Annotated in this window: 77 protein-coding genes and 1 pseudogene; 26 read left to right on the top strand and 52 right to left on the bottom strand. The window is 70.4% G+C overall.

All coding sequences use genetic code 11. The annotated features are described in order from the left end of the window. From B2W79_RS16975 to dapA, 3 genes are all read right to left on the bottom strand, one after another. The coding region (locus B2W79_RS16975) for a DNA translocase FtsK 4TM domain-containing protein (protein ID WP_292791608.1) at positions 1 to 1,961 on the bottom strand (1,961 nt) is incomplete at its 3' end. A 91-nt stretch (positions 1,962 to 2,052) separates the two neighbouring features. Then, positions 2,053 to 3,729, bottom strand: a complete 1,677-nt coding sequence (locus B2W79_RS16970) for a ribonuclease J (protein ID WP_071328431.1) — start codon at positions 3,727 to 3,729, stop codon at positions 2,053 to 2,055. A gap of 53 nt (positions 3,730 to 3,782) precedes the next feature. Continuing rightward, positions 3,783 to 4,760 carry a 4-hydroxy-tetrahydrodipicolinate synthase gene (gene dapA / locus B2W79_RS16965; RefSeq protein ID WP_025103222.1) on the bottom strand — a complete coding sequence of 326 codons (978 nt, stop codon included), beginning with the start codon at positions 4,758 to 4,760 and terminating at the stop codon, positions 3,783 to 3,785. A 79-nt stretch (positions 4,761 to 4,839) separates the two neighbouring features. On the opposite strand from dapA, the gene B2W79_RS16960 reads away from it, so the two are divergent. Further along, entirely contained in the window at positions 4,840 to 5,193 is a 354-nt protein-coding gene (locus tag B2W79_RS16960; RefSeq protein ID WP_313391142.1) for an NUDIX hydrolase, read from the top strand. 9 nt (positions 5,194 to 5,202) lie between these two features. Here the strand turns inward: B2W79_RS16960 and B2W79_RS16955 are convergent, their stop codons facing one another. The 3 genes from B2W79_RS16955 to B2W79_RS16945 are packed head-to-tail and all read right to left on the bottom strand — an operon-like array spanning position 5,203 to position 7,246. Next, a complete protein-coding gene (locus B2W79_RS16955; RefSeq protein WP_292791606.1) occupies positions 5,203 to 5,964 on the bottom strand; it encodes an SDR family NAD(P)-dependent oxidoreductase in 762 nt (253 codons plus the stop codon). Beyond that, the gene (locus B2W79_RS16950) at positions 5,964 to 6,440 is read right to left on the bottom strand and encodes a dihydrofolate reductase (protein ID WP_071328427.1); all 477 of its coding nucleotides are present in this window, start codon (positions 6,438 to 6,440) and stop codon (positions 5,964 to 5,966) included. Before B2W79_RS16950 ends, B2W79_RS16955 begins: the two co-directional genes overlap by 1 nt. Continuing rightward, positions 6,437 to 7,246 (bottom strand): thymidylate synthase, encoded by an 810-nt coding sequence (locus B2W79_RS16945; RefSeq protein ID WP_292791603.1) that lies wholly within the window; start codon positions 7,244 to 7,246, stop codon positions 6,437 to 6,439. The genes B2W79_RS16950 and B2W79_RS16945 overlap by 4 nt, the downstream gene beginning before the upstream one ends. A gap of 113 nt (positions 7,247 to 7,359) precedes the next feature. Between B2W79_RS16945 and B2W79_RS16940 the strand changes: the two genes are divergently transcribed. From B2W79_RS16940 to B2W79_RS16930, 3 genes are all read left to right on the top strand, one after another. Beyond that, positions 7,360 to 7,782, top strand: a complete 423-nt coding sequence (locus tag B2W79_RS16940; RefSeq protein WP_292791601.1) for a TlpA family protein disulfide reductase — start codon at positions 7,360 to 7,362, stop codon at positions 7,780 to 7,782. Further along, positions 7,782 to 8,354 (top strand): DUF4395 family protein, encoded by a 573-nt coding sequence (locus B2W79_RS16935; protein ID WP_292791598.1) that lies wholly within the window; start codon positions 7,782 to 7,784, stop codon positions 8,352 to 8,354. Before B2W79_RS16940 ends, B2W79_RS16935 begins: the two co-directional genes overlap by 1 nt. An 84-nt stretch (positions 8,355 to 8,438) precedes the next feature. Then, positions 8,439 to 8,864: an OsmC family peroxiredoxin gene (locus B2W79_RS16930; protein ID WP_292791595.1), complete on the top strand. Its 426-nt coding sequence runs from the start codon at positions 8,439 to 8,441 to the stop codon at positions 8,862 to 8,864. Between the two features lie 12 nt (positions 8,865 to 8,876). Here the strand turns inward: B2W79_RS16930 and B2W79_RS16925 are convergent, their stop codons facing one another. From B2W79_RS16925 to B2W79_RS16905, 5 genes are all read right to left on the bottom strand, one after another. Next, the gene (locus B2W79_RS16925) at positions 8,877 to 9,287 is read right to left on the bottom strand and encodes a hypothetical protein (RefSeq protein ID WP_396654712.1); all 411 of its coding nucleotides are present in this window, start codon (positions 9,285 to 9,287) and stop codon (positions 8,877 to 8,879) included. A 23-nt stretch (positions 9,288 to 9,310) separates the two neighbouring features. Next, a complete protein-coding gene (gene dapB, locus B2W79_RS16920; RefSeq protein WP_071328421.1) occupies positions 9,311 to 10,051 on the bottom strand; it encodes a 4-hydroxy-tetrahydrodipicolinate reductase in 741 nt (246 codons plus the stop codon). A gap of 55 nt (positions 10,052 to 10,106) precedes the next feature. After that, positions 10,107 to 10,709, bottom strand: a complete 603-nt coding sequence (locus B2W79_RS16915) for a histidine phosphatase family protein (RefSeq protein ID WP_025103212.1) — start codon at positions 10,707 to 10,709, stop codon at positions 10,107 to 10,109. Positions 10,710 to 10,782: 73 nt separating this feature from the next. Continuing rightward, positions 10,783 to 11,811, bottom strand: coding sequence for an aldo/keto reductase (locus B2W79_RS16910; protein WP_071328420.1), 1,029 nt, complete (start codon positions 11,809 to 11,811; stop codon positions 10,783 to 10,785). 214 nt (positions 11,812 to 12,025) lie between these two features. Continuing rightward, positions 12,026 to 14,299: a polyribonucleotide nucleotidyltransferase gene (locus tag B2W79_RS16905; RefSeq protein WP_060921087.1), complete on the bottom strand. Its 2,274-nt coding sequence runs from the start codon at positions 14,297 to 14,299 to the stop codon at positions 12,026 to 12,028. 359 nt (positions 14,300 to 14,658) lie between these two features. Between B2W79_RS16905 and B2W79_RS16900 the strand changes: the two genes are divergently transcribed. Beyond that, entirely contained in the window at positions 14,659 to 15,969 is a 1,311-nt protein-coding gene (locus tag B2W79_RS16900) for a UDP-glucose dehydrogenase family protein (protein ID WP_292791589.1), read from the top strand. Positions 15,970 to 15,982: 13 nt separating this feature from the next. Here the strand turns inward: B2W79_RS16900 and B2W79_RS16895 are convergent, their stop codons facing one another. Further along, entirely contained in the window at positions 15,983 to 17,884 is a 1,902-nt protein-coding gene (locus B2W79_RS16895) for a GDSL-type esterase/lipase family protein (RefSeq protein WP_292791587.1), read from the bottom strand. 227 nt (positions 17,885 to 18,111) lie between these two features. Between B2W79_RS16895 and B2W79_RS16890 the strand changes: the two genes are divergently transcribed. Then, positions 18,112 to 18,291 (top strand): DUF5302 domain-containing protein, encoded by a 180-nt coding sequence (locus B2W79_RS16890; RefSeq protein ID WP_071328417.1) that lies wholly within the window; start codon positions 18,112 to 18,114, stop codon positions 18,289 to 18,291. Between the two features lie 51 nt (positions 18,292 to 18,342). Here the strand turns inward: B2W79_RS16890 and B2W79_RS16885 are convergent, their stop codons facing one another. After that, positions 18,343 to 19,779: a cation:dicarboxylate symporter family transporter gene (locus B2W79_RS16885; RefSeq protein ID WP_071328416.1), complete on the bottom strand. Its 1,437-nt coding sequence runs from the start codon at positions 19,777 to 19,779 to the stop codon at positions 18,343 to 18,345. A gap of 142 nt (positions 19,780 to 19,921) precedes the next feature. Here B2W79_RS16885 and B2W79_RS16880 point away from each other — a divergent pair, with 142 nt between their 5' ends. Further along, entirely contained in the window at positions 19,922 to 21,202 is a 1,281-nt protein-coding gene (locus B2W79_RS16880) for a sensor histidine kinase (protein ID WP_292791584.1), read from the top strand. After that, positions 21,199 to 21,888, top strand: coding sequence for a response regulator (locus tag B2W79_RS16875; protein WP_292791581.1), 690 nt, complete (start codon positions 21,199 to 21,201; stop codon positions 21,886 to 21,888). The genes B2W79_RS16880 and B2W79_RS16875 overlap by 4 nt, the downstream gene beginning before the upstream one ends. A gap of 71 nt (positions 21,889 to 21,959) precedes the next feature. Here B2W79_RS16875 and B2W79_RS16870 read toward each other — a convergent pair whose 3' ends face one another. Continuing rightward, entirely contained in the window at positions 21,960 to 22,604 is a 645-nt protein-coding gene (locus B2W79_RS16870) for an FMN reductase (RefSeq protein WP_292791578.1), read from the bottom strand. Between the two features lies 1 nt (position 22,605). Next, positions 22,606 to 23,832, bottom strand: coding sequence for an LLM class flavin-dependent oxidoreductase (locus B2W79_RS16865; protein WP_071328746.1), 1,227 nt, complete (start codon positions 23,830 to 23,832; stop codon positions 22,606 to 22,608). A 111-nt stretch (positions 23,833 to 23,943) separates the two neighbouring features. Here B2W79_RS16865 and B2W79_RS16860 point away from each other — a divergent pair, with 111 nt between their 5' ends. Beyond that, the gene (locus tag B2W79_RS16860) at positions 23,944 to 25,074 is read left to right on the top strand and encodes an acyltransferase family protein (protein ID WP_071328412.1); all 1,131 of its coding nucleotides are present in this window, start codon (positions 23,944 to 23,946) and stop codon (positions 25,072 to 25,074) included. Continuing rightward, positions 25,071 to 25,958 carry a serine hydrolase domain-containing protein gene (locus B2W79_RS16855; RefSeq protein ID WP_292791572.1) on the top strand — a complete coding sequence of 296 codons (888 nt, stop codon included), beginning with the start codon at positions 25,071 to 25,073 and terminating at the stop codon, positions 25,956 to 25,958. Before B2W79_RS16860 ends, B2W79_RS16855 begins: the two co-directional genes overlap by 4 nt. 7 nt (positions 25,959 to 25,965) lie before the next feature. Here the strand turns inward: B2W79_RS16855 and efeB are convergent, their stop codons facing one another. The 3 genes from efeB to efeU are packed head-to-tail and all read right to left on the bottom strand — an operon-like array spanning position 25,966 to position 29,463. Beyond that, positions 25,966 to 27,270 carry an iron uptake transporter deferrochelatase/peroxidase subunit gene (gene efeB / locus B2W79_RS16850; protein WP_396654714.1) on the bottom strand — a complete coding sequence of 435 codons (1,305 nt, stop codon included), beginning with the start codon at positions 27,268 to 27,270 and terminating at the stop codon, positions 25,966 to 25,968. Positions 27,271 to 27,295: 25 nt separating this feature from the next. Further along, on the bottom strand, positions 27,296 to 28,528 hold the full coding sequence (gene efeO / locus B2W79_RS16845; RefSeq protein WP_292791570.1) for an iron uptake system protein EfeO: 1,233 nt from the start codon (positions 28,526 to 28,528) through the stop codon (positions 27,296 to 27,298). Then, positions 28,525 to 29,463 carry an iron uptake transporter permease EfeU gene (gene efeU, locus B2W79_RS16840; RefSeq protein ID WP_292791568.1) on the bottom strand — a complete coding sequence of 313 codons (939 nt, stop codon included), beginning with the start codon at positions 29,461 to 29,463 and terminating at the stop codon, positions 28,525 to 28,527. Before efeU ends, efeO begins: the two co-directional genes overlap by 4 nt. A gap of 151 nt (positions 29,464 to 29,614) precedes the next feature. On the opposite strand from efeU, the gene B2W79_RS16835 reads away from it, so the two are divergent. Beyond that, the gene (locus B2W79_RS16835) at positions 29,615 to 30,619 is read left to right on the top strand and encodes an isopenicillin N synthase family dioxygenase (protein WP_292791565.1); all 1,005 of its coding nucleotides are present in this window, start codon (positions 29,615 to 29,617) and stop codon (positions 30,617 to 30,619) included. 99 nt (positions 30,620 to 30,718) lie between these two features. On the opposite strand, the gene rpsO is transcribed toward B2W79_RS16835, so the two are convergent. After that, the gene (rpsO, locus tag B2W79_RS16830) at positions 30,719 to 30,988 is read right to left on the bottom strand and encodes a 30S ribosomal protein S15 (RefSeq protein ID WP_017203073.1); all 270 of its coding nucleotides are present in this window, start codon (positions 30,986 to 30,988) and stop codon (positions 30,719 to 30,721) included. A gap of 185 nt (positions 30,989 to 31,173) precedes the next feature. Between rpsO and B2W79_RS16825 the strand changes: the two genes are divergently transcribed. Further along, positions 31,174 to 32,469: an MFS transporter gene (locus B2W79_RS16825; protein WP_292791551.1), complete on the top strand. Its 1,296-nt coding sequence runs from the start codon at positions 31,174 to 31,176 to the stop codon at positions 32,467 to 32,469. 29 nt (positions 32,470 to 32,498) lie between these two features. Here the strand turns inward: B2W79_RS16825 and B2W79_RS16820 are convergent, their stop codons facing one another. From B2W79_RS16820 to B2W79_RS16810, 3 genes are all read right to left on the bottom strand, one after another. Continuing rightward, the gene (locus tag B2W79_RS16820) at positions 32,499 to 33,053 is read right to left on the bottom strand and encodes a YceI family protein (protein ID WP_025103197.1); all 555 of its coding nucleotides are present in this window, start codon (positions 33,051 to 33,053) and stop codon (positions 32,499 to 32,501) included. A 178-nt stretch (positions 33,054 to 33,231) separates the two neighbouring features. Then, a complete protein-coding gene (locus B2W79_RS16815) occupies positions 33,232 to 33,600 on the bottom strand; it encodes an FKBP-type peptidyl-prolyl cis-trans isomerase (protein WP_025103196.1) in 369 nt (122 codons plus the stop codon). Between the two features lie 214 nt (positions 33,601 to 33,814). Continuing rightward, positions 33,815 to 35,116, bottom strand: a complete 1,302-nt coding sequence (locus tag B2W79_RS16810; RefSeq protein WP_292791544.1) for a PrsW family intramembrane metalloprotease — start codon at positions 35,114 to 35,116, stop codon at positions 33,815 to 33,817. An 89-nt stretch (positions 35,117 to 35,205) separates the two neighbouring features. Here B2W79_RS16810 and B2W79_RS16805 point away from each other — a divergent pair, with 89 nt between their 5' ends. After that, positions 35,206 to 36,075, top strand: coding sequence for a fumarylacetoacetate hydrolase family protein (locus tag B2W79_RS16805; protein ID WP_292791541.1), 870 nt, complete (start codon positions 35,206 to 35,208; stop codon positions 36,073 to 36,075). Positions 36,076 to 36,139: 64 nt separating this feature from the next. Here B2W79_RS16805 and B2W79_RS16800 read toward each other — a convergent pair whose 3' ends face one another. The 4 genes from B2W79_RS16800 to B2W79_RS16785 are packed head-to-tail and all read right to left on the bottom strand — an operon-like array spanning position 36,140 to position 40,329. Continuing rightward, positions 36,140 to 37,600 (bottom strand): aspartate ammonia-lyase, encoded by a 1,461-nt coding sequence (locus tag B2W79_RS16800; protein WP_071328404.1) that lies wholly within the window; start codon positions 37,598 to 37,600, stop codon positions 36,140 to 36,142. 51 nt (positions 37,601 to 37,651) lie between these two features. Then, positions 37,652 to 38,581, bottom strand: a complete 930-nt coding sequence (locus B2W79_RS16795; protein ID WP_292791538.1) for a phosphodiesterase — start codon at positions 38,579 to 38,581, stop codon at positions 37,652 to 37,654. A 51-nt stretch (positions 38,582 to 38,632) separates the two neighbouring features. Next, on the bottom strand, positions 38,633 to 38,968 hold the full coding sequence (locus B2W79_RS16790) for a hypothetical protein (protein WP_025103191.1): 336 nt from the start codon (positions 38,966 to 38,968) through the stop codon (positions 38,633 to 38,635). Then, on the bottom strand, positions 38,965 to 40,329 hold the full coding sequence (locus B2W79_RS16785) for an inorganic phosphate transporter (protein ID WP_292791535.1): 1,365 nt from the start codon (positions 40,327 to 40,329) through the stop codon (positions 38,965 to 38,967). The genes B2W79_RS16790 and B2W79_RS16785 overlap by 4 nt, the downstream gene beginning before the upstream one ends. Positions 40,330 to 40,483: 154 nt before the next feature. Here B2W79_RS16785 and B2W79_RS16780 point away from each other — a divergent pair, with 154 nt between their 5' ends. Next, positions 40,484 to 42,577 carry a S9 family peptidase gene (locus B2W79_RS16780; protein ID WP_292791533.1) on the top strand — a complete coding sequence of 698 codons (2,094 nt, stop codon included), beginning with the start codon at positions 40,484 to 40,486 and terminating at the stop codon, positions 42,575 to 42,577. 491 nt (positions 42,578 to 43,068) lie between these two features. Continuing rightward, on the top strand, positions 43,069 to 43,719 hold the full coding sequence (locus B2W79_RS16775; RefSeq protein ID WP_292791531.1) for an endonuclease domain-containing protein: 651 nt from the start codon (positions 43,069 to 43,071) through the stop codon (positions 43,717 to 43,719). A 224-nt stretch (positions 43,720 to 43,943) separates the two neighbouring features. Here B2W79_RS16775 and B2W79_RS16770 read toward each other — a convergent pair whose 3' ends face one another. The 6 genes from B2W79_RS16770 to truB form a co-directional block, all read right to left on the bottom strand. Continuing rightward, entirely contained in the window at positions 43,944 to 44,972 is a 1,029-nt protein-coding gene (locus B2W79_RS16770; RefSeq protein ID WP_025103187.1) for a 6-phosphofructokinase, read from the bottom strand. Positions 44,973 to 45,176: 204 nt separating this feature from the next. Next, a complete protein-coding gene (locus tag B2W79_RS16765; protein WP_071328399.1) occupies positions 45,177 to 47,321 on the bottom strand; it encodes a DEAD/DEAH box helicase in 2,145 nt (714 codons plus the stop codon). Between the two features lie 202 nt (positions 47,322 to 47,523). Further along, on the bottom strand, positions 47,524 to 48,474 hold the full coding sequence (locus B2W79_RS16760; protein ID WP_071328398.1) for a bifunctional riboflavin kinase/FAD synthetase: 951 nt from the start codon (positions 48,472 to 48,474) through the stop codon (positions 47,524 to 47,526). Beyond that, a complete protein-coding gene (locus B2W79_RS16755; protein WP_292791527.1) occupies positions 48,471 to 48,908 on the bottom strand; it encodes a hypothetical protein in 438 nt (145 codons plus the stop codon). Before B2W79_RS16755 ends, B2W79_RS16760 begins: the two co-directional genes overlap by 4 nt. Positions 48,909 to 48,963: 55 nt before the next feature. After that, the gene (locus B2W79_RS16750) at positions 48,964 to 49,332 is read right to left on the bottom strand and encodes a hypothetical protein (RefSeq protein WP_071328396.1); all 369 of its coding nucleotides are present in this window, start codon (positions 49,330 to 49,332) and stop codon (positions 48,964 to 48,966) included. After that, a complete protein-coding gene (gene truB, locus B2W79_RS16745) occupies positions 49,329 to 50,222 on the bottom strand; it encodes a tRNA pseudouridine(55) synthase TruB (protein ID WP_292791524.1) in 894 nt (297 codons plus the stop codon). Before truB ends, B2W79_RS16750 begins: the two co-directional genes overlap by 4 nt. Positions 50,223 to 50,274: 52 nt before the next feature. Here truB and B2W79_RS16740 point away from each other — a divergent pair, with 52 nt between their 5' ends. Further along, on the top strand, positions 50,275 to 51,168 hold the full coding sequence (locus B2W79_RS16740) for an A/G-specific adenine glycosylase (RefSeq protein ID WP_396654716.1): 894 nt from the start codon (positions 50,275 to 50,277) through the stop codon (positions 51,166 to 51,168). A 4-nt stretch (positions 51,169 to 51,172) separates the two neighbouring features. Here the strand turns inward: B2W79_RS16740 and B2W79_RS16735 are convergent, their stop codons facing one another. The 6 genes from B2W79_RS16735 to B2W79_RS16710 form a co-directional block, all read right to left on the bottom strand. Next, positions 51,173 to 53,224, bottom strand: coding sequence for a helix-turn-helix domain-containing protein (locus tag B2W79_RS16735; RefSeq protein ID WP_292791521.1), 2,052 nt, complete (start codon positions 53,222 to 53,224; stop codon positions 51,173 to 51,175). A 160-nt stretch (positions 53,225 to 53,384) separates the two neighbouring features. Next, positions 53,385 to 53,810: a 30S ribosome-binding factor RbfA gene (rbfA, locus tag B2W79_RS16730; protein ID WP_060923633.1), complete on the bottom strand. Its 426-nt coding sequence runs from the start codon at positions 53,808 to 53,810 to the stop codon at positions 53,385 to 53,387. Between the two features lie 105 nt (positions 53,811 to 53,915). Further along, a complete protein-coding gene (gene infB, locus B2W79_RS16725) occupies positions 53,916 to 56,651 on the bottom strand; it encodes a translation initiation factor IF-2 (RefSeq protein WP_292791518.1) in 2,736 nt (911 codons plus the stop codon). Positions 56,652 to 56,745: 94 nt separating this feature from the next. Beyond that, positions 56,746 to 57,000 (bottom strand): YlxR family protein, encoded by a 255-nt coding sequence (locus tag B2W79_RS16720; protein WP_081811550.1) that lies wholly within the window; start codon positions 56,998 to 57,000, stop codon positions 56,746 to 56,748. A 61-nt stretch (positions 57,001 to 57,061) separates the two neighbouring features. Continuing rightward, the gene (gene nusA / locus B2W79_RS16715) at positions 57,062 to 58,045 is read right to left on the bottom strand and encodes a transcription termination factor NusA (RefSeq protein ID WP_292791515.1); all 984 of its coding nucleotides are present in this window, start codon (positions 58,043 to 58,045) and stop codon (positions 57,062 to 57,064) included. A gap of 188 nt (positions 58,046 to 58,233) precedes the next feature. Beyond that, on the bottom strand, positions 58,234 to 59,274 hold the full coding sequence (locus tag B2W79_RS16710) for a TIGR00730 family Rossman fold protein (RefSeq protein ID WP_292791512.1): 1,041 nt from the start codon (positions 59,272 to 59,274) through the stop codon (positions 58,234 to 58,236). Positions 59,275 to 59,408: 134 nt separating this feature from the next. Here B2W79_RS16710 and B2W79_RS16705 point away from each other — a divergent pair, with 134 nt between their 5' ends. Then, complete coding sequence (locus B2W79_RS16705) at positions 59,409 to 59,912, top strand: pyridoxamine 5'-phosphate oxidase family protein (RefSeq protein WP_292791509.1); 504 nt, start codon at positions 59,409 to 59,411, stop codon at positions 59,910 to 59,912. An 18-nt stretch (positions 59,913 to 59,930) separates the two neighbouring features. Here B2W79_RS16705 and B2W79_RS16700 read toward each other — a convergent pair whose 3' ends face one another. Together B2W79_RS16700 and B2W79_RS16695 are read right to left on the bottom strand one after the other, a co-directional pair. After that, positions 59,931 to 61,691: a proline--tRNA ligase gene (locus B2W79_RS16700; protein ID WP_071328389.1), complete on the bottom strand. Its 1,761-nt coding sequence runs from the start codon at positions 61,689 to 61,691 to the stop codon at positions 59,931 to 59,933. Positions 61,692 to 61,730: 39 nt separating this feature from the next. Then, on the bottom strand, positions 61,731 to 62,501 hold the full coding sequence (locus tag B2W79_RS16695; RefSeq protein ID WP_071328388.1) for an isocitrate lyase/PEP mutase family protein: 771 nt from the start codon (positions 62,499 to 62,501) through the stop codon (positions 61,731 to 61,733). A 78-nt stretch (positions 62,502 to 62,579) separates the two neighbouring features. Here B2W79_RS16695 and B2W79_RS16690 point away from each other — a divergent pair, with 78 nt between their 5' ends. Next, entirely contained in the window at positions 62,580 to 63,995 is a 1,416-nt protein-coding gene (locus B2W79_RS16690; protein ID WP_292791504.1) for an RNB domain-containing ribonuclease, read from the top strand. A 98-nt stretch (positions 63,996 to 64,093) separates the two neighbouring features. Continuing rightward, positions 64,094 to 64,786, top strand: coding sequence for a nucleotidyltransferase domain-containing protein (locus B2W79_RS16685; protein ID WP_292791501.1), 693 nt, complete (start codon positions 64,094 to 64,096; stop codon positions 64,784 to 64,786). Between the two features lie 90 nt (positions 64,787 to 64,876). Here the strand turns inward: B2W79_RS16685 and B2W79_RS16680 are convergent, their stop codons facing one another. Then, positions 64,877 to 65,743: a hypothetical protein gene (locus tag B2W79_RS16680; RefSeq protein WP_292791498.1), complete on the bottom strand. Its 867-nt coding sequence runs from the start codon at positions 65,741 to 65,743 to the stop codon at positions 64,877 to 64,879. Positions 65,744 to 65,756: 13 nt separating this feature from the next. Next, positions 65,757 to 66,887 (bottom strand): flavodoxin-dependent (E)-4-hydroxy-3-methylbut-2-enyl-diphosphate synthase, encoded by a 1,131-nt coding sequence (ispG, locus tag B2W79_RS16675; RefSeq protein ID WP_025103167.1) that lies wholly within the window; start codon positions 66,885 to 66,887, stop codon positions 65,757 to 65,759. 81 nt (positions 66,888 to 66,968) lie between these two features. Between ispG and B2W79_RS16670 the strand changes: the two genes are divergently transcribed. Continuing rightward, the gene (locus tag B2W79_RS16670) at positions 66,969 to 67,595 is read left to right on the top strand and encodes a hypothetical protein (RefSeq protein WP_083391684.1); all 627 of its coding nucleotides are present in this window, start codon (positions 66,969 to 66,971) and stop codon (positions 67,593 to 67,595) included. 172 nt (positions 67,596 to 67,767) lie between these two features. Then, the gene (locus tag B2W79_RS16665) at positions 67,768 to 69,651 is read left to right on the top strand and encodes a chorismate-binding protein (RefSeq protein ID WP_071328384.1); all 1,884 of its coding nucleotides are present in this window, start codon (positions 67,768 to 67,770) and stop codon (positions 69,649 to 69,651) included. 15 nt (positions 69,652 to 69,666) lie between these two features. Here the strand turns inward: B2W79_RS16665 and B2W79_RS16660 are convergent, their stop codons facing one another. Beyond that, positions 69,667 to 70,980 (bottom strand): M50 family metallopeptidase, encoded by a 1,314-nt coding sequence (locus B2W79_RS16660; protein ID WP_143049256.1) that lies wholly within the window; start codon positions 70,978 to 70,980, stop codon positions 69,667 to 69,669. A gap of 66 nt (positions 70,981 to 71,046) precedes the next feature. Here B2W79_RS16660 and B2W79_RS16655 point away from each other — a divergent pair, with 66 nt between their 5' ends. From B2W79_RS16655 to B2W79_RS16645, 3 genes are all read left to right on the top strand, one after another. Continuing rightward, positions 71,047 to 71,631, top strand: a complete 585-nt coding sequence (locus B2W79_RS16655) for a hypothetical protein (protein WP_071328383.1) — start codon at positions 71,047 to 71,049, stop codon at positions 71,629 to 71,631. Between the two features lie 92 nt (positions 71,632 to 71,723). Beyond that, the gene (locus tag B2W79_RS16650) at positions 71,724 to 72,398 is read left to right on the top strand and encodes a YcnI family protein (protein WP_071328382.1); all 675 of its coding nucleotides are present in this window, start codon (positions 71,724 to 71,726) and stop codon (positions 72,396 to 72,398) included. Between the two features lie 91 nt (positions 72,399 to 72,489). Then, a complete protein-coding gene (locus B2W79_RS16645; protein ID WP_071328740.1) occupies positions 72,490 to 74,106 on the top strand; it encodes a Mur ligase family protein in 1,617 nt (538 codons plus the stop codon). Between the two features lie 12 nt (positions 74,107 to 74,118). Here B2W79_RS16645 and dxr read toward each other — a convergent pair whose 3' ends face one another. Next, a complete protein-coding gene (gene dxr, locus B2W79_RS16640) occupies positions 74,119 to 75,201 on the bottom strand; it encodes a 1-deoxy-D-xylulose-5-phosphate reductoisomerase (RefSeq protein WP_071328381.1) in 1,083 nt (360 codons plus the stop codon). 43 nt (positions 75,202 to 75,244) lie between these two features. Continuing rightward, complete coding sequence (locus B2W79_RS16635) at positions 75,245 to 76,207, bottom strand: FKBP-type peptidyl-prolyl cis-trans isomerase (protein WP_071328380.1); 963 nt, start codon at positions 76,205 to 76,207, stop codon at positions 75,245 to 75,247. A 124-nt stretch (positions 76,208 to 76,331) separates the two neighbouring features. Here B2W79_RS16635 and B2W79_RS16630 point away from each other — a divergent pair, with 124 nt between their 5' ends. Then, positions 76,332 to 77,111: a lysophospholipid acyltransferase family protein gene (locus B2W79_RS16630; protein WP_292791488.1), complete on the top strand. Its 780-nt coding sequence runs from the start codon at positions 76,332 to 76,334 to the stop codon at positions 77,109 to 77,111. 9 nt (positions 77,112 to 77,120) lie between these two features. Here the strand turns inward: B2W79_RS16630 and B2W79_RS16625 are convergent, their stop codons facing one another. Continuing rightward, positions 77,121 to 77,618, bottom strand: a complete 498-nt coding sequence (locus B2W79_RS16625; protein ID WP_292791485.1) for an OsmC family protein — start codon at positions 77,616 to 77,618, stop codon at positions 77,121 to 77,123. 81 nt (positions 77,619 to 77,699) lie between these two features. On the opposite strand from B2W79_RS16625, the gene B2W79_RS16620 reads away from it, so the two are divergent. After that, a complete protein-coding gene (locus tag B2W79_RS16620) occupies positions 77,700 to 78,695 on the top strand; it encodes an asparaginase (protein ID WP_071328377.1) in 996 nt (331 codons plus the stop codon). A 38-nt stretch (positions 78,696 to 78,733) separates the two neighbouring features. Here B2W79_RS16620 and B2W79_RS16615 read toward each other — a convergent pair whose 3' ends face one another. The 6 genes and pseudogenes from B2W79_RS16615 to B2W79_RS16590 all read right to left on the bottom strand — a co-directional run. Continuing rightward, positions 78,734 to 81,502: an FtsK/SpoIIIE domain-containing protein gene (locus B2W79_RS16615; protein ID WP_292791482.1), complete on the bottom strand. Its 2,769-nt coding sequence runs from the start codon at positions 81,500 to 81,502 to the stop codon at positions 78,734 to 78,736. Between the two features lie 57 nt (positions 81,503 to 81,559). Then, positions 81,560 to 82,357, bottom strand: a complete 798-nt coding sequence (locus B2W79_RS16610) for a PP2C family protein-serine/threonine phosphatase (RefSeq protein WP_071328375.1) — start codon at positions 82,355 to 82,357, stop codon at positions 81,560 to 81,562. Positions 82,358 to 82,600: 243 nt separating this feature from the next. Continuing rightward, positions 82,601 to 83,392 (bottom strand): hypothetical protein, encoded by a 792-nt coding sequence (locus B2W79_RS16605; RefSeq protein ID WP_071328374.1) that lies wholly within the window; start codon positions 83,390 to 83,392, stop codon positions 82,601 to 82,603. Between the two features lie 138 nt (positions 83,393 to 83,530). Beyond that, complete coding sequence (locus B2W79_RS16600) at positions 83,531 to 84,277, bottom strand: YaaA family protein (RefSeq protein WP_071328373.1); 747 nt, start codon at positions 84,275 to 84,277, stop codon at positions 83,531 to 83,533. Between the two features lie 75 nt (positions 84,278 to 84,352). Continuing rightward, entirely contained in the window at positions 84,353 to 84,613 is a 261-nt protein-coding gene (locus B2W79_RS16595) for a F0F1 ATP synthase subunit epsilon (RefSeq protein ID WP_025103153.1), read from the bottom strand. Positions 84,614 to 84,615: 2 nt separating this feature from the next. Further along, a pseudogene (locus tag B2W79_RS16590) lies at positions 84,616 to 85,152 on the bottom strand (F0F1 ATP synthase subunit beta); the annotation flags it as partial.

The raw sequence follows: 85,152 nt of genomic DNA, 5'->3' as shown, positions 1-85,152 counted from the left end.
ACGATCGAGTCCTCGACGTCGCGCGGGGCGACCATCATGAGGTCCGCGAGCTCGTCGACCACGACGAGGAGGTACGGGTACGGCTTGAGCACCCGTTCGCTGCCCGGGGGCACCTCCACCTCCCCCGCACGCACGGCGCGGTTGAAGTCGTCGATGTGGCGGAAGCCGAACGACGCGAGGTCGTCGTACCGCATGTCCATCTCCTTCACGACCCACTGCAGCGCCTCGGCGGCCTTCTTCGGGTTCGTGATGATGGGAGTGATCAGGTGCGGGACACCGGCATAGCTCGTCAGCTCCACACGCTTCGGGTCGATGAGGACCATGCGCACGTCGGACGGGCGCGCCCGCATGAGGAGACTCGTGATCATCGAGTTCACGAAGCTGGACTTTCCGGACCCCGTCGAGCCCGCCACCAGGAGGTGCGGCATCTTCGCGAGGTTGGCGACGACGAAGTTGCCGCCGACATCCTTGCCGACGCCGATCGTGAGCGGGTGCGTGCTCTTCTGCGCGGCGGCCGACCGCAGCACGTCGCCGAGAGCGACCGTCTCGCGGTCGGTGTTCGGGATCTCGATGCCGATCGCGCTCTTGCCGGGGATCGGCGAGAGGATGCGGACGTCGTTGGAGGCGACGGCGTAGGCGAAGTTGTTGCTGAGCTGGAGGATCTTCTCGACCTTGACGCCGTGGCCGACCTCGACCTCGTACTGCGTGACCGTCGGGCCGCGGGAGAAGCCGGTGACCTTGGCGTCGACCTTGAACTGGTCGAGGACGCTCGTGATCTGCTCGACGATCCGGTCGTTCGCCTCGGACCGCGCGACCGAGGGCGGTCCCTCGGAGAGCACGCCGGGCGACGGAAGGATGTACGGGGCCACCGGCGCCTGCGGGCCGCGGTCGCCGGGCCCCTCCGTGCCAAAGCCGTCGAGTCCGGGGAGCTCCGGCATCTCGCCGGTGTCGGACTCATCGTCCAGGAGCGCAGTCGTCTGCTGCTCTGCGAGCGTGTCGGTCACCGAGCGGACGTCGCTGAGCACCTCGGTCGCCGCGTCGTAGGGGTTCGCCACCGTGACGGCCTGGTCGTACGCCGGGGTGGCCTCGCTCGTGGACAGCAGCGCGGTGATGTCATCCGAGGCGAGGGTCCCCTCGTCGGGGTCTTCCTCGCGACCGGTCTTGTTGCGCCGCCACCAGGGCAGCACGTCCGGATCGTCGACCTTATCGGCCTCGTCGACCGCGTCCGCGGTGTCCTTCGCCGGCTTCTGCGGGCGCTCGGCGTCGAACATCCACGCGTAGAGGTCTCCCAGGCGCGCACCGATGCGGTTCGGCGGGGTCTTCGTGAGGATGAGGATGCTGAGGGCGGCGAGGAGCCCGAGGATGATGTAGGCCGGGATGTCGGTCAGGTACGTCAGTGGCTGCCCCACGAGCCACCCGAGCAGACCGCCCGACTCGCTCAGCGCGGGCATGCCCTGGTTCGGGTGGGGACGAGGGCCGGCGACGTGGAAGATGCCCGCCAGAGCGAGCACGAACATCCCGAAGCCGATGCCGATGCGCCCGTTGTCGTGCACGGACGACGGGTGCCGGAACAGCCATCCCGCCAGAAGGAGCAGCAGCACCGGCATGATGAAGGCCACCCGGCCGACGAAGAGCCCCACCGAGTAGGCGCTGATGTTCGCCGCGACCTGGTTGCCGATGAAGAACCACTCGTTGACGGCGCCGAGCGCCGCCAGGATCACCAGCAGGAACGGGAAGCCGTCTCTGCGGTCGTCCTTCTGCAGCGTCTCGGGCCCGAAGGCCCGGAATAGTCCGCCGACGCCGTGCGCGAGCCCGTTCCAGGCGCGCGCGGCGATGGGCGGCTTGTCCGCCTCGTCGATGTACTTCTTCGGAGCGGGCTGCGCCTTCGGAGCCGCCTGCCGCTTGGGGCGCGACGGGGCGCTCGTCGAGGCGCGCTCGGTCTTGGTGCTGCTCCTGGCCATGCCTCCACGGTACGACCCGAGACCGACATCTCCGCGTCACCACGCGGAACTCGACGATCACGGCGCGCGAGGGCGCGCCGTGATCCGAGGGTCAGGCCTCGATGACGAGAGGGACGATCATCGGACGACGGCGCAGCTTCTGGTTCACCCAGCGGCCGATCGTGCGACGCACCACCTGCGACAGCGCGTGCGTGTCGCGCACGCCGTTGCCGGACGCCTCCTTCAGGGCGGCGACGATCTTCGGTGCGACGTCGTCGAAGACCGCGTCGTCCTCGGCGACACCGCGGGCATGGATCTCCGGACCGGAGATGATGCGCCCGGTGGCGGCGTCCACCACGACGATGACCGAGATGAACCCCTCCTCACCGAGGATGCGGCGGTCCTTGAGGTCGGCATCGGTGATCTCGCCGACGGTCGAGCCGTCGACGTAGACGAACCCGAGGTCGAGCTGCCCGGCCACCCGGGCGACACCATCCTTCAGGTCGATCACGGTGCCGTTGGAGGCGATGATCGTGTTCTGCTCGGGGATCCCGGTGTCCTGGGCGAGCTTGGCGTTGGCGATCAGGTGCCGGTACTCCCCGTGGACAGGGAGGACGTTCTTCGGCTGGAGGATGTTGTAGCAGTAGAGCAGCTCGCCGGCCGCGGCGTGCCCCGACACGTGCACCCGCGCGTTGGCCTTGTGCACGACGTTCGCGCCCAGCTTCGTGAGCCCGTCGATGACGCGGTAGACGGCGTTCTCGTTGCCCGGGATGAGGCTCGACGCCAGGATGACCGTGTCGCCCTCGCTCACCTCGATGGCGTGGTCCATGTTGGCCATGCGGCTCAGCACGGCCATCGGCTCCCCCTGCGAACCGGTCGACATGTAGACGATCTGCTCGTCCGGGAGGTCGCGCGCCTTCTTGAAGTCGATCAGCACCCCCGCCGGGACCTTGAGGTAGCCGAGCTGCTCCGCGATCGTCATGTTGCGGACCATGCTGCGGCCGAGGAACGCCACCCGACGTCCGTGCGCGTGCGCGGCGTCGATGACCTGCTGCACGCGGTGCACGTGGCTGGAGAAGCTTGCGACGATCACCCGCCGCGGAGCCTTGCCGATGACCTGGTCGAGGACAGGGCCGATGGAGCGCTCCGTGGGCGTGAAGCCGGGCACGTCGGCGTTCGTGGAGTCGACGAGGAAGAGGTCGACCCCCTCCTCCCCCAGGCGCGAGAACGCGCGCAGATCGGTGATGCGGCCGTCCAGCGGCAGCTGGTCCATCTTGAAGTCGCCGGTGGCGAGGGCCATGCCCGCGGGGGTGCGGATCGCGACGGCCAGCGCGTCCGGGATGGAATGGTTCACCGCGACGAACTCGAGGTCGAACGGTCCGACCTTCTCCTGCTGACCTTCCTTCACCGTCAGGGTGAAGGCCTTGATGCGGTGCTCCTTCAGCTTCGCCTCGACGAGGGCGAGCGTGAGTCCGGAGCCGATCAGCGGGATGTCGCTCTTCAGCCGCAGCAGGTAGGGAACGGCCCCGATGTGGTCTTCGTGCCCGTGTGTCAGCACCACGCCCACGATGTCGTCGAGACGATCGCGGATGGGTTCGAAATCGGGGAGGATGAGGTCGACGCCCGGCTGGTGCTCCTCCGGGAAGAGGACCCCGCAGTCCACGATCAGGATCTTGCCCGCGTACTCGAACACGGTCATGTTGCGACCGATCTCCCCCAGGCCGCCGATCGGGATGACCCGGAGCGTCCCTTCGTCGAGAGCGGACGGTTCGGCCAGGGGAATGGACATGCTGTCTCCTCAGTCGGACACTCCACGCGTCCGTTCGTTCATGGTGACGCGGCTCAGCGCGTCGTGCCGTGCACCTTCGGCAGGGCGCCGCCCGCGGCCGCGTTGCGGTCGGGCCGGAAGTTCGAGAAGTCCGCCCCCGGCACGCCGCTGACGAGATCGAGCTCGTCCTCGATGAGGGCGGCCTCCCACTCCTCCGGGCCGACGAGGGGAAGGCGGACACGCGGACTGGAGATACGGCCCAGCCCGTGCAGGATGTACTTCGCGGCGACCGTTCCGGGGACGTGCGTCATGACCGCCCGGACGAGCGGCTCCAGTCGCTTGTGCTCGGCCGTCGCGGTGGCGAGGTCGCCCCGGTTCACCGCATCGATGATGGTCCGGTACGGAGCAGCGGCGACGTTCGCCGTCACGCCGATGAGGCCGGTCGCCCCGATCGACAGGTGCGGCAGCACGTTCGCGTCGTCACCGGAGAAGTACATGAGGTCGGTCTGGTTGAGCACACGGCTCACCTCGGAGAAGTCGCCCTTGGCATCCTTCACCGCGAGGATGTTCGGGTGCTTCGCGAGCCGGAGGATCGTCTCGTACTTGATCGGGACCCCGGTCCGCCCGGGGATGTCGTACAGGATGACCGGCAGGTCGGTGGCGTCGGCGACGAGCCGGAAGTGCGTGAGGATGCCCGCCTGCGTCGGCTTGTTGTAGTACGGCGTGACGATCATGATGCCGTCGGCGCCGGCCTTCTCACTGGCCTTGTACAGCTCGATGGCGTGCGCGGTCTCGTTCGATCCGCCGCCGGTGATGATCTTCGCGCGGCCTGCGGAGACGGACTTACCGACCTCGACGAGCTTGAGCTTCTCGGGGTCCGTCAGGGTCGAGGTCTCGCCGGTCGTTCCCGTCACGACGATGCCGTCCGCGCCTGCGGTGATCACGTCATCGATGTGCTTCTCGACGGCGGGCCAGTCGACTTCGCCGTCGGCCGTCATCGGAGTGACGAGCGCGACGAGAACCTGTCCGAAAGGGTTGCCCGAGTGCGTCATGCGTCCAGCGTATCGGGTCGGATGCCGCTGTCGCGGACGCGTCCGCATGCTCCTGCTCCGTCGGCCGCAGGCTCGCACGATGGGTTGGATCACGCACGCCTCACGCACGACCTACGAGAACGCCTGGATCCGCGTCCGCGAGGACGACGTCACCGGGCCGGGCGGCCCGGGCGTCTACGGCGTGATGACGGTCAAGAACCCGGCGGTCTTCATCGTCGCGATGGACGCCGACGACCGGGTCTGCCTGGTGACCGTCGACCGCTACACGGTGGGACCGTCCGTCGAGGTCCCGGCCGGCGGCACCGACGGCGAGGACCCGCGTACCGCCGCGGAACGGGAGCTCCGGGAGGAGTCCGGATACCGTGCGCACCGGTGGGAGCACCTCGGCAGCACGCACGCGCTCGACGGCATCCGCCTCGGGCGATTCCGCTGACCGGAAGCGTCAGACCCGACCCCGACGGGCGACCGCCGCGGTGAGGGATCGGGGCAGCACCTTCGTCACGGCGACGACGGCCTTGTAGCGCAGCGAGGGGATGGACACGGCCTTGCCGCGCGCCGCGTCGCGGAGCCCTTCGCGAACGACATCGCGGGCATCGAGCCACAGGAAGGTCGGCACGCCCTCCTCGCCGACCGCGAGGCCCATCCGCTCGTGGAAGGAGGTGTGTGTGAAACCGGGGCAGAGCGCCGTGACGCTCACGCCGTCCGGACCGTAGGCCGTGTTCGCCCATCGGCTGAAGTCGATGAGCCAGGCCTTGCACGCCGAGTACGTCGACCGCGAGATGAACCCGGCCACCGACGCGACGTTGATGATCCTGCCTCCCCGCCCCCGCATGGTCTGCAGGGCCGCATGCATCAGGCGCATGGAGGCCTCGACGTGCACGCGCAGGTGCCGCACCTCGTCTTCGATGTCGTTGTCGGCGAACTGCAACGGCAGCCCGAACCCGGCGTTGTTCACGAGCAGGTCGATCGGGTCGTCCCGATCGCGGAGCCGAGCCGCGACGCGCTCGACGCCGGCCTCCTCGGACAGATCGGCCGGGAGAACCTCGACAGCGACTCCCCACTCGCCGCGCAGCTCCGTCGCGAGAGCGGACAGCGACTCCTCCGAGCGGGCGACGAGCACGAGATCGGCGCGCCGACGAGCCAGCTGACGGGCGAACTCGGCGCCCAGCCCGGCGCTGGCTCCGGTGATCAGTGCGGTGGGCATCAGCGCTCGTACCTCAGGAAGCGATACCGGACACCGGTGCGGGAGGTCTGCCACTCCCCCTCATCCACCACGCGCCATCCGGTCTTCGGCGGAGCGAAGGTGTCGCCGTCGACCTCGAGGTCGAGCTCCGTGACCTCGAGGCGGTCGGCATCGGCGATCACCTGACGGAAGATCTCCGCGCCGCCGATGATCCACACCTTCTCCCGACCGCGGACGCCCTCGGACACCGTGGCCGCACGGCGGGCGCCCTCCGCGGTCCAGTCCTGCTGGCGGGTCACGACGATGTTGTCGCGACCGGGCAGGGGGCGGAATCGCTCGGGCAGCGAATCCCAGGTCTTGCGTCCCATGACGACCGGCGCGCCCTGGGTGGTCTCCTTGAAGTGCGCCAGATCCTCCGGCACATACCAGGGCATGCCGCCCTCGGCGCCGATCACGCCGCCGGCGGCCTCGGCCCAGATGAGCCCCACCCAGGTCATACCGCCACCGCCGCCCTGATCGGTGCGTGGTGCTGGTAGTCCTCGACGACGAAGTCCTCGAACCGGTAGTCGAAGATCGACTCCGGCTTCCGCGCGAACCGCAGCGTCGGGGAGGGGTAGGCCTCTCGCGTGAGCTGCTCGCGCACCTGGTCGACGTGGTTGTCGTAGACGTGGCAGTCCCCGCCGGTCCACACGAAGTCGCCGGGTTCCAGCCCCACCTGCTGCGCGATCATCATCGTCAGCAGCGCGTAGGAGGCGATGTTGAAGGGGACGCCGAGGAACATGTCCGCGCTGCGCTGGTAGAGCTGGCAGGAGAGCTTTCCGTCGGCGACGTAGAACTGGAACAGTGCGTGGCACGGTGCGAGGGCCATGTCCGGGATGTCCGCGGGGTTCCAGGCGGAGACGAGCAGGCGCCGCGAGTCGGGTGAGCTCCGGATCTGCTCGATGACCTCGGTCAGCTGATCGATGCTGCCGCCGTCGGGAGTCGGCCAGGACCGCCACTGGACGCCGTACACCGGGCCGAGGTCGCCGTCCTCGTCCGCCCACTCGTCCCAGATCGAGACGCCGTTCTCCTGCAGCCAGCGGACGTTGGAGTCGCCGCGCAGGAACCAGAGCAGCTCGTACGCGATGGACTTGAAATGGACGCGCTTCGTGGTGATGAGGGGGAACCCCTGCGCGAGGTCGAAGCGGATCTGGCGACCGAACACGCTCGTGGTCCCCGTCCCGGTGCGATCGCTCTTGTGCGTGCCCGTCTCGAGCACATCGCGGAGCAGGTCTTCGTACGGAGTCGGGACAGCGGCGCTCATGGTTGTCAGGATACCCGCCCCGCTCCCGTCGGAGGCGGTGACCGTGACGCGATCCGCGCGTCACGTACTGAAACATCGCGACGCTTCCACAGCCGCGGCTCTAGCCTCGAGGGATGTCCCCCGCGCTCGCTTTCGCCGCCCTGGCAGCGCTTCTGGTGCTCGCCACCGTGGTCGGTCTCGTGCTCCGCGGGAGAGAGGGCCGCCGCCGCGACGGCGGCGATCTGCGGTTCGATCCGGCCGATGCGCAGGGCGCGGCGCTGGGTGCCACCGCGACGCTCGTGCAGTTCAGCACGGAGACCTGCGCCCGCTGCCCCCAGGTGCGTCGTCTTCTGGGCTCCTATGCGTCCGGGGACGCCGGCCTCGCGCACATCGAGATCGATCTCACGCACCGTCCGGATCTCTCCGCGCGCTACCGTGTGCTGCAGACACCGACCACCTTCGTGCTTGACCCTACCGGGCGCGTCAAGGCCCGGTTTGCGGGCATACCCGCTCGCGAGAGCCTGACCCACGCCCTCGCCGCCGTCTGGAGCAGATGATGACCCCTCCCCCCGGAATCGATCCGCGCGGGCCCCGATTCACCGCCGGGATCACCGCAGTCCTGCTCGCCGTCGCGACGTTCCTGGCCCTCATCGGGATCTCCACCGCGCGGACCGCCGATCGCTGGTTCGCGCTCACGGCATCGTCGGAGTTCGCGTTCATCGGAGGAGGCGGCTGGGCGGTCTCCGCCGCAGGGCCTGTCGCGCGCGTCCTCGACCCTGGCTTCCTCCTCGCCACGCTGATCGCGCTCCTGTTCCTCTGGGGCGTCGTCTCTCCCGCCACCGCACCGTGGGGCGTCCTCTACCGCCGCCTCGTCCGTCCGCGCCTCGCGCCACCCGCCGAGCTGGAGGACCCCCGTCCCCCGCGGTTCGCCCAGGGCGTCGGCCTCGTCGTGGTGGGACTCGGCCTCCTGCTCCACCTCGCCGGCGTGCCGTGGGCCTTGCCGATCGCCACCGCTGCGGCGTTCCTCGCCGCTTTCCTCAACGCCGCGTTCGCCTTCTGCCTGGGCTGCCAGCTCTACCTCCTGCTGCAGCGCGTCGGGCTCACCGGACGACCGCGCCGCGCCGCCTGACGCCGGTTCCCGACTGCCCGGTCGCTCGGTAGGCTGACCACCAAGCGACGCCGCTCCCCCGGTGGCGTCAGAACCGGAGGAATCATGCCCGTCACCAGTGAAGCCGCCGCGACCTGGACCGGATCGCTCACGGAGGGTTCCGGCACGGTCGCCTTCTCCTCCTCGCATCTGGGCACGTTCCCGATCGACTGGAAGTCCCGCAGCGAGGGCAGCGACACGACCACGACGCCGGAGGAGCTCATCGCCGCAGCCCACGCGTCCTGCTTCAGCATGGCGCTCTCGCACGCGCTCGCCGAGAACGGCACGCCCCCGGAGCGCGTCGACACCAGCGCCTCGGTGACGTTCAAGCCCGGCGTCGGCATCACCGGCAGCCACCTCAACGTCAACGCCACCGTGCCGGGTCTGACCGCCGAGAAGTTCCGGGAGATCGCCGAGGCGGCGAAGACCGGATGCCCGGTGTCCCAGGCGCTCGCGGGCATCGAGATCACGCTCGAGGCGACGCTGGCCTGAACCCGTCCGACGTCAGGCGCGGGACAGGCTGATCGCCCGCCGAATGCTCGCCCTGGCGTCCTTGCGGCGTCCGGCCGCGTCCTGCACGACGCCGAGGCGATAGCGCGCCCGCCAGTCGGTGGGCGCCGCCTCCGCCTCCGCCGTGTACCGCGCGACGAGCGCGTCCGCATCCTTGCGGGCGATGCGTCCGCTGGGCGTCAGCTCGGTCTCGACCTGCGGCATGCCGCCCTCGGCGTCGAGCAGCCGGCCCAGGCGGTCGGCACCGAACCCGAAGAGCATCTCGCGCACCAGCGCCCACCCACCCACAGGTGCGAGCACGAGGAGCGTGATGCCCATCCCGATGGAGACGGGCGTCCCCACGGCGAGGAACATGACGGCCAGCCAGCCCGCCACGACGAGGTAGAGCAGGAGGGCCGCAGCCATCAGCCCGACCCCGATCCGCGACATCACGAGCGGAGGCCGATGTCGAGCATGTTCTCCAGGCCGACCACGACGCCGGTGGCGGTGGCCGCATAGGGCACGGCCAGGCGGATCCCCGGCGCATACGCCAGGGCCGGGTCGGTGGTGTCATGCGTGAAGGTCAGCGACTCCCCCGGACCGGACAGGATGACCTCCTGCTTGGCGATCACCCCTGGACGGCGGAGCGAGTGGATGGGCACGCTGCCGACCTGCTGTCCTCGGGCGCGCTGATCCGCATGCGGCGCACTCACCGGACCCTGGGTCGCACGCGCGGCGGCGATGAGCTCCGCGGTGCGGACGGCCGTCCCGCTCGGCGAGTCGACCTTGGTCTCCCGGTGCGCCTCGACGATCTCCGCCGAACCGAAGTAGGGTGCGGCGGCCGCGGCGAGGGCCGAGCCGAGAACCGAGCCGAGGGAGAAGTTCGGGATGAAGACCGCCCCGGTGTCGGCGGCCTCGACGAGCGGCCGGACGAGGGCGATCCGCTCCGCCGACCAGCCGGAGGTGGCGACGAGGATGTTGAGACCGTGATCCACCGCCGTGCGCACTACGTCGATGCTGACCTGCGGTGTGGAAGCGTCGATCACGAGGTCGGCACCCGCGAGCTCCGAGAGGTCGCTCGCCGACGTCAGGACGCGGCTCACCTCGAAGCCGTCCAGCTCAGCGATCACGGCGCCGATGATCGTTCCGAGCTTTCCGGTCCCGCCGACGAGGGCTACCTTCGTGGTCATGCGTCCAGTCTATTTCCGGGCGTCGGGCGGAGGTCGCGGCACGCGGAGGCGTCGATCACACCAGCAGCGCGTCCGGGATGCCCGTCCGCAGCTCCATCGGAAGATGGCCGGTGTCGTTGTGCGTGAGCAGGGTCCACGGCCGTCCCTGCTTCTGGGCGATCACCGTCAGACCGCAATGTGACTGGTTGAGAGTCATCCAGCGCCAATCCGGCGCGGCGAGGACCTCCCGCACGAACCACGAGATCACGAAGTTGTGAGTGATGAGCACCTCGTGCACGTCGCCGGTCTTCCGCACGAGGAACTCGTTGACAGCATCCGACATCTGCGCGCGCCCCGCCTCGATCTCCGCCTCGGTCACAGAACCGAAGAAGGGCTCGAACACCGCCGGCGTCTCCTCCGTCATCCCCGTCGGCACGCAGTCGAAGAGCAGGGCGGACGGCTCCGGATCCACGGACGGGAGCCGGCCGGCGATGGCACGCGCCGTCTCGGCGGCGCGGAGGAGCGGCGAATGCCACACGGCGTCGAGCGGGAGGCCGGACAGGCGGTCCGCGATGAGCTCCGCCTGCCGCTGGCCGCGCGGCGACAGGGGTCCGTCGGCGAGGCCGTGCTCGGCATCCTGATGTTCACCGTGTCTGACCAGATATATGTAGTGCGTCACAACTCGCTCGCTCGCTTCATCGCCAGCATCCGCCGGTCTTCCTTTTCCACCCTATGTCACGGGCGACGCACGCTCAGGCGCCCGCGCGGGTGAGGTCGGCAACCTGCACCCGGGACAACGTGACACCAGCGCCCTGCATGAGCTCGTCGACGTGGTCGGTCGCGAACGTGTTCACGATCGGCGCGGCGACCGTACGCTGCGCGAGCAGCCACGCGATGGAGACGGCCGCCACGGGGACGGCCAATTCCGCGGCCACCTGATCGAGCGCCCGCAGCACCTTGGTCCCGCGGCGGTTGAGGTGACCCCGCAGCTGTTCGCCGCGGACGCCACGCGAGGCGATCGCCTTGGTCCGATGACGACCCGACAGGAACCCGTGCTCCAGCGCGTGGGACGGCGTCACGGCGAGGTTCTGCGCGCCGGCGACGAGCCGCAGGTCGCCCTCGAACGGCTGCCGACGCACGAGGTTGTACGGCGTGTCGATGACCGTGATGCGCGGATATCCCGCCGACGCGAGGATCCGCGCCTCGACGAGCCTCTCCGGCGTGAAGCCGTACGCGCCGAGCGCCCCGATCTTCCCCGCCTCGATGAGCCACTCGACCGTGGCCAGGGTGTCCTCGAGGTTGGTGGTCGCATCCAACGTGGCATCCAGGTACAGCACGTCGATGCGCTCCACGCCGAGCCGGGTGAGCGAGCCCTCGACCGCACGGACGAGGTTGACCGAGCCCAGACCGGGGTTGTCGGCGTGCGCTCCGATGCGCACGCTCAGGACCACGCGCTCGCGCTGGTCCCGCGACCGCAGCCACTGTCCGAGGATGTGCTCACTCCGACCGCCGGAGAACCCGTCTGCGGTATGGATGGCGTTGCCGCCGAACTCCACGTAGCGGTCGAGGATGCCGTGGCTGGTCTCGAGATCGACGTTCCATCCGAACTCCGCGGCACCGAGCATGAGCGGGAACGTCTCGTACCCGGTCTCGCCGAGGGCGGCGCGGATGGACTCCCCGACGCCGGGACCGACGATCGGGATGGGTGCGGAGGGGTGGTCCTCATGCTCCTGCGGAGCGCGTTCAGCAGGTGTTCCTGCGCCTACGCTGAACAACCGCATACTCTCACCCCCGCCGCGATCGGCCGGAGCCGATCGACATCACTGCTTCGCTGGCACCCCCCGGTGCGTACTTCGAGGGTATGCGACGTGCGCGAACGTCCCGACCAATCCGGGGAACGGCGCGCAAACTTCCCATAACGTTTCGATCACGGCACAGACGACGGAACCCGGGCCTCTCCGACGGAGAGACCCGGGTTCCGTGTCATCCGCTGTCTTACTCGGCGGCGTCCTCGGCCGGGGCCTCGTCCGCAGCGGGCGCGTCGTCGAGCACGGGCTCGAGCGACAGCTTGCCGCGGTCGTCGATCTTCGTGATCTTCACGAGGATCTTCTGGCCGACGGAGAGCACGTCCTCGACGTTCTCCACACGCTTGCCACCGGCGAGCTTGCGCACCTCGGTGACGTGCAGGAGACCGTCCTTGCCCGGGAGCAGCGAGATGAAGGCGCCGAAGGTGGCGATCTTCACGACGGTGCCGAGGAACTGCTCGCCGACCTCCGGGTTGGTCGGGTTGGCGATCGCGTTGACCTGGGCACGGGCGGCCTCGGCCGAGGGGCCGTCGGTCGCGCCGATGTAGACGGTGCCGTCCTCCTCGATGGAGATCTGCGCGCCGGTCTCGTCCTGGATCGCGTTGATCGTCTTGCCCTTCGGGCCGATCAGCTCGCCGATCTTGTCCACCGGGATCTGGACGCTGATGACGCGCGGCGCGGTGGGCGCCATCTCGTCCGGGGCGTCGATCGCGGCGTTCAGGACGTTGAGGATGGTCAGTCGAGCGTCCTTGGCCTGAGTCAGAGCGCCCGCGAGCACCGACGACGGGATGCCGTCGAGCTTCGTGTCGAGCTGGATGGCGGTGACGAACTCGCTCGTACCGGCGACCTTGAAGTCCATGTCGCCGAGCGCGTCCTCCGCACCCAGGATGTCGGTCAGCGCCGCGTAGCGGGTCTCCCCGTTGACCTCGTCCGAGACGAGACCCATCGCGATGCCGGCGACCGGAGCGCGCAGCGGCACACCCGCGTTCAGCAGCGAGAGGGTCGACGCGCAGACGGAGCCCATCGACGTGGAGCCGTTGGAGCTCAGCGCTTCGGACACCTGACGGATCGCGTACGGGAACTCCTCGCGGCTCGGCAGCACCGGCACCAGAGCGCGCTCGGCGAGGAAGCCGTGCCCGATCTCGCGACGCTTCGGCGAACCCACGCGGCCGGTCTCACCGGTCGAGTAGGGCGGGAAGTTGTAGTGGTGCATGTAGCGCTTGCTGGTCGTGGGCGACAGCGAGTCGATCTGCTGCTCCATCTTGAGCATGTTCAGCGTGGTGACACCCATGATCTGGGTCTCGCCACGCTGGAAGATCGCGGAGCCGTGCACGCGCGGGATGACCTGCACCTCGGCGTCGAGCGGACGGATGTCCGCCAGCCCACGACCGTCGATTCGGGTGCCCTCGGTGAGGATGCGACCGCGGACGATCTTCTTCGTGACGGACTTGTACGCCGCGGAGAACTCCAGCGGGGCCGCGGCCGGGAGCGAACCCGCCTCGGTGGCCTCGATGAGCTCGGCCTTGACGCGGTCCTTGATCGCGTCGTCGGCGTTCTGGCGCTCGGTCTTGTCGGCGATCTGGTAGACGTCGCTCAGCTCGGCGAACGCGCGCTCGGACACGAAGTCGTAGACCTCGTCGCTGTACGCGGGGAAGACCGGGTAGACGCCCGGCTCCTTCGACGCGGTGGCGGCGAGCTCGGCCTGGGCCTTGACGAGCTGGGCGATGAACGGCTTCGAGGCCTCGAGGCCCTGGGCCACGATGGTCTCGTCGGGCTTGGTGGCACCGGCCTTGATCAGGTTCCAGCTGCCCTCGGTCGCCTCGGCCTCGACCATCATGATCGCGACGTCTTCGGAGCCGTCGGCCTTGGTGACCACGCGACCGGCGACGATCAGGTCGAACACGGCCTCGGAGACCTGCTCGGCGGTCGGGAACGCGACCCACTGGTCCTCATGCTGACCGTGGCCGGGGATGAATGCGAGACGCACACCGGCGACGGGGCCCGAGAACGGCAGACCCGAGATCTGGGTCGACGCGGACGCGGCGTTGATCGCGAGGGCGTCGTAGAACTCGCCCGGGGCGATCGAGAGGACCGTGATGACGATCTGGACCTCGTTGCGCAGGCCGTCGACGAACGACGGGCGCAGCGGACGGTCGATCAGACGGCAGACCAGGATCGCCTCGGTCGAGGGACGACCCTCACGACGGAAGAACGAGCCGGGGATCTTGCCGGCGGCGTAGGAGCGCTCCTCGACGTCGACCGTCAGCGGGAAGAAGTCGAAGCCCTCACGCGGGTGCTTGCCCGCGCTCGTGGCCGACAGGAGCATGGTCTCGCCGTCCAGGTAGGCGGCGACGGCGCCCTGAGCCTGCTGCGCGAGGCGGCCGGTCTCGAAGCGGATGGTGCGGGTGCCGAAGCGGCCGTTGTCGAGAACGGCCTCGGTGGCGGTGATTTCAGGACCTTCCAAGAGGTCTCTCCTTCTTTGTTTAGACTCGCGAATCCGTGTGACGCGCGAGCGTGTTCAAAGGAGCGGAACGGAAGGGTTCGGGCGCGCGGGCACTCCCGCGAATCTCGCCTGCGCTGGCCACCAGTAGAAAGCCACCCGACATGCGCCGAGGAACCCACCACAGGGGACCAGCTTCTCCGCCGATCGCTCCATGAGTCGATGTGAAATTGTCGGGTGACCGGAGTCACCCTCGACCACACTACCAGCGTGTCCGTCAAGACCCGAGGGTTCCGCGCGCGGCGCGATCCCGACACCCGACCGTCACCCCGCGTTCACCGTGCGTGCGCCGGAGCGAGAGACGGCTCGGCTGTGCTGAACCCATGCGGATGTCGGTGATCGGATGCGGGTATCTGGGGGCGGTGCACGCCGCGGCGATGGCCTCGCTCGGGCACGATGTCGTGGGGATCGACGTGGACGAGGGCAAGGTCGCCGACCTCACCGCGGGTGCCGCGCCCTTCTTCGAGCCCGGCCTCGCCGAGCTCCTCGAGGGCGGGGTGCGGTCAGGGCGGTTGCGCTTCGCCGCGGATCCGGCTGCCGCCTCCGGGTCGGAGGTGCACTTCCTCGCGGTCGGCACCCCGCAGTCCGACTCCGGCCCCGCGGCCGATCTCCGCTTCGTCGACGCGGCGATCGACGGGCTGCTCCCCCACCTGCGGCCGGGCGCGGTGGTGGCCGGGAAGTCGACGGTCCCGGTGGGCACCGCCGCCCGTCTCTCCCGTCGGATCGCGGAGTCCGGCGCGACCCTCGTCTGGAACCCCGAGTTCCTCCGGGAGGGCTGGGCCGTCCATGACACCCTCCGCCCCGACCGTCTGGTGGTGGGCGCCGAGGACTCCCCGCAGGGCGCCGCCGCCGTCGATCTGCTCCGCCGCGTGTACGCCGCGGCGATCGACGCGGGTTCGCCGTTCCTCGTGACCGACCTCGCCACCGCGGAGCTCGTGAAGGGGGCCGCCAACGCCTTCCTCGCCACGAAGATCTCGTTCATCAACGCCATGGCCGAAGTCGCCGAGGCGGCCGGAGCGGACGTCACCCTCCTCGCCGAAGCACTCGGACACGACTCGCGCATCGGCCGCCGTTACCTCGGCTCGGGGATCGGGTTCGGGGGCGGCTGCCTGCCCAAGGACATCCGCGCGTTCGCGGCCCGCGCCGAAGAGCTCGGACGCGGGCAGTCCGTCAGCTTCCTGCACGAGGTGGATGCCATCAACCTCCGCCGACGGGATCGTGCGGTGAGGCTGGTGGTGGATGCCCTCGGCGGCCTCGTCTTCGGGCGGAGGATCGCCGTCCTCGGCGCGGCATTCAAGCCCTTCAGCGACGACGTCCGCGATTCTCCCGCTCTGGAGGTGGCCGTGCGGTTGCGGGGACTGGGCGCCGACGTCCTGGTGACCGACCCCGCGGCGATCGAAAACGCCCGCGCACGGCATCCGCAACTCGGGTACGCCGCGTCCAGGGACGACGCCCTGCGGGACGCGGACGCGGTCGTCGTCGTCACGGAGTGGGACGAGTACCGCCGCGAGCTCACTCCGCAGCACGCCGGCGGACTCGTGAGGGGTCGTATCGTGATCGACGGGCGGAACTGTCTGGACGCCGAAGCCTGGCGTGCTGCCGGCTGGACATACCGCGGGATGGGACGACGCTGAGGCCTCCCGTCGGTCAGACCACGCCGGCGTCCTGCGGAGCAGTCGAGCGCCCGAGGTAGACGTAGTCGTCATGCTTCGCCCGACGTCCGTCCCCCGCGGCGCGGCCGTGCAGTCGTCGCCACACCCACGGGAGCGCGTACTGCCGCCACCAGGCGGCACGTCCGATCGGCTCGTTCTCGTGCAACGCCGCATCCAGCGCTCCCAACGCGTCGGCGTGCGGCACCCCGAGCACCTCCGCGACGCGATAGGCGAGGAAGCGGTGCCCTCGACTGCCGAGGTGCACGAGGTCCTCGCCCCAGTGCTGCCGCTCCCCCAGCTCCGGATGCAGATCCGTGTCGATGAGGATCGCACCGGCCCGGGCAGCGACCCCGGCGAGCGCCGTGGCGAAGGCGGAGAAGCGCCGGGCGTACAGCACCGCCGCGCGGCGGGCGGGCAGGAACGGGGTGACCAGGATCACGTCGGCACCCGTCGCGCGCAGCCGCCGCACCGCGGTCTCCAGGCTCGCGGCGAGCGCGGCCACGTCGACGCGGTGCTTCACGAGGTCGTTGGCGCCCACCAGCACGGTGACCAGATCGGGGCGGAGGTCCAGCGCCCTCTTCACCTGCCGGCCGCAGACATCGGCCACGCGCTTCGAGCGGATCGCGAGGTTCGCGTAGTGAAGGCCTCCCCGCGCGGCGAGGAGCAGTGCGAGCCGGTCCGCCCACCCGCGGAGCGCCCCGTCGGGTCCGGGGTCGCAGAGCCCCTCGGTCACCGAATCGCCGAGGGCGACGATCCGGCGCCAGCGGCGCGAGGGGGCGGGCGGGGCCGGCTCCGGCCGGACGAGGCGGCGGGCGCGCAGACGACGGTCCACGGCGAACAGCGTCCGCGCCTCCTCGAAGTGATCCAGGAGCTGATCTCCGAAGTGCGCCCAGCTCCGGCCCTGCACCGCCCTCCAGCCCGCCTCCCCGAACGCCCGACGCCGGCGCTCGTCTCCGGCGAGATCGGTCACGCGACGGCGGAGGTCTGCGAGGTCTCCTGGTCGGTACAGCCACCCGTCGACGCCGGGCCGGACGAGGTCGAGCGGGCCGCCTCTGCCTGTCGCGACCACGGGGACACCGCTCGCATGCGCTTCCTGGAGCGTCTGTCCGAAGGTCTCGCTCTCCCCCGGATGCACGAAGACGTCGAAGGAGGCCAGCGCCGCGGCGAGCGCCTCCCCCTCGAGCCGCCCGCGGAACAGGGCGTCGGGAAGCTGCTCCTGCAACCGCTCCCGCCGGGGGCCGTCTCCGACGATGACGAGACGCGTGTCAGGGATGCCGTGCAGCGCGGCGAGATCCTCCACCTGCTTCTCGGCGGCGAGGCGTCCGACGTAGCCGATGACGATCTCGGCTCCCCACTCGTCCCGGAGCGCGTCGCTGCGCCGGGAAGGGTGGAAGAGCTCGGCGTCCACACCCCGCCCCCAGGACCGGATGCGGTCGATGCCGAGCCGGCTCAGCTGCTGTGCCGACTCGGTGGACGGCGCGAGGGTAAGGGTCGCCCTCCGATGCAGTCGAGCGATGTGGGCATGGGCGATTCCCGTCGTGACCGCGACGCGATACCTCTCCGTGTACGCAGCCACGTCGGTCTGGTATGCCGCGACCGTTCCGACTCCGCCGCGTTCTGCAGCGAGCAGGCCCCGCCACCCGAGCGCGAACGGCGACGCCAGGTGGACGACGTCGGGACGGAAGCGGTCGAGCTCCGCGCCGATCCTCCGAGTGGTCGCCGCGCCCACCCGCACGTCGCGGTACCCCGGGAGCGGGACGCTGGGAATCGCGGTGACGGGCGCGCCGTGCAGCTCTGCCGGGATGCCGAACGCGGCCGGAGCGAGCACACGGGCGTCATGCCCTCGGCGCTCCAGGTGACGGAGGATCTGCATCACGGATCCGGTCACACCGTTCATGTGCGGAAGGAAAGACTCGGTGACGATCGCGACTCTCACCCCCTCAGGATGGCGCCGCTCCCCGTCCCCGCCGAGGGGAATCGGCGTCGGGCACCGGATGTTCACCGGATGCTGGATCACCCGTCACCGGTTATCCGCGCATCGGTTCCCGTTATCCGCCTCGGGGCCGGTCGCGACCGACGCGGTGCCCCTCGCCGCTCGTCCGCCCGTGCTCTAGGCTCGGGAGCATGAGCACCGAAGAAGGCGCCGGCTCCTCCTCCGAGGACCTGAAGCGCAAGTTCAAGGAAGCGCTCGAGAAGAAGAACGCGCACCACCGGCAGGGCGAGGCTCACCTCGACGGCGATTCCGCCGTGCACGCCGCCAACGCCCCGCAGACGCGACGCGAGTTCCGACGCAAGAGCGGTTGACCGCCCGGATGCGGGAGCCCGGTCCGGCCTCCCGCATCCTCTGCGTCGAGATCAGCGACCGAGTGTGCGCTGGCGGGCCCGTTCCTCCTTCGCCGCCATCTCGGTGACCGCTGCCTCCTGCAGCTCCGGGACGCCGACGGCATCCGCCGCGGGGGCCGCATGCGGGTCCACCCCGTCGAGGGTCGATTCATCGAACGGAAGCTCCCCGGACAGCACACGGCCGACGCGGTCGCGGTCGATCTGCTTCGTCCAGGTGCCGATGAGGAGGGTGGCCACGGCGTTTCCCGTGAAGTTCGTCAGGGCGCGCCCCTCCGACATGAACCGGTCGATGCCGACGATGACCCCGACCCCGTCAACCAGATCGGGCCGGTAGGCCTGCAGGCCGCCGGCGAGCGTCGCCAGACCAGCGCCGGTCACCCCCGCGGCCCCCTTGCTCGCGATGATCATGAAGACGAGGAGGCCGATCTGCTCCCCGATCGACATGGGCTGCCCCATGCCTGTCGCGATGAAAAGCGACGCCATCGTGAGATAGATGGCCGTTCCGTCGAGGTTGAAGGAGTAGCCGGTGGGAACGGTGATGCCCACGACCGGCTTCGAGATGCCCAAGTGCTCCAGTTTCGCGATGAGCCGGGGAAGCGCCGACTCCGACGAGGACGTTCCCACGATCAGCAGATACTCCCGGGCGAGGTACTTCATGAGCGCGAAGATGTTGACCCGCGTGACCGCCCAGAGCAGGAGCCCGAGGACGATCACGATGAAGACGATGCACGTGAGATAGAAGGCGACCATCAGGACGCCGAGGCTCCAGATCGCCGCCGCCCCTGTCTTGCCGACCACAGCCGCGATGGCGCCGAAAGCACCCACGGGCGCCAACCAGAGGATCATCCCGAGGATTCGGAAGACGAGCTTCTGGAGCTGGGTGACCGCCTGCATGATCGGCGCCCCGCGCTCCCCCATGCCCTGAAGCGCGAATCCGACGAGCAGAGCGATGAAGAGCACCTGGAGGACGCTCTCCCCGGTGAACGCCGAGAAGAACGTCGCCGGGATGATGCCGAGCAGGAACTCCTGCGTGGTCTTCGCGTCGCCCGACTCCGTCTCATAGCTCGCGTTCGCCATGTCGAGGCCGGTACCGGGATGGATGATGTTCCCCACGACGAGGCCGATCGCCAGCGCGAACGTCGACATCGTGAGGAAGTACAGCAGCGCCAGTCCGCCGATCTTGCCGACGGTCGCCGCCTTCGCGATCGAGCCGACCCCGACCACGATGGTGCAGAAGATGATCGGGGCGATCATCATCTTGATCAGCGACACGAACGCCGTGCCCAGCGGTTCGAACGCCCGTCCTACCTCGGGCCACAGCAGGCCGACGGCGGCGCCGAGCACCACCGCGATGATGACCGACACGTAGAGCCAGGTGTGCCGGTCCCAGGCGTGCTTTCCCCGCCTCCAGTGGAATCCGGGAAGAGAGAATCCTGTCGTGAGCGCCATGCGTCCTCCTCGATCGTCGACGTCGTCGTCTGCGGCAGCGGCGCCGGTGCCGCTGCTCCTCCACGGTCTCCCGGCGTCGCGGCCCCGCCCTATTTGTGGTCGTATTGGTCACGGTCCCGACCGTCGACGATCGAGGAGAACGATGCCGTCCCCTGACCCCGAGCGCAGCGCCGCCTCTCGCGTCTTCGTGCTGCTCCTCGTGACGACGGTGCTTCTGGGGATCCTGGTGGCCGTGTTCCTCGTCGCGGAGGCCCAGCGGGCGGCCAGGGCAGAGGCGGAGCGCGTGACTGCGGCGACCGCCTCCGCGATCGCCGCCTCCCCGCTTGTCTCGTCGGCCCTGCGAACGGGTGACCGGGAGGCTGCGGCGCGCGATCTCGCGCCGTACGCACGCGAGGTCCTGACCACCGCCGACCTCGATTTCGTCACCGTGATGACGACGGACGGCGTGCGCGTGACGCACCCCGAGCCGGACCGGATCGGCGAGCGCTACCTCGGGACGATCCCGTCCTCCCTTCGCCCGCTCACCGAGGAGTTTCGGGGGACGCTCGGACCGTCCGTCCGGACGATCGTGCCCGTCCTCGCCGACGGACACCCCGTCGGGTGGGTGGCCGCAGGCGTCACCACCGAGACCATCGCGCAGACGCTCGTCCGTCGCCTCCCCCTCTCCTTCGCGCTCACGGGCGCGCTCGTGCTGCTGGGCGTCGGCGGAGCGCTCCTCGCCCGACGCGTCACGCGCCGCTTCGCCGGAGACCTCCCTCCCGGCGATGTCCGCGATGCCGTCTCCTCCTACGAGTCGATCCGGACACTCGGGGAAGCTCTCCGCGCCCAGACGCACGAACACGGCAACCGGATGCACACGGCAGTGGCGCTGATGGAGCTGGGGCGTGCAGACGAGGCGATCGGAATCCTCACCGACACCGCCCGGCAGAGTCAATCGCTCGTGGATCAGGTCACGGCACGGCGCCACGGCGATCCCGCTGTGGGCGCGCTGCTCCTCGGCAAGGCCTCCCAGGCCAAGGAGCGGGGCATCGAGTGGCGGGTGCACATCGCGCCGGACACGCCCCGTACCCCGCTGTCCGCCGTGGATGCCGTCGCCGTCCTCGGCAACCTCGTCGACAACGCCTTCGACGCGGCCGCGAGCGCAGAGGAGCGGTGGGTGTCCGTGCGCCTGGAGCCGACCGCGGACGACGAGATCCTCCTCGAGGTGGCAGACAGCGGTCCGGGGATCCCCACCGAGCTACGGGAGAGGATCTTCGCATCGGGGTACTCCACGAAGCCGGCCGGAGCGGAGGGGCGTGGTGTCGGCCTGGCCCTAGTGCGGTCTGTCGTGGCGGACGCGGGAGGCTCGGTGACGGTACTCGGACCGCCCACGACCTTCCGGGTGCTCTTACCGGCCGCGCGCGACGGGAGACGCCGCCGATGATCCGCACCCTGCTCGTGGATGACGATGCCCTGACCCTCGAGCTCCATCGCACCTATCTGGGGCGTCTGGACGGCTTCGCCGCGGCCGGCGAGTGCACGGGCGCGCGTGCAGCGCTGACGGCCCTCCGAGAGGGCGGAGCGGACGCGTTCGATCTCGTCCTGCTCGATGTGACGATGCCCGACGGTTCGGGACTCGAGGTGCTGCGCACACTGCGGGCTCGGGCCACGGCCGTCGATGTGATCGCCGTCACGGCGGTGCGGGACGCGGAGGTCGTGCGGCAGATGGCCGCTCTCGGTGTGTTCCAGTACCTCGTGAAGCCGTTCTCGTTCGCGGTCTTCCGGGAGCGTCTCGACGACTATCGGGACCACCGCGCGCACGCGCAGGCGACCAGCGGACCGGCCACGCAGGAGGAGATCGACGCGCTGCTGGGACGGGCGACCGGGAGCATCGTCCTCCCCAAGGGGTTGTCCGCCTCGTCCCTTGAGCGCGTGCGCGCCGAGTTGCGGCGGCGCGGACCGCTCTCCGCGCGCGAAGCAGCCGAGCGTACGGGACTGTCCCGTGTGTCCGCGCGTCGGTACCTCGAGCACCTCGTCCTCACAGGTGTCGCGGTGCGCCGCGGCCGCCCCGGCGGGCGGGGGCGTCCCGAGACCGAGTACGCCTGGCGGGAACGCGCCCTCTCCGGGTGACCCGCCGGACATGCCGGTGCCCCGCACCCGGGGTGGGCGCGGGACACCGGCATGTCCGGAGCGGGGACGGGTCACTCCCCGGCGAGACCGCCGAGCATGTGACCGAAGGAGCGCCCCTCACCCAGGTACGTGGCGGGGTCGTACGGGTCGACGACCGCGGTGGCATCCCGGCGCGCGACCGCCTCGGCGAGTTCCCTCGCGCCCTTCTCGACCCGCTTCGCCAGCGGCGCGACGTCGTCTCCCGCGCCGCCCCAGTCGCTCGACGCCGCGAAGACGCCGGTGGAGACGGCCTCGGCATGCAGGTAGGCGAACAGCGGTCGGATCGCATAGTCGATCGCCAGGGAGTGCCGCGGCGTTCCCGCGTTCGCTCCGATCAGTACCGGCTTCCCGGTGAGCGCGTCCGGGTCGAGCACATCGATGAACGACTTGAACAACCCGGAGTAGCTCGTCGAGAAGATCGGGGTGACCGCGATCAGCGCGTCGGCCGAGACGACGGTGTTGATCGCCGTCTCGAGTGCGGGAGGCGCGAAGCCGGTCAGCATGTTGTTCGTGATGTCGTGCGCGTGGTCGCGCAGCTCGATCACGTCGACGGTGGCCTCGATGTCGCGCTCCGCGAGCGCCTTCACGGTCTCCGCGGCCAGCCGGTCGGCGAGCATCCGGGTGGACGACGGGTTGGACAGCCCCGCCGAGACGACCGCGATACGACGCGTGGTCATGTCAGGCCTCCTTCCGGCCGAGTCCGAAGGCGGCGCCCGCGGGCGCCGGCGTGTCCTGGTAGGGCGAATCCCCGGTGAGGTTGTCTCCGCGGTTCGCACCGGGGCGCGCCTGCCGGGTGGGCCCGTCTCCGTACGTCGCCTGCACGCGCGCGGCATGGGTCGGCGCGTCGGGCACCGTGGCCGGGCGGTCCTTCGCGAGTTCCTTGCGAAGCACCGGCACGACCTCGGAACCGAGGATGTCGAGCTGCTCGAGGACCGTCTTCAGCGGCAGACCCGCGTGGTCGATGAGGAACAGCTGGCGCTGGTAGTCGCCGTAGTGCTCGCGCATCGCCGCATACCGGTCGATCACCTGCTGCGGCGATCCCACGGTCAACGGGGTCATCTCGGTGAAGTCCTCCATGCTGGGGCCGTGACCGTAGACGGGCGCGTTGTCGAAGTACGGGCGGAACTGGTTCACCGCGTCCTGCGACTTCGCGGCCATGAACACCTGGCCGCCGAGACCGACGATCGCCTGCTCGCGCGTGCCGTGGCCGTAGTGCTCGAAGCGCTGACGGTACAGCTCGATGAGGCGCTGGTAGTGCTCCTTCGGCCAGAAGATGTTGTTCGCGAAAAATCCATCGCCGTAGTACGCGGCCTGCTCCGCGATCTCCGGTGTGCGGATCGAACCGTGCCACACGAACGGGGCGATGCCGTCGAGGGGACGGGGCGTGGAGGTGAAGCCCTGCAGCGGGGTGCGGAACTTGCCCTCCCAGTCGACGACGTCCTCACGCCACAGCTTGTGCAGCAGCGCGTAGTTCTCGATCGCGAGCGGCAGGCCCTGACGGATGTCCTGCCCGAACCACGGGTACACCGGCCCGGTGTTGCCGCGGCCCAGCATGAGGTCCATGCGGCCGTCCGAGACGTGCTGCAGCATCGCGTACTCCTCGGCGATGCGCACCGGGTCGTTCGTCGTGATCAGCGTCGTCGAGGTCGAGACGATGAGGCGTTCGGTCTGGGCGGCGAGCGCGGCGAGGAACGTCGTGGGGCTGGACGACCAGAAGGGCGGGTTGTGGTGCTCGCCGATGGCGAAGACGTCGAGGCCGACCTCCTCGGCATGCGTGGCGATGGCCAGCGTCGCCTTGATCCGCTCCTGCTCGCTGGGGGTGACTCCCGTGGTGGGGTCGCGGGTGATGTCGCTGACCGACATGATGCCGAACTGCATCGCCTGCGCGCCTGACTGCTCGCTCATGATTGCTCCGTGTTCTCCGAATCGGATGTCGGACATCCGGTTCTATTCATTTGAATGTAATTGGGTCAACGCGTGCAGGGCAACTTTATTCCCGGCCGGTAGCCTCGGAGAATGAGCACCACCGGAGTCGGGACGACGGGGCCCCACACAGGGCCGGTCGCCCGCAAACGCCGACGCGTGCCCTTCTGGGACAACGCGCGATACGCCTGCATCGTCCTCGTGGTGTTGGGGCACGCCATCCAGCGCCTCAGCTACGACTCGGACATCGCCTTCGCCCTCTACCTGGCGCTGTACGCGTTCCATATGCCGGCGTTCGCCATCATCTCGGGCTACTTCTCCAAGTCGGGCTCCCCCACCCGGACGCAGATGGCCCGCGTCATCACCGACATCATCCTCCCCTACGTCATCTTCGAGGCGCTCTGGACGCTCACGAAGTGGCTCGTGGAGGGAGAGACCACCCCGAATCCGACCCAGCCCAGTTGGACGCTCTGGTTCCTCCTCGCGCTCGGGATCTTCCGTCTCGTCCTCCCCTACCTCGCGCTGCTGCGCTGGCCGCTGCTGTGGACGGTCGTGATCTCGGTCGGCGCCGGCTACCTCCCGAACGTCGACAGCACGTTCTCGCTCTCCCGGACCCTGGGCTTGCTGCCGTTCTTCACCCTGGGCTGGTGGCTCCGGGAGCGAAACGTCGTCGACCGCCTCCGCCTCCTCGACGTCCGCCCGTGGTGGAGCCGCGTCCTCGCGCTCGTCGTCCTCGGCACGGCCGGATGGGCGGCGTGGAACTGGCTGCCGCTGTGGCAGACGGTCGACCTGCGGCACTGGCTGTTCTACGAAGACTCCTACGTCGATCTCGTCGGCGACCAGTGGTGGGCCGGTGGCATCCGCATCCTGCTCATGCTGCTGGCTGTCGTGCTGTGCGCCGCCTTCTTCGCCCTCATCCCCCGCGGCTCCTACTGGTGGACCACGTTCGGCCAGTACACGATGTACGTCTACCTCCTGCACTCCTTCGTGCTCTACCCGTTCCGGGAGAGCGGCGTGCTGCGCGATCTCGAGCCGACCTGGTTCTGGCTGCCTGCGGTCACGGCGCTGTCGGTGGTCCTCGCGCTGCTGCTCGCCACCAAGCCCGTGCGGCGGGTGTTCCGTCCGCTCGTGGAGCCGCGGCCGCGGTGGCTGTTCGCCGACCCCGAGCTCGCCTCGCGGGAAGGCCGCCGGAACGATCCCACCGGCTCCCGGCGTCCGCGATGACAGCCGCCCACCCCGCGTCCGAGGTCCGGGACCGGCTCGTGGCGATCGCCGACTCCCAGGGGTTCGCCGCGCACGGGCTCCACGTGCGCATCGGCGACGACACCGCAGGTCACCGTTGGACGCCCGACGTCCGGGAGGACGTGCACTCCATCGCGAAGGGCGTCTGCGTGCTGGCCGCCGCCCTCGCCGCCGACGACGGACTGATCCACCTGGACGACACCGTCGCCACCCTCCTTCCGGAGCACGAACTCGGCGAGGGCGTCGCTCGCGTCACCCTGCGTCATCTGCTGTCGATGTCGAGCGGCATCGACCTGCCGTGGTCCGAGACGCTGATGACGGACTGGCCGGATCTGGCACGGGAGTTCCTGCGACGGCCATCGCGGGGGCGGGTGTTCCAGTACTCCAACGCGAGCACCTACACCGCGATGACCGCTCTCTCGGCCCGCGTGGGCGACGTCGGCGACTACCTCTCGACGCGCCTCTTCGCCCCGCTCGGCATCGAGGACGTGGGCTGGTCGCGATGCCCGAACGGCCGCATCGAGGCGGGTGGCGGCCTGCCGCTCCGCACCGAGGAGGTCGCGCGCCTGGGGATGCTCATCCGTGATCGCGGTTCTTGGCAGGGACGTCGACTCGTCGCCCCGGAGTGGATCGACGCCATGCACGAGCACGGCGTCGTCGCGGGCGTCAACCCGGGCTACGACCGCTATGCGCTCGCGGGCTGGCAGGGTCCGGGGCGGGCGTGGCGGCTGCACGGAGCCCATGGCCAGCTCCTCCTCTTCCTCGGCGACGCCGTCGTGACCGTCACGGCGCACGATCACGCCGGGGCGGACGCCTTCGCGGCCGCGATCGTCGCTGTCCTCGAAGAGGTCGCGGTCTCCCCCTGAGTCCTGCTCAGGCGAACAGCTCCGCCCCCACGTACGAACCCGGGCGCGCTCCCGGCGGGATGGCCCAGATCCCTGAGCCCACGTGACGGATGTACTCGTTCAGACGGTCGGTCGACAGCCGTCGCTGCAGGCTGATGAACTGCGCGGGATCACGCTGGTAGGACAGGAAGAACAGCCCCGCGTCCAGGCGCCCCAGAGTGTTGTTGCCGTCGACGTAGTTGTAGCCGCGGCGCAGGATGCGGATGCCGTCGTTCTGCTCGGGATGCGCGAGCCGGACGTGACTGTTCGCATCGATCGTCGTGCCATGGAAGTCCGGTGGCGTGAACTCGTCCCCTCCGGAGAGCGGCGCCCCCACCCCCTTGTCCCGTCCGATGATCGTGTCCTGCTCCGCGAGGCGCACCCGATCCCACGTCTCGATGAGCATGGCGATCTTCCGGGCGACCAGATACGAACCGCCCGCCATCCAGGACGGCTCGTCAGCGTCGGCGACCCAGACGTGGTCGGCGAGCGCCGCGGTATCGTCGGCGAGGATGTTGGCCGTGCCGTCCTTGAAGCCGAAGAGGTTGCGGGGTGTGGCCTGGCTTGCCGTCGTGCGCGAGGTCTTGCCGAATCCGAGCTGCGACCAGCGCAGGCGGGCCCGTCCGAACGCGATGCGGCTGAGGTTGCGGATCGCGTGTACCGCGACTTGGGGGTCGTCGGCACAAGCCTGGATGCACAGGTCGCCGTGCGACGCTTCGGGGTCGAGATCATCCCCGAGGAAGGCGGGGAGCCGTTCGAGACCGGGCGGCCGCCGAGCGGCCAGACCGTAGCGATCGCCGTCCTCGTTCTCGAACAGCCCCGGCCCGAAGCCGAACGTGAGAGTCAGGCCCGCGGCGGGGAGCCCCAGCGCCTCCCCCGTATCGTCCGGGGGCGCGTCGGCGGAACCGTTCACCGCGCCGCTCGCACTCACCTCCAGCCCCTGCGTCATCCGCGCCGCCGCGTAGGACCAGTCCTGCAGCAGGGAGAGGAGGTCGTCCCTGTCGGTGCGGGGCATCATGTCGAAGCTCGCGAAGTGCAGGTGGTCCTGCACGGGCGTCGTGATGCCCGCCTGGTGCGTGCCGAAGAACTCGTACCGCGACTCGGCCTCCTCCGCGGCTCGTGCGCGTCCGAGCGCCACGCCGCCGGCCGTCCCGGCCCCCAGCCCGACGGCCAGTCCGGCGACGCCACCGCCGACGGCCAGCCCGAGCAGCCCGCGGCGGCTGAGGCCGCCGCCGGAGGGCTCCGACGGCAGGGGCGCCGGCGCCTCCCCGGCGCCAGATTCCGACTCGTTCACGTCCGTGCTCCTCCGTGGGCCGTCGTCAGTCGAGCACCGTGCCGGTGAGCTGCGAGAGCGGCTCGGCGAGCGCGTTGATGAGGTCGGTGAACTCGCGCTTGTCGGCTTCGGTCAGCTCGCCGTAGCCGACGAAGCCCTCTGCGAGCGAGCCGTGCGCGGCGAGGGACTTCTCGAGGGCGGCGTAGCCGTTCTCGATCTCGGCGACGAGCGCTTCACCGTCGTCGCCCTGTGCTGCGGCGAAGTCCTGCACGAGCGAGAAGGCCATCTTGGAGCCCTCCACGTTCGCGGCGAAGTCGAAGAGGTCCGTGCCGGACCACCAGTCCTCCTCGCCGGAGATCTTGCCCGTGGCCACCTCGTCGAGCAGCGCGATCGCGCCGTTGGAGATGCCGCCGATCCCCTGGTCAGCCAGCGCGGTGGTGAAGTCGTCCGAGTGCACGTAGTCGTACAGCTCCTGCACGTCGGCCAGCAGCAGGTCGCCGTAGTCGGCACGCTCCGCCGGCGTGGACGGCGCCCAGTCCTGCCACGCCGGCGTCTCGCCGTCGGCGTTCAACGCGTCCTTCGCCGGCACCCAGAGGTCCTTCTCGATGCGGTGGAAGCCGGTCCAGTCCAGCCCCTCCGCGACCGCATCGACCTCTCGGAAGTCGATCCGCGGGTCGAGGTCCCCGAGCGCCTCGGCGACGGGCTCGATGCGCTCGTAGAAGGCCCTCGTCTGCGGGAAGAGCGTGCGCGCGGCCTCGTCGTCACCGGACTCGTACGCGGCCACGAGGTCTTCCACGGCCGGTACGAGCTGCCCGACCTGATCCTTCACGAAAGCCCCGTAGAGATCGACGGCCTTCTGCTTCTGCTCGGCATCAGGGCCGTCCACCGCCACCCGGTCTCCGGTCACCGTGAAAGAGGCCCGGCCGACCCCCTCGCCGACCATGCCCGGCTTGCAGAGCGTGAAGTAGTCTCCGGGCTGCGCGACGACCGTCAGTGTGCGGGACGCGGCCGGGGCGATGTTCTCCACCTCGCCCACGATGCGCAGACCGTCCTCGGCCAGCAGGTAGAACTCGGAGACCTGGTCGGTGTCGTTCTTCACGTCGAACGTCAACGTGCCGCTCTTCGCGGTGGAGCCCGAGACGGCGCAATCGGTGTCGGTGGACGACACGTCGAACGCCCCGGTCGCCGCGGCGTCGCTCTTCGCGACGCAGCCGCTGAGGAGGAGGACGGCGGTACCAGCGGCGGCGGCCGCGGCGAGGACCCGGTGCGAGGTGATCATGCTGCTCCTTGCTGTGTGAGGGAGGAGGTCGGGGTGGCGGCCGAGGCGCCGCGCGTCGAAGGGCGTGCCGAGCGAAGGCCGCGGAGGTACAGCCCGCCCACGACGAGGAGGTAGAGGCCCCAGGCGAGCACCTGGAGCCAGGTCATGGCAGGCATGAAGCCGACCGTGGCCTGCAGGACGGAGGCCAGCGCGCCGCCGGGAGCGATCGCCGCCGACACGTCGAACGCCCAGCCGAACGGGAAGCCGGCCGCGCCCACGGCGACGGCGCCGGTGACCGGGTCGAGCGGAGCGGCGGCGGTGAACGGGCCGGGAAGCGCGCCCGCCTCCTGCAGATCCATCAGCGCGTAGGCGAGGACGCCGGCCGCGACGATCACGAGGAAGCCTCCCGTCCAGGCGAAGAAGCGCCGCAGATCCAGGCGCAGCGCCCCGCGGGAGATGAGCCAGCCGAGCACGACGGCCACGGAGAGTCCCAGGAGCGCGCCGACGAGGGCCGAGGGGGCGTCGCCGAAGGACTGCACCATCGACCACAGCAGCAGGGTCGTCTCGATGCCCTCGCGAGCGACGGACACGAAGCCGATCGCGACGAGCGCCCAGAGCCCGCCGGCCGTCAGCGCCCGGTCGATGCCGCCCTCGAGCGTCGCCTTCATGGTGCGGCCGGCGCGCTGCATCCAGAAGATCATCCACGTCACCATCGCCACCGCGACCAGCGAGAGACCGCCGCCGATCAGTTCCTGGGCCTGGAAGGTCAACTCGTAGGCCCCGAAGGTCAGGACCGCGCCGATGCCCAAGGCGAGAGCGATCGCGAGGCCGACGCCCGCCCACATCCGCGGCAGCGCGTCGCGACGCCCGAGCCGGCGGAGGTAGGCGACGAGGATGCCGACGACGAGCGCGGCTTCGAGACCCTCGCGGAGTCCGATGAGGAAAGTGGCGAGCACGGAGACACACTCTCTGACGGGCGACTGAGGTAAGGCATCCCTTACCACCGAGACTCTAGCACTGCGACCGACCCTCGCCCGACACCGCAGACCGAAGTAATGGAGTGCAACAGAGCATCCTCGGGGCTCATCCGCGACATAGCCTCGGTCCATGGCTGAACTCTCGCTCCCCATCCTCGACCTGTCCCAGCTCGACGACGGCCCCGAGGCCGCGGCGCGCTTCCGCGACGACCTCCGCGCGGCCACCCACGACGTCGGCTTCTTCTACCTGACCGGCACCGGGATCTCGCCGGAGCTGGAGGCGCGGCTGCACCAGGCCGCCCTCGACTTCTTCGCACTGCCGGAGGAGGACAAGCTCGCGATCGAGAACGTCAACAGCCCGCACTTCCGGGGCTACACCCGGATCGGCGGCGAGCGGACCCAGGGCAAGGTCGACTGGCGCGAACAGATCGACATCGGCCCCGAACGTGAGCCGGTCGAGGGTGGGCCCGTCTTCAACCGCCTCACCGGCCCGAACCTCTGGCCCGCCGCGCAGCCGGAGCTGAAGGAGATCGTCACGGAGTGGCACGACACCCTGACCGAGATCGCCCGCAAGCTCCTGCGCGCCTGGGCTCTCACCCTCGGAGCGGAGGAGACCTACTTCGACGAGCCGTTCCGCGAGCCGTCGACCCTGATCAAGATCGTGCGGTACCCGGGCACGAACGAGCCGGAGCCGCAGCAGGGGGTGGGTGCGCACAAGGACTCCGGGGTGCTGACGCTGCTCTGGGTCGAACCCGGCAAGGGCGGACTCCAGGTCGAGCGTGACGGCGAGTGGGTGTCGGCTCCCCCGGTGCCCGGCGCCTTCGTGGTCAACATCGGCGAGCTGCTGGAGTACGCCACCGGCGGATACCTCAAGGCCACGAACCACCGCGTGATCTCGCCGCGGGCGCCGGAAGAGCGGATCTCGATCCCGTTCTTCTTCAACCCCGCACTCGACCAGCAGCTGCCGCTCCTCGAGCTCCCCGCCGAGCTCGCCGCCGAGGCGACCGGCGTCACCGAGGACCCGAGCAATCCGATCCACGCGACCTACGGCGAGAACGCCATGAAGTCCCGCCTGCGGGCGCACCCCGACGTGGCAGCCATCCACCACCCCGACCTGGTGCAGACGACCGCCTGAGCGGATCCACACCGCGCGTAAATGACGAAGGCCGCCCCACACCGTGGGGCGGCCTTCTCAAGAATGTTCTGCGCGATTGAACGCTGGGTCCGTGGTGCCTTATCGGCGAAGACCAAGGCGTGCGATCAGCGAGCGGTAGCGCTCGATGTCGACGCTCTGGAGGTAGCCGAGCAGACGACGGCGCTGACCCACGAGCAGGAACAGACCACGACGCGAGTGGTGGTCGTGCTTGTGCTCCTTCAGGTGCTCGGTGAGGTCCTTGATGCGCTGCGTCAGCATCGCGGCCTGCACCTCGGGGGATCCGGTGTCACCGGGGTGCGTCGCGTACTCTTCGATGATCGCCTTCTTGACGTCTGCTTCCAGTGCCATAGATTCGATCCCCTCTCTGCTTGTTGCGCGGCGCCCGACGCCTGATGCGTGAGCTCTCTTTATCCGCGGCCGATCGAACGGCAACCTGACGAGTCTACCAGCCCGAACGACCATGGCGGGACACGGGGTCCGGAGCGAGGCGCACCGGTCAACTAGGCTCGGGATGTGCAGAAGAAGATCGCCCTGTGAGCTCCCGCCGCGGCCATCTGATCGACCTCACCCCGCTGAAGGCGAGTCCGGCCTTCGCCCGGATGTGGATCGGCTCCACCCTCGCCGGCATCGGCGGTCAACTCACCATCGTGACCGTGATGCTGCACGTGTTCGATCTGACTGCGAGCACGTTCGCCGTCTCGATGATCGCCGTCGCCGGCCTTCTCCCTATGGTCCTCGCAGGCCTCTACGGCGGCATGCTCGCCGATGCGTTCGACCGCCGGCGGGTCGCGCTGATCGCGGCCACCGTGACCTTCGCCTCCACCGCGCTCCTCGCCGCGCTCACGTGGACGGGGACGGAGACGATCTGGTGGCTGTACGCGCTGAGCATCGTGAACTCGGCGGCGAACTCCGTCGGGATGGCCACGCGGACGGCGATCGTCCCCCGACTCATCCCCCGCCGGATGCTCGCGGCCGCGTCCGCGCTCAACGGCGTCGCCTTCGGACTCACGGTCATGGCCGGCCCCGCCCTGGCCGGGCTCCTCGTGGCCCTCACCGGATACGGCTGGACCTACACGATCGACGTCGTGCTCATGCTGTCGATGTTCCTCGGCCTGTGGACCCTCCCCGCTCTGCGCCCCGAGGGCGACATCGTGCGCCCCGGCCTCGCCTCGCTCGTCGACGGCTGGCGCTTCCTCCGCCGGGCGGGCAACATCCGGATGCAGTACGTGATGGACATCACTGCCATGACGTTCGGGCAGCCGCTCGTCCTCTTCCCGGCGCTGGGCACCGTGATCCTGGGCGGCGGGGCGTTCACGACCGGCATCCTCACGGCGGCGGTCGCCGTAGGCACCTTCTCCTCGAGCCTGTTCTCCGGCCGTGTGGTGCAGTACCGGTGGCACGGCCGTGGGATCGCCCGCGCGATCGAGGCCTACGGCGCCGCGATCGCCCTGTTCGGCCTCGTCCTCCTGATCGGCGCCTTCTCCGGGACACCCACCGGCGAGGACCGGCCGCACGTCGCACTGATCGTCGCGGCCTGCGTGGCGCTGGCCCTCTCCGGGGCCTCGGACAACGTGAGCTCGATCTACCGCAACACCATGATGCAGGCGGCGGTACCGGACGCCATGCGCGGACGCCTGCAGGGCCTGTTCGTCGTGGTGGTGACCGGAGGTCCGCGCGTCGGCGCCCTGTACGCCGGGACGCTCGCGACGCTGACCTCCCTGTGGTTCCCCCCGCTGCTCGGCGGGATCCTGGTGATCGCCCTCGTCGCGCTCCTCGCCCGACGACACCCCCGGTTCCGCGCCTACGACGCAGAGAACCCCGAGCCCTGACGGGCCCGGGGTTCGGAGAGGTCTGCGCGTCAGTCCTGCTGCAGCGCACCCTGGAGGTCGAGCGTGATCGTGACGTCCTTGCCGACGAGCACGCCGCCGGTCTCCAGCGCGGCGTTCCAGGTGAGGCCGAAGTCCTCACGGTTGATGACCGTCTTGGCGGAGGCACCGGCCTTGTAGTTGCCCCACGGGTCGCTGCCGAAGCCGCCGAAGTCGAGCTCGAAGGTGACGGGCTTGGTGATGCCGCGGATGGTGAGGTCGCCGTCCACGAGGAAGTCGCCGCCCTCGACGCGCGCGCCGGTCGAGACGAAGTCCATGGTCGGGAAGTTCTCGGTGTCGAAGAAGTCGGCGGAGCGCAGGTGCTGGTCACGGCCCTCGTCCTTCGTGTCGACGGAGGTCACGTCGACGGAAGCCTCGACCTTGGCGTCGAGGGGGTTCTCCGGGGCCACGAGCGTCGCGCTCTTCACGCCGAAGGTGCCGCGCACCTTGGAGATCATCATGTGACGGACGCTGAAGGTCACCTCGCTGTGGGACGGGTCGAGGACCCAGGTGCCGGGACGGTAACCGGGGATGTCGATGCTGCTCATGAATGCTCCTCAGGAGTCGTCGGCCGCGGTGGCGGCGAAAGGGATGGCGCCGCGATGGTCCGCGGCACCCTTCCCACAACATACATTCACTCGCATGTATTCCCGTGTCGAGCAGAAAGTCCGGAGACATCGAAAGCGCCCCGCACCACAGGGTGCGGGGCGCTTCCGAACGAGGCCGTCAGCCGACGGCGACGAGGTCGATGATGAAGATCAGCGTCTTGCCGGAGAGGAAGTGCCCGCCCCCGGCCGGGCCGTAGGCGAGGTGCGGCGGGATGATCAGCTCGCGACGACCGCCCACCTTCATGCCGGGGATTCCGTCCTGCCAGCCCTGGATCAGGCCGCGGAGCGGGAACTGGATGGTCTCGCCGCGACCCCACGACGAGTCGAACTCCTCGCCGGATTCGAACTCCACACCGGCGTAGTGGACGGTGACGGTGTCGCCGGGCTTGGCCTCGGCACCGTCACCCTCGATGATGTCGCGGATGACCAGTTCTGCGGGCGCAGGGCCGGTCGGGGCGTCGAACTCGGGCTTTGTGCGATCAGTCATGGCTCCATCCAACCCGACCGTCGCGCGCCCGGTCAACGCGACCGCACCTGCTCACAGCGAACACCTCGTCGAGCCGCCTCCACCGCCCCGGCGCGGAGGCTCTTGACACATCCCCGGGGCCGGGTGCACCCTGGTGGCAGATCAACTCAGCGCCCGGGAGACATGCAGGCATCGCCGCAGCACCGGGCGCTGAGTCTGTCTCCGGGCGTGCCGCTCAGTAGGCCAGCAGCGCCGCTCGTGCCGCCCTCGTCCGGATCAGCAGGGCACGCTCGTCTTCGACCGCGAGCGGGTCGCGACCGGTGATCGCCCGCTGGCGGACGGCGGCCAGAGCCGTCGCGTCCTTGATGAACTCGCGCATCAGCGGCCGGCGATCACCACGCAGCTGCGCCGCCCAGGCGAGCCCCGCCTTGCGTCCGGACGGCGTCGCCAACATGGTGACCTCCTCCGGCGTGAACCAGCCGGCGGCGGCATACTCGGCCAGGCGCGCCCGGGTGAGCCGGGCCTCCTCCCGGCGCAGGGCGATGATCCCGAGGATGAAGCCGATGAACAGCGGCACCTGCAGCGTGAAGTAGAGCCCGAAGAAGTCGGCAAAGGTCGCCGACCCGTTCCACAACCCGTGCAGGAGGATCGCTCCGACCATGCCGAGCAGGCCGGCTCCGGCCGCCGCACCCGCGGACGCATGACGGCGGGCGACGAGGCCGATGGCGAACCCGGTCAGCGAGGTGAACATCGCGTGGGCGAACGGCGACAGCACCGCCCGGACGATGAACGTGACGCCGAGCTGCTCTCCGCCGCCCTCGATCAGGCTGATGGCGAAGTACTGGATGTTCTCGGTGAACGCGAAGCCCGCACCGACGAGCGCCCCGTAGACGACGCCGTCGACCGGACCGTCGAAGGACCGTCGCGCGAGCAGGAAGATAAGGAAGACCCCGAGGCCCTTCCAGAACTCCTCGACGATGGGCGCCTGGATCACCGCCGAGAACTCCTCGGAGCGGATGCCGAGAAGCATCGTGAGGCCGATGTCGACGAGGAGCGTGAGACCGACGGCGGCGACGGCACCCCAGGCGATCGCGAACGCGACCAGTCGCTTGGGCTCCGGCTCCCAGCGGTCGATCATGCGCACCCCGAGGAAGACGACGGTGAGCGGGATCAACGCCAGGACGAGCCCGATCACCGAGGCGGTCGGTCCGAGCGCCCAGCCGAAGTAGCCGATGAGCGCGAGAAGGAGGAACCCGAGGAAGCCGAACAGCCACAGCGAGATCGTGCGGCCCTTCCTGTTCGGCACCGGGAGAGCCGGGAGCGACTCCGCGGGCGACGGCGCGACCGGGGCCGGCGGCGTGTAGGGCGTCGGCTGCGCGAGCGCAGAGGCGTAGCCCGGCTGCTGTCCGAACGACGGCGGCAGGTACGGGGACTGTGCGTACTGCGCGGCGGAGTACGCGCTCGGCTGCGCGGATGGCGCGGACGGGGGCGTGTACCGCTCGGGCTGGTGGGGGTCGGACGGTCCTCCGAAGGTCATGGTCAAAGCTTATGGGGCACAAGCATCCGCGCCGGGCTCTGGGGCCTTCCTCCACCCGACGAGCCGCACGCACCCGGTAGCGTAGAAGCATGCGGTTCGCTCACCTGCGCCGTCCAGACTCCCCTCGTGCGGTTCTCGCCGTGGTGGAGGGCTCGGACGCCATCCTCGTCTCCGATCTCCTGTCCGACGCGCCTGCCACCCTGCAGCAGCTGATCGAGCGGGGAGACGCCGGACTCGACGAGCTCCGCACGGCCCTGCGCGACGGCGACGCTCCGCGTCACCCTCTGAACGGTTGGGGCTTCGCCTCCGCGGTGATCGGCCCGCCCGCCGTGCTCGCCGTCGGCCTCAACTACGCCGCGCACTCCAGTGAGCTCGGCCTGAAGACCGACGCGGCGCCGACGGTCTTCACCCTGTGGCCCAACTCGCTCACCGGGCACGACCAGACGACCTCCTGGCCCCGGAGCCTCAGCGAGGCCGTCGACTACGAGGCCGAGCTGGGCGTGCTCATCGGCACCCCCGCGAAGGACGTCCCGGAGGCCGACGCCCTGACGCACGTATGGGGCTACACGGTGGTCAACGACATCACCGCGCGGAACATCCAGTTCTCCGAGGCGCAGTGGTCCCGCTGCAAGTCGTTCGACGGCTTCACCCCGACCGGCCCGTTCGTGGTGACCGCCGACGAGATCGCCGACCCGCAGGACCTCCACATCTGGACCGTCGTCGACGGACACACCGTGCAGGACGCCAGTACCGACCAGATGGTGCGCTCGGTGGCGAAGCTCATCGCCCACCTCTCCCAGTCGCTCACGCTGCTGCCCGGCACCCTGATCTCGACGGGCAGCCCCGGCGGGGCCGGCTACTCCCGCGATCCGCAGATCTTCCTCCGCGACCGCTCGACCGTCACGGTCGGCATCGACGGGATCGGCGAGCTCACGACGCACTGCCGTATCCTCGACTGACCCGGACACGACGAAGGGGACGGGAGCTGCGCGCTCCCGTCCCCTTCGCGTATCCGGTCGACGCTCAGATCTGGATGAGGTCGTCGGGGGTGACGATCGGGATGGCCGCGGTGACCGCCTCCAGCCCCGACAGGCGGGCGGGAGAGAGCTGCTTGGTCACCTCGTCGCGCGACATGAGCCCGGCCTCGACCACCAGGTCGGCGACGTTGCGGTTGGTCAGCAGAGCGGTCTTGGCCAGAGCCGCGGCCGCCGCGTAGCCGATGAAGGGCGTGAGCGCCGTGATGACGCCGACCGACGCGCCGACCATCGCGCCCAGGCGGTCGCGGTTGGCCGTGATGCCCTCGACGCAGTTCACGCGCAGCGTCCACATGGCCTGACGCATCCAGGTGATCGACTGGAAGATCGAGTGCGCGATGACGGGCTCGAAGGCGTTGAGCTGGAGCTGACCGCCCTCGACGGCCATGGTCACGGTCATGTCGGCGCCGACCACGGCGAACGCCACCTGGTTCACGACCTCCGGGATCACCGGGTTGACCTTGCCGGGCATGATGCTGGAGCCGGCCTGCCGCGCCGGCAGGTTGATCTCGCCCAGGCCCGCCTGCGGACCCGACGACAGCAGGCGCAGGTCGTTGCAGATCTTCGAGAGCTTGATGGCGTTCCGCTTGAGCGACGAGGAGAACGACATGAAGGCGCCCGTGTCGCTCGTGGATTCGACGAGGTCGGTCGCCGTCTCGAGGTCGAGCCCGGTGATCTCGCGCAGGTGCTTCAGCACCGCCGGCGCGTAGTCGGGGTGGGTCGTGATGCCGGTGCCGATGGCGGTCGCACCCATGTTGATCTCGAACATGAGGGAGGCGTTCTCGGTGAGGCGGCTGTGGTCCTCACCCAGGGTCGTGGCGAAACCGTGGAACTCCTGGCCGAGCGTCATGGGCACGGCGTCCTGGAGCTGCGTGCGGCCGACCTTGAGGATGTCGTGGAACTCCCCCGCCTTCCCGAGGAACGCGACGCGCAGCGCGTCCAGTTCGTCGAGCAGCGAGCGCAGCGTCAGCGAAAGGCCGATCTTGACCGCGGTCGGGTAGACGTCGTTGGTCGACTGGCTGCGGTTCGTGTGGTCGATCGGAGAGAGGAAGGCGTAGTCGCCCTTCTCGCGTCCGGCCATCTCGAGGGCGATGTTGGTGATGACCTCGTTCGCGTTCATGTTCGTCGAGGTGCCGGCGCCGCCCTGGATGACGCCGACTGTGAACTGGTCGTGGAACTCGCCGTCGATGACGCGCTGCGCCGCGCGGTCGATGAGGTCGGCCCGTTCGGCGTCGAGGACGCCGATCTCCTTGTTGGCCCTGGCGCTGGCCTGCTTCACCATCGCGAGCGCGATCACGAGTTCGGGGTACACCGAGATGGGGCGCTTCGTGATCGGGAAGTTCGCGTCGGCGCGGGCGGTGTGGATCCCCCAGTACGCGTCGGCGGGAATCTCCATGCTCCCCAGCGAATCGGTCTCAGTGCGTGTATTGGCGGGCGCGGCAGAAGCCATGTCACATCCTCGTGGGTCGTGGCGAACGGAAAAGTGGGGGATGCGACCAGTCTACGCCGGTCCCTGCGGGGACTTCCGGGAGAACGCCTCCAGGCGCTCTTCCGGGGTCAACGCCGCCATCCGGGCGATCCACTCCTCCGAGAAGTAGTCGCCGGTCGGCGCGTCGACCACCGGGACGACCGTGTGCGTGAGGGTCTCCGGCCGCACGTGCACGAGCTGGAAGGCCTGGGCGGCGTCCATGCCGTTCACCTCCGCCGCCGGACGGGCGACGTTCATCGTGTAGCAGGTCGCGGACGCCACGCTCACCGGGACGCCGGCGAACAGACCGTGTGCGGAGTAGTGCAGGTGGCCGGCGAGGATGCCGCGGACGTCGGTGCCGCGGATGACGGCGGCGAGCTCGTCCTGATGACGGAGCTCGAGAATGTCGAACAGCGGCAGATGGCTGGGCAGCGGCGGATGATGCATCGCCAGGATCGTGCCGTGCGGCGCGGGCTCGGCGAGGACCTCGGCGAGCCACGCGAGCTGGGCCGGATCGAGGTCGCCGTGGTGCCAGCCCGGAACGCTGGTGTCGAGGGCCACGAGGCGCAACCCGTCGAGATCCCACACCCCGGTGACCGGCTCCTCGGTGGGCTCGGCGTCGAGGAGGACCTCGCGCAGCGCCGGGCGATCGTCGTGGTTGCCCGCGACCCAGACCACGGGTGCGCCGAGTTCGGCGGCGACCGGCTCGATCGCGGCGCGGAGCCGGCGGTACGCATCCGGCTCGCCGAGGTCGGCGAGGTCCCCGGTGATCACGATGGCGGCGGGAGCGGGATGCACGGCGCGGATCGCCTCGAGCGTCCGCGCGAACGTGCGCTCGACGTCGTACCGTCCCCCCAGCGCGGCACCGCCGGCCAGGAAGTGCGGGTCGCTGACATGGATCAGGACGTGGGAGGCGGGGGCGTACCGGCCGAAGACCGGGGGCGTTCCGTTGAGTGCGGACATGCCCTCAGCCTAGGGGCGGGCGCCGACGCTCCTCCTTGGCGCGCCGGACGCTCAGTGTCCGACGACGATGAGCAGGATGCCGGCGATGACCGCGGCCCCGCAGAGCACGAAGCAGCCGTAGGCGCCCACGAGGGCGAGGGTCTTCTGCCCTTCGGTGAGCGGGCTCTTCCTCGCCGCCTTCGCCGCCTGCTTGGCGGCCCGCTTGAGCTCCTTCTCGGAGATCACCGTGATGGCGTCGGTGAACTCCGCGGGGCTCACGACGGGCGCTCGCCCGCTGCGCACGAGCAGACGCAGACCCAGGGCGTAGAAGGTGACGATGGCGGCGGCGCCGATGAGCGCGGCGGCGAACACCTGCAGAAAGGCGATCCAGTCGATCGTGACGTTCATGCCGAGTCCCCGTTCTGCGACGTATCGGACGAGGAGACGCTGCCGGTCTTCGCGGCCTTCGCGTCGGCCTTGGCCTTGGCCTTCTTCTTCGCCTTGTCCTTGGCCTCGGCCTTCGCCTTCTCCTTGGCCTCGGCGCGGGCCTTCGCCTCGGCCTTCGCCTGGGCGATGCGCTGCTGACGACGCGTGGGGGGCGGGGTGTCGGGGACCTCGACGGCGAGGTGGGACTCGGCGACGTCGCTCATGGCATTGGCCGGCGTGACGGCGTTCCTCCGGGAACGCATGTACAGCCCGAGGATGATCACCACGGCGAGCACGGCGTCGATGGCCACGCCCCAGGGACCGAGCCAGACGACGAGCAGCGCCGCCAGGGCGCCGACGCCTCCGGCTGCGGGCAGTGTCAGCAGCCAGCCGACGCCGATGCGGCCGGCCGTCCGCCAGCGGACCGTCGAGCCGCGGCGACCGAGACCCGATCCGATGACCGATCCCGAGGCCACCTGCGTGGTGGAGAGGGCGAAGCCGAGGGCGCTGGAGGCGAGGATCGTCGCTGCCGTCGAGCTCTCGGCCGCGAAGCCCTGTGCCGGCTTGACGTCGGTCAGGCCCTTGCCCAGCGTGCGGATGATGCGCCAGCCACCGAGATACGTGCCGAGGGCGATCGTGAAGGCACAGGCGACGATGACCCAGAGTTCGGGCTCATGGTGCGCACCGGACTGCCAGCCGATCGTGATCATCGCGAGGGTGATGACACCCATCGTCTTCTGCGCGTCGTTGGTGCCGTGCGCCAGGGCGACGAGAGAGGACGTGAAGATCTGCCCCCAGCGGAAGCCGTCGCGCCCGTCGGGCTTGCCGTCATAACGACGGGTGACCGAGTAGGCGATCTTCGTCGCGACGTACGCGATGATGCCGGCAGTGATCGGGGCGATGAGAGCGGGGAGGACGATCTTGGACAGCACGGCGCCGAAATCGATGCCCCCGAGGCCGGCACCCACGAGCGTCGCGCCGATCAGACCGCCGAAGAGGGCGTGGGAGGAGCTGGACGGAAGGCCGAGCAGCCAGGTCAGCATGTTCCAGGTGATCGCGCCGATGAGTCCAGCGAAGATCAGCGAGAGGAACAGCTCCGCCCCTGCGGCGATGATCGCATCCTCCTGGATGATGCCGCCGGAGATGGTCTTGGACACCTCCGTCGACAGGAAGGCGCCGACGAGGTTCAGCAGGGCGGCCAGGAGAACCGCGGTCTTGGGCTTGAGCGCCCCGGTCGCGATGGGCGTCGCCATCGCGTTCGCGGTGTCGTGAAACCCGTTCGTGAAATCGAAGAAGAGTGCCAGCGCGATGACGAGCACGACGATGAGGGCTGCGGTTTCCACCGTTCGCTTTCGGTCTTGAGGAAGAGGGAGATGTCGACGGGATCGACGTGACGAACGAAGAGTTCACCGTGGGTTTGACTTCCGTTTACCGGCCCCGGTAAATCCTGCCACCGTCCCCCGTGCCGGTCAACTCGACCTGGGATAGCGTGGGACGGTGACTGACGCCCCGATCGCCGCCCGCCTTTCCACCCTCCGCACGCACCACGGCGACACGGTCGACGACCCGTACGAGTGGTTGCGCGCGAAGGACTCCCCCGAGGTCATCGCACACCTGGAGGCGGAGAACGCGCACACCGAGGCCGAGACCGCACACCTAGCCGATCTGCGGGAGACGCTGTTCCAGGAGATCAAGGGCCGGGTCCAGGAGACGGACCTCTCCGTGCCGACGCGACGCGGAGACTGGTGGTACTACAGCCGCACCGAGGAGGGTGCGCAGTACGGTATCCACTGCCGCGCCGCCGCCGTCGAAGGCGACTGGACGCCGCCGCGCCTCGAGCCGGGGGTGCCGGTGCCCGGCGAGGTGGTGCTGCTGGACGGCAACGTCGAGGCGGAGGGGCACGAGTTCTTCTCGCTCGGCGCGTTCGACACCTCCGACGATGCGACGAAGCTGCTGTGGTCGACCGATTTCGAGGGCGACGAGCTCTACACCGTGCGCGTCCGCGACCTGGAGACGGGCGTCACCCTCGACGACGAGATCCCGAACACCGGGGGCGCGTTCTTCACCCCGGACGGCACCGGCATCCTCTACACGACCCGCGACGACGCCTGGCGTCCGGACACCCTGTGGCTGCACCGGCTCGGGACCCCGGTGTCGGACGACATCACGCTCTTCCACGAGCCCGACGAGAAGTTCTGGCTCGGCGCCGGGATCACTCGCAGTCGTCGCTACCTCGTGATCGGGGTGGGCTCCAGCGTCACGAGTGAGGAGTACCTCGTCGATCTCGCGGGCGACATCACCGCGGAGCCGCGCACGGTGTGGCCGCGACGCGAAGGCGTGGAGTACTCGCTCGAGCACGCGGTGGTCGACGGCGAGGACCGGCTCCTCATCCTGCACAACGACGACGCCCTCGACTTCGAGCTCGTCTCCGTGGCGGCGGACGACCCGCAGGGCGAGCGCCGCGTCGTCGTCGCGCATCAGCCGGGACGACGACTGCTCGGGGTGGACGCGTTCCGCGACTTCGCCACGGTGGAGTACCGCAGCGAGGGCCTCGAACGCGTCGGACTGCTGGACTACGCGACAAACGCGGTGGAGGAGCTGCGGTTCGACGAGCCGCTCTACTCCGCGGGTGTCAGCGGTAACCCGGAGTGGCACTCTCCCTTCCTGCGTCTCGGCTACACGTCGTTCGTCACGCCGGGCACGGTCTATGAGCTCGACCTCGCGACGCGGGAGCTCGTGCTGCGCAAGCAGGTCACGGTACTCGGCGACTACAACCCCGCCGACTACGGACAGCGGCGGGAATGGGCCACGGCGGAGGACGGCACGCGCGTGCCGATCTCGCTCGTCTGGAAGCGCTCCTTCGGAGAGCCCGGCGCGACCGCGCGTCCCGTCCACCTCTACGGCTACGGCTCGTACGAGCACTCGATCGACCCGGGCTTCTCCGTCGCCCGACTCTCGGAACTGGATCGCGGAGTCGTCTTCGCCGTGGCGCATGTGCGCGGCGGCGGCGAGATGGGCCGGCAGTGGTACGAGGAGGGCAAGCTCCTGCACAAGCGAAACACCTTCACGGACTTCGTCGCCTGCGCCCGGCACCTCGTCGAAGAGGGCACGACGACCCCGGCCCAGCTCGTCGCGGAAGGCGGGAGCGCGGGCGGTCTGCTGATGGGCGCGGTAGCCAACCTCGCTCCGGAGCTGTTCGCCGGGATCCTCGCGGGAGTGCCGTTCGTCGACGCGTTGACCACGATCCTCGACCCCTCGCTCCCCCTCACGGTGATCGAGTGGGACGAGTGGGGCGACCCGCTGCACGACCCCGAGGTCTACGCCTACATGAAGTCGTACACGCCGTACGAGAACGTGCGCGACGGCGTGGAGTACCCGAGGATCCTCGCGGTGACCTCGCTGAACGACACCCGCGTGCTCTACGTGGAGCCGGCGAAGTGGGTCGCCCGGCTGCGAGAGGCCGGCGCGAAGGATGTGCTGCTCAAGTGCGAGATGGTCGCGGGGCACGGGGGCGTGAGCGGACGATACAACTCCTGGCGCGAGCGCGCGTTCGAGCTCGCCTGGCTGCTCGACACCCTCCACCTCGCCTGACCCGCGGCATCAGGCCCTCGCGCGGCATCAGGCGCGAGTGGTTCTCCCTGCCTGATCTCGCGCGCACGCCTGTGCTCACGCGTCCTGCGTCGGCTCAGGCTTCCGCGCGGCCTCAGGCAAGCGCGCGACATCAGTCGCGAGGGGCTGTCGCTGCCTGATCCCGGCGACTTGTGGTGACCACACGCGACCACTGGTTCTGCACAGGGCAAGGATCCCGCGAAGCTCATCCCCATGCATGGTGCGGCGGTGAAGGGGGCCGGGCGAGTGCTCAGGGTGGAGGGGTGAGACGCACAAGGGTCGAGAGCTGGGTTCGAGAGCAGGGGGGATCCGCGCATTCGTCGCGCGTACGTGAGGCGGGTTTCACCGAATACCAGATGCGTCGCGCGGTGCAGGAAGGCACACTCGAGCGCGTGCGCCGGTCGTGGCTCCTCATCCCCGATGTCGATCCACGGCGCCGGGCGGCTGCTTCGGTTGGCGGGAGAGTCACCTGTGTGAGCGCTGCGGCTCTCGCCGGATGGTGGGATGTCGGGGCCACGGACGTACACGTCGCCCTCCCCCGTACCGCTTCTCGGTTCGACCGCCGCGGCGTCCAGGTGCACTGCGCCCAGGGACCTGTGCCGACGCATCCGCGCGCGGCGGTCGATCCCGTCCTGAATGTCCTCTTCCAGGTCGCGCGATGTCGGGCGCCGGTCGAGGCCCGCGCGATCTGGGAATCCGCCATCCGCCACGGGGCGGTGGAGCTGGATACGCTCGCGCGGGTGCGATGGCGATGCGACGCCGCGAAACGCCTCGCTCGAACCGTCCGCGGCCGGTCCGACTCCGGCCCCGAGACGGTCTTCATCGAACGGATGCGCGCGATCGGCATCGACGTGCGACAGCAGGTGTGGGTGGACGGCCATCCGCTCGACGGTGTCATCGGCGAACGGCTCGCGATCCAGATCGACGGCTTCCGCCACCACAGCGCTGCGGCCGACCGGCGACGAGACCTCGCTGCCGACGCGAGGCTCGCCCTCCGCGGCTACACCGTCCTGCGCTTCGACTACCACCAGGTCATGGTCGACGACAGTCATGTCGAGGACACCGTCCTAGCCGCGCTCGCGCAGGGCCTCCATCGCGCGAGCCGTCCGGCGGCTCGCTGGTAGCAGATCGAGCACAAGCCCAGGCACTCGCGCGAGTTCAGGCGACAAAGACAGCAGGATGCCTGAGGCCACGCGAGGGCCTCACACAGCGCGGGCCGTGAGAACAGGCGGCCGCGCGGACACAGGCTCTCACGGGAGTTCAGGCACGAAAGACAGCACGATGCCTGAAGCCACGCGTCAGCCTGAAGCTGCGCGGCCTGAGCGGTCAGCCTGAAGCCGGGAGGCGGTCAGCCGAAGAGGGCGGCGGCCTCGTCGTAGCGGTAGCGGGGCACCGTGTTGAGCTCACCGAGAGCATCGGCGAACGGAACGCGGACGATGTCGGTGCCCTGCATCGCGACCATCTGCCCCCAGGCGCCGTCGACGATAGCGTCCGCGGCGTGCAGTCCCAGCCGAGTCGCGAGGACGCGATCGAACGCCGACGGCGAGCCGCCGCGCTGGATGTGCCCGAGGATCGTGGCGCGCGTCTCGATGCCCGTGATCCGCTCGATCTCGGGGGCGAGCAGGTCGCCGATGCCGCCGAGCCGCGGGCGGTTGAACGCATCCAGACCCTTGTCGCTGTAGGCCTCGTCCATGCCGGCGAGCTTGAAGCCCTCGGAGACGACGACGAGCGGTGCGCGACCGCGATCGTGGGCGCTCGTGACCAGAGCGGTGATCTCGTCCAGCGACATCGGCACCTCGGGGATGCAGATGACGTGCGCACCGGCGGCCATGCCTGCGTGCAGGGCGATCCAGCCGACGTGACGACCCATGACCTCGGCGACCATGCAGCGCTGGTGGGAGTCGCCGGTAGTGCGGAGCCGGTCCATGGCGTCCGTGGCGATGTTCACGGCGGTGTCGAAGCCGAACGAGTAGTCGGTGGCACGGAGGTCGTTGTCGATCGTCTTCGGGACGCCGAGCACCTTGATGCCGTCCTTCGCGAGGCGGTCCGCCGCGGCGAGGGTCCCTTCGCCGCCGATGGCGACGATGCCGTCGATCTTGTGCCCGTAGAGGGTCTTCGCGATGTTGTCCGCACCTCCGCGCTCCCCCTCGTACGGGTTGGTGCGGGATGTGCCGAGGATCGTGCCGCCCACCTTGGACAGGCCCTTCACCTCATGCCGCGTCAGGGGCATGAAGTCGCCCTCGACGACGCCGCGCCACCCGTCACGGATGCCGACGAACTCGAGGTCGTAGGTCGTGGTGCCCTTGAGCACGATGCCGCGGATGACCGCGTTGAGTCCGGGGCAGTCGCCGCCGCTCGTCAGGATGCCGATCTTCATGCTGCTGCCTTCGGAGGTCGAGGGATGGGGGTGAGGCGACAGTGCCTGCGATCGACACTAGCGCGCCGCCCCCTCGCGTGGCCATTCGAGCGCGTCGAAAACCGGCGATCTTGACGGCCACGACGAGCGATTCCGTCGAAGTTCGCGCCGCGACAGGATGTCGCGGGCGGAACGACGTTAAGAAGCCGCGTTCTTGACGCCGTCTCAGCGGCCGCCCAGAGCCTCGCGAAGAAGATGCATGAGCGCCGCCAGCTGCACCGACTCGCTCGCCGCCTCCTCCGTCGCCTCGCCGTCCAGAGCGCGGGCCGCAAGGCCCTGCTTCTGGTCGATGAGCTCCGCGATCTTCGTGTCGATCGTGTGGGCGGCGATGATCCGCCACGCCGTGACCGGCTCGTCCTGCCCGATGCGGTGCACACGGTCGATGGCCTGCGTCTGCTCGGCCGCCGTCCACGACAGCTCCGCGAGGACGACGTTCGACGCCGCCTGCAGGTTGAGTCCGACGCCGGCCGCCGTGAGCGAGCACACCGCGATGCCGACCTCGGGGTCGCCGTTGAAATCGTCGATGGCCTGCTGCCGCGCCGTGCTCGTCTGGTCACCGCGGATGGATACCGCGCGGATGCCCGCCGAGGCGAAGTGCGCCTCCGCCTGGTCCATGACGTCGATGTGCTTCGCGAAGAACACGACCTTGCCGACCGACCGCTGCAGCTGCGCGGCGTAGTCGGCCGCCAGGAGGGCTTTGGCCTGGCCGATGCGGCGCACCATGGTGAAGACGTTGTCTCCCCCGGTCCCAGCGGCCTTCGACTCCTCGAGCTCGTTCTGCGCCACGAGGCGGACGATGTCGTCGTCGATCTCTCCCGGCGCGAGTCCTCGGTCGCCCCGCGCCTCGATGATGCGACGGTAGCGGGCGGCCAGCCGCTCCCCCAGTTCGCGCTCGGCCTGGCGGATGCTGCGGCCGAACTCGTCGTCGAGCTGCACCGGCAGATCGGCGACGAGCTTGTCGGGCAGGTCGGCGGCGACGTCCTTCTTCTTCCGTCGCACGATCCCCATCGAGATCACCGCGTCGCGGGCTTCCGGGTAGAAGGCCTTGTCCGCCGGCGTGAGTCCCGTCGCGTCGAGCTTCTCCATGAGCTCGGGTCCGGGCTTCTCCCCATTCGTCCAGCCGAGGAAACGCCAGATGGCGTCGAAGTCCTCGACGTCGTTGATGAGCGGGGTACCCGTGAGGGCGAGCATGAGCGGATCATGCCCCGGGGTGCGCTCGCGCACCTGCGCCGCGAGCGACAGCACGTTCTGGGAACGCTGCGACGAGAGGTTCTTGATGAAGTGCGCCTCGTCGACGACCATGCCGCGCAGGCCGATCGACGCGAGCCACGACATGTGACGGTCGAGGATCTCGTAGTTGACGATGAACACGTCGGCGAAGGCGTCGATGTCGTCGCCGTCGCCCTGGATGACCGTGGCACGACGCTGCGGCGTCCACCGCTCGACCTCGCGCGCCCAGTTCATCTTCACGACGTTGGGCACGACGACGAGCAGCGGATAGGCGCCGGCGACGGAGGCCGCGAGCACCGACTGCGCCGTCTTGCCGAGGCCCGGCTCGTCGGCGAGCAGGAAGCTGCGGTGGCCGGCGCGCACAGCCTCGAGGAAACGCGACTGGTGCACCATGACCTCGCGCCCCTTGGGCGAGATGTGGTCGAACTCCGGGGCCGGCGGAAGCTCCATCGAGGCCGCCGCACCGCCCGCGCCGGTCTCGAAGGCCTTGTACAGCGGCCCCATGAGCTCCCAGCCATCGAGGCGGCGGCGGGGCGTGCTGGCCGGTCGCGGGGTCAGGTCTGGCGCGAGGAACGGGTTGGCCAGCTGACGGGCCTCCACCGAGGGCGGGGTGACCTGACGCTCCGCGATGGCCGCGGGCACCACGGGCGTCTGCACGGGCGCAGGGTCGGCGATGATGAGCTCCTCCGGCGGGAGCTCCGCGCCGGACTCGAGCAGCCAGTCCCGCCGCATCCGCTTCGCAACGGGCGACGTGGCCTGGTCTGCTTCGAGCAGCTGGATGAGCGAGGTGTCCCGTGCGGCCGTCTTCGCGAGGATCGTCGCGACGCCGTCGAGGCGCTTGAGCAGCTCGGCACGGGCCGCGTCGGTGATCTCGGGATCGGCCTTCACGCGGGCGCGCTCCTCGCGCACCAGGAAGGCGATCACCTGGAACTTCGTGCGGTTCGTGGGGCCCAGCTTGCCGCGCTGGGACTTCGCCTCGATCTCGCGCACCTTGCGCGCGAGGATCGGGATGAGCGGTGCCTCGTCGTCGCGACGGGACGTCTTCTTACGCCGCGGGGCGGCGGTTGCCGTGGTCGGCATGCTCCTCCTGAGCCTGAAGGGCTCCGGCGCCTCCGGGGAGCCGCGAGCCGTTCTCGTCGTCCGCGTGTGGCGTGAGCCAGGACCGTGCGGACTGTGGATCGGTGTTTCCCTCCGGAGCACGCGATGAGTGCGGGACCGGCGGGAGCCTGATCCCATTCTATGTCATCGCGAGCACCGGCCGCAGGAACGCGGCGCCGTCGTGTTACGCGGACACGTCCAGGATGGTCGCGGCCTGCGTCACATCGGCGGCCATCTGGGTCATCAGCTTCTCGATGCCCTCGAAGGCGACCATGCCGCGCAGCCGCGCGACGAACTCCACCGTCACGTCGTGACCGTAGAGATCGAGTCCGGTCTCCCCGAGCACGTGCGCCTCGACCTGCCGCACGAGCACGTCGTCGAACGTCGGGTTCGTGCCCACCGAGATCGCCGACGGATGCCGGATGCCCGTGTCGTGGTCGACGAGCCAGCCGGCGTAGACGCCGTCGGCCGGCACGAACGCATCGACGATCGTGGAGAGGTTGGCAGTCGGGAACCCGAGCTCGCGTCCGCGCTTCAGCCCGTGGACGACGACGCCGCGCACGTCGGGATATCGCCCGAGGGCGCGAGTCGCCTCCACGACATCGCCGGCCATCAGGAGCTCGCGGATCCAACTCGACGAGACCCGGCGGCTCGACCCCGGAAGGTAGACGTCGTCGACGACCTCGACGGTGAAGCCGTACCGGGGACCGAGATCGCGCAACAGGTCGGGGGTGCCCGCGCCCCGGTGTCCGAAGCGGAAGTCGGCGCCCACGAGGACGGTGGACACGTGCAGCGCGCCGACGAGGATATCGGCGACGAAGTCCTCCGCGCTGAGGGCCGCAAGCGTCTCGTCGAAGGTCAGCACGAGGGTCGCGTCGAGCCCGAGCTCGCCCAGGAGCTCCAGCTTGCGGTCGACGGTCACGACGTTCTCGGGACACCGGTCGGGGCGGATCACGGCGAGGGGGTTGCGGTCGAACGTGACGGCGACGGCCCGGCTCCCCGAGGCCGCGGCAGCCTCCTCCAGGCGGCGGATGACGGCGCGGTGCCCCTCGTGCACGCCGTCGAACTTGCCGATGGCGACGACGCTGGGCCCGAAGTCCTCCGGCACCTCGTCCGGACTCCGGAACACGATCACGCGGCGACCTCGACCGGACGCGCGGCGTCGACGGGCCGGTGCGTGCGCAGCCACCAGATCCCGAAGATCGGAAGGACCAGGGGGATGAAGAGGTATCCGCGCCCGAACAGCGACCAGACGGTCTCGTGCTGGAAGAGGTCGGGCAGGACGAGGCTGAGCGCGCCGACGACCAGCACACCGGTGAGCTCGAACACGATCGCCACCCACGCGACGGTGTACCAGCCGCGACGACGCGCGAAGACGAGCGCGAGCGTCGCCAGGACGTACACGACCGCGGCGAGCGCCGAGAGGCTGTAGGCCAACGGGGCCTCGTCGAACCGACGGACGATCTGCACGAAGCTGCGCCCGGTGGCCGCCAGCGCCATCACGGCGTAGACGATCACCAGGACACGACCGATACCGGTCATCCGAGTGGAGGGGGCGGTGGAGCTCATAGCGCATTCCATCCTAGAGCCGAGTGGGCTCCGCGGCGTCCGCTCCGGGTGCTCCTCAGGCGACCTGCACGGTCCAGATGACCTGCATGCGCCAGAGCATGATCGCGATCGCGAGGGCGGCCACGCCGAGGACGACCGTGCTCCACCGGCTGCGTTCCATGAGGGCCCAGAGCACCGCGCCCACGGGCAGCAGGGCCGCCGAGACGAGATACACCCAGAGCTCCAGCAGGTCCCCGGTGGGTGGGTTCCCCACGAGCGGCGCGACGATGGCGACGACGATCTGCACGATCAGCAGCACCTCGACGAGAGCGAGCGCTCCGACGGAGAAGTCGCTGGGGCGCCGACCGGCGAATCCCGCGCCGAGGCAGAAGAGCCCCGCGGCGAGGGCGACGACGATCTGGACGATCGTGAACCACAGGATCATCGGGAGACCTCCGGCATGTTCATGGCACTCTTCACATCGGCGCCGCGCTTCTCGACGATCCCCACCAGGCCGCCGTCGTCTTCGATGGCGGCCGCGAGCGGGCCGTCCAGCCGCGCAGCGACGCCGGCCAATCGCTTGCCGTGTCGCAGATCACGCGCCTCCTCCGCCGAGACGCGGAGGACGGGGAGGACGCGGCCGGCAGCCTCGCCGGGGGTGAGCACGGGGGCGCCCTCCAGGGCGTCGATCGTCACGGCGTCTCGCAGGGCGAATGGGCCGACGCGGGTGCGGCGGAGGGCGGTCAGGTGACCACCCACGCCGAGGGCGGCGCCCAGATCGCGGGCCAGCGAGCGGATGTACGTTCCGGACGAGCAGTCCACGACGACATCGAGGTCGATCGCGTGGTCGTCGCGACGTCGCGCGACGACGTCGAACCGGGAGACGACGACATCCCGCGGTTCGAGGACGACCTCCTCGCCCGCACGGACACGATCGTAGGCGCGGCGGCCGTCGACCTTGATGGCCGACACCGCACTGGGGACCTGGGAGATCGCCCCCGTGAGCGCGGCCACTCCCCTGTCGATCGTCGCGTCCGCGATCGCAGCGAGGGCATCGGGATCCGCGCGGCGCAGTGTCTCCCCCTCGGCGTCGTCGGTGGACGTGACGGCACCGAGCCGGATGGTCGCCTCGTAGGTCTTGTCCGCTCCCACGATGTAGGTGAGGAGGCGGGTCGCGCCCTCGATGCCGATGACGAGCAGTCCGGTGGCCATCGGGTCGAGGGTCCCGGCGTGACCGACCTTGCGGGTCCCGAAAGCCCGTCGGGTGCGGGCGACCACGTCGTGACTGGTCAGCCCGCCGGGCTTGTCGACGAGGAGGATGCCGGGGGTCGCCATCCCTCCAGCCTACCGAGACCGGGAGCGGTACCCGCTCGCCTAGGGTGGAGGGATGGCCGCGCCCGCACCGTCCCCCGCGACGATGACGCCCCTGCCCGGCTGGTATGCCGAACACGCCCGCGACCTCCCCTGGCGCCGTCCGGACTTCCACGCCGCCTTCGGCGCCTGGGGCGTGCTGGTGAGCGAGTTCATGCTGCAGCAGACGCCCGTGAGCCGCGTGATCCCGCACCTCGACGCGTGGCTGACGCGGTGGCCCACACCCCGCGCGATGGCGGCCGCGTCTCCGGCGGAGGTCGTGCAGCAATGGGCGAACCTCGGCTATCCACGGCGCGCCCTGTGGCTGCACCGTGCGGCCGTCGAGGTGGTCGAGCGCCACGGCGGCGTCGTGCCGCGTGACGTCGACGCCCTCCTCGCCCTCTCCGGGATCGGCGACTACACCGCCCGTGCGGTGGCCGTGTTCGCCTACGGCGACCGTCATCCCGTCGTCGACACCAACACCCGGCGCGTGCTGGCCCGGGCGATCGAGGGACGAGCGCAACCGGGGTCTCCCTCCCGCCGCGACCTCGCGCTCATGGCCGCGATACTCCCCGAGGACCCCGTCGCCGCATCCGTCATCAACGCCGCGGCGATGGAACTCGGTGCGACGGTCTGCACCTCCCGGGCACCGCAGTGCGAGCGCTGCCCGCTGGCGGAGGCCTGCGCCTGGCTCGCGGCCGGACGGCCCGACACCGGGGATGGGAGGCGACGACAGGCCGCGTACGAGGGATCAGACCGGCAGGCCCGCGGCGCCGTGCTCCGGCTCCTGCGTGCTGCCCCCGCCGCGGTCCCGCTCACCGCCGTCCTCCCGGACTGGCCCGACGCGCATCAGCGGGATCGAGCGATCGGCTCCCTCATCGCCGACGGGCTCGCGGAAGCCGACGGGGAGGGCCTCTCCCTGCCACGGTGAGCGCTCAGAGGAGCTGTTCGGTGCGGTGGGCCAGCACGGTCAGTTCGACGCGGCTGCGGACGTGCAGCTTGGCGAACGCGCGTCCGAGGTGCACCTCGACCGTGCGGACGGAGACCGACAGCCGCTCCGCGATCGCGCGGTTCGCCGTCCCTCCGACCGCGAGCATCGCCACCTCGAGTTCCCGGGGCGTCAGTCGCTGACCCCAGGCGCTCCGGCAGGCGGGCAGGGCCGCCGTCCCGTCCGCCGTGGTCCCGGACGCCTCGAGCCGTTCCCGCCGTCGTCGCACCGCGCGCTCCCAGGCCCGCGCTCCGGCGACCTCGAACAGCCGCTCGGCCTGCGCGAGGTGCCCGCGTGCCGAGACCACGTCTCCGTGCAGCCCGGATCGGACCCCGAGCAGCGCCTCGACCCGCCCTCGGGCGAACGGAGACCGAAGCCGGCTCGCTACCGCCCGCAGCTCCTCCTGGTCCGTGCGCCATGTGGGACCGGCGGAACCGACGACCGCCCGCCGCAACGCCGCGGCGACCTCGCTCTCCGGCGGGCGCACGGTCCCCGGCCGGTATCCCCCCGGCACCCAGAGCACGACCTCGTCGACTCCCGGCACCGCGAACAGCGGCTGCGGGGCGCCGCGGTCCCGCCACAGCCCCATGGCTCCGACGGCCGCCTCGAAAGACCCGTCCAGAAAGGCCTCGACGGCGCGATCGACCAGCATGTCCGACTCCACGGCGGGAGGGAGCACGTCGGTGAGAGCGCGCGCGATCGGTCCCAGGGCGCCGAGGACGGCCAGGTCGAGCCGTCGCGCCAGCACGACGCCGAGACCGGCGAACGGGATCGCGACGGGCAGCTCCACTGCCGCGTGCCGGAGCAGTTCCCTGGCCGGACCGATGTCTCCGCGCCAGACAAGGAGCAGCACCTCGGTGACAGCGCGGTAGGCCCGCACCACCGGGCTGCTCTCGAAGCCGGGGAACACCGGATCCCCCTCCGCCCCGGGGAGTCCTCCCGTCCGCAGCAGCCGCAGGCCCTCGTCGATGTCGCCCGCGCATGCCGTGTGCAGCGCCGCCGCTACGCCGCCGAGCCCCCCGAGGCCCGCGGTCCCGCTCGCCGGCATGACGTCGCCGGCGAGGAGAGCGCACACCCCCACCACGGCATCGCGCAGCGCACGGTCCGTCCCCGCGTGGGAGGCTTCGCGGACCTGGGCGAGCCAGCGCCACTCCGCCCCGCGGTCGCGACGTTCCGCGCACAGGATCGCGACCAGCCCCGCGGATCGTGCCCAGGCCGTGGCGTCGGTATCGGAGCCGGAGGCGAGCCGCCGCGGATCGACAGCGGGAACGTGGCCGTGCCGAAGGGTGCGGGCGGCGAGGTAGGGGCCGAGCGCCCGTACCCGTCGATGCTCCGCGGCGCCCGGGAACAGACCGCTCAGCCACGCCTCGGCATCCGCGGCGTGGCCGCAGGCGAGCGCCGCGCTGCCGGCGAGCACCCGAGCCTCCTCGCCGACGGCGCCGGTCGCGTGCGCGGCGGCCTCAGCGGCCAGGAGCAGCGCGCGCTCGGTGAGCCCCGCGCCGGCCGCGAGGCGGGCGCAGGCCGTCAAGAGCACAGCGGCTCGTCGGTCTCGCACGGCACACGACCGCGCGCGATGCCACGCCGCGCCGGTCCGATCTCCGCGGACGACCGCGACGTCGGCCAGTCGTCTGTGCACGAGCACGACCTCCGCCGGCGACGCGGCCTCGTGCACCTCCACGGCCGTGCGCGGGTCCGTGAGCCGGATGGAGCCCGCGTGGATCGTCAGATGCGGCGCGGCGGCGCTCGCGCGCACTTCCTCCACACTGCGCCCAGCGGCCGCGAGGATCGGTTCCAGCTCGTCCTCCAGCGCCAACACCACCGTGAGCAGGAGCAGCCGGTCGGGGCTCGCCAGCCCTCGGATGCCTGCCCGGACCACCGCAGACGGCAGCGGCCACGGGAGCCGACTCAGTCCGCGGCGCTGCTCGGGCGTCAGGCCGGCAGCCACCGCGAGGACGGCGTCGACGTCCTCGGGCAGAGAAGCCGCGAGCTGCGCCGCCACGTGCGGCGCGCAACACAGGTCGCGCCGTCGAAGCTCATCCAGCAACGGCTCGACGACGGCAGGCGCGACGAAGAGCCCCGCGGGCGCGCTCGTGGGCTGAATGTCGATCCCCCCAGATCCACCGGTTGTCCCGCCGCGGACCTGAGGGTATCAGACGGGATCAGTCCTCGTCGTCGTCCGACCGGTAGGGGTCGGCTTCACCGGCGTGGGTCGCGGACGAGGCCAGCTTGGCCACCTCCGCGTCGCGCTCCTGCGCCTCGCGCAGCAGAGCGGTGATGTGATCGGCGTTCTCCGGGAGCGCGTCCGGGATGAACTCGAGCGTGGGGACGAGTCGAGTACTGAGCTGTCGTCCGACCTCGCTGCGCAGCATTCCGGTCGCGGATGTGAGCGCGGCACCGCTGGCGAGGCGCTCCTCCTCGGTACCGAGCACCGTGTAGAACACGGAGGCGTGCTGCAGATCACCACTCACACGCACGTCGGTGATGGTCACGAAGCCGAGACGCGGGTCGCGCAGCCCCTTCTCCAAGCGCTCGGCGAGGATCACGCGGATGCGATCCGCGAGTCGGGCCTGTCGTTCACCAGCCATAGTTCCTTCTCCCACCTCTGTGCATCGCGGCTCCCAGCGAACCGCGGAGGCGGCTGCCCCCTCCCCCGTCACGGGAGGAGGAGGCAGCCGCCGCAGTCGTGCGGATCAGCCGCGCGGCTTCTCCACCATCTCGGTCGTCTCGATCTCGTCGCCGACCTGGATGTCGTTGTACTTGCCGAGGCCGATACCGGCCTCGTAGTCCGTCCGCACCTCGGTGACGTCGTCCTTGAACCGACGCAGCGACTCGATGGCCAGGCCATCGGCGATGACGACGCCGTCGCGGATGACGCGGGCTTTGGCGTTGCGCGTGATCGTCCCCGACCGCACGATGACACCGGCGATGTTGCCGAACTTCGAGGAGCGGAACACCTCGCGGATCTCGGCGACACCCGACTGGACCTCTTCGTACTCCGGCTTGAGCATGCCCTTGAGCGAGCTCTCGATCTCCTCGATCGCGTTGTAGATGACGGAGTAGAAGCGGATGTCCACACCCTCACGCTGGGCGCGCTCGCGCGCCTTCGTGTCGGGGCGGACGTTGAAGCCCACGATGATCGCGTTGTCGATCGTCGCCAGGTTCACGTCGGACTCGGTGATCGCACCGACACCGCGGTGGATGATGCGCAGCTGCACCGAGTCGTCGACCTCGATCTTGAGGAGCGACTCCTCCAGCGCCTCGACGGCACCGGAGACGTCACCCTTGATGATGAGGTTGAGCGACTCGACCTTGCCCTCTTCGAGAGCACGGGTGAAGTCCTCGAGCGAGATGCGCTTGCGGGCCTTGGCCAGCTGGGCGTTGCGCTCGACGGCTTCGCGCTTCTCCGCGATCTGACGGGCCATGCGGTCTTCCTCGGTGACGATGAAGACGTCGCCGGCGCGCGGCACGGAGTTCAGACCCTGCACCTGGACCGGACGAGACGGCGCGGCCGCCTCGACGATCTCGCCGTTCTCGTCGATCATCGCGCGGACGCGGCCGTAAGCGGTGCCCGCCACGATCGCATCGCCCACCCGGAGGGTTCCGGACTGGATCAGCACCGTCGCGACCGAACCGCGGCCCTTGTCGAGCTTCGCCTCGATGGCGACACCGCGAGCGGCCTTGTTCGGGTTGGCGGTGAGGTCGAGACCGGCGTCCGCCGTGAGCAGCACCGCGTCCAGGAGCTCCTGGATACCGGTGTTGGCCCGGGCCGACACGTCGACGAACATGACGTCGCCGCCGTACTCCTCGGCCACCAGACCGTACTCGGTGAGCTGCTGACGCACCTTGGCCGGGTTGGCCTCGGGCTTGTCGACCTTGTTCACCGCGACCACGATCGGCACGTTCGCCGCCTGAGCGTGGTTCAGCGCCTCGACCGTCTGCGGCATGATGCCGTCGTCGGCCGCGACCACCAGGATCGCCAGGTCGGTGACCTGTGCACCACGGGCACGCATGGCGGTGAACGCCTCGTGACCGGGGGTGTCGATGAACGTGATCGCCCGCTCGATGCCCTCGTGCTCGGTCCAGACCTGGTAGGCACCGATGTGCTGGGTGATGCCGCCGGCCTCACCCTCGATCACGTTGGTCTGACGGATCGCGTCGAGAAGGCGGGTCTTACCGTGGTCGACGTGACCCATGACGGTGACCACCGGGGGACGGATCTCGAGGTCGTCCTCGCTCTCCTCCTCCAGCTCCTTCTCGAGGTCGAGACCGAAGCCCTCGAGGAGCTCCTTGTCCTCGTCCTCAGGCGAGACCATCTGGACCTTGTAGCCCAGCTCCTCACCGAGGACCTCGAACGTGGCCTCATCCAGCGACTCGGTGGCCGTGGCCATCTCGCCGAGGTTGAAGAGGATCGTGACGAGGGTGCCCGGCTGCACGGTGTAGCCGGTCAGGGACTCGATCTTGTCGGCGAAGTCCGCGATGGACGCGCCACGACGCATGCGGATGATCTCCCCGTTGCCGCGGGTGACGTTGACGCCACCGACGACCGGGGCGCTCCGCATCTCGAACTCTTGCCGCTTCGCCCGCCGCGACTTGCGCTGCTTGCTCTTGCCGCCGCCCTTGCCGAAGGCGCCGGCGGTACCACCGCCGGGACCGCGGCCACGGCCACCGCCGCCACCGGGACGACCGGCGAAACCACCGCCGGGACGGGGACCTGCACCGGGACCGCCACCACCGCCGGGACGACCGGGGCCGCCCGTACGCTGCTGGAACGGAGCACCGGGACGACCACCCTGACCGCCGCGGGGTGCACCGGGTCGCGGCGAGCCGGGACGAGGGGCACCCGGACGCGGAGCGCCGGGACGGGGCGCCTGCGGGCGCGGGATGTTGCCGGGGGTCGGCCGCTGGCCCATCCCCTGCGCCGAGGCGAAGGGGTTGTTGCCGGGACGAGGACCGGCGGGACGCTGGCCCATGCCCTGAGCGGACGAGAACGGATTGTTGCCGGGACGCGGCGCGCCGGGCTTCGGCGCGTTGCCGTCACCGGAGGACGGTGCGGCCGGAGCCGGAGCCGACGGCTTCGCGGGCGCCGACGGCGCCGGAGCCTTCTCCGCCGCGGGAGCGGGTGCCGGTGCCGGTGCCGGTGCGGCAGGAGCCGCGGGACCCGGCTTGGGGCCGGGCTTCGGACCGGGGGTGGGCGCCGAGGACTTCGGTGCCGGCTTCGCCGCGGGCTTCGCGGCAGCGGGCTCGGACCCCGCCTTGAGCGACGGGTCGGCCTCGATCGCGGCGCGCAGCTTGCGCGCCACCGGGGGCTCGACCGTCGACGACGGGCTCTTCACGAACTCGCCGAGTTCCTTGAGCTTCGCAAGAGCGACCTTGCTGTCGACGCCGAGTTCGGCGGCGATCTCATGTACGCGTGGTTTACCAGCCACAATTCTCCTGTCTGGGTCGGTCTGCCCAGACAGGGCAGACCACTAGTCGCGGACGGGTCTCATTTCGAGCCGTTCACTTTGTTTCCATAGCTGTTCAGCCTTTGTTTCTTGGTGGGTGCTGTTCGAAGATCCGTGTGTCCAGCTGAGTGGTCACACGCAGTGCTCTTCCGAAAGCTCGACGCCGCAGAGCGGCTTCCATGCACTCGGGTGTCGGATGCACCCACGCGCCGCGCCCCGGCAGGACAGCACGCTCATCGGGGATGAGGGTGTCGTTCTGGGCAACCACCCTGAGCAGAGTGGACCGGGGAGCACGCGTGCGGCAACCGACGCACGTTCGTACGGGTTCCATCTTACACCTGCGTTCCGTCCGTCCTCGCCGCCGCCGGGCGTGGCGCGAGGACGGACAGGGATCAGTCGAGGACGCTGTCCGGCTGGATGTCGATCTTGGCGCCGGTGAGCTTGGCGGCCAGACGCGCGTTCTGACCCTCCTTGCCGATGGCGAGCGACAGCTGGTAGTCCGGCACGAGGGCGCGGACGGCCTTGGTGCTCGCATCGAGCACGAACGAGCTCGTGACCTTCGCGGGCGACAGCGCGTGCGCCACGAACGTCGGCAGGTCGGCGTCGTAGTCGACGATGTCGATCTTCTCCCCCGCCAGCTCCTCGGTGACAGCACGCACACGGCGGCCCATCTCACCGATGCAGGCACCCTTGGCGTTGATCGCCGGGTCGTTCGCCTTGACAGCGATCTTGGTCCGGTGGCCCGCCTCGCGGGCGAGCGCCACGATCTCGACGAGCCCCGCGGCGATCTCCGGCACCTCGAGCGCGAAGAGCTTGCGGACCAGACCCGGGTGCGTGCGCGAGACGGTGATCTGCGGGCCCTTGAGCCCCTTGGCGACGCTGGTCACGTAGACGCGGAGACGAGACCCGTGCGTGTACTCCTCGCCGGGTACCTGCTCCTCGGGCGGGAGGATCGCCTCGACGGAGCCGAGGTCGACGTGGATCATGCGCGGGTTGGGCCCCTGCTGGATCACGCCGGCGACGATGTCGCCCTCCTTGCCCTTGAATTCCCCGAGGACGGCGTCATCGGCGATGTCCCGGAGGCGCTGGCTGATCACCTGCTTGGCGGCGAACGCGGCGATGCGGCCGAAGTCGTCCGGGGTCGTCTCCTCCTCGCCGATGATCGCGCCCTCGTCGTCGCGGACGACCTGGAGGACGGCGACGTGGCCGGTCTTGCGGTCGAGGTGCACGCGGACACCCTCGGGCGTGGCACCGTCGGGCGAGACGTGCTTGGAGTACGCGGTCAGGATCGCCTGCTCGATGATCGCGACGAGCTCGTCGAACGGGATCGCCTTCTCCTTCTCGATCCCTCGCAGCAGACTCAGTTCGATGTCCATGACGGCCTCCCTATTCAGCTCTCGTCGCGCCCGAATGCACGCGCGACATCCGTACAACGATACCGTGTGCCGCACCCCCGGGCCATCCAGTCCTCGCGGGCACAGGCAGTCCCGCGACACCACGCGCTCCGTGTGCGAGAAGCCTGTCTCCGCGCGGACGCCTGTTGCGTCGTGAGAACCCGCGGGGTTCAGGCCTTCGGCGCGGACGGGAGAGCGTTGAGGGCGCCGATGAGGCGGAAGAGGTTGCCCACCTGACGCTGATCCAGGTGCAGGGCGAGGCGCGGGAGGTCGAGCCGGTCGTCGTCGGCGACTTCCGGGGAGCGCGGAGCCGTCCGTTCGATGCGCCCCGAGGACAGAAGCGTCGCGAAGGCGGTGTTGAGCTCCTCGATCTCGGCGTCCGTCGGCTCGGCCTTGAGTCGCAGCACGAGCGTGTCCCCCACCCACCGCAGCGAGTCGTAGTTGCGCCAGAACCCGGTGATCTCGGCGCGGGCCTCCTCGACCGAGTCGGTGATGACGACGCGATCGAAGTCCCCGGGGGAGATCACCCCCATCGGCGCGAGGTGCTCGTCGACGAAGCGCCGCATCCCCTGCCAGAACGATCCGCCCTTCTCGTCGAGCAGCACGATCGGCGTCGGCTCGGCCTTCCCCGTCTGCTGCAGGGTGAGCAGCTCGAACATCTCGTCGAGCGTGCCGAACCCGCCCGGAAGGCAGATGAAGCCGCTCGACTCCTTGATGAGCATGAGCTTGCGGGTGAAGAAGTACTTCATCGCGACGACCTGATCGCTTCCCGCGACGAGACTGTTCGCCTTCTCCTCGAAGGGGAGCCGGATGGAGACGCCGAGCGACAGCGCGGGCCCCGCTCCCTCGGCGGCGGCCTGCATGATCCCGGGGCCGGCGCCCGTGACGACCATCCAGCCGTCGTTCGCGAGCGCCGCGGCGACATCGCGCGCCTGCAGGTACAGCGGGTCGTCGTGCAGGGTGCGTGCGGACCCGAACACCGTCACCTTCGGCACCCCGCGGAACGGGGCGAAGAGGCGGAACGCATCCCGCATCTCGGCCAGGGCGGCGGAGGCGATCTTGAGGTCGAGGCGGTCGGTGTCGTCCTCACCGAGGAGCAGCGCCGTGCGGAGCATCCGCATCACGAGCCGACGGTCCGAGGACACCCCCGCTTCGTCCAGCACATGGTTGATCTCGTCGCTCAGAGCGGCCGGCAGCGGTTCCTCGGTCATGCCCCCAGCGTCCCACGCGGCCTCCCGCCGACGGGACGCAACGCCGAGGATCCGTACCCCCGCGCTCCACAGCACGGGCGGGACGCGGTGTCAACGCCCGTGCCCTCGGTCGGCGGTGGCGCCACGATGGCGACATGACAGAGATCACCGGGCCCGAGGCCCTCGCCCGCATCAAGGAACTCGTTGAGGACATCGACTTCACCATGCTCACCACCACCGACCCGGACGGGAACCTCGTCAGCCGCCCGATGTCGACCAGGCAGATGGACGACTCCGGTGCCATCTGGTTCTTCACCGCGGAGGACACGGAGAAGGTCGAGGAGGCGCGCCGCCACCATGATGTCGGTCTCGCGTACTGCGACGCCAAGGGCATGCGCTATGTGTCCGTCGCCGGCACCGCCGAGATCGTCCACGATCGCGCGAAGATGGAGGAGCTCTACTCCCCCTCCCTCGACATCTGGTTCGAGGACGGGCTGGAGACCCCCGGCATCGCCCTGCTCGCGGTCACCCCGGTCGTCGCCGAGTTCTGGGAGCCGGCGAAGGGCAAGGTCGCGATGGCCGCCGGGGCGCTCAAGGCGCTGGTGACCCGAGACACCCCGGACGACGACATCATGAACCACGGCCGCGTCACTTGCTGAGCGACCGGGAGCGCCGGTTCAGCGCGTGGCGGAGAGCCGCTCCACGGCCTCGGCGACCGAGACCGCCTCGCGCTCCCCCGTGCGACGGTCCCAGAACTCGACCTGGCCGTCGGCGGCACCGCGACCGACGATCACGATCTTCGGGACCCCGACGAGCTCGGCGTCGCCGAACTTGACCCCCGGTGACACCTTCGGACGGTCGTCGTACAGCACGTCGAGCCCTGCGGCCTCGAGCTGAGCCGAGAGGTCTTCCGCGACGTCGAAGGCGACCTGGTCGCGACCGGCGGCGACGACCTGCACGTCGAACGGCGCGACCGAGGCCGGCCAGATCAGGCCCTTGTCGTCGTTGTTCAGCTCCGCGATGATCGCCAGGATCCGCGTGACGCCGATGCCGTACGACCCCATGGTGACCGTGACGAGCTTGCCGTTCTCGTTGAGGACCTTGAGGCCGAGCGCCTCCGCGTACTTCCGCCCGAGCTGGAAGACGTGACCGATCTCCATGCCGCGGGCGAGCTCGACCGGACCGGAGCCGTCGGGCGCCGGGTCGCCGGCACGCACGTTCGCGATCTCCACGATGCCGTCCGCCTCGAAGTCGCGCCCGGCGACGACCGAGTGCGCGTGCTTCTGGTCGATGTTCGCGCCGGTGACCCAGCTCGTGCCCTCGCTCACGCGGGGGTCGACGAGGTAGCGGATGCCCGTGGCGGACTCCTCGCCCAGCACGGCACCCGTGGGCGACCACGGACCGATGTAGCCCTTCACCAGCAGCGGGTTGTTCTCGAAGTCGTCCGCGGTGGCGGTCTCGACCTCCGCCGGGGCGAACGCCACCTCAGCGCGCTTCTCGTCCACCTCGCGGTCGCCGGGGATGCCGACGATCACGAGCTCACGGGTGCCGTCGAGGTGCTTCAGGGCGAGGACGACGTTCTTGAGCGTGTCGGCCGCGGTGTACCCGCCGTCGAGCTCACGGTTGCAGTGCGCCACGAGCGTCTCGATGGTCGGGGTGTCGGGCGAGTCGAAGATCACGGGGGCGCCGTCGGCGTCGAACGGGACCGGAGCCGGGACGGGCGTGCTGAAGGCCTCGACGTTGGCCGCGTAGCCGCCGGCGCTGCGGACGAACGTGTCCTCGCCCACGGGGGTCGGGTGCAGGAACTCCTCGCTGCGCGAACCGCCCATGGCCCCCGCGTCGGCCTGCACGATCGCGTACTCGAGGCCCAGCCGCTGGAAGATGCGCTCGTACGCGTCCCGCTGCGCCTGGTAGCTCGCGTCCAGCCCCTCGTCGGAGGAGTCGAAGGAGTAGGCGTCCTTCATCGTGAACTCGCGGCCGCGGAGGAGCCCGGCGCGGGGCCGGGCCTCGTCGCGATACTTGTCCTGGATCTGGAAGATCGTCAGCGGCAGGTCCTTGTACGACGAGTACAGGTCCTTCACGAGCAGCGTGAACGCCTCCTCGTGCGTCGGCGCCAGCAGGTAGTCCCCACCCTTGCGGTCCTGGAGGCGGAACAGCAGATCGCCGTACTCGTCCCAGCGGCCGGTGGCCTCGTACGCCTCGCGCGGCATCAACGCGGGGAAGTGCACCTCCTGGGCACCCGCGGCGGCCATCTCCTCGCGGATGACGGTCTCGATCTTCGCCTTGACGCGCAGACCCAGCGGCAGCCACGCGAAGATGCCCGCCGCCTGCGGTCGGATGTACCCGGCGCGGATCAGCAGCTTGTGACTGGCGACCTCGGCACCGGCAGGATCTTCGCGGAGCGTACGGAGGAAGAAGTTCGAAAGACGAGTGACCACGGCTCAAGTGTAGTGAGCCGCGGTCACCCGCCTCGTCGCTCAGTTGAGGGCCGGGAGTCCCTGCGGCACGACACCGCCGCCGTAGAGGCTCTCGGCGAGCTCCTGCAGAGCCGTGAGCGCCACGCGCTGCGGCAGCGGACCGTAGGAGATGCGGGCCACGCCGAGCTTCTCGTACTCGGAGGCGGCGAGCGCGCCGGGGATGCCGATCACGCTGACCTTGCGCTCGCCGATCCCCTCGACGAGCTGACGGGTGACGTTCGCGTCGAGGATGCCGGGGACGAACACCGCGGTGGCACCCGCATCGAGGAACGCACGCCCGCGCTGGATCGCGTCCGCGATGCTCTCCTCCACGGGGCGCGACCCGGCACGCACGAAGGCGTCGGTACGGGCGTTGAGGGCGAACGGGACGCCCTCGGCCTCCGCAGCCTTCACGATGGCCTCGACGACGGCGACCGATTCGTCGAGCGGCTTGAGGCGGTCCTCGACGTTCGCGCCGACGACGCCGGCCGCGATCGCGAGGCGGGTGGTCTCCCCCGCGTCGCCGTACCCGTCGTCCAGGTCGGCGGTGACGGGGACCGACACGGCCGCCGCGATCCGGCCGACCATGTCGATCATGACGTCACGCGGGGTGTCGCCGTCGTCGTAGCCGAACGACGCGGCGATGCCGTGACCGGCGGTGGCGATCGCCTTCGTCTCCGGCAGCGCGGCGACGGCGCGTGCGGAGACGACATCCCACACGTTCACCACACGGAGGATCTCCGGGGCGTCATAGAGTCCGACGAGGGTCTGGGCCTTGGCAGCAGTGGTCATGTCCCCACGCTAGCGGCCGGTGCGGGCACGCGGGCCGGATGCCCCGGATCGGGGCGGCGGTCGACCTAGGCTGGCGGCATGCCCCAGCGCCGCTCGCATGTCGCCCCCTCCGCCGCCCAGACCGACCTCGCCGCGGCGCTCTCGGCGCTCCGGGAGAACCTGGACACACCGACCGCGTTTCCCGCCGACGTGCTCGCCGAGGCGGAGGCGGCCTCGGCGACGACCCCGGATCTCGACCTCACGAACATCCCGTTCGCGACCCTCGACCCGACGGGCGCCCGTGACCTCGACCAGGCCTTCCACCTCGAACGCGACGGCGACGGCTATCGGGTGCGGTACGCCATCGCGGACGTGCCGGGTTTCGTCACCCCCGGTGGTGCCGTGGACGCGGAGGCCCGCCGACGGGGACAGACCCTGTACGCCGCGGACGGCACGATCCCGCTGCATCCGCCGGTGCTGAGCGAGGACCGCGTCTCCCTACTCCCCGATGTCGACCGTCCCGCACTCGTGTGGACGTTCGCGCTGGACGCCGCGGGCACCGTGACCGACTTCCGGCTGGAGCGCGCCCTCATCCGGTCCCGTGCTCAGCTCGACTACGCCTCCACCCAGGAGGCGCTGGACCGGGGCGACGGCGGCCACGCGGCGCTGCTGCCGGAGATCGGTGCCCTCCGCCTCGAGCAGGAGCGCCGCCGCGGGGGCGCCAGCCTCAACGTCCCGGACGAGGAGGTCGTGCGCACCGAGGACGGCTCCTACGCGATCGAGCGTCGTAGCCCGTTGCCCGTCGAGGAGTGGAACGCGCAGCTGTCGCTCATGACCGGGATGGCGGCCGCGGCGCTCATGATCGACGCGGGCGCCGGCATCCTCCGCACGATGCCGGAACCCGACGAGACGGCATTCGCGGCCTTCCGGCACCAGACGGAGGCGCTCGGGCGGCCATGGACCGGCGGCACCTACGGCGAGTACCTCCGCGGCCTCGACCGCTCCGACCCGATGACCCTGCCGGTGCTGGAAGCCGCCGCCTCGCTGTTCCGCGGTGCCGGGTACCTCGTGTTCGACGGGGAGCCGCCCGCCGACGCCGTGCAGGCCGCGATCGGAGCCCCGTACGCGCACGCGACCGCTCCCCTCCGGAGGCTCGTCGACCGCTGGGTCCTCACGATCTGCCTCGCCGTGTCGACGGGACAGCCGGTGCCGGAGTGGGTGCGCTCCTCCCTCGGCGACCTCCCCGCGCTCATGCAGGCCTCGGGCCGACGGGCGTCGCAGCTGGACGCGGACACCGTGAACCGCGTCGAGGCCGCGCTGCTCACACCTCTGGTGGGACAGTCGGTCGAGGCGACGGTCATCGAGCTCCGAGGCGAGCGGGCTGCTGTCCAGATCGCGGAGCCTGCGGTGACGACGACCGCGCCGGTGACCCCCGACACGAAGCCCGGCGATGTGGTGCGGCTGCGCGTCGTGCGCGTGGACATCGCCGCGGGCGAGATCGAGCTCGCCGTCTGACTCCGCCGGGTCAGGCGAGGACGCCGGATCAGGCGCTTACCGGCACCAGAGCCTGTGTCGCCGCGATCGCCTGTGTCCCCGCCGGATACCCTGTCGAGATGGATCAGGCCGAGCGCGTCGAGCGCTTCCTCGTGGAGCGGTATCCGCGCGCACGCACCGCGATCGTCGCCGGGAGCACGGCCCGCGACGAGCGCACGCACACGAGCGACATCGACCTCCTGCTCATCGACGACGACCTCTTCGCCGACGACGCCCAGGCGAGCGAGGCCGCCACCTTCGAGTTCGAGGGCGAGATCTTCGAGGTGTTCGCCTACACGGCGGCAGGGTTCGAGACATGGGCGAACCGCGGCGTCGCACAGCACCGACCTGTCATCGTGCACATGCTCGTGGAGGGCGTGCCTGTGCGCTCCGGGCCTGGGCTCGACGACCTGCGGGCCCGGTGGGGCGCCGTGCTCGCCGCCGGCCCCACAGTGGAAGACCGCGAGTCACGGTTCCGGCGGTACGTGATCACCGATCTCCTCGACGACCTGGGCGACGCGACGGATCCTCTCGAACAGCGCGTGGTCGCAGGCCTGCTGTTCGAGCGCATGGCAGAGCTGATGCTGCTGGCCGACGGGCAGTGGATCGGCTCCGGCAAGTGGCTCCCGCGACGTCTGCGCGCGTGGAGTCCCGAGCGCACGGAGCAGCTCAGCGCTCCATTGCTCGCCGGAGACATCCCGGGGTTCGCGGCGCGGGTCGGCGAGGAACTGGAACTCGCAGGGGGTCGGGTGCAGGCGGGGTTCGAGCGCTGACCACGTCGCGGGAACAGGCAGTCACGCGACAACAGACGGCACCGGCGACTGGCGCCTGTTCTCGCGCGAGCGCCTGAGGCGGGTGAGGGTTCAGGCGGCGGGAGTCGCGGTCGTCGTCATCACGAGGAGCTGCGGGTCGGACAGATCCAGGGTCACCGTGATGGCGGCGAACTCCGCGAGGGAACGGACGTGGGTGCCGCCACAGAGGATCACGGCTTCACCCTCGGGGAGGTCGCAGTGCCAGTGCCGCCGGTCGACGATGGTCGGTCCGTCCACCTCGATGCGGCTCGCGGCAGCGGAGGCGACCCACGCGGCGAGCTGCGCGTTGATGCGCTGCTCACGGTCCGTCAGCGTGGCCGCGAATGTCTCGGTGTCGAAGCCCGCGCGGCGCAGGCTCTTGCCGAGCCGGTACTCGTCGACCGCACCGTCCTCGTGGATGCGGCTGGACTGGTTCGCGCGTCCCTCGAAGTCCGGGTTTCCCAGCGCATCCTCCCCCGGGTCCTTGCGCCAGAGGTCGGCGACCGCGAGATCCAGGGCGAGGGAGGCGAGGTGGCACGCGGTGTGACCGCGGCTGAGACCGGCACGATGTGCCTCGTCGACCGAGAGCACCACGCGAGTCCCCCCTGCGAGCCACGCCGGCGCCGCGTCCTCCAGCCGGTGAGCGACCAGCCAGGTCCAGCCCTCGGTCCCGCGCTTGACAGGAATCGCGCTGCCCACGGCGAACTCGCCGCCGTCCGAGACCGCAGCCATGAGCGCCTCGGTCACGCGGACGGACCCGTCCTCGCCTGAGATCGCGCCGGCATCGCCGGGCTGATCGGGCCAGGTGTGATCGACGGGGTGGAACGGGGTGCCGTCGACGACGATCACCGTCCCGTCCGCGTCGTCCGTCACACGGGTCACGACGGCGTCTCCGCGGAGGCTGCCGTCCGGGAAGGTGACGATCGTGGGCGTGGGCATGGCGCTCCTCGGATCAGGCGGTGACGACCTGGGCGGTACCGAGCGGAGCGTCCGGTCCCATCTCGGCGGCGATGCGGTTCGCCTCCTCGATGAGCGTGGCGACGATGTCAGCCTCCGGGACGGTCTTGATGACCTCGCCCTTGACGAAGATCTGTCCCTTGCCGTTGCCCGATGCGACGCCGAGATCGGCCTCGCGCGCCTCGCCCGGACCGTTCACGACACAGCCCATGACCGCGACGCGCAGCGGCACCGTCATCTCCTTGAGCCCCTCGGTGACGTCTTCCGCGAGCGTGTACACGTCGACCTGCGCCCGACCGCACGAAGGGCACGAGACGATCTCGAGCTTGCGCTCCCGGAGGTTGAGGGACTGGAGGATCTGGTGACCGACCTTGACCTCCTCGGCAGGCGGGGCGGACAGCGACACGCGGATGGTGTCGCCGATGCCCTCCCCCAGCAGGATGCCGAAGGCGGTCGCGCTCTTGATCGTGCCCTGGAAGGCCGGGCCCGCCTCGGTCACGCCGAGGTGCAGCGGCCAGTCGCCCCGCTCGGCGAGCTGACGGTAGGCCTTGACCATGACGACCGGGTCGTTGTGCTTGACCGAGATCTTGAAGTCGTGGAAGTCGTGCTCCTCGAACAGTGACGCCTCCCAGACCGCGCTCTCGACCAGGGCCTCCGGCGTGGCCTTGCCGTACTTCTCGAGCAGGCGACGGTCGAGCGAGCCCGCGTTCACGCCGATGCGGAGCGAGACGCCCGCGTCCTTGGCGGCCTTCGCGATCTCACCGACCTGATCGTCGAACTTGCGAATGTTCCCCGGGTTGACGCGCACGGCCGCGCACCCGGCGTCGATCGCCTGGAAGACGTACTTCGGCTGGAAGTGGATGTCGGCGATGACCGGGATCTGGCTCTTCTTCGCGATGATGTGCAGCACATCGGCGTCGTCCTGCGAGGGAACGGCGACGCGCACGATCTCGCAGCCCGAGGCGGTGAGCTCCGCGATCTGCTGCAGCGTCCCGTTGATGTCGGTCGTCTTCGTCGTCGTCATCGACTGCACGCTGACGGGCGCATCGCCGCCGACGAGCACCTTGCCCACCTTGATCTGGCGGGACTTGCGACGCGGGGCGAGGACTTCGGGGACCTTCGGCATCCCAAGATTCACTGCTGGCACGATCCCAGCCTACGCCGCCAGGATGCAGAAGGGCTGGATGCGGGCGCTTACGCTGAGGACATGGCGGTCATCCTCCTCACCGGCTTCGATCCCTTCGACGGCGCAGCCCGCAATCCCTCGACGGAGGCCGTGGAGACAGTCGCCGCCGGATACGACGGCCCTCACGACCTGGTCGTCGCGACGCTGCCGGTGTCGTTCGCCCGATCGGCCGCGCTCCTGCGGGAGCGGATCGCCCAGCACTCCCCCGACGCGGTCGTGTGCACGGGCCTCGCCGGCGGAAGCGATCGGGTCGCGGTCGAGCGCGTCGGGCTGAACCTGATCGACGCGCGGATCCCCGACAACGACGGCGTGCAACCGGTGGACCAGCACAGCCATCCGGACGGTCCGGCCGCCCGATTCGCCACCCTCCCCGTGAAGCGCCTCGTGCGCCTGCTCGCCGATGCGGGTCTCCCCGCACGCCTCTCGCTCTCCGCGGGCTCGTACGTGTGCAACCACGTGCTGTACACGGCGCTCTCCGCCGTCCCCGCGCACGTGCCCGCCGGCTTCGTCCATCTGCCCTGGTCCCGCAGCACCGCGCCGGCCGGCGCTCCACACCTGGACGACGAGGAGATCGCGCGCGGCGTGCGCCTGCTCGTGGATCACTGCCTCGACGACGAGGAAGCGGGAACCGGCGGCTCTCTCTGGTGACGTCACGCCGCCCGGTCGGCAGGGCGGGGTGTGGTAGTTTCGCCCCAATGATCGCGCACATCACCTGGTGGCCCGCCTACTAGGCGGTGTGTTCGCGTTCCCTCGAATCCAGACCGCCTCCGGGGCGGTCTTTTCGTTGCGCCGAGCCGGAGCCCTCGCACAGGAGACATCGATGACCCTCTCTCGCCTCGACGAGCTCAGCGCCGATCCCACCGCGTCCTTCGTGCTGATCGCGCGGGACGGCACAGACACCGTGGAGCTGCTCACCGGCGACGTGACCGACGTCGAGCTGCTCGCCGACATCCCGCTGACCGTCGACGGAGAGCCGCGGGAGGTCTTCGCCCTCGTCCCGTATCGACAGGTCCGCGAGCGCGGCTTCGTGGCTCAGGACGACGGCGCCCCGCTGCGCTGTCTCGTCGTGGCGGAGCACCTCCACCTGCCGACCGCCGCCGTGCTCGACGCGCTCCCCTCTTCCCCTGTCCCCCTGCGTGACGAGGGCTTCGACATCGCCGACGAGGAGTACGCCGCGATCGTGGAGACGGTGATCGCCGATGAGATCGGCCGCGGCGAGGGCGCGAACTTCGTCATCCGCCGCGACTTCACCGCGACCGTCGACGCCGATGAGCGCACCGCGGCGCTCACCTGGTTCCGAGCGCTCCTCACTCACGAGCGCGGCGCCTACTGGACGTTCGCGGTCGTCACCCCCGGTCACATCGCGGTGGGCGCGAGCCCCGAGGCGCATGTCGTGGCCCGCGGCGGCGTCGTCACCATGAACCCCATCTCGGGCACCTTCCGGCATCCGGCGGGCGGCGCGACGAAGGAGACGCTCACCGACTTCCTCACGTCGACCAAGGAGACCGAGGAACTGTTCATGGTCGTCGACGAGGAGCTCAAGATGATGAGCGCCGTCTGCGCCGACGGCGGACGCATCACGGGCCCGCATCTGAAGGAGATGTCGCGGCTGACGCACACGGAGTACATGCTGCGCGGACGGAGCGGACTGGACCCGCGGGACATCCTCCGCGAGACGATGTTCGCCCCGACCGTGACCGGCTCGCCCATGCAGAACGCCTGTGCCGTGATCCGGCGGCACGAGCGCAAGCCCCGGGGGTACTACTCCGGGGTGGCCGCGCTGTTCACCCCCCACGGCGACGGCGGGCACGACCTCGACGCCCCGATCCTCATCCGCACGGTGTACCTGCAGGACGGCGCGCTGAGCGTGCCCGTCGGCGCCACCCTCGTCCGGCACTCGGACCCGCACGGCGAGGTCTCCGAGACGCACGGCAAGGCCGCGGGCGTGCTGGGAGCCATCGGCGCGATCGACCGGGACCGTGTGGCCGAGGCGCGGAGCGACGCCGACGCCCCCGGTGAGCCCCGGCGTCTCGCGGACGACCCGGACGTCGCCGCGCTCCTCTCCTCGCGCAACGCCCGCCTCGCCGAATTCTGGCTGAACCCGCAGGGCGAGGACTTCACGGGTCCGTTCTCCGGCCGCTCCGCCCTCGTGGTCGACGCCGAGGACCGCTTCACGACGATGCTCGCGCATCAGCTCCGCCATCTCGGGCTCGACGTGACGATCGCCTCCTGGGACACGGTCGACGACGAGGCGGTCGAGACGGCCGATCTCGTCGTCGCCGGCCCCGGCCCCGGCGACCCCCGAGACGACGCGAGCCCGCGCATCGCACGGATGCGGGAGGTGGTGGCGGCCCGCCTGCAGGCGCAGTCGCCGCTGCTCGCGGTGTGCCTGAGCCACCAGATCCTGGCGGACCGGATGGGGATCGCGCTGACGCCCCTCGACGCTCCGCACCAGGGGCTGCAGAAGGCCGTGCCGGTGTTCGGCGAGGACGCCTCGATCGGGTTCTACAACACCTTCACGGCGCGGGTCGACCCGGGAGTGACGACGGTGGGCGCGGCCGAGGTCTCCGCCGATCCGGTGACCGGAGACGTCTACGCGCTGCGCGGCGACGGCTTCGCCTCGGTGCAGGGTCACCTCGAATCGATCCTGTCCCGCGACGGCATCCGCACGCTGGAGCGCCTGGCGGCGCACGCCCTGCGCTGAGCGCGCTCCGGCCGCTCAGCCCAGGAGCTTGACCGGGTTGAACAGGTCGGCCACGAGCAGGAGCGCGCCCATCGCGATCAGCAGCGTCGCGACGACGACGGTCAGCGGCACGAGCTTGGTGGCGTCGACCGGCGTCGGCGGCGGCCGTCGGAAGAGCTTCGCCCACGCCCGCTTGACCCCCTCCCACAGCGCGACGACGATGTGTCCGCCGTCGAGCGGCAGCAGCGGGATGAGGTTGAAGACGAAGAGCGCGACGTTGAGCGAGCCGAGAAGGCCGAGCAGCACGGCGAAGCGGTTCAGCACCGGAGCGTCCGTCGCGGCCACCTCGCCCGCGAGGCGTCCGACGCCGACGACGCTCAGCGGACCGTTCGGATCGCGTTCGCCACCCGTCACCAGCGAGACCCCGACGTCCCACAGCCGCACCGGCAGCGTCACGATCAGCGAGCCGACCCGCGCGACGGTATCCGCCGCCAGCTGCGGGCCGGCGGTCAGCGGCTGCTGCACGTAGCCCATCTGCGCGATCATCCCCGCGTAGCCGACCTCCTTCACGACGGGCTCGCCGTCGTCGTCGAGCACCGGCTGCCCGCTCGCATCCGTGAGGGTGCGCTCCGCGGCGATGGGTGTGAGGGTGAGCGTCCGCTCGGTGCCGTCCCGGCGCACCACGAGGGCGAGGGGCTCGCCCGGTGAGGCCTGGACGATGGCGGTGGCCTCGGCGAAGGTCGACACCGGCTTCCCGTCGATGGACACGAGGACGTCGCCGGGCTGCACATCGGCCGCCGCGGCGGGTGACTCCGGATCGTCGGCCCCGCACTCGGTCGCCGTCGACGATGCGGGGACCACGCACTCGTTCACCGCCGCGACCGTCGTGGTGCCCTGCTGCACACCGATCCCGCTGACGAGGACGGTGAAGATGACCACGGCCAGCAGGAGATTCATGAGCGGTCCACCGAGCATCACGATCACGCGCTTCCACACCGGCAGCTTGTAGAAGACCCGGTCCTCCGCGCCCTCCGCGATCGTCTCGTCGTTGGCCGAGCGCGCGTCCTGGATGAGCGTGCGGAACGCCCCGGACGCCGGCCCGCTGTCCTTCGACGACGGATACATGCCCGACATCGAGATGAACCCGCCGAGGGGCAGCAGCTTGAAGCCGTACTCCGTCTCGCCGATCCGCTTCGACCACAGGCGCGGCCCGAAGCCGATCATGTACTGGCCGACACGCACGCCGAAGAGCTTGGCGGGGACGAGGTGGCCGACCTCGTGCAGACCGATCGAGAGGCCGAGGCCGATCAGCATGAACACGATGCCGCCCAGATAGAGCAGGAATTCCACAGGCCCACGCTACTGCCCGCCGCCTAGGAATCCGCCCGGCTCGCGCAGCGTCGCTAGGCTGGCACGATGACGTCCCGGCAGCTGCGCTTCCTCCGCGCCGCCGCCGTGTCCGCGATCGCCACACTCCTCGCGGCCGTCTCGCACACGCTCGCCGGCGGCGCCGCCCCGCACCCGCTGCTCATCGCCGCCGTCGCCGCGCTCTTCGTGCCCTTCTCCGCCGCCGTGGTCGGCGAGCGGTCGTCGCGCGCGCGGGTCGCGGTGGCCGTGATCCTGGCGCAGGGCGCGTTCCACCTGCTCTTCCAGCTTCTGGGTGCTCCCACCGCCGGAGACGCCCCCGGCCTCGGCGCCCACTCCCACCACCTCGACCTGAGCGCGCTCGGCCCGCTGTCACCGACCCCAGGGCCGGGAGCGCTGATGCTGTCGGCCCACCTCGCAGCCGCCCTGCTGACGACGGTGCTGCTGTGGCATGGCGAGAGCGTGCTGCGTACGATCGCCCGCTGGTTCCTGGCCGCTCTCCGACGCGGGACGGCACCCGCCACCACGCCTCCGGCACCCCCGCGTCCGCTGCGCTCCGCTCTTCTCCCTCCGCTCGACGTCGCGACGACCGCCGTGGTCTCGCGACGCGGTCCTCCGGTGCTCGTCGGCGGCTGAGCCGTCCCTCGATCCGGCCGTCCCCGTTCGACGGCCCTTTCTTCCGGGCTGCGCAGTTCCGGCGCGCCCGCACACGAGCATCTGGAGACCCTATGTCGAACACCACCATCCGTCCCCGTCGTCCGCGCCGCGCCTTCCTCGGAGCCACCGGCATCGTCGGCGGACTCGCCCTCGCCCTCGCCGTGCCCGCGATGGCCGGGGCGCACGTCAGCGTCAGCCCCGACGAGCTCGCCGCGGGCGACCACGGCGTGCTGACCTTCTCGTTCTCGCACGGCTGCGGCACCTCGCCCACCACGGCCCTGCGCATCACCATGCCGGACGGCCTCGCCTCGGTCGCCCCGACGCTCGACGGCGACTGGACGATCCAGGTCGAGCGCGGCGACGACGGTCTCGTGAGCGCCGTCACGTACACCGCCCTCACCCCGGTGCCGACTGACCTGCGCGGTGCCGTGAGCATGTCGGTGGGCCTGGACGAGGACACGCCCGAGTCGCTCGCCTTCCCGGTGGTCCAGCAGTGCGTGGACGGCGCGACCGAGTGGACGCAGCTCGCCGAGAAGGGTGAGGACCCCCACGACCTCGACTCGCCTGCGCCTGTCGTGACGGTCACGGACGGCGCCGCGGACGGTCACGGCTCGAGCGCCGCGCCGCAGCCCGCGACGGCGGACGACGGCGACGACGCGCTGGGCATCGCCCTGGGCGCCGGCGGCCTCCTCGCCGGTGTCGCGGCGCTCGTGGTCGCGGTGCTCGCGTTCCGCCGCCGCGCCTGATCCCCGGTCCGCCGCGCCCGACTCCGGCGCGCGGCGGACCGACCCGCCCGAGCTGACACCGCCGTCGTGAGAACATGGAGACGACATGTCGATGGAACAACAGCCGACCCTGCCCCCCGTGCTCCGCCCGGCGAACCCGCCCCGGCGCGAGCTGTCCGAACTCGCCTCGCTGTTCGCCCGCTCCGTGCGTGGCGACGTGGAGGGCGTCGCTCTCAGTGGCATCACCCTCGCCACGGCCGACCTGCGTCCCGGCGAGGCGTTCGTCGCGATCCGCGGCGTGAACCGCCACGGCGCGGACTTCGCGAAGACCGCCGCCGAGAAGGGAGCCGTCGCGGTCATCACGGACCAGGCGGGTGCCGACATCGCCGCGGACGCCGGTCTCCCGATCCTCATCGTCGACGATCCCCGCGGCGTGCTCGGCGCGCTGAGCGCCTGGGTGTACGGCACGGGCGCGGAGGATCCGCTCCCCCTCCTGTTCGCGACCACCGGAACGAACGGCAAGACGAGCGTCTCCCACCTCCTCGAGGGCATCCTCGACCAGATGGGCGTCGTCACCGGGCTCTCCTCCACCGCCGAACGGCACATCGCGGGTGAGGTCATCGTCTCGCGGCTCACCACCCCCGAGGCCTCCGAGATGCACGCCCTCCTCGCGCTCATGCGCGAGCGCGAGGTCGAGGCCGTCGCGGTCGAGGTCAGCGCCCAGGCCCTGTCCCGGCACCGCGTCGACGGCATCCGATTCGACGTCGCGGGGTTCACCAACCTCAGCCACGACCACCTCGACGACTACGCGGACATGGAGGAGTACTTCGAGGCGAAGCTGCCTCTCTTCCGCCCCGATCGTGCCGTGCGCGGCGTCGTCTGCCTCGACTCCTCCTCCGGCGCCCTGGTCGTCGAACGCTCCGAGATCCCCGTCGTCACCGTCGGGACACCCTCCATCGCGGCCGACGCCGACGCGGCGACGCAGGCCGACTGGGTGGTCGTCATCGACGACGAGCGGACGACCGGCACGACGTTCACGATGACGGGACCGGCCGGCACCCTCACCACGACGGTGCCGGTGATCGGTCCGCACATGGCGGCGAACGCGGCGCTCGCGATCGTCATGCTGCTCGAGGGCGGCTATGCGTGGGATCGCATCGTCGAAGCCCTGCAGCGTGACGGCGGCATCCACGCCTATCTGCCCGGCCGCACCCAGCTCGTCTCGGGCGCGCGAGGACCGGCGGTCTTCGTCGACTTCGGCCACTCGCCCGACGCCTTCGAGAAGACCCTGGCGGCCGTGCGACGGGTGACCCCCGGCAAGGTGCTCATGCTGTTCGGCGCCGACGGAGACCGGGACGCCAGCAAGCGCTTCGACATGGCCCGCACCGCGGTGGAGGGCAGCGACATCCTCGTCGTGACCGATCATCACCCGCGGTTCGAGGACCCGGCGTCGATCCGCGCGACCCTCGTCGAGGGCGCGCGTCGCGCCCGGCCTGACGCCGAGATCCACGAGTACTCCCCGCCGGAGGCCGCGATCGTGGCCGCCGTCGGACTCGTCGGCGACGGCGACGCGATCCTCTGGGCCGGCCCCGGGCACCAGGACTACCGCGACATCCGCGGGGTGCGGACGCCATACTCCGCCCGCGAGCTCTCCCGGCGTGCACTGAAGGCCGCCGGCTGGCCGGTGCCGGAGCCGCGCTGGCCCGTGCCGTACCCGGACGAGGACTGAGCCCGCGTCGCGTCAGGCGGCGGCGATGAGCTGATCGGCCTTCCGCCGCGCCCAGTCCTCCGCCGCTGCGAGCGACTCCACGGTCAGCGCATCCGGCGCGTCGTGCGCGTCCACGACGCGCTGGACGGTGTCGACGATGCCGAGGAACGGCAGGCGTCCCTCGTGGAACGCGTCCACGGCCTGCTCGTTGGCGGCGTTGTAGACCGCGGGGAACGTGCCTCCGACACGTCCGACCGCCTTCGCGAGCGCCACCGCGGGGAAGGCGGCGTCGTCGAGCGGCTCGAACGTCCACGACGTGGCGGTGGTCCAGTCCAACGGCCGACCGACCCCACCCACCCGGTGCGGCCAGTCCAGGCCCAGCGAGATCGGCAGCCGCATGTCCGGCGGAGAGGCCTGGGCGATGGTGGATCCGTCGATGAACTCCACCATGGAGTGCACGACCGACTGCGGGTGCACGACGACGTCGATGTCGTCGTAGGGCACGTCGAACAGCAGGTGCGCCTCGATGACCTCGAGGCCCTTGTTGACCAGCGTGGCGGAGTTCGTGGTGACCGTGCGTCCCATGTTCCACGTCGGGTGCGCGAGCGCATCCTGCGGCGTGACGGCGGTGAGCTCGTCGCGCGACTTCCCGCGGAAGGGCCCGCCTGAGGCCGTGACCACCAGCCGACGGATCTCGTCGTGTGTGCCGGAGCGCAGGGCCTGCGCGAGAGCGGAGTGCTCGGAGTCCACCGGCACGATCTGGCCGGGGGCTGCTGCGGCCAGCACGAGATCGCCGCCGACGATCAGCGACTCCTTGTTCGCCAGGGCGAGCGTCCGCCCCTCCTCCAGCGCAGCCAGCGTCGAGCCCAGACCGATCGAGCCGGTGATGGCGTTCAGCACCACATCGGCTTCGACGTCGCGGACCAGCTGCTCCGCCTCCGCCGCGCCGAGAGCGGTGTGCTCCACCTGGAACTGCGCCGCCTGTTCGGACACCATCGCGGCGTTCGACCCCGCGGCGAGACCGACGAGCTCGAAGCGTCGAGGGTTGGCGCGGATCACATCCAGCGCCTGGGTGCCGATGGAACCGGTGGAGCCGAGGATGATGACGCGACGCATGACGCCAGCCTAGGACACGTGTCTGCGCCGTCCGAGACGGCGGCTACTGCTGCGGCTGGACCGGAGTCGTCGCGAGGATGTCGACGACGAACACGAGGCTCTCGTCCTGCAGCTCGTGGCCCTCGCTCGCGCCGTAGCCGTCGGACGGCGGCATGACGACGAGAACCTGCGAACCGACCTTCTGCCCCTCGAGCGCCTTCTGGAAGCCGGCGACGACCCCCGTGGTCTGGAACTGCGCCGGGGCGGCGTCACGGCTCCAGCTGGAGTCGAACTCCTCGCCGTCGGACCACTTCACGCCGAGGTACTGGACGACCACGAGGTCGCCGGACGCGACCGTCGCACCGTCGCCCTGCTTGAGGACGGAGACCTTCGTCTCGGCCGGCGCGTCGCCGTCCGGGATCGTGACGGTCGGCTTGCCGTCGTCGTCGAGCTCGACCTCGGGCATGCCGGCGGTCGGCTCGACCGGCTCACCCGTCGCGACCTCGGGGAGTCGGTCGACGGCCTCCGCGTAGACGACGATGTTGCTCTGGCCCTCACCGAGCGCGCTGCCGGGGATCGCGAGGACGACGCGGGATCCGACCGGCTCGCACTCCAGCGCGGCGACGAACAGCGACGACTGGTTCGGGTCGAGGAGCACGGGGAGCGTGCCGTCCTCGCCACGCGCCGAGGAGTCGACCACGTCGCCGCTGGCGGCATCGACGATCTGGTACTGGACGGAGACGAGGTCGTTCGCCGCGAGGTCGTCCCCGTCGCCCTCGGACACGACGGTCCGCTCGACGTTCGCGAACTCCGCATCGGCGGGAACCGTGATCTTGGCGTCGAGGCCTTCGCCGTCGACCTCGATGGCGTCCGAGGTGTCGCCGGCCTTCGCGTTCACGAGGCACTGGCTCGACCCGGAGGCGTCCGGAGAGGAGGTGCTCTGCGGATCGCCGTTCCCGGAGCAGCCCGCCAGCAGCAGGGTCGCCGCAGCGACGGTGGACAGGACGAGCAGCGGACGGGTGCGCACAGAAAGACCTCACGATCGCGGGCGGGAGCTTCCATCCTGCCTCATCGCCCTTTGCTCGCGCTGGGAAGCGGCGGCGCGAGTCTTCATTCCCACGTCGGCATGGATCCGGGAGTAGCCTGCTCTGATGAGCTCTGAGCAGTCCGTGGACCCCGAAACCCCCTCAGAGGATTCCCCGAAGCCCCGGCACGCCGGCTTCACCTACGCCCTAGGCCGCAGCCTCATCGCCCCGCTCGCCCGGCTCGTCTACCGGCCGCACATCGAAGGACGCGAACACGTCCCCACCACCGGCCCGGTGATCTTCGCCAGCAACCACCTGTCGTTCATCGACTCCATCGCCATCCCCGTGGCGGCCCCGCGTCCCGTGCATTTCCTCGCCAAGTCGAGCTACTTCGAGGGCACCGGCCTGAAGGGCTGGGCCTCCAAGACGTTCTTCGAGTCGATCGGTGCGATCCCGGTCCGCCGCGGCGCCGGCCAGGCGGCTCTCGACGCCCTCGACCTGCAGCGTCAGCTCCTCGACGAGGGCCTCGCCGTCGCGCTGTACCCCGAGGGCACCCGCTCCACCGACGGCCGGCTGTACAAGGGCCGCACGGGCGTGGCGTTCCTCGCCCTGCAGACAGGCGCCCCTGTCGTTCCTGTGGGACTCATCGGCACCGACAAGGTCATGCCGGTAGGAGCCACGATGCCCACGCTCTCCGAGCGGATCACCGTGCGTTTCGGGGAGCCCCTGGATCTGTCCCCGCACGGACCGGCCACGAGCGGTCGCGCACGCCGACTCGCGACCGACGAGATCATGTCCGCGATCCATGCCCTCTCCGGACAGGAGCTCGCGGGCACCTACAACGAGGCGCCCGCACAGAACACGATCGAGAAGATCAAGCAGGCGCTCCCGCACGAGCGCCGCTGAACGGTTCGCTCAGCCGGCGGCCGTCACCGTCGCCTCGTGCCGGACGGGGAAGTTGACCGAGTTGGCGATGAAGCACCACTCGTTCGCCTGGGCGTGCGCCCGCTCGGCCGCCTCGATCATTGACGCCTCGGCGACGACGACCTCCGGCCGCAGCAGCACCTCGACAAAGGACCCGCCGCCGGTGCCGTTCTCGCGCATCACGCCGCTCGCCGTGTCGCGGTAGGACACGACCACGACGCCGGCCGTCACGCACGCATGCAGATAGGACAGCAGGTGGCACTCGGAGAGGGAGGCCAGCAGGAGGTCCTCCGGGTTCCAGCGCGACGGGTCGCCACGGAAGGGCTTGTCGGACGACGCGAGCAGTTCCGGCTTCCCCTCGACCTCGATCGTGACATCACGGCGGTAGCCGCGATAGCCGCTCGTGCCGGTTCCGGTGTTGCCCGTCCAGGTGGAGGTGAGGGCGTACCGGTGCTCGCCGAGGGGCCGCGGAGTCGTCTGCTCTGGCATGATCCCAGTCTGTCAGGCGGCGCCGACACCCGGGCTCCGTCCTCGACGGAGGCGAGCCTCACCCGCCGGTAGAGTTGTCGGGTGCTGGAGACTCTCACCGTTCAGGATTCCGTCGAACTCGCCGTCGTGGAGCGGAGCGGCTTCATCGAGTCGCGTCACGCCGGGGCGGCCGTGGTGCTCTCCCCCGAAGGCGAGGTGGTCGCGCGGCACGGCAACACGGAGGCGCTGATCCTCCCGCGTTCCAGCCTCAAGCCGGTGCAGGCGGTCGCCTGTCTCACGGCGGGCGCCGTGCTCGAGGGCGAGCAGTTGGCTCTGTCCACAGCCAGCCATTCCGGAACCGACCGGCACGCCGAGGTCGTGCGCGAGATGCTCACCGCCGGCGGCCTCAACGAGGACGACCTCGCGTGTCCCCCGGCGTGGCCGAGCGACTCCGCGACCCGCGACGAGATGGTGCGCGAGCACGGCCAGGAGGCGCGCGTCCGGATGAACTGCTCCGGCAAGCACGCCGCCATGCTCCGCGCCTGCATCGCGACCGGTTGGCCGACCGACGGCTATCTCGACCCCGCGCACCCGCTCCAGGCCCACATCCGCGACGTCGTCGAGCGGCTGACCGGCGAGAAGATGGCCCACACCGCGATCGACGGCTGCGGCGCCCCGGTGTACGCTCTCACCCTCACGGGCCTGGCCCGCGCGATCCATCGCATCGGAACCGCTTCCGAGCGCTCCCCCTTCGCCCTGCACCGCGTGGCCGGTTCGCTGGTGAAGGCGGTCCGTGAGAACCCCTGGACCATCGACGGCCCCGGGCGCCCCGACACCATCGCGATCGAACGCCTCGGCGTCTTCGCCAAGGGCGGCGCGGAGGGCGTCATGGTGATGGTGGCTCCGAACGGGACGACGGTCGCGCTCAAGATGCTGGACGGCGGCGCTCGCGCGTCGACCATCGTCGCCGCGACTCTGCTGGCTCGCGCGGGCGGGCTCCGTGACGCTGAGGTGGCTGCCTTGAGTGATGCCCTGCCGCTCACGGTGCACGGAGGCGGAGCGAGCGTCGGCACCATCCGTCCGGGCGCAGGGATCTGACCAGACCGCCTCGAACGCTGCCGCGGCCGACGGAGGGGTCACCGACGCCCCAGCGCCGGAAGGACAACCCGTCGTGGCGGGCGGTCCCCGATCACGGACCAGGCGCGCCCGGCGTCCGGCCGCGCGTAGGGCGGCAGAGCTCGGACGCCGACGAGCTGACGGAGCTCGCTCGGCCGCTCGGCGCGGATGAGCACTTCCCCGCGCGAGCGCACCTGCTGCCATAAGGCCACGTGACGCTGCCAGGTCTCCGCATCCGCCACCAGCACGAGTGGCTTCCCTGTCCCGCATACCTCCGGACCCACCCCACGCACGTCCCACTCCGGGTGTGCCGTCTTCAGCGCAGCGACGACGGCCGGCGCGCCGGGGGTGACCAACGCTGCCATCTCCGTCTGCGGCACCCACGCGGCGGTGCTTCGCCCCGGCACGCCGCTGCGGCGGAGCGCGCCGGAGGCCTCCACCCAGGCGAACTGCATCTCTCGATCGCCGAGCATGGCCCGCCCCGCCGGACGGTCGCGCCGGAAGTGCGCCACCTCACCGCCCGCCGCGATATGCTCCACGCGTGTCGGCATCCGCAGGAGAGCGCGCCGCGGAAGCGCCTCCAGCACCCGTGCCAGCGGACCCGTCATCCGGCCTGCCGTGAGCACCCAGGTGGTGCCGGTCGCTGAGCGCACCAGCTGCTCCCAACGCTGGACGAACTCGTGGCCGACCTCGAGCGGGAGGACCGCGTGGAGCTGGTCGAGATCGTCGGCGAGTAGGAGGTCGGGTGGTGCCACCTCGCCCTCGGCCCACGCGGCGAGCAGGTCCACCGCCGCCTCGGGGTCGTCGGGGAACCATGTGCTGTCCGGATGCTGCGCCGCGATCACCCGCAAGACCGTCGTCCTTCCCGTTCCCGGGGCGCCCAGGACGACCAGGCCACGTTCACGGCCAGGGCGCAGGAGTTCGAGCGGCTGCTTCTGGTGCTCGGGGTCGTCGGCACGCCCGAGCACGACTCGGGAGTCGGCGCCGGACAGCCCCGCGGACCCTGCGTGCTCGATCAGCGTGGGGAGCGGCAGGCGTACCGGGAGAGCAGGCTGCCAGGGCGGTGGGCATGCCTGCGCTCCGGCCCATCGCTTCCCGATGCCTCGGATGACGTCGTCGTCGGTGAGGGCGATGCGCACTGCCAGCGGCGCGTCGTCCTGCGGACGTCGTAGCAGCGCGCGACCTCGGCCGTCCGGTCCGCCGGGAAGCTCGGCCGCGCCGGAGGTGCCGAGCATGGCCCTGCTGTCGGCGGCTTCGGCGACGCGCAGACTCAACCGCAGCGGACAGTTCGTGGCGAGGGCATCGCGGATGACCCCGGCGGCACGCTGAGTGCCGAGGACCAGGTGCATCCCCAGGGCTCTGCCCCGCGCCGCGACGTCGGTGAACACCGCGGCCAGCTCCGCATGCTCCTGCAGCAGCGCGGCGAACTCGTCGACGACGATCAGGAGCCGCGGAAGATCGGTCTCCTGCACGTCGCGCGCCCGCGCCGCAGCGAGCGCGCTCTCGCGGCGACGCATCTCCGCGGCTAGGCTCGCGACGCCACGCCGTGCCTCCGTCTCGTCGAGGTCCGTGAGAACGCCGACGACCTGCGGCAGGTCCCGCAGGCGCTCGAAGGCGGTTCCCCCTTTGAAATCCGCAAGGAGGAAGTTCACCCGGTCCGGGCCGCACCCGGCGCAGATAGCCGCGACCCAGGTGACGAGGAGTTCACTCTTCCCCGTGCCCGTCATCCCCGTGACGATCGCGTGCGGACCGTCGTCGACGATGTCGGCGGTCATCGGCTCACCGTGCGCTCCGCGACCGAGGGCGACGAGGAGACCCGTGCCCATCGGCGGTTGCGGCAGCTCTCGCAGCACCACCACTGACGCCTCCGCCCGAGCCGCGTCCGCCTGCCCGCCGCACAGCTCCGCGACCGCCTCCGCCTGCGCGGACGACAGGAACTCGACGTCGAGCTCGACGACGCCGTCCGGAGTGCGCAGCACCGCCGCACCGGGTTCCTCGATGTCGAGCACGGTCGTGATCCCCTCCGGCACGTCGCTGCCGGCCGGCAGGACCCAGATCACCGCGTCAGCACTCGGCTCCGACGATGCCTCGGCAGCGAGAGCGAGGCGGAACCCACCGCGTCGCGCCCGCTGCACGTGCGGAAACGCCGCCGCGGCCGGCTCGCCCACGTCGGGGCCGACGACGAGAGAGAGCACACTTGGCGAGAAGCGCAGGCAGAGCTGGACGACGAAGCCGCGTGCCGCGGCCTGTACGAGAGGAATGGGCCCGCGAAGACACACCCCTCGTCCGAGGGGGACGACCTGAGGCACGTCATCCAGCACGCCGCATCGACGGCGGAAGTCGTCGGCGCGTTCGTCGTCTCCGCCCTCGCAGCGCACGGTGCTGACCCGGGACCCGCGTCCCACGACGAGCGAGGTGTCTTCGCCCGGCGGCCGCGCATCGCGCAGCGGGCGATCCCGCACACAGGAGGCGGCGTCCGGATGGCGTCGTTCCTCCTGCGCCCGCTCGCGTGCATGGCGACGCTGCAGTTCCGCCTCGAGCTCGCTCCAAGCGGCGCTCACCCGGTCGGCATCGAGCCGTCGCTCCCGCCGTCGGCCGCGGGCCGAGTCGACGAGAGAGGCTCCCAGCATCAGCGGCCCCAGCGCTGCGAACCACAGTGCATGCACGGCGCCGGTCGTGCCCCAGAGAGCCAGGCCCACGCCCACCGGGACGATGGCGGCGACGAGGGGGAGCGCGCGGCGCCGGGCGGGCGGTATCGCGGACGGGAGGAGCAGAGGCGAGGAGTCCATGACTCCAGTGGAGCTCATCCTTCGGGCGGCTACGGCCCTTCCACAGGGTGCGGAGCGCTACTCCCCCGACTCCGCTGATGGGGAGGAGGAGTCGTCGGGGTCGTCGACCTGCAGGACGATCACCGTGACGTTGTCACGGCCGCCGTTGTCGAGTGCCGCGGCGAGCATCGCATCGACGCTCTCGGCCGGGTCGGCGTGGGCCCGGAGGAAGTGCTGGATGCCATAGTCCGTGAGCTCTTTCGTGAGACCGTCGGAGCAGATGACGAACCGGTCTCCCGGGCGCACGTCGATGGTGATGTAGTCCGGCGCCGTGAGCTCACTCGCGCCCACTGCACGGGTGATCACATTGCTGTAGGGGTGTCCCTCGGCCTCTTCCGGGCTGAGCTTGCCGGCGGCGATGAGCTCCTGCACGACGGAGTGATCGGTCGTGACCTGCAGGAGTCGATCGTCGCGCAGGAGATAGACGCGGGAATCGCCGATGTTCAGCGCCACCCAGTGTGGTTCGCCGTCGTGCTCTTCCAGGTACACACCGGTGAGCGTGGTGCCCGTGCCCTCATCGGTGGTGTCGGGGTGCCCGGCGATGTCGTCCACGGCGAGAGCGAGCGCCTTCTCGATCGAGGACGGAGAGACCTCGTCGGCGTCCACCACCGCGCGCAGTCGGGTGACCGTGCTCTGGCTGGCGATCTCGCCACCGGCGTGGCCGCCCATGCCGTCCGCGACGATGAACAGCGGGTACTCGGCGAGCAGAGCATCCTGATTGGTCTCTCGGCGCCGCCCCTGGTCGGTCACCCCGGCCCAGGACAGCAGCAACGGACGATGCGCAACCGTGACGGTGTGCGTCTTGGTCTCAGCCACGAACTGCCTCCGATGGACCTGCGGCGAATGGGGCGGGCGCAGGATACTCACACATCGTAATGGAACTCGCTCTCCTGGTCCGCACCGGGGTCGCGGTGATCGGGGCGCGGAGCGAAGGGCGGAGCGTGAACGACCCTCCGGTGCGACGAGTTCATGCCTCCACGTTAGCGGCATGCCGGGACGCGCCGGGACCACGGACGCGAAGAACCCCCGGTCCGGAGACCAGGGGTTCTTCTTCTGTCGTCACGCAGGCGGCTGCGTGGGGTCGTTCGGCGTGGTCGGCGGAGCCGGAGGAGCCGCGGGCGGAGCCGCGGGCGGAGCCGGAGGCGTCGTGGGCGGAGCTGCGGGAGGTGCCGGAGGAGTGGTCGGCGGCACCGGAGGGACCGGCGCGCCCGTCGCCGGGGCGGCGGGAGCAGCCGGCGGCGCATAGCCGGGCGCAGCGGGCGGCGTGAACGCCTGTGTGGGCGGTGCATACCCCTGCGGCGGAGTGCCGTACCCCTGCGGAGCGCCGTAGCCCTGCTGCGGCGCGACCGCTGCCGGCTGGACGGGAACCCCGTCCCAGACCGTGCGGTCGCCGAGGAAAGCGTTGCCCGCCCAGGAAGCCGGCTGGATGTTGGGGTTCCAGCGCGACTTGTCGAAGGCGTTGATGCCGAGCCACACGATGGAGAGGAAGACGTAGAGGACCACCCAGACGGCGTCCTTCTGGAGCTTGAGGCCCACGCGCCACGCCGCGATGACCGAGAGCACCCCGAGGGCGAGCGAGAAGAGGAAGCCGATGCCGATCCAGCTCAGCAGGGCGGCACCCGCGATGCCGTAGAGGACGAGCCACGGGCTCAGATCGCCGAGCTTGAAGAAGATCATGGAGTTGTAGACCGGCACCCAGGCGCGCCAGTTCCCCTGCACCCCGGCCTTCTGGAAGATCTTCATGTAGAAGAGCGACACCAGGACGTATCCGGCGACCGCGATCAGCAGAATGACGAAGAAGTAGGCGAAGAGCAGGCCGAGATAGCCCGCTCCGTAGTCGTCGTAACCCATGAGGCTCACATTCTCTGGTCAGGGGAGACGGCTTTCGTCCCCCACCACGAGACTCCCCGCCTCGCATTGGACATGGTAGCGGTGCACCCAGGGGGCGGCAACGACCGCCGGAGGCGATTCGCCGGGCTCGAGTGACCGTCAGTCGGCGACGACCAGCTCGACCTCGCCGCCCACCGCACCGTTCCGGAGCACGAAGTCATGCGCCTGGGCCCACCGCTGCAGGGCGCGGAGCGAGCCCAGCCGCGGACGATCCTCCGCCAGCGCGCGCACGAGCAGCCCCTTGCTCTTCTTGTTGAAGTGGTTCAGGGCTCTCCCTTGCGCCGTGACGACCCGCACATACGCCGACGACACCGCGTCAGGCACGGGACCGAGCGCCGCGTACGCCTCGCTGCGCAGATCGAGGACGAACGCGGGGGCGTCGGCCGCGATCGCCGCCGTCGTCGGCTCGGCCCAGTGACGGCGGAGCGGCGCCATCCCGGGCACCGCCGTGCCGGCCGCGAGGCGATACGTCGGAATCGCGTCCAGAGCGGCGACGGGGCCGAACGGGGCGCTGTGGATCCACACATGGGCATCCAGCCAACGGCGGGAGGCAGCCGACAGCGACGCCGCGTCGAGGGCGTCGAACAGCACCCCGGTGTAGCGGTCCACCGCGGGCATCGTGGCCGAGGTCCGCAGGGCCCGGTTGTGCGCGACGTCTCCCCGCTGCCGCTCGCTGAGCTTGAGCACCCGCCGGGCGGCGTCCTCGTCGTCCGCGAGAGCGACGAGGGCATCGATCACGGCATCCCGTTGCGGAGCGAGATCGGGAAGCGCGAGCACCGACACGTCCAGGGGGCCGCCGTCACCGCCCTCGCGCTTGGTCTCGGACGGCGGGAGCAGGATCTTCATGGGACCTCGGGGAAAAGAGACGCGTCCGCCTCGGCACCCGGGCGGGTGTCGAGGCGGACGCGATGTACAGGACTGTCAGGAGATGAGTGCCGCGTTGCCGGCCACGATCGTCAGGACGTCGCCCTCCATCGAGAGGAATCCGTCCTGCGCGTTCGCCAGCACCTTGGCGCCATCCGTCTGGGTGATCCGGACCTGGCCCTCGGCGAGGATGGCCAGCACCGGCTCGTGACCGGACATGAAGCCGATCTCGCCCTCGACGGTCTTGGCGACCACGAGGCTCGCCTCTCCCGTCCAGACCTCCGCGTCGGCGGAGACGAGGCTGACGTGCAGCGCCATGGTCAGGCGTTCTCCTTCTGGATCTGCGCCCAGCGCTCCTCCACGTCGGAGATGCCACCGACGTTGAAGAAGGCCTGCTCGGCGACGTGGTCGAAGTCACCGCGGGTGATCGCATCGAACGACTCGATGGTCTCCTTCAGCGGCACGGTCGAACCCTCGACGCCCGTGAACTTCTTCGCCATGTAGGTGTTCTGCGAGAGGAACTGCTGGATGCGGCGTGCACGCGACACGACGATCTTGTCTTCCTCGGAGAGCTCGTCGACACCGAGGATGGCGATGATCTCCTGCAGCTCCTTGTTCTTCTGGAGGATCTGCTTGACCGTGGTGGCCACGCGGTAGTGGTCCTCGCCCAAGTAGCGGGGATCCATGATGCGCGACGTCGAGGTCAGCGGGTCGATGGCCGGGTACAGACCCTTCGACGCGATCTCACGCGAGAGCTCGGTCGTCGCGTCGAGGTGCGCGAAGGTGGTGGCCGGAGCCGGGTCGGTGTAGTCATCGGCCGGCACGTAGATCGCCTGCAGCGAGGTGATCGAGTGACC

Origin of the sequence: Microbacterium sp. UBA7513, from assembly GCF_002478345.1 — a bacterium.
Lineage (GTDB): Bacteria > Actinomycetota > Actinomycetes > Actinomycetales > Microbacteriaceae > Microbacterium.
This window is presented reverse-complemented; position numbering and strand designations above follow the sequence as displayed.

Excerpts from the sequence above, each read along its gene's own strand:
- B2W79_RS16970 (WP_071328431.1), bottom strand. The coding sequence starts at position 3,729 with ATGTCCATTCCCCTGGCCGAACCGTCCGCTCTCGACGAAGGGACGCTC.
- dapA (WP_025103222.1), bottom strand. The coding sequence starts at position 4,760 with ATGACGCACTCGGGCAACCCTTTCGGACAGGTTCTCGTCGCGCTCGTC.
- B2W79_RS16960 (WP_313391142.1), top strand. The coding sequence starts at position 4,840 with ATGGGTTGGATCACGCACGCCTCACGCACGACCTACGAGAACGCCTGG.
- B2W79_RS16955 (WP_292791606.1), bottom strand. The coding sequence starts at position 5,964 with ATGCCCACCGCACTGATCACCGGAGCCAGCGCCGGGCTGGGCGCCGAG.
- B2W79_RS16950 (WP_071328427.1), bottom strand. The coding sequence starts at position 6,440 with ATGACCTGGGTGGGGCTCATCTGGGCCGAGGCCGCCGGCGGCGTGATC.
- B2W79_RS16945 (WP_292791603.1), bottom strand. The coding sequence starts at position 7,246 with ATGAGCGCCGCTGTCCCGACTCCGTACGAAGACCTGCTCCGCGATGTG.
- B2W79_RS16940 (WP_292791601.1), top strand. The coding sequence starts at position 7,360 with ATGTCCCCCGCGCTCGCTTTCGCCGCCCTGGCAGCGCTTCTGGTGCTC.
- B2W79_RS16935 (WP_292791598.1), top strand. The coding sequence starts at position 7,782 with ATGACCCCTCCCCCCGGAATCGATCCGCGCGGGCCCCGATTCACCGCC.
- B2W79_RS16930 (WP_292791595.1), top strand. The coding sequence starts at position 8,439 with ATGCCCGTCACCAGTGAAGCCGCCGCGACCTGGACCGGATCGCTCACG.
- B2W79_RS16925 (WP_396654712.1), bottom strand. The coding sequence starts at position 9,287 with ATGGCTGCGGCCCTCCTGCTCTACCTCGTCGTGGCGGGCTGGCTGGCC.
- dapB (WP_071328421.1), bottom strand. The coding sequence starts at position 10,051 with ATGACCACGAAGGTAGCCCTCGTCGGCGGGACCGGAAAGCTCGGAACG.
- B2W79_RS16910 (WP_071328420.1), bottom strand. The coding sequence starts at position 11,811 with ATGCGGTTGTTCAGCGTAGGCGCAGGAACACCTGCTGAACGCGCTCCG.
- B2W79_RS16900 (WP_292791589.1), top strand. The coding sequence starts at position 14,659 with ATGCGGATGTCGGTGATCGGATGCGGGTATCTGGGGGCGGTGCACGCC.
- B2W79_RS16895 (WP_292791587.1), bottom strand. The coding sequence starts at position 17,884 with ATGAACGGTGTGACCGGATCCGTGATGCAGATCCTCCGTCACCTGGAG.
- B2W79_RS16890 (WP_071328417.1), top strand. The coding sequence starts at position 18,112 with ATGAGCACCGAAGAAGGCGCCGGCTCCTCCTCCGAGGACCTGAAGCGC.
- B2W79_RS16885 (WP_071328416.1), bottom strand. The coding sequence starts at position 19,779 with ATGGCGCTCACGACAGGATTCTCTCTTCCCGGATTCCACTGGAGGCGG.
- B2W79_RS16880 (WP_292791584.1), top strand. The coding sequence starts at position 19,922 with ATGCCGTCCCCTGACCCCGAGCGCAGCGCCGCCTCTCGCGTCTTCGTG.
- B2W79_RS16875 (WP_292791581.1), top strand. The coding sequence starts at position 21,199 with ATGATCCGCACCCTGCTCGTGGATGACGATGCCCTGACCCTCGAGCTC.
- B2W79_RS16870 (WP_292791578.1), bottom strand. The coding sequence starts at position 22,604 with ATGACCACGCGTCGTATCGCGGTCGTCTCGGCGGGGCTGTCCAACCCG.
- B2W79_RS16865 (WP_071328746.1), bottom strand. The coding sequence starts at position 23,832 with ATGAGCGAGCAGTCAGGCGCGCAGGCGATGCAGTTCGGCATCATGTCG.
- B2W79_RS16860 (WP_071328412.1), top strand. The coding sequence starts at position 23,944 with ATGAGCACCACCGGAGTCGGGACGACGGGGCCCCACACAGGGCCGGTC.
- B2W79_RS16855 (WP_292791572.1), top strand. The coding sequence starts at position 25,071 with ATGACAGCCGCCCACCCCGCGTCCGAGGTCCGGGACCGGCTCGTGGCG.
- efeO (WP_292791570.1), bottom strand. The coding sequence starts at position 28,528 with ATGATCACCTCGCACCGGGTCCTCGCCGCGGCCGCCGCCGCTGGTACC.
- B2W79_RS16835 (WP_292791565.1), top strand. The coding sequence starts at position 29,615 with ATGGCTGAACTCTCGCTCCCCATCCTCGACCTGTCCCAGCTCGACGAC.
- rpsO (WP_017203073.1), bottom strand. The coding sequence starts at position 30,988 with ATGGCACTGGAAGCAGACGTCAAGAAGGCGATCATCGAAGAGTACGCG.
- B2W79_RS16820 (WP_025103197.1), bottom strand. The coding sequence starts at position 33,053 with ATGAGCAGCATCGACATCCCCGGTTACCGTCCCGGCACCTGGGTCCTC.
- B2W79_RS16815 (WP_025103196.1), bottom strand. The coding sequence starts at position 33,600 with ATGACTGATCGCACAAAGCCCGAGTTCGACGCCCCGACCGGCCCTGCG.
- B2W79_RS16810 (WP_292791544.1), bottom strand. The coding sequence starts at position 35,116 with ATGACCTTCGGAGGACCGTCCGACCCCCACCAGCCCGAGCGGTACACG.
- B2W79_RS16805 (WP_292791541.1), top strand. The coding sequence starts at position 35,206 with ATGCGGTTCGCTCACCTGCGCCGTCCAGACTCCCCTCGTGCGGTTCTC.
- B2W79_RS16800 (WP_071328404.1), bottom strand. The coding sequence starts at position 37,600 with ATGGCTTCTGCCGCGCCCGCCAATACACGCACTGAGACCGATTCGCTG.
- B2W79_RS16795 (WP_292791538.1), bottom strand. The coding sequence starts at position 38,581 with ATGTCCGCACTCAACGGAACGCCCCCGGTCTTCGGCCGGTACGCCCCC.
- B2W79_RS16790 (WP_025103191.1), bottom strand. The coding sequence starts at position 38,968 with ATGAACGTCACGATCGACTGGATCGCCTTTCTGCAGGTGTTCGCCGCC.
- B2W79_RS16770 (WP_025103187.1), bottom strand. The coding sequence starts at position 44,972 with ATGAAGATCGGCATCCTGACGAGCGGCGGCGACTGCCCCGGACTCAAC.
- B2W79_RS16765 (WP_071328399.1), bottom strand. The coding sequence starts at position 47,321 with ATGCCGACCACGGCAACCGCCGCCCCGCGGCGTAAGAAGACGTCCCGT.
- B2W79_RS16755 (WP_292791527.1), bottom strand. The coding sequence starts at position 48,908 with ATGAGCTCCACCGCCCCCTCCACTCGGATGACCGGTATCGGTCGTGTC.
- B2W79_RS16750 (WP_071328396.1), bottom strand. The coding sequence starts at position 49,332 with ATGATCCTGTGGTTCACGATCGTCCAGATCGTCGTCGCCCTCGCCGCG.
- truB (WP_292791524.1), bottom strand. The coding sequence starts at position 50,222 with ATGGCGACCCCCGGCATCCTCCTCGTCGACAAGCCCGGCGGGCTGACC.
- B2W79_RS16740 (WP_396654716.1), top strand. The coding sequence starts at position 50,275 with ATGGCCGCGCCCGCACCGTCCCCCGCGACGATGACGCCCCTGCCCGGC.
- rbfA (WP_060923633.1), bottom strand. The coding sequence starts at position 53,810 with ATGGCTGGTGAACGACAGGCCCGACTCGCGGATCGCATCCGCGTGATC.
- B2W79_RS16720 (WP_081811550.1), bottom strand. The coding sequence starts at position 57,000 with ATGGAACCCGTACGAACGTGCGTCGGTTGCCGCACGCGTGCTCCCCGG.
- nusA (WP_292791515.1), bottom strand. The coding sequence starts at position 58,045 with ATGGACATCGAACTGAGTCTGCTGCGAGGGATCGAGAAGGAGAAGGCG.
- B2W79_RS16710 (WP_292791512.1), bottom strand. The coding sequence starts at position 59,274 with ATGACCGAGGAACCGCTGCCGGCCGCTCTGAGCGACGAGATCAACCAT.
- B2W79_RS16705 (WP_292791509.1), top strand. The coding sequence starts at position 59,409 with ATGACAGAGATCACCGGGCCCGAGGCCCTCGCCCGCATCAAGGAACTC.
- B2W79_RS16695 (WP_071328388.1), bottom strand. The coding sequence starts at position 62,501 with ATGACCACTGCTGCCAAGGCCCAGACCCTCGTCGGACTCTATGACGCC.
- B2W79_RS16690 (WP_292791504.1), top strand. The coding sequence starts at position 62,580 with ATGCCCCAGCGCCGCTCGCATGTCGCCCCCTCCGCCGCCCAGACCGAC.
- B2W79_RS16685 (WP_292791501.1), top strand. The coding sequence starts at position 64,094 with ATGGATCAGGCCGAGCGCGTCGAGCGCTTCCTCGTGGAGCGGTATCCG.
- B2W79_RS16680 (WP_292791498.1), bottom strand. The coding sequence starts at position 65,743 with ATGCCCACGCCCACGATCGTCACCTTCCCGGACGGCAGCCTCCGCGGA.
- ispG (WP_025103167.1), bottom strand. The coding sequence starts at position 66,887 with ATGCCGAAGGTCCCCGAAGTCCTCGCCCCGCGTCGCAAGTCCCGCCAG.
- B2W79_RS16670 (WP_083391684.1), top strand. The coding sequence starts at position 66,969 with ATGGCGGTCATCCTCCTCACCGGCTTCGATCCCTTCGACGGCGCAGCC.
- B2W79_RS16665 (WP_071328384.1), top strand. The coding sequence starts at position 67,768 with ATGACCCTCTCTCGCCTCGACGAGCTCAGCGCCGATCCCACCGCGTCC.
- B2W79_RS16655 (WP_071328383.1), top strand. The coding sequence starts at position 71,047 with ATGACGTCCCGGCAGCTGCGCTTCCTCCGCGCCGCCGCCGTGTCCGCG.
- B2W79_RS16650 (WP_071328382.1), top strand. The coding sequence starts at position 71,724 with ATGTCGAACACCACCATCCGTCCCCGTCGTCCGCGCCGCGCCTTCCTC.
- B2W79_RS16645 (WP_071328740.1), top strand. The coding sequence starts at position 72,490 with ATGGAACAACAGCCGACCCTGCCCCCCGTGCTCCGCCCGGCGAACCCG.
- dxr (WP_071328381.1), bottom strand. The coding sequence starts at position 75,201 with ATGCGTCGCGTCATCATCCTCGGCTCCACCGGTTCCATCGGCACCCAG.
- B2W79_RS16630 (WP_292791488.1), top strand. The coding sequence starts at position 76,332 with ATGAGCTCTGAGCAGTCCGTGGACCCCGAAACCCCCTCAGAGGATTCC.
- B2W79_RS16625 (WP_292791485.1), bottom strand. The coding sequence starts at position 77,618 with ATGCCAGAGCAGACGACTCCGCGGCCCCTCGGCGAGCACCGGTACGCC.
- B2W79_RS16615 (WP_292791482.1), bottom strand. The coding sequence starts at position 81,502 with ATGGACTCCTCGCCTCTGCTCCTCCCGTCCGCGATACCGCCCGCCCGG.
- B2W79_RS16605 (WP_071328374.1), bottom strand. The coding sequence starts at position 83,392 with ATGGGTTACGACGACTACGGAGCGGGCTATCTCGGCCTGCTCTTCGCC.
- B2W79_RS16600 (WP_071328373.1), bottom strand. The coding sequence starts at position 84,277 with ATGAAGATCCTGCTCCCGCCGTCCGAGACCAAGCGCGAGGGCGGTGAC.
- B2W79_RS16595 (WP_025103153.1), bottom strand. The coding sequence starts at position 84,613 with ATGGCGCTGCACGTCAGCCTCGTCTCCGCCGACGCGGAGGTCTGGACG.